Here is a 112,585-nt window from a genome sequence, read left to right on the forward strand (position 1 = left end):
GCGGTCGGACGCAATCATCCGACGGTGATCGGGGCGCTGCAGCAGGTGCTGACCGCGGAACTGCCGAACCTGGTGCAGATGGACGTGTCGCTGCTGAGCGGCCTGCTGGCCGAGCGGCTGTTGCCCAAGCTGCGCGGGCTCGACAAGATGTTCTTCTGCAATTCGGGCGCCGAGGCGGTCGAGGCGGCGATGAAATTCAGCCGCGCCGCGACCGGGCGCGACCGGATCCTGTTCTGCGACCATGCCTTTCACGGCCTGACCTACGGCGCGCTTTCGCTCAACGGCGACGATCATTTCCGAGACGGCTTCGGCCCGCTGCTGCCGTACTGCCAATCCGTTCCGTTCAACGACCTGATGGCGCTCGACCGCGCGCTGACGGCCGGGGACGTCGCGGCCTTCATCGTCGAGCCGATCCAGGGCAAGGGTGTCAACATTCCGGACGACGACTATCTCCGCGAGGCGGCGCGGCTCTGCAGGCGACACGGCGCCCTTTTCGTGGTCGATGAGATCCAGACCGGCATCGGCCGCACCGGCAAGTTCCTGGCCATCGACCACTGGGACGTCGAGCCCGACATGGTGCTGCTGGCGAAGGCGCTCTCGGGCGGCTTCGTCCCGGTCGGCGCCGTGGCGATGAAGAAGCCGACCTTCAACAGGATCTTCGACCGCATGGACCGCGCGGTGGTGCACGGCTCGACCTTCGGCAAGACAGACGTTGCCATGGCCGCCGGCCTCGCCACCCTGCAGGTGCTCGAGGACGAGAAGCTGATCGAGAACGCCGCCCGGATCGGCGAGGGCATCCGCGCCGATCTGGCGGCTCTGGTCGAACCCCATGAGTTCGTGAAGGCGGTGCGCGGCAAGGGAATGATGATCGCGATCGAGTTCGGTACGCCGAAGTCGCTCTCGCTGAAAGCCGCCTGGGCGCTGCTGGAGCAGGCCAACAAGGGGCTGTTCTGCCAGCTCATCACCATCCCGCTGCTCAAGCAGCACCGCATCCTCTCGCAGGTCGCGGGCTACGGCATGAACGTGATCAAGCTCATTCCGCCGCTGACGCTCAACGAGGAGGACCGCGCCTGGATCCGCCGCGGCTTCGAGCAGGTGGTGGCGGACAGCCATCGCGTGCCGGGTGCGATCTGGGATCTCGGCCGGACCCTCGCGGCGCACAGCCTGAAGGCGCGCAGCAGCGCCGCCTGACTTGGGTCCGCAGCGTTCTTTCTCGGGAACCGATCTCGGTGTGCTGGTCGGCGCGCCGTTCTTCACCCTGCCCGCCTGGTTCCTGCCCGAGCCCGTCTGGCCGGCGCTCGGCCGGCTCTTGAGCCCAATGGCGATCGGCGACCTCACCAAGGATGCCGCGGCCACGGCAGCCTGCATCCGCAGAACGCTCGGGGTGCGGCTGGCCGAGCAGCCGGCCAAGGCGATCCTGCGCGACATGGGAGCCGAAGGCATTCTCACTTTCTTCCAGCTGCTGAAATGCCATCGCCCCGACGGCTGGGAGCCGGCGGTGCGCATTGCCGGCCTCGAGCATGTCCATGCCGCGCTCGAAGCCGGACGCGGCGCGGTGCTCTGGGTAAGCCACGCCTTCCACGGCCATCTCGGCGCGAAGATTGGCTTTCGCCGAGCCGGGCTCGACGTCGTCCACCTGAGCACGCCGGCGCACGGCTTCTCGGCGACGAAGTTCGGCGTGCGATACCTGAACCGGCTGCAGACCCGGATCGAGGACCGCTATATCGCCGAGCGGGTGCTGCTGCCGCTGCAAGGCCAAAATGCCGCGTTGCAGACGCTGGCAAAGCGACTGAAGGCCAACCAGGTGGTGAGCATCACCGGGCAGAGAGGCACGGGCCGCACCGTCGATGCAAAATTTCTCGATGGCACCCTGCCGCTGGCGCCGGGGGCGCCCAGTCTGGCGCGGATGACGGGGGCCAAGCTGCTGCCGGTCTTCGCCTTCCGCGCCGCGGACGGCGTGGTCGAAGTGACGGTCGAGCCGGAGATTGCCCTCGATGGTGCGCGCGACGATGCGATCTCAGCCGCGGTGCAGGGCTTCGCCCGGCGCAGCGAGCCCTATGTGCTGCGTCATCCCGGCCAGTGGCTAAGCTGGGTCCAGCTCTGAGGCCATCGGCTCCGGTCGCCCCCCGATCAGCCGGTGCAGGCTGCGGCCCTCGATGAGCTGCCAGAGCAGCAGCGCCGGAACCCCGGTCATCAATTCCCGGGCACGGGTCGCGAGCGACAGCGCCAGCGCGATCTCGGGCTCGAGCCCGATCAACTGCCCGAGCAGGACATAGGCGCCTTCCTGCAGGCCCCAGCCGCCGGGGACGACGAAGGCGGCGGCGCGAAGCGTGCAGATGACGCCGATGAACATCACTGCGTCGGAGGGGGTGATCGGGTTGTGCATCAGCCAGGCGGCCACCCAGATCTCCACCGCCATCAAGCCGCGCGTCGCGCAACGGATCGCACAGGCAGCGGCGACGCGGAACGGCCGCGCATAGATCGCGCGGATCGTGCGGTCAAGATGCTGCGCGTTGTCGGCGAGCCCCTGCCAGCGCGGAGAGCGCAGGCTGCGCGCCCCCCACTGCGCCAGCTTGCCGAACAGGTTGGCGTATTGTGCATAGAGCATGCTGCCGATCGCCAGCGCGAGGAAGGCGGCGCCGGTGATGATCGGCCAGAACAAGGTCTCGTCCGGTCCGGTGACGACGAGCGCGCTGAAGCCGAGCAGCGCCCAGAATGTCAGCACGACGATCTGCACCGTCATATCGACCACTGCCAGCGAGGCGGCGTCGGCCGCGCGGGTGCCGTCGCGGATCAGCAGGCGCGCCTTCACCACCTCGGCGGCGAGGCCGCCGAGCGGCATCAGCGTCTCCACCGCGATGCCGATCCAGATCGCGCGCAGGATCTTCACGAAGGCCGGCCGCCGTCCTTCCGGAAAGTTCAGACTCCAGGATCCGGCCGCGCCGAAGTAATGCGGCGCATAGATCAGCGGCAGCAGCAGGACGCCGGCGCCAAGCGTACCCATGGCGACGGATACGGTTCCGAAGCCTTGCCAGGCGATCAGGGCGATCGCGCCGGCCAGTCCCAGCACGAACGCAATACAGGCAGCTGTCCGCACGTCTTCCCCTCAGCCCCTCCCCCCGGAGGCGCTAGTCTAGGTCTTCCCGCCTATGGTACCACGCGCACCGCGCCCTTGGCAGCACTCGTCGTCAGTGCCGCGTAAGCGCGAAGTGCCGTCGTCACCCGGCGGTGCCGCTTCTCGGCCGGCTGCCAGGCAGCAGCGCCCTTGGCGTCCATCGCGGCACGCCGCTTCGCAAGCTCGGCATCGCTCACCACGAGATTGACGGTGCGATTCGGAATATCGATCTCGATCCGGTCGCCTTCCTGGACCAGGCCGATGGCCCCGCCCTCCGCCGCTTCCGGCGAGACGTGGCCGATCGAGAGGCCCGAGGTGCCGCCGGAGAAGCGCCCGTCGGTGATCAGCGCGCATTGCTTGCCGAGGCCCTTCGACTTCAGATAGCTGGTCGGATAGAGCATCTCCTGCATGCCCGGCCCGCCCTTCGGCCCCTCGTAGCGGATGACGACGACGTCGCCCGGCTTCACCTGGTTCAGCAGGATCCCTTCGACCGCGGCATCCTGGCTTTCGAAGATCTTCACCGGGCCGGAGAATTTCAGGATCGATTCATCGACGCCGGCGGTCTTCACGATGCAGCCCTCGAGCGCGATGTTGCCGTAGAGCACGGCGAGGCCGCCGTCCTTGCTGAAGGCATGCTCGATATCGCGGATGACACCCTTGGAGCGGTCGAGGTCGAGGCTGTCGAAACGCTGGTCCTGGCTGAAGGCCACCTGCGTGGGCACGCCGCCGGGCGCGGCCTTGAAGAAGTGGTGGATCTTCGGATCGTTGGCGCGGGTCACGTCCCAGCGGTCGATCGCATCGCCCATGGTGGCCGAGTGCACGGTCGGGAGACCGCGGTGGATCAAGCCGCCACGCTCGAGCTCGCCCAGGATCGACATGATTCCGCCGGCGCGGTGCACGTCCTCGATATGGACATGGGAAACCGCCGGCGCCACCTTGCAGACGTTCGGCACACGCCGAGAGAGTCGATCTATGTCCTTCATGGTGAAGTTGACCTCGCCCTCATAGGCCGCGGCCAGCAGATGCAGCACGGTGTTGGTGGAGCCGCCCATGGCGATGTCGAGGGTCATCGCGTTCTCGAACGCCTTGAACGAGGCGATCGAGCGCGGCAGCACGCTCTGGTCATCGCCTTCGTAGAAGCGCTTGGTGAGCCGCACCACGGTGCGTGCCGCTTCGAGGAACAGCTCCTTGCGATCGGCATGGGTCGCGAGCGTCGTGCCGTTGCCGGGCAGGGCCAGGCCGAGTGCTTCGGTCAGGCAGTTCATCGAATTGGCGGTGAACATGCCGGAGCAGGAGCCGCAGGTCGGGCAGGCGCTGCGCTCGATCTTGTCCACCTCTTCGTCCGAGACCTTGTCGTCGGCGGCCGCGACCATCGCATCGACCAGGTCGAGCGCGTGCAGCTTGCCGTCCTTCATCACCAGCTTGCCCGCTTCCATCGGTCCGCCGGAGACGAACACGGTCGGGATGTTGAGGCGCAAGGCGGCCATCAGCATGCCGGGGGTGATCTTGTCGCAGTTGGAGATGCAGACCAAAGCATCAGCACAATGCGCGTTCACCATATATTCGACCGCGTCGGCGATGATCTCGCGCGAGGGCAGGCTGTAGAGCATGCCGTCATGGCCCATGGCGATGCCGTCATCGACGGCGATGGTGTTGAACTCCTTGGCGACACCCCCGTTGGCCTCGATCTCGCGGGCCACCATCTGGCCCAGGTCCTTCAAGTGCACGTGCCCTGGGACGAACTGGGTGAAGGAGTTGGCGATGGCGACGATCGGCTTGCCGAAATCGCCGTCCTTCATGCCGGTTGCGCGCCAGAGGCCGCGGGCGCCCGCCATGTTGCGGCCATGGGTCGAGGTGCGGGAGCGGTACTGGGTCATCTGCGGCAGTCTCCGTTTGGGGCGCCACCCCTGATGCGGCGCCAATCAGTCCAGAAGCCGGCTTCGCCGGAGGGGTTGGAGTTAACACAGTAAACCCTTGCCAACCAATCGGAATCAGGTATGGAAGCGGCGCGTTCAGAGCATGCATACGGGCCGGTTTACTGCACGGGGCGTTCCTGGTAGTTTCCGCGCCGATTTTCCCAAACAGATCAATCGAATGAGCGGATTTCTCCGATGAAGATCAACGGCAACTCCATTAAGCCCGGCAACATCATCGAGCACCAGGGCAAGCTCTGGCGCGCGGTCAAGACCATGCATACCCAGCCGGGCAAGGGCGGCGCCTATCTCCAGGTGGAGCTCAAGGACATCCGCACCGGTACCAAGCTCAACGAACGCTTCCGCTCCTCGGAGACGGTCGAGCGCGTGCGCCTGGACGAGCATGAATACTCCTTCCTGTTCTCCGACGGTGACGACTACACCTTCATGGAGCAGGAGACCTACGAGCAGATCACGCTCAACGCCGAGCTGATCGGCGACCCCGCGGTGTTCCTGCAGGAAGGCATGGTGGTGACCGTCTCGAGCTATGAAGGCTCGCCGATCTCGGTCTCGCTGCCGGAAACCGTCACCATGGAGTTGGTCGAGGCCGATGCCGTGGTGAAGGGCCAGACCGCTTCATCCTCCTACAAGCCGGGCAAGCTGGAGAATGGCGTCCGCGTCATGATCCCGCCGCATATCGCCGCCGGCACCCGCATCGTGGTCAACACCGCCGATGCGACCTACGTCGAACGCGCCAAAGACTGAGATAGATTCAAAATGGCGACCCGTTCCGCCGTCATCAACGTGATGGCCAAGGCCGCCGACAAGGCGGCGCGCGCATTGAAGCGCGACTTCGGCGAAGTCTCGCAACTCCAGGTCTCGACCAAGGGGCCGGGCGACTTCGTCTCCACCGCCGACCACAAGTCCGAGCGGACGATCCGGGAGGAGCTCCAGAAGGCCCGGCCGAACTTCGGCCTGCTGATGGAGGAAAGCGGCGCGATCCCGGGCAGCGATCCCGACCATACCTGGATCGTGGACCCGCTCGACGGCACCACCAATTTCCTGCACGGCGTGCCGCATTTCGCGATCTCGATCGCGCTCCAAGCCAAGGGTGAGATCGTCGCCGGCCTGGTCTTCGACCCGATCCGGGACGAGACATTCTGGGCCGAGAAGGGCGCCGGCGCCTTTTGCAACGACCGCCGCATGCGCGTCTCAGGGCGCAAGCAGCTGCCGGAATCACTGCTCTTCACCGGCATTCCCTTCATCGGCCATGGCGACCGCGCGAAGTTCGGCCGCCAGCTCGACGCCGCCATGCGGGAGACCGCGGGCGTGCGCCGCCTGGGCTCGGCGGCGCTCGACCTCGCCTATGTCGCCGCCGGCCGCTGCGAAGGCTATTGGGAAGAAGAGATCTCGATCTGGGACATCGCCGCCGGGATTCTGCTGGTCAGGGAGGCGGGCGGTTACGTCAGCGACCTGAAGGGCGGCCAGACCATGCTGCAGTCCGGTTCGGTGCTGGCGACCAACAACACCCTGCACGCCCCGCTCCAGGCCCTGCTCGGCAACGCCTGATTTGGATAACGTCATTGCCGGGCGTGCCCCGGCAATCTCGTGCCAATCTGGAGCGAGATGCCCGGATCAAGTCCCGGCATGACGAGGGGACTGGGCGACTCGGGGCGGTGGATGGGCGGGAAAACCCAAACCCGCCAAAGGGCTGAGCCTGCCGCAACATCGTTGTGGTTTTTCAAGGGCATGCGTTGTAGTTTTGTGCGCCTTGGTTAGGCCAAGGTCACGGGATGTCTCCTGGCAGGCAATGATGACGATTCGGGCTGGTCGCCGCGCTTTTTACCTAGGTTTCGTCGCGTTCTGCGGCATCGGCGGCAGTGCCCTGCCCGCCGCTGCGCAAACCTACCTCGCCGATAACGGCAGCAACGTCACGGTCGATTATAGCGTGATCGGTCTCGGCTCCGGACCTGGCCCGGTGACGCGTGGAGCGCTGCCGGGCTCCGCCCTTCCCGCGGGAAGCTGCAGCTGCGCCAACGCGCCCCTGGGCGTGATTGCCGCAGCGCCGCGCCCGACCTTCACCAATCCCTTCGGCGCCCAGGTCACCCAGGCACCGGCCGTGCCGCCGGGCTTCATGGCCTATTCGCAGGTCGCCGGATCTTCGAGCAGCGGCGCCGTGGTGCTGCGCGCGCCGAACGCGCCGACGCAGATGGCGGCCAGCGAGCCGGCGCCGGTGGAACAGGCACCGGCCGAGCCGTTGCCGTCCAGCACGGCGACCCAGAGCGACTCCTCCGGCGAAGCGGCACCGGCCGAGCCCACGCTGCCGGTGACCACGCCGACCCAGAGCGCGCCGAGCACGGCCACCGACCAGGCCATGGCGCCAAGCGGCGAGTCCAGCCCGCCGGCCCAGCCCGAGACCATGCCGACCGAAGTGCCCTCGCCCGTCGAGCAGCCGGCAGCCCAGCCCCCGGCGGCACCGGCCGAGACCACAACGGCTCCGGCTGAGACCCAGACGGCCGAAACGCCGCCGGAGACGCCGCCCGCCTCCAGCGCCGCCACCGGCACCGAGGCGCAGCCCCAGGGCGAGCAGCAGGCCGCCGTCGCCGCACCGGAAACTACGCCCGCCGCACCGGCCGAAGGCACGCCGCCGCCGGCCGCAGAAGGCACCGGGGCGCTGCCCGCCGGCGCCGCGCGCATTCTCTACACGGGCGAGTCCGATGATGTTCCGGCCGAAGCGACCGCCAGCCTCGACGCCATCGCCCAGGACATGCTGGCCAATCAGGACAAGCGCATCCAGGTCCTGTCCTATGCTGCCGGCACCGAGGACACCGAGAGCAAGGCGCGTCGGAAATCGCTGGCTCGCGGCCTCGCGATCCGCAGCTACCTGATGAAGGCCGGCGTGCCCTCGACCCGCATCGACGTCCGCGCGCTCGGCAACAAGGCCGAAGGCGGCCCGGCCGACCGCGTCGACATCATTCCGGCTTCCTGAACCCGGCGTGCGACCTCCCACCAATCCGGCCCCGAGGCATAGAGCGATCGCATGAGCCGACCGACCAGCCAGCTGTTGTGGATGATCGTCGGCCTGCTCGCCTCGGGCTTCGTCGCCGGCTGGCTCTGGGACCAGATCGTCCTCGCCTTCTTCCACAATCCGTTCCTCAACTCCTTCATCCTCGGCGTGCTGGCGGTCGGCGCGCTCTACCTGTTCTGGCAGGTGATCCAGCTCAATTCCGACATCTCCTGGGTCGAGAACTTCCGCACCGGCGGCCATAAGCTCAGCACCGCCCAGCCGCGGCTGCTGGCGCCGATGGCGGCGATGCTGCGCGACAAGACCGGCGGGAAGCTCAGCCTCTCCGCCTCGGCGATGCGCTCGCTGCTCGACGGCATCCAGTCGCGGCTCGATGAAAGCCGCGAGATCTCGCGCTATCTGACCGGCCTGCTGATCTTCCTCGGCCTGCTTGGCACCTTCTGGGGCCTCCTCAACACGATCGATTCCGTCGCGGCGGCCATCAAGGGGATGAAGGTCGGCACCAACGGCGATCCGGCCAGCATGTTCGAAAGCCTGAAGCAGAGCCTGGAAGGCCCGCTCTCGGGCATGGGCATCGCCTTCTCCGCCTCGCTGTTCGGCCTCTCCGGCTCGCTGCTGCTGGGCTACCTCGACCTGCGCGCCGGACAGGCGCAGGCGCGCTTCTTCAACGAACTGGAGGACTGGCTCTCGGGTCAGACCCGGATCACCTCGGGCAGCACGCTGATCGAAGGCGACCAGCCGGTGCCGGCCTATATTCAGGCCCTGCTGGAACAGACCGCGGAAAGCCTGGGCGAATTGCAGCGAACCATCGGCCGGGCGGAAGACAACCGCCATCAGCAGGGCGCCAACTTCAAGCTGCTGGCGGACCAGATCGGCCAGTTGAACGACCAGCTCCGCACCGAGCAGCAGGTCATGCAGCGCCTCGCCGACAGCCAGAGCGAGATGCGGATGTTCATGCAGCGGCTGGGCGAGCTCGCCTCCAGCGGAGGCTTCGGTCTCGACGCCAACAGCCGCAACCATTTGCGCAATATCGACGGCCTCCTGAACCGCCTGGCCGACGACCTCGCCCAAGGCCGCACCATCGCCGTCCAGGACCTGCGTTCGGAGATCAAGGTCCTGACCCGCACGATCGCCGTGGCGGCCGGCCTCGAGCGCACCCCCGGAAGCTAAGCCAGCATGGCGCTCGCCAGCCGCCGCCGTCGCAGCATGGAAGCCTGGCCGGGCTACGTCGACGTCCTGTCGACCCTGCTCATGGTCATCGTCTTCGTGCTGATGATCTTCGTGGTCGCACAGCTCTATCTCAGCCAGGCGCTGACCGGCAAGGACCAGACGCTCGCCAAGCTCTCGCAGCAGCTGAACGAGCTCTCCGAGATGCTTTCCATGGAGCGTGGCAATTCCCAGCAGCTGAAGGTCCAGCTCTCGCAGCTCTCATCTGCGCTCACCAAGTCCACGCAGGAACGCGACGCCCTGCAGAACCGCCTCACCGTGATCATCGGCGAGCGCGACAACCTGAAGGCGCAGCTCGGCGACGCCCAGTCGAAGATCGAGGACGCGCAAGCCAAGATCGCCGCGAGCCAGGAGAAGCAGAAGCAGCTGGAAGACGCCTACAAGACCATCGAGGCCGACCAGACCAAGATCACAGCCCTGCTCTCGGACATCGCCGCGCTCGAGAGCCTGCGCGACGACCTGCAGAAGAAGCTGCTGACCGCCGACGAGAACGCCAAGCAGATCACCAGCCAGTCGGAAGCCCAGGTGGCGTTGCTCAACCAGCAGATCCTGGCGATGCGCGAGCAGCTGGCACAGCTCGCTTTGGCGCTGGAGGCCTCCGAGCAGAAGAGCAAGGAGCAGCAGGTCCAGATCGCCGACCTGGGCTCGAAATTGAACTCCGCCCTCGCTTCCAAGGTCGAGGAGCTGGCGCGCTATCGCTCCGAGTTCTTCGGCCGCCTGCGCGAGGCTTTGGGCGACCGCCAGGACATCCGCATCGTCGGCGACCGCTTCGTGTTCCAGTCGGAAGTGCTGTTCGCTTCCGGCTCGGCCGAGATCGGCCAGGCCGGGCGCGACCAGCTCGACACGCTGGCGACCACCCTCATCCTGATCACCAAGGAGATCCCGGCGGACATCAACTGGGTGCTCCGGGTCGACGGCCATACCGACAAGCGGCCGATCACCAGCGGCCTCTATCCGTCGAACTGGGAGCTCTCGACCGCGCGCGCCATCGCAGTCGTGAAGTATCTCGCCAGCAAGGGCATCCCCGAGGACAAGCTGGCGGCGGCGGGCTTCGCGGAGTTCAGCCCGCTCGATCCCGCCGACAACGAAGACGCCTACACCAAGAACCGCCGCATCGAGTTCAAGCTCGACCAGCGCTGAGCCGCAGCTCCGCGATCAGATACCAGAGCACCGCGCCGAGCACGACGACCCCGCCGATCAGCGCGGCGCTGCCCGGCCGCTCGTCGAACAGCAGCCAGACCCAGAGCGGCGCCAGCACCACGTCGAGCATGCCGACCAATCCCGCCTCGCCGGACGGGATATAGCGTCCGCCGATCAGGAACAGCACATAGGCGCCGGCCGTGGTCGCGATGCCGAACAGCAGCAGGATGCCGAGCTGTTGCGCGTCGGGAACCTGTGCCGCCGCAAAGGGAAAGAAGACAAGCGCGCACAAGGCGGCACCGGCGCCGTTCACCGGCGCCATCTCCAGCATCGGATAGCGCCGCGCCATGACCAGCTGCGTCGCGAAGGTGACGGTCATCAACAGCGCGACGGCACAGCCCAGCACATCATCGCGGCTGGCCGAGGCACCGGCCATAATCGCAACGCCCAGAAAGGCTAAGGCAGCGGCGGCCAGCATGCGGCGACTGGGCCGCTCGCCGTTCCACAGGAAGCCGATGCCGGCGGCGATGAAGGGAACCGTCGCGTAGACGATCATCACGTTGGCGACCGTGGTCAGCCAAACCGCAACGACGAAGGACGTCATCGAGACCAGCGCGATCGGGATCGCGATCAGGCCGGGCCGCCCCAGGCGCCGCAACGTATCGAGGCTGCGTGAACGGTTGAAGGCAGCAATGACGGCGGCGAGGGCCAAGGCCGCAAACAGCGATCGCCAGGTCACCATGGTCCAGAGGTCGAGCGCCGCGAGCGCGCGCACGAACAGCCCGCCGGTACTCCACAGCACACCGGCCAAGGCCACCAGTGTCACGCCATAGGAGCGACTTCCAACCCAATGCATCCAGCTCCCCTGCTGCCTCGTGCTCAGCCTAGCGCGTTACCCGGCCCGGAATTGTCAGGATGCGTCGCGCGTTCGGAGTGGATCGTAGCTGTAGGACAACGCGTGATAAAGCGGCTCGGGACAGACCAGTCGCGAGGCGCCCGCAGCCAGCAGCGCCGTCGCCATCAGCGGCATCGCCATCGCCTTGTCGTTGGTCATCTCCAGCACGATCACGAAGGCGGTGAGCGGCGACTGCACCACGCCGGCGAAATAGGCGACCATCGCCAGCAGCGAAAGCGCCCGGATGTCCACCGCCGGCGTGAAGGCGTGGATGATGGACGCGAATGCGGCACCAACCGAAAGCGAGGGCGAGAACAGCCCGCCCGGTACACCGCTGACCGACGACAACAGCGTCGAGACCAGCTTCGCCGGCGCGTACCAGAACGGCTGGAGCGTACCGGTCTCGAGCGCGGCGCGGGTCGGCGCATAGCCGGTCCCGGTCGCAAACCCATCGGTCAGCAGGCCGAGGATCGCAACGGCGAATCCGCAGCCGGCGGCGAACAGGATGCGATGCCGTCGCAGCAGGCCGATCCAGCCGGCCTGCGATGTCGCGATGTGAATCACGCCACGGCTGAACAAGCCGCCGAGCCCGCCGCAAACCACGCCGCAGAGCGCAACCGCGCTCCAATCGCCGAGGGTCGCGAGATGCGTCGAGACCTGGCCGAAATAGCTGTAGTCGCCGATCAGGGCGAGGCTGGTCAGCCCGGCAATCACCACCGAGGCGATCACCAGCACGTTCATGCGCCGATCGAAGGCCTTCGCCATCTCCTCGATCGCGAAGACGATGCCCGCGAGCGGCGTGTTGAACGCCGCGGCGACGCCGGCCGCGGCGCCGGCGAGGATGAGCCCAGGTTGCCGCCCGATTCCGCCGATTCGTCCGATCGCGAACATGATCGCGGCGCCCACCTGGACGGTCGGGCCCTCGCGCCCGGTCGATGCGCCGACCGCGAGCCCGAGGATGGTGAAGACGATCTTGCCCGTGGTCACCCGCGCTCTCATCAACAAGCCGCGATGCGCCTCATCCTGGCTGCGCCGGGCGGCGATGGCCTGCGGAATGCCGCTGCCCTGCGCACCGTCGAACCAGGTCTTGGTCAGCCAGGACAGAAGCGCGAACCCGACCGGGGTGACCAGCAGCGGCGCCAGCGGCCACTGGCCGGCCATCTGCCGGAACAGCGACTGGGCGAGGTCTGCGCTCTTGGCGAAGCCGACGGCGGCACCGCCGACCGCGATCGCGCCGAGCAGGAACACCGCCCGCCGGCGCCACACGATCGGCGAGAGCAGCGCCGCGCGCGTCCGCCGCCAGCCGAGCTTGGGAAGCGGACGCCTGCTCTCAACCACGGAAGTGCCGCTCGTATTGCTCGACCCGCGAAGAAAGATCCGACCACGGGCGGCGCGAGCGCAGGAACACGTGTTTGAAGGTAACCCGCTCTGGCCGGATCCAGCTGGGGTCATCGAAAGCGCCGGCCGGGAGCGTGCGCAATCCGGGCGCCGCTTCCAGGGAGAAGCCGAGATTCGTACCGCAGGTGCGGCAGAACTCCACGTCCAGCCAGCGGCCGGATTCGTCGGAGTGATGCCGGTATTTCGCGGGCTCGCCGGTGAACGTCACCTGGACGCCTTCATAAACCACCTCGGTCCCGAAGGCGGTGCCGGTGCGGCGCTGGCACCAGGTGCAATGGCAGAGGGTGACGCGCAGCGGTGCTCCGCTCGCCGTGAACCGCACGGCGCCGCAGACGCAGCCGCCGCTGCGCGTCTCCTCCATCAGTTACTCGGCCGGGCCCGCTGTCTCGCGGACCTTGCCGAGCTTGGCTCGGTTGGCGGCCGAGACCACGGCTTTGAGGCTTGCCGTGACGATGTTCGGATTCATGCCGACGCCGAACACCGTGCGGCCGTCGCTGAGCCGGGTCTCCAGATAGGCGACCGCGGCGGCGTCGTTGCCGAGGCCGACCGAATGCTCGCGGTAGTCGACCACCTTCAACTCGATGCCGGAATGCTTCTTCATCGCATCCATGAAGGCATCGATCGGGCCGTTGCCGCGGCCGTTGATCTCGACTTCGGCGCCGTTCTCGCGGAGCTTTGCCGTCAGGTTCCGGATCTCGGTCGCATGGGTGTCGGTCAGGGTCTGCTGGTCAAGGAAGGCGTAAGGCTCTTCCAGACCGAGATACTCGTCGTTGAAGGCGCGCCAGATCACCTCGCTGGAAATTTCCTTGCCGGTCTTGTCGGCGATTTCCTGGACGATCTGGCTGAACTCGATCTGCAGTTTGCGCGGCAGGGTGATGCCGTGATCCTTCTCCAGGATATAGGCGACGCCGCCCTTGCCGGACTGGCTGTTGATGCGGATCACCGCCTCGTAGTCGCGGCCGACGTCCTGCGGGTCGATCGGCAGATAAGGTACCGCCCATTCGCCGCTGTTCGACTGCTTCATCGCGGCAAAGCCCTTCTTGATCGCGTCCTGATGCGATCCGGAGAAGGCGGTGAAGACCAGGTCGCCGGCATAGGGGTGACGCGGGTGCACTGGCAGCTGGTTGCAGTATTCGGCGGTCCGCATGATGTCGTTGATGTCGGAGAAGTCGATTTCCGGATCGACGCCCTGGGTGAACATGTTCAGCCCCAAGGTCACGAGATCGACATTGCCGGTGCGCTCGCCGTTGCCGAACAGCGTGCCTTCGATGCGGTCGGCGCCGGCCATCACGCCCAGCTCGGCGGCGGCGACGCCGGTGCCGCGGTCATTGTGCGGGTGGAGCGAGATGATGGCGCTCTCGCGGTTCTTCATGTTGCGGCAGAAATACTCGATCGAATCCGCGTAGATGTTCGGCGTCGACATCTCGACCGTCGCCGGCAGGTTGAGGATGCACTTCTTCCGCGGCGTGGGCTCCCAGACATCCATCACCGCCTCGCAGACCTCGATCGCATAATCGATCTCGGTGCCGGTGTAGCTCTCGGGGCTGTACTGGTAGACGAACTCGGTCGACCCGGTCTGCTTCTCGGCCAGCTCGCGCACCAGTTTGGCGCCGTTGACCGCGATCGCCTTGATGCCCGCCATGTCCTGGTTGAAGACGACGCGGCGCTGCAAGGTCGAGGTCGAGTTGTAGACATGGACGATGGCGCGCCGCGCGCCGACCAGCGCTTCGTAGGTGCGCTTGATCAAGTGATCGCGCGCTTGGGTCAGCACCTGGACGGTGACGTCGTCGGGGATGTGCTTGCCCTCAATCAGTTCGCGGCAGAAATCGAAATCAGTCTGCGAGGCCGAGGGAAAGCCGATCTCGATCTCCTTGTAGCCCATGCGCACGAGGGTCGTGAACATGCGCATCTTGCGTTCCGGGCCCATTGGCTCGATCAGCGCCTGGTTGCCGTCACGAAGATCGACGCTGCACCAGATCGGCGCCTTGGTGATGGTCCGGCTCGGCCATCGGCGGTCGGGCAAGTTGAACGGCTGGAACGGCTTGTACTTGGTACTGGGGTCAACGCGCATGGCGGACATCCTCAAATCCTGGCTCAAATATCTTCAACAACGATCGCGGCGTGACGTAAAAACCGGCCGCCGGCCGTCACCCTGGCCCCGGCGGCCGCCGCGAAGTCGCAGAGACGCCCTGAGCGAAAGGTTCAGAATGTCAGACTTCACTGCGGTGGGGAACATGGCTCAACCCGTTCAAGAAACTGGATAAAATCGACTTCTGGGAGGCGGGCTTCGAACGAAGCCCTGCGGCCGACGCGATCAGCGCGTCGGGGCGATAAGTCGAAGGAGCTCCAGGGCGAAACGGGTCGCGGTCATGAAATAAAATTAGCCGCACAGGACGGACCGGGTCAAGCCACCATTCTTGCCGGGTCAACGGCGCCGACCGGGCGGCTCTCAAGGAGCCGCCCGTGGAGGCGACGGTACGCTTAGCCTTCGCTTCGGAAGGCGCCTAAGCGACGGTCTCTGGTGTATCTGGGGCTAGCGGCCAGCGTGTCGCTGGTGGCCGAAAAGCTCGTCTTTTATCCGGAGCTTTTGCTTCTTGAGATCGTGGATGATCTCGTCGTCGGGGTGGGGCCTGCACTCTTCGGCGGCAATCTTGGCTTCGAGGTCTGCATGCTTGATCTTGAGGGACTCAAGATGAGGCTCTGCGTTCATTCCCAACTCTCCCGGTTAGACGTTGCGGTCGGACGCTGCGGTTTGCGTCGGTGGGACGTTAGAGGCACAATGCTAACTCCAATCCGCGACCGGAGTAAATGACAGAGCGAAGACGGCGGGCGATTCGCCGCGGCGGGCCGTCTCCGTTAAGCTTTCAGCAAGCAAAGCCCGCACCATTCCAGGAAACACGTCATCTCCATGATTTCCCGTCGATCTTCGGCTCCTCAGAGCCCTGCTCCTGCCGCGCATCATCCGCCCCGCCTGGTCATCGGGATTTCCGGCGCCTCCGGTGTTGTTTACGGCCTGCGGCTGCTCGAGCTGCTGAAGCCGACGGTGATCGAGACTCACCTGATCATGTCCCGTACAGCGGAACAAACCCTGGCCTATGAGACCGATCGGAAGCTGAAAGACGTCAAGGCGCTGGCCGACCAGGTGCATGGCGCCGACGACCTCGCCGCGCCGATTTCCAGCGGCTCCTTCCAGACCATGGGCATGATCGTGGCGCCCTGTTCGGTGAAGACCCTGGCGGAGATCGCAACCGGCGTCACCACGACCCTGATTTCCCGCGCCGCCGACGTCACCCTGAAGGAGCGCCGTCGCCTGGTTCTCATGGTGCGGGAAACTCCGCTCCATGCCGGGCATTTAAAGAACATGCTCCATGCCACCGAGATCGGCGCGATCATCGCCCCGCCCGTCCCCGCCATGTATGCGCGGCCGCAAAGCCTCGAGGAAATGGTGGATCACAGCCTCGGCCGGGTGCTGGACCTCTTCGGCATCGACAGCGGCCGCGTCAATCGCTGGGGCCAGGAGGCGCGGCGGCGCGGCAAATCGAAGCCGCAATGACCGCAGCCCCGCCGCGCCTGCCGCTCACCGAGACGGCCCTGTTCCTCGATGTCGACGGGACGCTGATCGAGATCGCGCCGACGCCGGAATCCGTGGTGGTGCCGCCCGACCTCGTGCCGCTGCTGAAGAAGCTGCATCATGCGCTCGACGGCGCACTGGCGATCCTGTCCGGCAGAACCATCGCCGTATTGGATGGGTTGCTGGGCGAGACCGGGCTGCCGATGGCCGGCGTGCATGGCGGCGAGTTGCGCGCCGTTGCCGGCGGGGCGGTCACCGAAATCAACCCGCCCCTGCCCGCGGCCCTGCAGGAGCGGGTCTGGGCGATCATCGACGACCTGAAGCGGCAATGGCCGGGCGTCCGTGGCGAAGACAAAGGCCCCGCCTTCTCTTTTCACTTTCGTCAGGCTCCGGAAGCGGAGCCGGCGCTGCGTGCGGCCATCGCGACGCTGCAGCTCGGCGCCGAATGGGAAATCCTCCCCGGGCATATGATCTACGAGATCCGCTCGCGCGGGCAGAGCAAAGGCGTCGCGCTGCGCAGCCTGATGCAGATGCCGGGCTTCGCCGGACGAAAGCCGGTCTTCGCCGGTGACGATCGCACCGATCTCGACGGCATCCGCGCGGCGGTCGAGCTCGGCGGCGCCGGCATCGCCGTCGCCGGCCTGGCGGCGGAGCAGGCGCGCTGGGCTTTACCCGATCCCGCGGCGGTGCGGGGCTGGCTGAAGAGCCTGGTGGATTAGGCCGCGGCTGCTTAGGCCGCGGCCCTTTCGCTGGTGTTGAGCGTGTCGAGGAAGCTGTCCGACCAGGTGGCAAGGTCGTTGCGCTGGAGCGCGCCCATCAGCTTGCGCCAGCGCTCCTGCCGTTCGGTCAGCGGCATGCGCAGAGCCTGGTCCAGCGCCTCGGCCATTTCCACCTGGTCGAAGGGATTGACGATCAGCGCACCCTTGAGCTCGCGCGCGGCACCGGCGAAACGCGAGAGCACCAGCACGCCGGGATCGTTCGGTTTCTGCGCGGCGACATATTCCTTGGCCACCAGGTTCATCCCGTCGCGCAACGGCGTGACCAGCCCGACCCGCGCCACGCGGTAGAAGCCGGCGAGCTGCCGGCGCGGGAAGACGCGATTGAGATAGCGAACCGGCACCCAGTCGATCTCGGCGTGGCGGCCATTGACCCGGCCGGCACAACCCTCGATCTCGCGGCGCAGCTTCTTGTAGCGGGCAACGTCGATGCGCGAGGGCGCCGCGATCTGCACGAAAGTAATGCGGCTGCGATAATCCGGCCGGGTCGAGAGCAACTCGCCCACCGCATCGATGCGGTTGAGGATGCCCTTGCTGTAATCCAGCCGATCGACGCCGATGATAAGCTGCCGGCTGGAGATGCTGTCCGCCAGGCGCCGCACTTCCTCGTCATTCTCGGCCTCCGCGGCGAGCGACTTCATCTCCTCGACATCGATGCCGATGGGGAAAGCACCGGCCCTGAGCCTCCGCCCGAACATCTCGATCGCGCCGTCCGACCGCAGCGAGCCGCCAGCCTCATACTGCGCGTAGTCGCGAAAGGCGCGCAGGTCGCTCTCGGTCTGGAAGCCGACCAGGTCGCATTCCGCCAGCGAGCCCATCAGTTGCTTGTGCGCCGGCAGGGCGCAAAAAATCTCCGGCCCGGGAAGCGGGATGTGCAGGAAAAAGCCGATGCGGTTGCGCAGGCCGCGCAGCCGCAGCTCGCCCGGTAGCGCCATGAGCTGATAGTCATGGATCCAGATCACGTCGCCCGGCCGCAACATCGATGCCAGATGATCGGCAAAGCGCGCGTTGATCCGCATATAGGCATCCTGGTGCTGGCGCGAATGCTCGACCAGACCGAGGCGATAATGCAGCAGCGGCCAGAGCGTGCTGTTGCAATAGCCGTTATAGTAGGCGTCGAACTCCTCGGCAGTGAAATCGATGGTCGCGTAGGTGATGCCGCCCGACTTTACGACCTTGGGCTGGGGCGCGGGAGACTCGCTGGTCTCGCCGCTCCAGCCGAACCATACGCCGCCGGAGCGCTTCAACGCGGAGAGCACGCCGACCGCGAGACCGCCGGCCCGCGCCGAGCGGTCGCGGGGCATGGCAACGCGGTTCGACACGACGATCAAGCGGGTCATGACGCTTCCTCCCAACTCAGACTCAGATTCATGGCGGAGTTGATCAGACCCACCATGGAATAGGCCTGGGGAAAATTGCCCCACAACTCACCCGTTTTCGGGTCCACGTCCTCCGAGAACAGACCAAACCGGTTTCTGTAACTCATGATCTTGTCGAACAGCGCGCGGGCCTCGACCGACCGACCGATCGCGGCCAGCGCATCGATGTACCAGAACGTGCAGATCAGGAAGGCCGTCTCCGGCTCGCCAAAGTCGTCCCCGACCACATACCGGTAAATGAAATCCCCGCGCTTCAGTTCCTGCCCGATGCGTTCGACCGTGGCGACGTAGCGAGGGTCCGAGGCCTGCACGAAGCCGATCTGGGCCATCAACAGCAAGCTGGCATCGAGGTCATTGCCGTCGAAGGTGGAAACGAAACTGTTGCGGGATTCGGACCAGGTGTGACGCTCGATGGTGAGCTTCAAATGCTCCGCTTTGTCGCTCCAGAACTCGGTGCGGTCGGTTCGGCCCATGATCCGCGCGATCCGTTTCAGCCGGTCGCAGGCCGCCCAGCACATCATGGCGGAGAAGGTGTGCACCGAGGCCGAGCCGCGCAGTTCCCAGGGCCCGGCGTCGGGCTGGTCGAAGGCTTCGACCGCGCGCTGGCCAAGGAACTCGAGCTGCTCGTAGAGCTCCTCATTGGCGGGCTTGCGGAGCAGGCGGTGGTCGAAGAACAAGTGGATCGCCGCCAGCACCATGCTGCCATAGACGTCGTTCTGCACTTGGCTGTAGGCGGCATTGCCGACGCGGACCGGCCCCATGCCGCGGTAGCCGGCCAGTCCCTCTGCAATCGTCTCGGTGAGGTCCGCCTCGCGCGAGATGCCATAGACCGGCTGGATCACGCCGTCGCGCGCGACGTCGATCACGTCGGTGATGAAGCCGATATACTGCTCCATGGTGCGCGTGACGCCCAGCCGGTTGAGGGCGCGGATGACGAACACCGCGTCGCGCAGCCAGCAATAGCGATAGTCCCAATTGCGGATCGTGTTCGGCGCTTCGGGAATCGACGTGGTGAGTGCCGCGACAATGGCGCCGGTTTCCTCGAACATGCAGAGCTTCAAGGTGATCGCCGCGCGGATCACCGCCTCCTGCCACTCGAATGGAATCGAGAGGCCGCGGACCCAGAGCCGCCAATGCGCCGTCGTGGTCTCGAAATAGCGGCGGCAGATGTCCTCGAGATCGGCATCGACCGGCTCGTCCGGCCCCCACAGGATCCAATGCTGCTGGTCGAGCCGGAAGTAGCGCTCCTCCATGATGTAGCTGACCGGAATCGTGGTGGTCATGCGCTGCCGCTGCCGGTCGCTGAAATAGACGATGTGGTGGCTGCCGCGCAGCGATTTCAGCGGCGTCCCGCCGTAGTCGCTCATCGGCCGCGAGACCACACGCACCATCGGCCGGCCGGAAACCGGGGTGATGCGTCGAACGATGACCGGCGGCCGATGGATCCGGTTGTGCCGGTCGTAGCGCGGCGCGAAGTCGACGATCTCGACCGCTCCGCCGTTGTCCTCGCTCAGCACGGAATGCAGCACGGCGGTGTTGTCGAGATAAGCCTGCTCGGACGACTTGAAGCCTTGCAGCTCGATCGAGAGCGTGCCATCCGCGGGCGACGCTCCGGCGGCATCGCCGCCGCGCAGCAGCGAACAGAAGACCGGATCGGAATCGAGGCGCGGCAGACCGGCGAAGACGATGCGCGCCTGGGCGTCGATCAGCGCCGCGACACTACTGTTTCCGATGACGGCGAGATCGAGGCTGCTCATCGTCGGGGTGTTCCATTCGGTAATTGCGTGAAACCCGGGCGGATCGCCCGGTTCGAAATACAACACCCTCCTGGCAAATTGGTTCCGCGACCGGCGGCCGCATCAACCCCCTGGAATCAAAGCGGTTCCAGCAGCGCGCTCAAATCTTCTGCGTCCTGCTCGTCGGGCGTGCCGACGACCATGTCGAGATAGGCCTCGAGCGCGGCGCTGGCGAGCTGCAGCGGGGTTGAGCCATCCTCGACCGCAACCACGCCGGTGGCGGCAAACGCAATCTTCTCCTGAGCCACGCGCTCGCATTCCAGCTCGACGGAGAGCATGCCGTGCTTGATCGCCTGGCGGTCGGACTTGGCAAGCTCAGGAAACTGGTCGGCGACCGCGCGCCTTGCGTTGCGGAGAGGTTCCAGCACGTCGCGGCGCCAAGCCTCCACCGCGGCCATGGCGGTATGCAGTCCGTCCCGCTCCACCTTCCGCCCCAGGGTGGCGAGCCAACAGCAGAACAGCAGGATATTCACGTCCGCGCCGCGCCGGTTCTGCAGCGAGAGGCAGGCGGCGGCGACGCGCTCACGGCTGTAATAGGCGAGGCTGAACTCCCAGAAGGCCCCGGGATCGAGACGTGTCACGCGACCGTATCGCCGAAGCTGATCCCGAGCCCGCGCGCCGCCGTCACCAGCTCGCCCTGCGGATCGACGGTCTGCGCCGCGCGGATCGCGTCCTCGATCGGGACGTCGATGACGCGGCGGTTGTTCCAGGCCACCATGCGGTCATACCGCTTCTCGGCGATGAGATCGACGGCGTGGACGCCGAAGGCCGAGGCGATCACCCGGTCGCCCGGCTCCGGCGTGCCGCCGCGCTGCACATGGCCCAGCACGGTGACGCGGGTCTCGGCGCCGGTCAGGCGCCCGATCTCGTTGCCGATATACTGGCCGATGCCGCCATAGGTCTGGGTGGCAGCCGCGCCGCCGCCATGGATGGCCGTCACCGACTCTCCGTTCTCGGTCTTCACCGCCTCGGCGACGACGACGAGCGCAAAGTTGCGACCGCGCTTCTTCAGCTGCTCCAGCTTCTCGCAGATGACCGAGAGCTTATAGGGAATCTCCGGGATGAGGATCACGTCGGCGCCGCCGGCGATGCCGGCCCAGAGCGAGATATGGCCGGCGTCGCGGCCCATCAGCTCCAGCACCATGACGCGGCTGTGCGAAGCCGCCGTCGGCTGCAGATGGTCGAGCGCCGAGGTCGCGGCCTGGACCGCGGTCTCGAAGCCGATCGAGGTCTCGGTCGCGCCGATGTCGTTGTCGATGGTCTTCGGGATCGAGACCAGGGGGATATTGCCCTGCTTCGCCAGCTTGCGGATGATCGCCATCGAGCCGTCGCCGCCGATCATGATCAGGGCGTCGAGGTTCAGCATGCGATAGCCCTCGATCACCTCGTTCGAGCGATCGACGAAGCTGCCGTCCTCCATCGGGAACTTGAAGGGATTGCCCTTGTTGGTGGTCCCCAGGATCGTGCCGCCCAGCCGCAGCAGGTCGCTGTTCAGGGCCCGGTCGTCGAGTTCCTCGGCCTGGACCGGCCGCTCCATCAGGCCGGCCGTGCCGTTGCGGATGCCCACGACGGTCCAGCCATAGCCATGATGCGCCCGCGCATAGACCGCGCGAAGCGCGGCGTTCAGCCCGGCGCAGTCGCCGCCGCTGGTCAACAATCCGATCCGCTTCATCGTCTCCCCTGAAACTTGCGTGAATCCATCATGGGTGAATCCCTGGCCTTGCAATTTTACGGAAGCACCCGACTATTACCATAGATCACGCAGCAGCCAAGCCATAGCCACATGAACGATACGGATTTTTTTGCGATCGACACATTCCGGAGCCCGGTCGCGGTCGAGGGTGAAGACCGACAGGCTTTCCTCCAGGGGTTGATCAGCAACGACACGCGCCGGGTGACCGAGACCCAGGCGATCTTCAGCGCCTTTCTGACGCCGCAGGGCAAGTTCCTGCACGACTTCAGTGTGGCGGAGGTGCAAGGCCGTTACCTCCTCGATCCGGAGGTCGAGCGGCGGGCCGATTTGATCAAACGGCTCTCCATGTATCGGCTCCGCTCGAAGGTGAAGGTGGTCGATGCGGCGGCCGACTGGGCCGTAGTGGTCTTCGCCGGGCCCGGCGCGCTGGCCAGGCTCGGCCTCGCACCGACCGCAGGCTTGGCCAAGCCCTTGGCCGGCGGCGTGGTCTTTGTCGATCCGCGGCTGCCGGCATTAGGCGCCCGCGCCTTCCTGCCGCGCGCCGAGGCCGAGGCGACGGCGCGGACCGTCGGCTTCAGCGCGGCGCCAATCGAGGTATACGAACGCCTCCGCGTCGCGCTGGGCGTGCCTTCCGGCAGCCGTGACCTGGTCCCGGACAAGGGCATCCTGCTGGAGAACGGTTTCGAGGAGCTGCACGCGATCGATTGGGACAAGGGCTGCTACATGGGCCAGGAATTGACCGCCCGGACCCGCTATCGCGGCCTGGTCAGGAAGCGACTGCTCCCGGTGGCGATCAGCGGCGCCGCGCCGGCCCCCGGCACAGCCCTGATGCTGGGCGAGGTGGAAGCCGGGGAACTCCGCAGCCTCGGGCCGGACGGCCAGAGCGGCCTTGCCATGGTGCGACTGGAACACCTCGATCGCGCGCGGTCCGAAGGCCTCACCGCGGGCGGGGCCACCATCCGCCCCAGCGTGCCGGACTGGATGCGCTTGCCTGAGCAGGTTGGCTAGCTAGACTGCGCCCCTGAACTCATCAGGGGGAATCATGGGAAAGCCGCGTTTGCGTGACCTCGGCATCAGCCTCGGGCAGATGCCGCCGGGACCGCTCAATGCCATCACCGATGTCGCCGGCGTCACCGTCGGCACCGCCACGCTGATCCGCGATACGCCGCATGTGGTCAGAACCGGCGTGACCGCGATCTGGCCGGCGGCCGACATCTACAGCAACGTCTGTTTCGCAGGCTTCCACAGCTTCAACGGCAACGGCGAGATGACCGGCACCATCTGGCTGGCCGAGCAGGGGTTGCTGACTTCGCCGATCTGCATCACCAACACCCATGCGGTCGGCGTGGTGCGCGATGCGATCTGCGCCGACGCGGACAAGCGCGGCATCGACGAGTCCTGGCTGCTCCCGGTGACCGCCGAGACCCATGACGGCTGGCTCTCCGATGCTTACTCCTTTCCGGTGACCCAGGAGCTGGCGCTGCAGGCCCTGGACAACGCCAAGGGCGGCCTGCCGCAGGAAGGCAACGTCGGCGGCGGCACCGGCATGATCGCGCATGAGTTCAAGGGCGGCACCGGCACGGCCTCGCGCAAGCTGCCGGAGGACCGCGGCGGCTGGACGGTCGGCGCCCTGGTGCAGGCGAACTACGGCAACCGCGCGATGCTCCGCTGCGGCAATGCGCCGGTCGGCCTGGAGATCGGCACCGACGAGATCCAGGGCGCCTATTGGGACCCCGACCCGGGGTCCGGCTCGATCATCGTCATTCTCGCGACCGACGCGCCGCTGCTGCCGATCCAATGCCAGCGGCTGGCGCGGCGCGCCACCACCGGTCTCGCCTGGGTCGGCGGCTTCGGCTCCAACAGCAGCGGCGACATCTTCCTCGCCTTCTCCACCGCCAACCGTGTGCCACTGCGATCGAAGATGACGGACGTGCGCATGCTCGGCATCGATGAATGCACACCGCTGTTCCAGGCCGCCGCGGAGGCGACCGAGGAAGCGATCTGGAACGCGCTGGTCGCCGCCGAGACCATGACCGGCTTCAAGGGCCGCACCGCACATGCAGTGCCGCATGACCGCCTGAAGGAAATCTTCGGCAGATACCGGGGGCCGAAATGAGGAAGACGCTGCTCGCTCTCGGCGGATTGGCATTATGCGCCGCTTCCGCTCACGCCGATCCGGTGATCAACGACCAAAAGGCCGCCAAGCAGCTGCTCGGCAAGCATCCGCTGACCCTGCAATGGATCGGCACCGGCGGCCATCTGAAGGATGCCGGGACCGCGGAGGTCAAGGCGGAGAACGGCGAATGGCGGCTGACCGGGCGCAACGACGCCAAGGAAGGCTTCGTCTCGCTCGACGGCATCGTGACCCGGGTCGACAAGACGACCTTCATCTTCAAGGGCAAGATCGTCACCAAGGTCGAGTTCATCTACGAAGGCAAGGAATGCGCCCGCGACGTCGAAGTCACCTTCGAGCGGAAAGGCGCGCGGAAATACTGGCGCATGTATCCGATCGACAACCCATGCGAGGCGGTCGCCGACTACATCGACATCTTCCTGCGCTGAGTCACTTCCAGGTCGGGTGCGGCGCCGCGGCGGCAAGCGCCGCTACGGAATCCTGCAGCGCCTGGGTAAAGGCCGGGCGGCTGCCGGTCCAGGCAACCGGTTCGCCGACGAAGACATCGACCACGACCGGCACCAGGGTGAACTCGCCCTTGGGCAAGGCGCGGCTCAGGCCCTGCATGTAGACCGGCACGACCGGCACTTCGGGATATTGCTCCTTCAGCCGCGCGACGCCGCCCTTGAACTTCGCCAGCGCCTCGGTCTCGCCGCGCGTGCCTTCCGGGTAGACCAGCAGGATCTCGCCGGCCTCCAGCGCCTTGGCGCAATTCTCGAGCGGATCCTCGCCGCGCTTGCCGACCCGGCTGCGATCCAGCGGGATCATGTTGATGATGTTGAGCGTGAACCAGGCGATCGCCCGATTGCGCAGGAAGTAATCGGCCGCCGCCACCGGCCGCAGGCGATGCAGCCGGCTCAACGGGAACAAGGTCATCAGCACGAAGGTGTCGAGATGGCTGTTGTGGTTGGCGACCACGATCGCCGGGCCCTGAAGCGGCAGGTTCTTCAGGTTGCGCACGTTGAGGCCCAGCACGACCAGGACCAGCGGCCGGCCAATCAGGATCCAGAACAGCAGGCGCAATGCGCGGATCATCAGTAATGCAGATAGTAGACGTAGTGGAAGAACAGCGGCGCGGTGAAGGTGAGGCTGTCGACCCGGTCGAGGATGCCGCCATGGCCGGGCAGGATGCTGCCGCTGTCCTTGATGCCGAGATCGCGCTTCACGGCCGAGACCGAGATGTCGCCGATGAAGCCGGCACAGCCGATCAGCAAACCAGCAATCGCCGCCTCGACCGGCGTCAGCGGCGTCAGATAGGGGCCGGCGAGAAAGGCGACCAGGGTGGTGGTGAGGATGCCGCCGGCCAGTCCCTCGAGGGTCTTCTTCGGGCTGACCTTCGGCACCACCTTGTGCCTGCCGAGGGTCTTGCCCCAAACATACTGCGCGACGTCGTTCAATTGGGTCAGCAGCAGCAGATAGAGCAGCAACCCGTCATTGCCGCCGGCCGGATTCACGCCCGCCGGCAGGGCCAACAGATAGGCCATGTGGCTCAGGCTGAAGACCGTGGTCATCAGCCCCCAATGCAAGGTCCCGGCGGCGCGGATGAAGCCCTCGGTCTCGCCGATCAGCACCATGCGCGCGGGCAGCAGCAGGAAGGCGTAGACCGGGATGAAGATGATGAACATCCCGTACCAGCCGTCCGCCGCCCAATAGTACTGCGCCGGGATGGTGAGATAGGCCCAGAACAGGACGCGGTGATCGGCGCGCCGGGTCGGGATCAGCGTGATGTATTCCTTGAAGGCGAGGAAGCTGACGAAGCCCAGCAGGCAGATGGCAAAGATCGGCGGCAGGGCGATCGCCAGCGCGAACAGGATGACGATGACCCACCAGGTGCGGATCCGGAGCTTCAATTCGGTGTAGTCGCGGTCGGGACGGCGCTGGGCGAGACTGAAGGCGACCCCGCTGGCCAGGATCAGCAGCCCGAAGACGCCCAGCAGCGCCAGCGCCGCGTTGTCGGTGATCTCGAATGGGATCAAGCTGCCCTCTCGCGTAAGGCAGCGCGCACCCGGTTGACGATGGTATAGGCGATCGCCGCCGCCATGAGCAGGATCGCCCAGGTCACATGGTTTGGCCTTCCAGCAAGCTCGAGGCCGATGAGCACAGCGATGACCCCGAAGGCAAAGGCACGGTCGCTCTTGCCCATCGGCCCGTCATAGCGACGCTGCGCCCCGACCTGGATCGCGACCACGCCGGCCATCTCGCTCAACCCCGCCAGCAGCACGGTGATGACCACGGCGAGACCGTTGACTCCGGGGATCAGGGCGAAGGGCAGATAGAGCGCCGCGTCGGAGATCACGTCGCAAAGCTCGTTCAGGAAGGCGCCGAGCGCGCTCTTCTGCCCGTGCTCGCGCGCAAGCATGCCGTCGATGGCGTTGAGTGCCATCCGTACGAACAGCACCACCGGCAGCAGGAACCAGACCGCGGGCCTTGCCGCATCGTAAGCCAGCACGACGCCCGCACCGACCGACAACAGCGCCGCCGCGACCGTCACCTGGTTGGCGGTGACGCCGCCGGCAGCAAGCGCCCGCACCAGCGGCCGCAGCAACGCCTGGAAGCGCGGCTTGATCTGATAGATGCTCGGCATAATTCTAGCGTGGCCCCCGGCGTTCGACTCCGCCACCTGCGATAGGGTTCCATGGGGGTCGATACCCGTCAAGTTAGCGGCAGGAAGCCCCATGAACGTCAGCGAGCTCATCGATCGGCTGCAACTCACGCCGCATCCCGAAGGTGGCTGGTTTCGCGAGACCTACCGCGCGTCGGAAACCGTCGCCGCCGCCGCCCTGCCCCGGCGATTCGGCGGCGCGCGCAGCATATCGACGGCGATCCATTTCCTGCTGGAGGCCGGCCAATGCTCGCGCCTTCATCGCATCAAGGCGGACGAAGTCTGGCACTTCTATGCCGGCGATCCGCTGGACGTGGTCGAGATCGACGCCGCCGGAAGCCTCAAGACCACGCGGCTCGGCGGCGATCTCCTCTACCAGCACGTCGTCCCGGCCGGGTCCTGGTTCGGCGCCAGCCCGGCCGAGGGCGGCCGCTTCTGCCTGGTCGGCTGCACCGTGGCACCCGGCTTCGACTTTGCGGATTTCGAGCTGGCCGACCGGGACGCGCTGCTGGCCGAATATCCGAGGCATCAGGACTGGATTCGCCGTCTGACCTGAGCGCCGGCCAGAGTTTTTAGCGTCCCCGGGCCGGGTCGCAATCGTTTACCTCCGCGACAAAGCCATGATAACCTTGACCGTTCGGTCCAGGGCGCGGGGCGTTCCTAACAAGCGCCAGGACTGCGTGAATCAGGGAGCCAAGACGATGAAACCGTTTGTACGATCGGCCCTCCTCGCCGTGGGGATGAGCGTCAGCGCCTTCACCTTTGCCATGGGCATGGCGCAGGCGGAGACGCCGAAAGACACGCTGGTGATGGCCTATGTGATCGACGACATGATCTCGCTCGATCCGGCCGAGATCTACGAGTTCACCAGCTCGGAATACATGGCCAACACCTATGATCGCCTGGTGGTGATCAATGCGGAGAAGCCGTCCGAGCTGAAGTTCCAGGCGGCCGAGAGCTATACCGTCAGCGATGACGGCAAGACCTTCCAGTTCAAGATCCGGCCCGGCATCAAATTCCATTCCGGCAATGAAATGACCGCCGAGGATGCCGCCTTCTCGCTGCAGCGTTTCGTGAAGATCAACGGCAACCCCGCCTTCATCATGAACCAGTTCGGCCTGACCAAGGACAACGCCGACAAGATGATCCGGGTGAAGGACCCGATGACCCTGGAGATCGAGCTCGATGCCGCCTATGCGCCGAGCTTCTTCCTGAACTGCCTCTCCTATACCAGCGTCGTCATCGACAAGAAGCTGGCCATGGAGCATGCGCAGGGCGACGACCTGGGCAACGGCTGGCTGAAGACCAACGAAGCCGGCTCCGGCCCCTTCTCGCTGAAGAGCTACAAGCCGAAGGAGTCGATGGTCCTCGAGACCAATGAGGCCTATTGGGACGGCGTGCCGAAGATCAAGCGCGTCTTGATCAAGAACGTGACCGAGAGCGCCACCCAGCAGCTGCTGGTCCAGAAGGGCGACGTCGATGTGGCGCGTAACCTGACCGGCGACCAGCTGAAGGCGATCGCGGGCGACAAGGCGTTGAAGACCGTGGCCTCGCCGAAAGCGACTCTCTGGTACATGGGCCTCAACGTGAAGAACCAGTACCTCGGCAACAAGGATCTCCGCCAGGCGATGAAGTACCTGGTGGACTATGACGGCCTGCAGAAGACCTTGTTCAGCGGCACCGGCATCAAGCACCAGACCTTCCTGCCCGACGGCCAGCTCGGCGCCGACAATGAGACGCCGTTCACCTTCGACGTCGCGAAGGCGAAGGAACTGCTGAAGGCCGGCGGTCAGCCGAATGGGTTCGACGTGACCATCGACGTCACCAACAAGTCGGAAGCCCGCGAGCTGGCGGCGTCGCTGCAAAGCTCGATGGCCAAGGCCGGCGTCAACCTGATCATCCGCCTGGCCGACAACAAGACCACGCTGACCAAGTATCGCGCCAGCGAGCACGATATCTATCTCGGCCAGTGGGGTTCGGATTACCAGGACCCGCATTCCAACGCCGACGGCTACCTGAATGCGCCGCTCGCCAAGCGCAACCAGTGGGTCTCGGAGGAGCGCGCCAAGGCGGTGAATGCCGCCCGCGATGAGCGCGATTCCGCCAAGCGGGCCCAGATGTACATGGACCTGCAGAAGATGGCGCTGGAAGAGAGCCCCTACGTCATCCTGTTCCAGCAGGTCGAGACCGCGGCCGTCCGTTCCGATGTGAACGGCTTCATCATCGGCCCGACCTTCGACCTCAATCTCTACAAGAACGTCGTGAAGAACTGACGTTTGGAACCGGCATCGGGCGACTCCCTTAGTCGGGAGTCGCCCGCGCTATTTCCGGCCTCAGTCATTCCCTCGGTTCGATGCTTGCGTTGAAATCCGCCAGCAAGGTCCTGCTGTCCATCGCGACGACGATGCTGGGCCTGCTCGTCGTCACCTTCGTCATCAGCCGGCTGCTGCCGGTCGATCCCGTGCTCGCCATCGTCGGCGACCACGCCTCGGAATCGACCATCGCCGCGGCGCGCACCAAGCTCGGCCTGGACCATCCGATCCCGGTCCAGTTCCTGCTCTATATCTGGAGCGTGTTCCAGGGCGACCTCGGGGTCTCGCTCCGCACCAGCCAGCCGATCCTGGAAGACCTCGCCCATGTCTTCCCGGCGACCCTGGAGCTCGCCACCTGGGGCATCGTGATCGGCACGGTGATCGGCATCCCGCTCGGGGTCTGGGCGGCCGTCGCCAAGGACACCGTCATCGATCACCTGATCCGCTTCGTCGGCCTGGTCGGCTATTCGATGCCGATCTTCTGGCTCGGCATCATGGCGCTGCTGATCTTCTACGCGAAGCTCGACTGGCTGCCCGGTCCCGGGCGCCTCGACTTCGGCTATGAGGACATCATCACGCCGGTCACCGGCATCATGACCATCGACACGCTGATCGCCGGCGAGACCGATCTGTTCTGGAATGCGGTGGCTCACCTGATCCTGCCGGCCGCCCTGCTCGGCTATTACTCGCTGGCCTATATCAGCCGCATGACCCGCTCGCTGATGCTGAGCCAGCTGCGGCAGGAATACGTGCTGACCGCGCGGGTGAAGGGCGTGCCGGAACGGCGCATCATCTGGAAGCACGCCATGGGCAACATCCTGGTGCCGCTGATCACCGTGGTGGCGCTCTCCTACGGCAACCTGCTGGAAGGTTCGGTGCTGACCGAGACGGTCTTCGCCTGGCACGGCATCGGCCTCTACATCACCGATTCGATCTTCGGCCAGGACCTGCCGGCGGTGATGGGCGGCACCATCGTGGTCGGCTTCGTCTATATCATCATCAACACCCTGACCGATCTCGCTTACCGTTTTCTCGACCCCCGAGCCAGATGATGAGGGCGCGCTGATGACCACAGGCACCACCGGCTGGGTCTTGAGCGTCACCCCGCAGAACTGGCGGCGCTGGCTGTTGACCGACACGCCGCAGTCGCGGCTGCAGGCCCGCGCCGGCCGCGCCTATCTCGGCTGGGTTGCGTTTGCAAAGAACCCGCTGGCGATGATCGGCCTCATCATCATCCTGGGCCTGATCGGCATGGCGGTGTTCGCGCCCTGGCTGACCCAGTTCAACCCGACCGAGGCCGGCCCGATCACCGACCGGCTGCTGCCGCCGGGCGGCGACCATTGGCTCGGCACCGACCAGCAGCAACGCGACATCTGGAGCCGCATCGTCTACGGTTCGCGCACCACCTTGCTGATCATCTTCATGGTGGCGGTCACCGCGGCGCCGGTCGGCATCGTCATCGGCACCACCGCCGGCTATCTCGGCGGCTGGGTCGATACGGTGCTGATGCGGATCACCGACGCCTTCCTCGCCTTCCCGAAGATCGTGCTGGCACTCGCCTTCGCCGCGGCGCTCGGCGCCGGCATCGAGAACGCGATCCTCGCCATCGCCATCACCTCCTGGCCGCCTTATGCGCGCATCGCCCGGGCGGAGACGCTGACGGTGCGCAACACGGACTATATCGCCGCGGCGCAGATGAGCGGCGCCTCCAGCTTGCGGGTCCTGGTCGGCCATATCATGCCGATGTGCCTGCCCTCGCTGATCGTGCGGGTGACGCTCGACATGGCGGGCGTGATCCTGATCGCCGCGGGCTTGGGCTTCCTCGGCCTCGGCGTCGCCCCGCCGCAGCCGGAATGGGGCTCGATGGTCTCCGACGGCCGCAACCAGATCCTGGACCAGTGGTGGATCTGCACCTATCCCGGCATCGCCATCTTCATCGTCAGCCTCGGCTTCAACCTGATCGGCGACGGGCTCCGCGACGTGCTCGATCCCCGGGAACAGTGACATGAGCAAGCCGATCCTCGACGTCGAGAAGCTCAACATCCGGTTCAACACGCCGACCGGCATCAACCACGTGGTGCGCGACGTCTCCTTCACCTTGGGGCGCGAGAAGCTGGCGATCGTCGGCGAATCCGGCTCCGGCAAGTCGCAGACCGCGCGGGCGATCCTCGGCTTGACGCCCGGCATGGTGAACGCGGAGAAGCTCGAGTTCGACGGAGAGAGCTTGCTTGGCCTGTCCAACGCGCAATGGCGCAAGATCCGCGGCCGCCGCATCACCATGGTGATGCAGGACCCGAAGTATTCCCTCAACCCGGTGATGCGGATCGGCGACCAGCTCATGGAGGCCGCCGCCCGCACCAATGCCAGGAGCGCGCTCAAGGCCCGCGCGCTGGAGATGCTGGAGGCGGTGAAGATCCGCGACCCCGAGCGCGTGTTCCGCGCCTGGCCGCACGAGCTTTCCGGCGGCATGGGCCAGCGCGTCATGATCGCGATGATGCTGGTGACCGAGCCCGAGCTGCTGATTGCCGACGAACCTACTTCCGCGCTCGATGTGACGGTGCGGCTGCAGGTGCTGGCCATCCTCGACGACCTGGTGAAGACCCGGGACATGGGCCTCATCTTCATCAGCCATGACCTCAATCTGGTCAGCACCTTCTGCGACCGCGTGCTGGTCATGTATGCCGGCCAGGTCATGGAAGAGCTCGATGCCAAGCACTTGAACGCGGCGCAGCATCCCTATACCCGCGGGCTGCTCGCCTGCACGCCCAACTTGGAGAAGCCGGTCGAAGTGCTGCCCACGCTCCAGCGGGATCCCAGCTGGATGGCCCCGGTGAGCCGATGAAGGCACCGTCTCCCATGGTCGAGGTCGAGAACCTCGAGGTCGACTTCTACACCGGGAAGCATCACGTGCGCGCGCTGGCCGGCGTCAGCTTCGCCATTGCCGCGGGGGAGAGCTTCGGGCTGGTGGGCGAATCCGGTTCCGGCAAGACCACGGTGCTGCGCGTGCTGGCCGGGCTCAACCCGGCGTGGAATGGCGAGATCACCGTCGCCGGCAAGCCGCTCGCCCGCGACCGCGATAAGGCCGCCAAGCGCGCGATCCAGATGGTGTTCCAGGATCCCTATGGCTCGCTGCACCCGAAGCACACGGTCGATCGCATCCTGGCCGAGCCGTTGCAGGTGCATGGCATCGGCGACATCGAGAACCGGGTGAAGGACACCCTGGAGCAGGTACAGCTCGGCCCCTCCTTCCGCTTCCGCTACCCGCACCAGCTTTCCGGCGGCCAGCGGCAGCGCGTCGCCATCGCCCGCGCGCTGATCCTGCGTCCGAAGCTGCTGTTGCTCGACGAGCCGACCTCGGCACTCGACGTCTCGATCCAGGCCGAGGTGCTGAACCTGCTCGCCAAGCTGCGCCAAGAGCTGGATCTCACCTATATCCTGGTCAGCCACGATCTCGCGGTGGTGGCGCAGCTCTGCGAGCGCCTCGCCATCATGCGCACCGGCGAGATCGTCGAGACCGCGGACAGCGCCAAGCTGGCCAAGGGGGAATTGCAGCATCCCTATTCGCGGCAGCTGCTGACCGCGAGCAAGGGCTTCGACCGCGCCGCCATTGCGGCGTTTGCGGATCTCTGACGCGCACAGTAGCGGAACCGTCAACCCCCGCCCCAACCCGCCCCCATCTTGGGGGCGGGGACGGATAGAACCGTCACTCGCCACAGCATCTTTATAAGAGTCCCTTCCCCCAAGATGGGGGAAGGCTAGGTAGGGGGTTGGCCTCTCCGCGTGAAGACTATCAGTCCGCGCGCGCCAGCAGCCCGAACGGCGCCGTCTCGGGTGCCAGCGAGATCGCGCCGAGCTTCTTCAGCCCCTCGCGACCGTAGCGGTCCTTGATCGCCTGTTTCAGCCAGTTCTCGGCCTGCAGGCGGCGGCGTTCGGCGAGATGGCCTTGGCGATGCAGCCAATGCCAATGCTCGGCGATCTCGGCCAGCAGCGCGCCGAGGCCCTCGCCCGAGGTGGCGGTGACGATCTTCACCGCGACCGTCCAATCGAAGCTGGGCTCCGCCGCCATGCCGAGCGCACCGACCACGTCCGCGCGCGCCCGCGTCGCCGCATGGCCCATGTCGCCCTTGGTCACGACGACGATGTCGGGGATCTCGACGATGCCGGCCTTCATGAACTGCAGGCTGTCGCCCGAGCCCGGCTGGACGCAGAACACCACGGTGTCCGCGGCCATCGAGATGTCGGTCTCCGACTGGCCGACGCCGACGGTCTCCACCAGCACGATGTCGTAGACCGCGCGCATCAGCACCATGGCGCCGAAGGTGATCTCGGCCAAGCCGCCCAGCTGGTCGCGCGCCGCCATCGAGCGGATGAAGACCCGCTGGTCGTCGGGATCGCTGCGCAACCGCACGCGGTCACCCAGCAACGCGCCGCCGGTGCGCCGCGAAGAGGGGTCGACGGCGATGACGCCGACGCTCTTGCCCTGCGCGCGGTAGGCCGAGATCAGCGCGCCGGCCAGGGTCGATTTGCCGACACCCGGCGGGCCGGTCAGGCCGATCACCTGCCCCACGGGTGCGAGGTAGGCCGCGGACAGCAGCGCCGTGAGACCGGCATCGTCGGGCGACGATTCCAGCTTGGCCAGAACAGCGGCAAGGGCCGGCTTGCCGCCGAGACGCAATTCCTGCAGGGACTCGGTCATTTCATGTGGGATATCAAAACGTGCAAACGAGACTCGAAATGTGACCCGGGATGGTATACGACCCGGCGGGATTTGCAGATTGAGTGGTGTAGACGTGAAAAAAGCAATCGTGTTGTTGCTCGCCCTGTTCCTGGCCGGCTGCGCCGGCGCGGAACTTTCCACCGAGGAACTGTCGGCGATCAAGCGGGTCGCCATCGTCTCGGCGGTCGGCGACGAACTCAGCGTGGTGGAAATCCCGCTGTTCCCGATCATCGTCGAGGACGATTTCGGCCCGTTCGAGGAATACGGCCTGGACCGTTTCATCACCAACACGATCGCGCAGAAGCTGACGCCGCGCTACCAGGTCGTTCCCTTCGACAGACCGGTCCGAATCACCCGGGGCGACAAGACCGACTGGTGGTGGCACGACGACAACTACACCCATATCGACCTGCCGGCCGGCGGCGATCTCGGCAACGGCAAGGTCGTGGACACCTACATCGTGATCACGCCCGGCACCGGCACGGTCTACGGCACCTCGCACCAGGTGCACGGCGCCTACCTGGCGCGCCATCCGAACGCCTTCGGCGCGGAGCACGGCGTTGGCGTGACCTATCACCTGATCGTCATCGACGCGAAGACCAAGGAAAAGATCAAGGACATCCACACCATCGCCGGCGCCGAGGTGGAAGCAGGCGTCTGGCGCGAGAAATACGCCGAGCTTAGCGACGCGCAGAAGCGGCAGGTGGAAGCCGGCATCGAGCATGCGATGGCAGTATCATTGGACAACGTCCTCCGGGCAGTCGCGCTGATCCCTGAGGAGTGATCACCCTTCGCCCTTGCGCCCGGACTGGTCGCCGGTTAGCGCGGCCTGCGCCGCGGCCAGCCGCGCGATCGGCACGCGGTAGGGCGAGCAGGAGACGTAGTCCAGCCCAACCTCGGCGCAGAAATGGATCGAGGCCGGGTCGCCGCCGTGCTCGCCGCAGATGCCGAGCTTGAGGTTCGCCCGGGTCTTGCGGCCGCGCTCGCTGGCGATCTTCACCAGCTCGCCGACACCTTCCGGGTCGAGGCTGATGAAGGGATCCTGCTTGATGATGCCCTGGCGCTCATAGGCCTGCAGGAAGCGGCCGGCATCGTCGCGGCTGAGGCCATAGGTGGTCTGGGTCAGGTCGTTGGTGCCGAAGCTGAAGAAGGCGGCATCCTTGGCGATCTGGTCCGCGAGCAGGCAGGCCCGCGGCAGCTCGATCATGGTGCCGACGGAATAGGGCAGCTCGACGCCGGTCTCCTTGATCACCTCGCGCGCCACGCGGTCGATCACCGCGCGCATCAACGAGAGCTCCTTCGGGATGCCGACCAGCGGGATCATGATCTCGGCTTCCGCGGTCTCGCCCTGCTTCTTCTTCACCGCGGCCGCGGCCTCGAAGATCGCGCGGGCCTGCATCTCGTAGATCTCGGGATAGGTGATGCCGAGGCGGCAGCCGCGATGGCCGAGCATCGGGTTCGATTCCTTGAGCTGGGCCGCGCGATGCGTGACCCATTCGACCGAGAGCCCCGAGGCCGCCGCGACCTCCGCCAGCTCCGCCTTGCTGTGCGGCAGGAACTCGTGCAGCGGCGGATCCAGCAAGCGGATCGTCACCGGCAGGCCGCGCATGATCTGGAACAGCTCGATGAAGTCCTGGCGCTGCATCGGCAACAGCTTCGCCAGCGCCTTTTTCCGCCCCTCGACATCCTCGGCCATGATGGTCTCGCGCATGGCGACGATGCGGTCGCTGTCGAAGAACATATGCTCGGTGCGACAGAGGCCGATACCCTCGGCGCCGAACTGCCGCGCGGTGCGGGCATCGAGCGGCGTCTCGGCATTGGTGCGGACCTTCAGCTTGCGGAAGCTGTCGGCCCAGGCCATCAGGTTGGCGAAGTCGCCGGAGAGTTCCGGCTCGATGGTCGGCACCTCGCCGAACATCACCTCACCGGTGCCGCCGTCGATGGTGATGATGTCGCCGGCGCCGATGGTCTTCCCGCGGACCACCATGGTTTTCTTCACGTCATCGACCCGGAGATCGCCGGCACCGGAGACGCAGGGACGGCCCATGCCGCGCGCCACCACCGCCGCATGGCTGGTCATGCCGCCGCGGGTGGTCAGGATGCCGGCCGCGGCATGCATGCCGTGGATGTCCTCGGGGCTGGTCTCGACGCGCACCAGGATCACGCGCTCGCCTTTGGCGGCGCGGTCCTCCGCCTCGTCGGCAGTGAAGGCGACCTTGCCGGAAGCGGCACCCGGCGATGCCGGGAGGCCGCGGGCGATCACGTCCTTCTTCGCCTGGGGATCGAGGCGCGGATGCAGCAGCTGGTCGAGCGAGGCGGGATCGACGCGGGCGACCGCGGTCTTCTTGTCGATCAGGCCCTCGTTGCAGAGATCGACCGCGATCTTCAGCGCGGCCTGCGCCGTGCGCTTGCCGTTCCGGGTCTGCAGCATGTAGAGCTTGCCCTGCTGCACCGTGAACTCGATGTCCTGCATGTCGCGATAGTGCTTCTCGAGCTGCGCGCGGACCTGGTCGAGCTGCTTGAAGACTTCGGGCATCACCTCTTCCATCGCCGGCAGCGTGGACTTGTTGGCCTTCTTGCCGTCGAGGGTCAGGTGCTGCGGCGTGCGGATGCCGGCCACGACATCTTCGCCCTGGGCGTTGACCAGATACTCGCCGTAGAACTCCTTGGCGCCGGTCGAGGGATTGCGGGTGAAGGCGACACCGGTGGCGCAGTCGTCACCCATGTTGCCGAACACCATGGCCTGGACGTTGACGGCGGTGCCCCACTCCTCCGGGATGTTGTTGAGCTTGCGATAGGTCTTGGCGCGCGGGATGTCCCAGGAGCCGAACACGGCGCCGATGGCACCCCAGAGCTGCTCATGCGGGTCCTGCGGGAAGGGCTTGCCCAGCTCCTCCTCGATCCGCGCCTTGTATTCGGCGATGACTTTCAGCCAGTCCTCGGCGGTCAAGTCGGTGTCGAGCTCGACGCCGCGGTCCTGCTTGTGCAGCTCCAGCGCCTCCTCGAAATTGTGATGCTCCACGCCGAGCACGACGTTGCCGTACATCTGGATGAAGCGGCGATAGGAGTCATAGGCGAAGCGCCGGTCGCCGGACTTCTTGGCCAGGCCTTCCGTGGTCTCGTCGTTGAGGCCGAGATTCAGGACGGTGTCCATCATGCCCGGCATGGAAACGCGGGCACCGGAGCGCACCGAGACCAGCAGCGGGTTCTCGGGATGGCCGAACTTAAGCCCGACCGCATTCTCGATATGCGCGACGCCGGCGGTGACTTCGGCCTTCAGCTCGGCCGGATACTCGCGCGCGTTGGCATAGAAATAGGTGCAGACTTCGGTGGTGATGGTGAAGCCCGGCGGCACGGGAAGGCCGAGCGACGCCATCTCGGCGAGGTTGGCGCCCTTGCCGCCGAGGAGATTCTTCATCTCCGCTCGGCCCTCGGTCGTCCCGGCGCCGAAGCGGTAGACCCACTTCGCGCTGCTGGTTTCCGGTTGCTTGCGAACTGCATTGGAGGCCACGGGGAAGTCTCCTCTTCAGCGGGGCGGCTCAGCCCTCGATCTTGGAAAAGTCCGCCACCGCGGACAGGGTCGCGTTGATCGCCGAGAGCATGCGCAAGCGGTTCGCGCGCAGCTTCGGGTCCTTGTCGTTCACGGTCACCTTGTCGAAGAAAGCATCGACCGGAGCCCGCAGTTGCGCCATGGCCGACATGGCGCCGGTGAAATCCTCGCGCGCGATCGCCGCTTTGGCGGATTCGGAGACCTTGGAGAGCGCCGTATGCAGCGCCCGCTCCGGCTCCTCGACCAGGGCCGCCGGATCGATGCCGCCGTCATGGCGCGCGCTGTCTTTCTTCTCCTCGATGCGCACGATGTTGGCCGCGCGCTTATGCGCCGCCAGCAGGTTGACGCCGTCCGGGCTCTCGACGAAGCCCTTCAGCGCATCGACCCGTGCGATCAGGCGCGTCAAATCGTCCTCGTCGCCGAGCGCGAAGACCGCCGAAACCAGATCGTGGCGGACACCCTGTTCCTTCAGCGCGACCTTCAGGCGATCGGCGAAGAAATCCATCAGCAGGCCGATCACCGGCTGCGGCGCGTTGCCGAGCGCGTAGCTCTTGTAAGACTGCTCCAGCACCGCGCGCAGGCCGAGCCTGAGCTTGTTCTCCAGGATCAGCCGGATGATGCCGAGCGCCGCACGGCGCAAGGCGAAGGGATCCTTGGAACCGGTCGGGCGCTCGTCGATGGTGAAGAAGCCGACCAGGGAATCGATCTTCTCGGCCAAAGAGACGGCAATCGAGACCGGCGCCTTCGGGCAGAGATCATTCGGGCCCAAGGGCTTGTAATGATCGGCGATTGCGTCGGCCACGGCGTCGGAAAGTCCCTCGTTCCGCGCATAATAACGCCCCATGATGCCCTGGAGTTCCGGGAACTCGCCCACCATCCCCGAGACCAGATCGGCCTTGGCGAGGTGTGCGGCTTGATCCGCAAGCCCGGCATCGCCGTTCGGAATTTTCTCCGAAAGCACGGCGGCAAGCGCGCGCATGCGCTTCACCTTGTCGCCGACGGAGCCGAGCTTGGCGTGATAGGTGATGCCGTCGAGCGCCGGCACGCGCTCGATCAGCCGGACCTTCTTGTCCTGCTCCCAGAAGAACTGGGCGTCGGAGAGGCGCGCGCGCAATACGCGCTCGTTGCCGGCGGTGATCGCCTTGCCGCCGTCATCGGCCTCGGTGTTGGCGACGACGATGAAGCGCGGCGCGAGCTTGCCGTCCGATGCCAGGACCGCGAAGTATTTCTGATTGACCCGCATGGTCGTGGTCATGACCTCGGGCGGCAAAGTCATGAAGGCGTCGTCGATGCGACCCATGAGCGCCACCGGCCATTCGATCAGACCGGTCACTTCATCGAGCAGCGCGTCGTCCTGCCGGACGGTGAGGCCTTCCTTCGCGGCCAAAGCCTGCGCCTGCTTCCAGATCTCGGCACGCCGCTCGGCAGGATCGAGGATGACCTTCGCGGCGCGCAGCTTCGACTGGTAATCGGCGAAGCTGGAGACCGTGATGACGCTCGGTGCCAGGAACCGATGGCCGCGGGTCTCGGCGCCGCTCTTCTGGTCGAAGTTGCCGAGCTTGAACTCGGCGACGATCGGCTTGCCGTCGAAGACGAAGATGATGCTGTGCAGCGGCCGCACCCAGCGGAAGCCGAAGCCGGCCCAGCGCATGGATTTCGGCCAGGGCAGTTCCTGCAGCACCTCGCCGATCGCGCGTTCGAGCACGGCGCTGGTCGCCCCGCCCTTCTTCTCGATCACCGCGAAGTAGAACTCGCCCTTGCCGGTGTCGCGCTTCTCGCATTGGTCCAGCGAAGCGAGGCCGGCGGACTTGAGGAAGCCGTCGATCGCCTGTTGCGGCGAGCCGACGCGCGGGCCCTTCTTCTCTTCCTTCACGTCGGGCTGTGCGGTCGGGAGACCGTCCAGGACGAGAGCAAGGCGGCGCGGTGTCGCGTAGGCGTCGGCACGAGTCCAAGAAAGGCCGGCGGCTTTCAGCTTCTCGGTGACCAGGCGCTTCAAGTCGTCGGCGGCGCGCGCCTGCATGCGCGCGGGGATCTCTTCCGAGAAGAGTTCGAGGAGGAGCTCGGCCATTACGCTTCGCCTTGCGTCGCGACGAAGGCTTCGCAGCAGCGCTTGGCCAGCGCGCGGACGCGGCCGATATAGGCCTGGCGCTCGGTGACCGAGATCACGCCCCGGGCGTCGAGCAGGTTGAAGAGATGGCTGGCCTTCAGGGCCTGGTCATAGGCCGGCAGCGGCAGCGCCTTGTTGCGGTCGAGCAAGGCCGCGCATTCCTGCTCGGCGTCCTTGAAATGCTGGAACAGCAGATCGGTGTTCGCGCATTCGAAGTTGTAGGCGGAATATTGCTGCTCGGCCTGGAGATAGACGTCGCCGTAGGACATGCCGTGGCCGTTGAAGTCGAGGTCGTAGACGTTCTCGACGCCCTGGACATACATGATCAGGCGCTCGAGCCCGTAGGTGAGCTCGGTCGAAACGGGATCGCATTCGATGCCGCCGACCTGCTGGAAATAGGTGAACTGCGAGACTTCCATCCCGTCGCACCAGACCTCCCAGCCGAGGCCCCAGGCGCCGAGGGTCGGGCTCTCCCAGTCGTCTTCCACGAAGCGGATGTCGTGGCGCGCAGGGTCGATGCCAATTTCCTTCAAGCTGCCGAGGTAGAGCTCCTGGCTGTCGGCGGGGGACGGCTTCAGGATCACCTGGAACTGGTAGTAGTGCTGCAGCCGGTTGGGGTTCTCGCCGTAGCGGCCGTCCTTCGGCCGGCGCGAAGGCTGCACGTAAGCCGCGCGCCAGGGCTTCGGGCCGAGGGCGCGCAAGGTGGTCGCCCAGTGGAAGGTGCCGGCGCCGACTTCCATGTCGTAGGGCTGCAGGATCACGCAGCCTTGGCGGGCCCAATAATTCTGCAGCTTCAGAATCAGGGTCTGGAACGAGGTCTCGGGGTTGGGTTGGGCGGGCATTTCCCCTGGTCGCCTGCTTTTATGGTGCGGCGCAAAATATCGGGCAGAGGGGGATTAATCAAGCTGAGCGGGAGCTAGGCCCCGGCACAGTCATGGCCGCCCTTGGCCGGCACGTAAGCGCCGCATTTCGGGCACTTAACCATGTCCTCGATGGCGCCTTCGGCCTTCTGCTTGGGAGTCCCGCGCGGCTGAGCCTGGGGCTTGCCGCCGATGATGTTGTGCCGCTTCAGGAGCCGCCAGGCCAGAAACGCGACGACCAGCAGCAGGAGGATTTTGGGCAGGGTCAAAGTCATGGCCGCCATTTAGCGGTGTGGGTGACATGGGGTCAAGCCGACGAGACCCGCATCGGCAGCGCCTTTCCGTCGCGCAGGATGCTGTCGGCCGCGGCGGTGAAGGCGCCGTTCTCTTCGTGCAGGATGAGATCGGGGAGAATCGCCAGCGGCTCGCCGGAGCCCAGTTGTGCGCGGAGGATGATGCGTTTGGCCGCGCGGCCCTGCTTCGGGTGGATGGGCAGGATCGCGATGCCGCCGAAGCTGCGGGTGACGCAGCCGAGCACATCGTCCAGGCGATCGGCGCGGTGGATCAAGGTGAGCACGCCGCCGGGCTTCAGCGCAGCGCGGGCGGCGGCGATCCAGTCGGCGAGCTTCGCTTCGCTCTCCGCCGTGGCGGCGGCTTTCAGCGGGTGGGCGGAGACCGTCGCCGTGCCGGCCTTGAGATAGGGCGGGTTCATCACGACCGCGTCGAACTTCCGCGGCAGCGCTGCGCGCAGGTCCGCTTCGATGATGTGCAGGCGCTCGGCCATGCCGTTGCGCGCGGCATTGGCGCGGGCGCAAGCGGCGAAGGCCGGCTCGCGGTCGAGGCCGGTCACGCGGAGATCCGGCCGACGCCAGGCGAGGCAGAGACCGACCGAGCCGACGCCGCAGCCGAGATCCAGCACCGCCGCACCCTCCGCCGCGTCCACCGCGGCCGCCAGCAGGACCGCATCGACCGCGACGCGATAGCCGTCGGCCGGCTGGGCGACCTCAACCCGGCCGTCCAGGAGGCTATCGATCGGCGCATCCAAGGCCGCGCTTTCCATCCCAACCCCGCGTCTTTCCGCCGCAGCAGGCCGCGAATGGCGGCCGGCCGGCGGCTTGACCCTCATCATTATGCTTCTATGCTGCGGCCTGAAACCACGCATGATTTGGTGTCGCTTTGGCAGTAGTCGTGAACCTCGATCAGGAACGCGCCGGCAGGGAGCCGGATGCCCTGGAGCGCTTGGCCGCCCTGGTCGATGCCGACATGGCGCGGGTCAACCAGATCATCCTGAAGCAGATGCAGTCGCCGGTGGCGCTGATCCCGGAGCTCGCCGGCCATATCATCGCCGCCGGCGGCAAGCGGCTGCGGCCGATCCTCACCCTCGCCGCCGCCAGGATGTGCGGCTATCGCGGCGAGCATCACCAGACGCTGGCGGCCTGCGTCGAGTTCATTCATACCGCGACGCTCCTGCATGACGACGTGGTGGACGACAGCGCGCTGCGGCGCGGCGAAGCCTCGGCCAACGTGCTCTGGGGCAACAAGCCCTCGGTGCTGGTCGGCGACTTCCTGTTCAGCCGCGCCTTCCAGTTGATGGTGATCCCGGGCTCGCTGCGGGTGCTCGAGATCCTCTCCAGCGCCTCCGCGGTGATCGCCGAGGGCGAGGTGCTGCAGCTCATCACCAGCAACGACACCGCGACCACCGAGCTCGCCTATCTCGACGTGATCAAGGGCAAGACCGCCGCCCTCTTCTCCGCGGCCTGCGAGGTCGGCGCCGTCATCGCCGAGCGGCCGAAGACCGAGCAGGAGGCGCTTTCCAGCTACGGCCTCAACCTCGGCATCGCCTTCCAGCTGATCGACGACGCACTCGACTACTCGGCCAAGCAGGAAGCCTTGGGCAAGACGGTCGGCGACGACTTCCGCGAGGGCAAGATCACCCTCCCCGTCATCCTCGCCTTCCTGCGCGGCGGAGCGGAAGAGCGCACCTTCTGGCAGCGGGTGATGGAAGCCCAGGAACAGCAGCCGGAAGACCTCCAGGAAGCGATCGCGCTGATGACCCGCCACGGCGCGCTCAAGGACACGGTCGCGCGGGCGGCGCATTACGGCGCCATGGCCAAGGACGCGCTCGGCATCTTCAAGGAGAGCCCGGAAAAGCGCGCCCTGACCGAGGTGGTCGATTTCTGCATCCAGCGCGGGCACTGAGTCTCGACGCCCCGAACCGATTCCGGCCGTCAAAGCACCGAGGCCTTTGAAAGATCAGGATAACCCTCCGAACCGGGGGCGGCTGAGCCTGGATTTCGTACATGCCCTGTACATGCAGGCCGCACGCCGATGTCTTGCCGCAGTGCACCGGCCAACGACGCAATGTACTGTTTTTGTTCTCGACAGTCAAGCCGCCACAACGGGCCCCCGAGCTCAATCCAGGCAAGCCGCCACGCGCCTCTCGCGCGCAGCCTGATCGCGTTAAGAGGCCGCTCGCGCGAACTCTGATTCCGTTAAGACGCCGCTTGCGCGGTGGGGGGGCGGACGGTATATAGCGGGTCCCTGCGCGGGGGCGACCCCGTACGAGCCAGCGTCGGAGTGTAGCTCAGCCTGGTAGAGCACTGTGTTCGGGACGCAGGGGCCGGAGGTTCGAATCCTCTCACTCCGACCATTTTTTCAAACATGCAGATTTGCTGGGTTTCAGCTGCGATCATCAGATGCGCAGGCTCCCGGCATCACGCAGGCCTCTTCGTAAAGCTGGTTCTTCCTCGGCCCAGCGGCTGGCGAAGCCGTCGAGCAGCAGGGTGGAGAGGCGCCGCATGGCGACAAGTCCGCGCTTCCGTTCTGCAGGTCAGCCGATCCAGAGCAACAGGCCGCAGTCCGCAGCGGCGGCTTTCAGGACGTAGTCCCGAAGTTCCGGGTAATAAGAACCCGCATATTCACGCATCCTGCGATCGTTCTCCTCCTGCGCCTCCGGACTTTTCTCCTCGCTGACGAGGTAGATCTTGGCCTTCAACATCTCCGATGTGTTCCAATGGGACAGGAGCTGCTCCACGGTCAGGCTTTGCAGAAAATCGGCGAACTTCTTCGTCTCCGCGATGCTGCGTAGATAGGGAGGGCCATAGCCGGCATCCACTTCCAGATCCGCATCTTCATCGGAGAGGAGCAGCTCGCTCGACCAGTCCTTCCGATCCGGAACGTCCTGACCTCCGGCCTTGTTCATCATGAAGCGCAGCAGATCCCAGCATTTGTCGAGGGAGAGCTGCTCGCGCAGGGGCTCATCTGCAAGCGTCGCCGATCCCGCCTCTGGCGGTCCGAAGATTACATCCTCAGCCATAGCGGGATCGTCGCAAAGCGCCGCGATTTGCCGGGCTGACAAAGCCTGCAGTTCACACACCATACCCATAGCGCAGACACTCCCCTTGCCGTTGGGCGGGCATCATAAGGAAACGGCCGCCACACGTCCAGCTTGTCAAGTTGTAGCCAATACAACCATTTATATTTAATTTTTCTACCAGAAGGGTCATCGCCACACGGCGAAGATTGACGCTTCGCACTGGCCCCCTTCGAGCCGAGAGAGCACATCGATAAGCGCTCGCGTCTCCGCCTCGGTCGCGCCGTTGCGAAAGGCCGCGAGTCTCAGGACTTTCGCTTCAATTTCTTCAGCGCTCAACGTGTTACCCGGATCGCCCTTCGGCTCATCGACCCGCGCGTCGAGCCGGCGCCCGAGCGTGCTGGTGGCGGTGAGCTTTCCGACCCAACGTTTGGGATAGAGCGAGTCAACTTCCGCGTCGCGCACCATGCGCACCTTGTTCCGGAACGCGGCAACCTTCGGATCGGTCAGCGCGTGGCGTTCGAACGCGTCCAAGTCGGCGACGCCATGTACCGCGATCAGGCCCAGCACCGTGCCCATGGAGAACTTGGCCTGGTGCACGGTCTTCGGGTCGGTGACGGGGCCGAGCACATCGATCGCGGCCTGATGCACGTGGCACGTCACCTCGGCGATGTCTTCGGCGCGGAGGTTCTCGCGCTGCATCAGGAGTTGCAGCGCGTCGGCCGCCGGATGGGTGTGGCGGCAGGCGGCGTGCCATTTGAAGCTGGTCTCCTCCGTGGCCCAGCGGGTGCCCAGGCCGTCGGTCAGCCGCGATGGATCGGCGTCGCGCGACATGCCGGCGGCGAGGCCTTGCTTGCCGGTGAGAATATGCGTCGCACCTTTGAAGCCGTCTCTGGCGAGATATGCGGCGAGCAGGCCGTCGCTCGCGGCCTTGGCGGTGTGGAGCTGTTTGGAATCCGCCGCATCGAGGAGGAATTCCCACAAGCCCGCGGCTTGTGTGCCCGCCGAGCCGAGCGCGTGGTTGAGCGCGGTCGCGTCGAGGCCGAGCAGCTTGCCGACCGCCATCGCGGCGGCGAGCGTGCCTGCGGTGCCGGTGGTGTGGAAGACTTCGTAATGCGAGCGGCCGAGGAATTCGCCGATGCGGATCCCGGTCTCGTAGCCGGCGATCGCGGCAGTCAGGATCTCGCGGCCGGATTTGCCTTCGGCTTCGGCGACGGCGAGGACCGGCGGGAAGATCACCGTCGCCGGGTGGAAGACCGAGCCGTTGTGCACGTCGTCCTGCTCGACCACATGGCTCGCCGCGGCGTTGACCATCGCCGCGAAATAGGGGCTGGTCCTGCGGCGGCTGGTGACGATGGTGCTGGGGCCGTCGCTCGGTCCCATGGCCGCGGCGAAGCGTTCGAGCGCCTCGACCGGCGGCGCGCCCTTCCCCGCCAAAGCCGAGCCCAGCCAGTCGATCAGCAATCCCTTGGTGAACTGGATCACACGCGGCGGAATCGCCTCGAAGCGGAGATCGGCGACGAAGCGGCACAATTGCACCTCGCCAATTTGGGGTGCTTGCCGCTCATGCCCTTGCCGAGCGTTAGGGGGGCGTGGTTCCATGCCGCCACTATATCGAGTCATCCTGGAGAGCGACAATGGACGGCGCCGAAGGCGCGCAAGGCTGGCCGGCGGAGATCCATCGCGTGCTGAAGGCGGCCGAGGTCCGGCAGATGGCGTATGTGCCGGATGCCGGGCATACCGCGCTGATCGACCTGTTCCAGGCCGACCCGGACGTGATCTCGACGGTGCTCACCAGCGAGGAGGAAGGCGTCGCCATTGCGGCCGGCGCCTGGCTCGGCGGGCAGCGTTCGGTCTTGCTGATGCAGTCGAGTGGGGTCGGGAATTGCATCAACATGCTGTCGCTGCCGGCGATCGGGCGCTTTCCGCTGCTGATGCTGGTGACCATGCGCGGCGAATGGGCCGAGTTCAACCCCTGGCAGGTGCCGATGAGCCGCGCGACCCAGCCCGCGTTGGAAGCGATCGGGGTGAAGGTGCTGCGCGCTGACGAAGCCGACGACCTGGTCGAGACCGTGCAGGCGGCGGCGGACTTCGCCTTCAACGCCGATCAGCAAGTCGCCGTGCTGATCGGCCAGCGGCTGCTGGGGCGGAAGAAATGGTGAGCGCTGCGCTGGAACGCCGCGCGGCCGTGGCCGCCTTGCTGAAGGACCGCGGCGACCTGCTGGTGGTGACCGGGCTCGGCTCGCCGACCTATGACGTGCATGCGGCCGGCGACCATGACGGCAATTACTATCTCTGGGGCGCCATGGGCGCCGCCGCCCTGGTCGGGCTCGGCCTGGCGCTGGCGCAACCGCAGCGCCGCGTGCTGGTGGTGACCGGCGACGGCGAGCAGCTGATGGGACTGGGCGGCTTCGCCACCATCGCCGCCGCGCGGCCGCGCAATCTCGCGATCGCGGTCATCGACAACCAGCATTACGGCGAGACCGGGATGCAGGCGAGCCATACCGCCAGCGGCATCGATCTCGCCGCCATCGCAAGCGCTTCCGGGTTTGCCTCGGCGGTGACGCTGCGGAGCCTGGAGGAGATCGCGGCGATCGTGCCGAGCCTGCACCAGGCGGCGGCCGGCCCGCGGCTCTTCGTCATCAAGGTCGCGGCGGAGAATCCGCCGCGCTCCATGCCGTCGCGCGACGCCGTTTTCATCAAGAACCGGTTCCGCGCGCATCTCGGCTTCGCCGCCGGGTAGAACGTGAAGTTGGCTCGAACCTTAGTGTGGCTCCCCCTCCCACCCTCCCCCGCAGACGGGGGAGGAGTCTTTTAATTGAAGGAATGAATATGGAGACGATCGGCTTTGTCGGGCTCGGGCGGATGGGCAAGCCCATGGCTTCCAACTTGAGCCGCAAGGGCTTCCGGCTGGTGGTCAACGACATCAACCGCGCCGCCGTCGCGGACATGGAGAAGCTGCAATGCCGCGGCGCGGAGACCGCGGCCGAGGTGGCGCAGCAGGCGCCGGTGGTCGTCACCATGCTGCCGAACTCCGCGGTGGTGAGCGAGATCGTCGGCGGCAAGGACGGTCTGCTGGCCCATGTGAAGCCCGGCGGGCTCATCATGGACATGAGCACGGTCAGCCCGGAGACCACCGATGCTTTGGCCAACGCGGCGGCGGCCAAGGGCGTCGGCTTCGTCGATGCGCCGGTCGGGCGCCTCGCCGAGCATGCCGATCGCGGCGAATCGCTGTTCATGGTCGGCGGGTCGGAGGCGGATTTCGCGCGGGTGAAGCCGCTGCTGGAAGCGATGGGCACCACGATCCATCATTGCGGGCCGGTCGGCAGCGGCACGCGGATGAAGCTGGTCAACAATTTCCTGGCGGTGGGTTTGTGCCAGATGAATGCCGAGGCGCTCGCCTTGTCGCAGCGCTTCGGGCTGGAGCTCGAGAAGACACTGGACGTGCTCTACGGCACCACCGCGACCAACGGGCAGCTGAAGATCAACTGGCCGAACAAGGTGCTGAAGGGCGACACCTCGCCCGGCTTCACCATCGATCTTGCGCACAAGGATCTCTCGCTGATCGTCGATGCGGCCAATGCGGCGAAAGTGCCGATGCCGATGGCGGCGGCGGCGCGCGAGGCCTTCAGCACGGCGCGGGCGACGGGCTTCGGCGGGCAGGATTTCTCGGCGATGGTCGATGCCTTGTGCACGCTGGCCGGGATCGAGAAGCCGCGGTTCAGGAAGTGACCGGCCCGGCGCTATCATATAACTGACCGAACATCCGGTCATTCGCGGCGAAGATCGACAGCAGGTCCGGATCGAACTTGGCCGGGCCGACGCGACCGTCGCCGACCAACATCTTCGCAACGACTTCCTCGTGAGAGAGCGCAGTCTTGTAAGGTCGGGTTTCGCGCAGGGCATGATAGACATCGCAGAGTCCGACCACGCGCGCCGGGTGCGGGATGGCCTCGCCTGCCAGGCCCTCCGGGTAGCCGGAACCATCCCAACATTCGTGATGATAGAGGGCGACGCTGGCGGCCAGCGTGATGGTTTCGTCGGCAGCTTTGCTGAGAATCGCATGCCCGAGCCGCGTATGATGCCGCATGACGTTCCATTCGTCGGGATCAAGCGGCCCTGCCTTGTTCAGAAGGGCGTCGGGGATGGTGACTTTGCCGACGTCGTGGAGCGCGGCGGCGCGCAACATGCGTTCACTGTAATTCCAGCCGAAGCCTGCGGCTTCGCAAAACGCAAAGCATAGCCTTCCGACCATGGATTCATGAGCATGCAGGACGGCAGAGCGGATCAGCTCAATCTCCGATAGACAGACCCTAATATCGGTCGAAATGCCCGCCACCGCGACTCCCCGGGAACGCTATGGGGGGCATATTGAGGCAATGATTCCTAAAAATTGGATAAGATCGGTCGCGGCTGCTAAACCAGCAGTAGCAGCGACCTTCCCGGCAGTTCCAGCGGGCCGTCGGGCAGGCCTTCCGATTTCGCGTCCGGGTTGGCGGTGTCGATGATCGGTTTCCAGGGATTGCCGTCGCGCTCCGGGAGCGTGAAGGGCACCGGACCGTCATGGGCGTTGTAGAGAATGAGCACGTCCGTCCATTGGGGTGAATCCTGCGGCGCGTCGGGATAGCGGAGGCGAAGGCCGATGGTCTTCGCGGTGGGGAGCGCCCATTGCTCCTCGGTCTGGTCGCCGCCGCCGGGATTGAGCCAGGCGATCACCAGCCCATCGCGGAAGCTCTGGCGGCGGAGGATCGGCTGCTCGCGGCGGTACCAGGTGAGCTTCCTGAGGAAGTCGGTGAGCGCCCGGCCCTCGTCGCCGATCTTCTCCCAGTCGATCCAGTTGGTCGCGTTGTCCTGGCAATAGGCGTTGTTGTTGCCGTCCTGGCTGCGGCCGAACTCGTCGCCGGCGAGAATCATCGGCGTGCCGTGGGAAAGCAGCAGGGTCGCGAGGAAGTTCCGCTTCTGGCGTTCGCGCACCGCGATGATCTCGGCGTCGTCGGTCGGGCCTTCGGCGCCGTAGTTGTAGGAGCGGTTGTCGGAATGGCCGTCGCGGTTGTCCTCGCCGTTGGCCTCGTTGTGCTTGTCGTTGTAGGAGACGAGGTCGTTCAGGGTGAAGCCGTCATGGGCGGTGACGAAATTGACCGTGGCCCAGGGCCGGCGGCCGCGGATGTCGTAGATGTCGCCGGAGCCGGTCACCCGCGCCGCGAAGTCGCGCATGATGCCCTCGCTGCCCTTCCAGTAGTCGCGCACCGTGTCGCGGTACTTGTCGTTCCACTCGGCCCAGCCGGGCGGGAAGCCGCCGACCTGATAGCCGCCGGGGCCGATGTCCCAGGGCTCGCCGATCAATTTGACGCGGGAGAGGACCGGGTCCTGGCCGATCGCGTCGAAGAAGCCGCCGCGCTGGTCGAAGCCGTTGGGCTCGCGCCCGAGAATGGTGCCGAGGTCGAAGCGGAAGCCATCGACATGCATCTCGGTCGCCCAGTAGCGGAGTGAATCCAGGATCAGCTGCAGCACGCGGGGATGCGAGGTGTTGAAGGTGTTGCCGGTGCCGGTGTCGTTGACGTAATAGCGCGGCTGGCCGGCCTGGGTGCGGTAATAGGCGAAATTGTCGATGCCCTTGAAGGAGAGCGTCGGCCCGAGCTCGTTGCCCTCGGCGGTGTGGTTGTAGACCACGTCGAGGATCACCTCGATGCCGGCATCGTGGAAGGCGTGCACCATGTTGCGAAAACCGGCCAGGCCCTGCGGCCCCACATAGCGCGCGGCCGGGGCGAAGAAGGCGATCGAGTTGTAGCCCCAGTAGTTGCGCAAGCCCTTCTTCAACAGGTGCTCGTCGTCGGGAAAGGCATGGACCGGCAGGAACTCGATCGCGGTGACGCCGAGGCTCTTCACATAATCGACGATCGCCTGGTGGCCGAGGCCTTCGAACTTGCCCCTGAGCTCCGGCGGGATCGCCGGATGGAGCTGGGTGAAGCCGCGGATATGGGTCTCGTAGAACACGGTCTCGGCCCAGGTAATATGCGGGCGCGGGTCCTCGCGCCATTCCTTGGCCTCGGGATCGATGATCCGGCATTTCGGCATATAGGCCGCGCTGTCGCGGTCGTCGAAGGAGAGGTCCTTCTCTCTTGCCCGAAGGCGATAGCCGTAATGCGCCGAGGACCATTTGACGTCGCCGACCAGCTCGCGGGCATAGGGGTCGATCAGCAGCTTGTTCGGGTTGAAGCGATGGCCTTGCTCCGGCGCGTAAGGGCCATGGACGCGATAGCCGTAGAGCGTGCCCGGCCCCAGGCCCGGGACATAGCCGTGCCAGATCTCGTCGGTATATTCGGGCAAGGTGATGCGCTCGACCTCGCGCTTGCCCTTGGCGTCGAAGATGCAGAGCTCGACCCGCTCGGCATGGGTGGAGAACAGCGCAAAATTGGTGCCCTCCCCGTCCCAATGCGCGCCGCGCAGGCGCGGATCGCCCGGCAGAATTTCGCGGGTGGGGGCCATCCGGTCTGCCATCGATCCGTTCCTCGCTGCTGGGAGACGGGGATAAACGGCCGAGCGGCGGGATGGTTGCCGACCTCCATCACGTCATCCCCGGGCTCGACCCGGGGATCTTTCGCCGCGCGGAGACAGATCCCCGGGTCAAGCCCGGGGATGACGCATGTAAATGAGAGTCGTCACTTCACCGCGCCCATCGTCAACCCGCGCACCAGGTGCCTTTGCACCAGCAAAGCGAAGATGACGATCGGCGCGGCGCCGATGACGCCGGCGGCGGACATCGAGGCCCAGTCGGTGTCGATGCGGCCGATCAGGGTCGCGGTGCCTCGGGGCATGGTCATGGCCTTGGGCGTTGCGGTCAGCGCCAAGGCGAACAGGAACTCGTTGAAGGTGACGATGACGGCGAAGATCGCGGTCGCCGCCAGGCCGGGCGCCGCCAGCGGCAGCGCGATCCGGCGGAAGGCGGCGAAACGGCTGTCGCCGTCGACCATGGCGGCTTCCTCGAGGTCGACCGGGATCTCGCGGAAGAAGCTCTCCATCATCCAGACGCAGAAGGTGATGTTGAAGGCGGTGTAGGTGATGATCAGGCCGAGCCAGGTGTCGAGCAGCTTCAGGCTCAGCATCAGCAGGTAGACCGGGATCAGGATCACCACCGGCGGCACGATGCGCAAGGTCAGGAGCGAGAGTCCGATCTTGCGTTCCAGCCGGTATTTCAGATGGAAGCGCGCAATCGCATAGGCGCCGAGCGAGCCGACGATCAGCGCCAGCACCACCGAGACCACGGTCGCTACCAGGGAATTGGTGAGGTAGTTGCCGAATTCCTTCTCCGAGAAGAGCCGGATGTAGTTGTCCAAGGTCCAGACATGCGGATAGAGCGTCGCGTCCTGGGTGATCTCGGGGTTGGACTTGAAGGAGGCCGCGACCATCCAGTAGATCGGCAGCAGCACGATGCCCAAAATGACGACGAAGACCGCGGCGCGGGCGAGGGAGAGTTTCCAGGTGGTGGTCATTCCGGCCCTGCCCGCTTCAGCATGCGCACCGCGAAGAGCGCGAAGGCGAGGATGATGAGGCCGACGGTGACGAACAAAGCCGCGGCATAGCCGGTCTGCTGGAACTTGAAGGCGGTGTCGTAGCCGAAGATCGAGACCAGCCGTGTGGCCTCGCCGGGGCCGCCGCGGGTCAGGACGAAGACCTGGTCGAAGGTGCCGAAGCAGTCGATGGTACGCAGCACGATGGCGATCGCCAGCACCGGTTTCAGCATCGGCAGGGTGTGATCGACGAAGGTGCGCCAGGCGCCGGCGCCGTCCACCCGCGCAGCCTCGAAGGGTTCCTGCGGCAGGGATTGCAGGCCGGCCAGCAGGATCAGGAACATCAGCGGCGTCCATTCCCAGACGTCGAGCGCGACGAGGCCGATGAAGGCCTTCAGGGGATCGCCGAGAATCTGCACCGGGCCGCCGCCCATCGCTTCGGAGAAGGCGGTCAGCATGCCGGCGTCGCTGGCGTAGATCAGGCGGAACACGATTGCCACCACGACCGGCGTGATCACCATCGGGATGATCAGGATCGTGCGGAGGACACGGATACCGTAGAACTCGCGCAGGCAGAACAGCGCCAGCGCGAGGCCGAGCACGGTCTCGATCGCCACCGCGAAGAAGACGAAGCGGACCGTGACCCAGAGCGCGTTCAGGAACTGGGCATCGGTCCAGAGCTGGACGTAGTTATCCAAGCCGACGAAATCGATCGGCTTGCCGTAGCGATAGAACATCAGGCTGGCGCGCAGGCCGTCCCAGAGCGGATAGACCAGGACGGCGAGCACGATCAGCACCGCCGGGGCGAGCAGCAGGTAAGGCAAGGCGAGATCGAGCCCTGCTCCCTGCAGCCGTTCCCGGCGGCGCATCGTCGCCTGCGGTTTGACCGCGTCAGTCACTTACTTGTAGTAGCCGGCTTGGGTCAGGTAGTCCTTCACCTGCTCCGCGGCGGCGTTCAAGGCGTCGCCGCCGCCGGAGCCGGCCTGCAGTGCCTTGTTGAGCTGGATGCCGAGCAGCTCCTCGACCTTCGCCCAGTCCGGCGTGCGGGGCCGCGGCAGGCAGCCGGCGTCGAGCTGCTGCAGGGCGACCGGGATCAGCCGGTTGCCCGGCTTCTCGGCCGCGAAGCCGCTGCGCTTCACCGGGATCGAGCCCGCGGTCGCCAGCGCCTTCTGGGCGTCGGCCGAGGTGTACCATTTCAGAAACTCGATCGCGTTGGCCTTGTTCGGCGCCGATTTCGGCACGCCGGCGATGAAGATGCCCATCTGCGAGATGGCCTTCACCTGCTTCGGCACCACGCCGAAGTCGAGCTTGCCCGGCACCTTGGTCTGCTTCGGATCGTCGGCTTTCAAGGCATTGCCGGAATACTGGATGATGGCGCCGGCATCGCCGCCGAGGATCGCGGCACCTTCCTGATCGCTGTCGAACTCGACCACGCCGGCCGCAGTGTTCGCCTTCATCGTGGTGACGAAGAAGTCGGCCGAGGCGCGGCCCGCCTCCGAGTTGAAGGTCGGGTTCCATTTGTCGTCGAAGAACTCGCCGCCGAAGGAGAGGAAGACCGGATACCAGGAAGTGACGATCGGGTTGCCGCTGACGCCGCGGAACACAACCGGGAACTTGATCTTGCCGGCGGCGACACCTTCCTTGCCCTTGGCGATGAGCTCGTCCCAGGTCGCGGGCGCCGAGCCGTAGACGTCGTTGCGATAGGTCAAGGTCTGCAGATCGCCGACGAAGGGCACGGTGATCAGCTTCGGCTCGGCGCTCTCGAAGCCCTTCACGCGGGGACCGGCGCGGGGCGGCCAGAAGCCCATGTCGATCATGGAGCCGATCCAGTCCTTGTCGTTGCCGTCGATGCCGCCGGCGCCGAGGTCTTCCAGCACGTCGGCCGCGCCGAACTGCGGCACCCAGGGATCGTCGAGCAGATAGAGGTCATACTGGCCGGCGCTGTTCTGCGCGTCGGCGAACCACTTTTCCAAGGTGACGCCGTATTCGTCTTCCAGGAACTGGATGTCGAAGCCGCCCTGCTCCTTGGCCAGCGGGATGATCTTCTCCTTGAACGGCGTCAGGCCGCCGTCGGCGAAGGCGCCGATGATCACCTTGCCGCCCGCGGCGCGGGCCGGGGTCGTCTTCACGATCGAGGTCATCAGGCCTGCCCCGACCGCGAGGCTGGCGCCGCTCTGCAGGACCTTGCGGCGAGTCATGCCGCGATTCTTCTTCATGCCGGTCATTGTTGCCCTCCCTTGTTTCGTGCGCGATGCACCTTGGTTGAACCCGTGGAATCGAAGAAGCAGCAGTCCGCCGCATCGAAGGCGACGCCGAGCGGCGCGCCGATGGCGGCGGTGAAGCCCTTGGGCGCGCGCAAGGTCAGGCGCTGCTCGCCGAAGCGGACATCGACCAGGGTCTCGTTGCCCATCGGCTCGACGACGTAGACCTCGCCGCGCAGCGGACTGGCCGCGTCGAGGCGGATATCCTCCGGACGGATACCGAGCTCGGTGATGCCGGCGGCGCGGCATTCCTGCTGGCGCGCGGGATCGATCGGCAGGCAAGCGCCGGCGACGTGGATGCCCTGCTCGCTGACTTCGGCTCGGAGCAGGTTCATCGGCGGGTTGCCGACGAAGAGCGCCACAAAGCGGTTGGCCGGACGCTCGTAGACATCGGTCGGCGGCGCCAGCTGCTGCAGCTCGCCCTGGCGCATCACGGCGACCAGGTCGGCCATGGTGAGCGCCTCGGCCTGGTCGTGGGTCACGTAGATCGTGGTGGCGCCGAGGCGGTGGCAGAGCCGCTTGATCTCGCCGCGCATGGAGAGGCGGAGTCGCGCATCGAGGTTGGAGAGCGGCTCGTCCATCAGGAAGGCGGCGGGATCGCGCACGATCGCGCGGGCCAAGGCCACGCGCTGGCGCTGGCCGCCGGAGAGCTGGCGCGGGTGGCGCTCCAGCAGCGCGTCGATCTCCAGGGCCTGCGCGACTTCGGCGATCTTCTTGGCGCGCGTGCCGGCGTCCACCTTGCGGATCCAGAGCGGGTAGCCGATGTTGTCGGCGATGGTCATATGCGGGTAGAGCGCGTAGGACTGGAACACCATGGCGACGTCGCGGTCGCGCGGCTGCAGCCTGGTCACGTCGCGCTCGCCGATCATCACCTTGCCGGCGGTCGGCGTTTCGAGGCCGGCAAGGATGCGCAAGGCCGTGGTCTTGCCGCAGCCCGACGGGCCCAGCAAGGCCAGGAAGCTGCGGTCGGGAATGTCGAGGTTGAGGGCGTGGAGCGCCGTGAAGGCCTCGAAGCGTTTCTCGATGCCCGCGTAGCGCACGCCGCTCATTTGCGTGGCCTTGCGGTGGTGGAGCGGACGACCAGCTGCACGTCCAGGAATTCGCGATGGCTGACCGGGCGGTTGCCGCGCGCCGCCTGGATCACCAGATCGACCGCGCGCCGGCTCATCTCGACCGCGTCGGAGCGGACCGTGGTCAGCTGGATGCGGCTGTGCCCGGCGAGCGGGATATCGTCGAAGCCGACCACCGAGACGTCGTCGGGCACCTTCAAGCCGCGGCGCTCCAGCCGGTCCATGGTGGCGATGGCCTGCAGGTCGTTATGCGCGACCACGGCGGTGGCGCCGTCGTCGATCGCGATCGGCACCAGCCGGCGCTTCTTCAGCGCGGCCTTGAAGCCGAGGAAGCGGCGCTCGCCCGCATGTTCGCGCAGGTGATCGGAAACGAAGGCGAGGCGGCGATGGCCGAGGTCGTAGAGATGCGCGACGATCGATTCCATGGCCGCGGCGTCGTCATGGTCGATCACACCGAGGCGCGGGTCGTCGAACTCGCCCAGGGAGGCGAGGACAACGGGCACATCGCGGTCGAGCAATATCTTCGGCAGGGTCGAGGACAGGGCCATGCCGCCGATGATGACGCCATCCACCCGCCGCTCGATCCAGGCCCGCGCCGCCTGTTCCTCGGTCTCGGGCAGGCATTCGGTGTTGGCGGTCAAGACCGCGTAGCCGAGCGCATTGGCGGCGCGCTCCACGCCGACCGCGAGCTGGGCGTAGAACGGGTTGGTGAGATCGGGAACGACGATGCCGATGGCCGAGCTGGTGCGGGCCTTGAGCGAGCGGGCGATGGCGTTCGGATGATAGCCGGTCTCGGCGATGGCGCGCTGGACGCGGAGCCGCGTCTCCTCCGCCACCATCGCCGTGCCGCGGATGACGTTCGAAACCGTGGATTTCGAGACGCCGGCCCGCTCGGCCACATCCATCAGGGTGGTCATGCCGCCTCGGCCAGCTGCGCGAGCGCGCGGGTGAGGCCGGCGGCGGAGCGCGATGTCCCCTCCTCGCCGCCGTAGCGCGGATCCTCGTGCTCGATCGAGATCACGCCGTCATAGCCGGCCTTGCGCAGCGCCTTCAGGAAGCGCACCCAGGTCGCATCGTCCTGGCCTTCGCCGCAGGAGACGAAATGCCAGGGCGCCTTGGCGGGGTCCGGCGGCGCGAAATGCAGCACGCCGTGCTTGCGGATGCGGTCGGGGTAGAGCTTGGTGTCCTTGCCATGGGCATGGCCGATGCGGTCGCCCCATTCCTCCACGACGTTGACCGGGTCGATGCCCTGCCACCAGAAATGCGAGGGGTCGAGGTTGAGGCCGACATTGCGGTCGACATACTTGGTGAGCTCGCCGAAGCCGGCGGCATTGAAGATGGTGACGCCGGGATGCATCTCCAGGCAGACCATGACCTTGGGCGCGGTGCGCGCGAGCCAGGTCGAGGTCCGGCGCCACCAGGGGCCGACCTCGTTCTCCATCTGCCAGTCGAAGATGCGCTCGTCGTCGGCGGAGGTCGCCCAGCAGGGGAAGATGCTCAAGGCGCCGCCGCCCTTGCCCGCCGGGCAGCCGCTCATGGTGATGACGCGATCGACCTTGAAATGGACCGCGAGATCGACCGCCGCCTCGAAGCGGGCCTGGGCATCGGCGCGCTTGGCGGAATCGGGGTGCAGCAGGTTGCCGGCGGCATTGATGGCGGAGAAGCGGATGCCGAACTCGCGCATCTCGCCGGCGATGGTGTCGCGCTCCTTGGCGGTGCCGACGGTATTGATGTCGAGATGCGGCCGCGGCCAGGGCCCCCAGGCGCCGACGCCGATCTCGATGTCGTTGAGGCCGCGCTCGGCGCACCATTGGAACATCGCGCGGCGGTCGAGATGCGGCAGCGAATCCGAATAGACGCCGATTCTCATGGTTCAGCCTTTCTGTATGCGGAAATCAGGAACTCGACGTCGCGCCGCGCCTGCTCGAGCGGCGTTTTCACCGGGCCTTCGCCGCAGGCCGCGGCGTGGAAGGCGCGCAGCTGCTCGCGGAACGCTTCCTCATAGGAGACCCGGAACTCCTGGGTCTCCAGCGCCTTGTCGCCGCCGTCCTTGCGCAAGGTCAGCTTGGTCGGAAAATGGCGCAGATAGGGCGACGGGAAGGTCAATTCAACGATGCGGTCGCTGCAGTAGATGGTGATGCGCTCGGTGTAGTCCGGCACGCCGGGGAGATTGAGATGAGTCATCGAAATGCGCCCGCCCCCGGGCAGGTCGGCGGCGAGCTGCACGCCGCGGCCGCCGTCGAAGAAGACGCCGTCGCTCGCCTGCGGCGGCAGGTCGTGGCCCATATGCAGCAGCAGGCCGTGCACCACGCCGACGTCATGCACCAGCGAGGAGAGGAAGCCGCCCGAGAGCGCACGGGCGCCGGCTTCGCTCGGCGTCCGGGTAGCGGATTCGGCGAGCTGGGCGGTATTCGCGGCCTTGAACTGGTCCTTGAGCGCAGCCGGGATGTCGGTCGGCAGGGTCATCGGCAGATGGGCGACGAAGGGATCCTGGTCCGGGTCGTTGCATTCGACCGAGATCAGCTTCACGTCGTCGATCATCTTCGGAAGCAACTCGAGCGCCTTCTTATAGGCGGGATCGTGGCGCTTCATATAGGCGACCTGCAGCACCTTCCCCGCCTTGTCGCGCGCCGCCTTGATGCGGTCGCAGCCGCTCAAGGTCAGCGACAGCGGCTTCTCGCAGAGGACGTGCAGCCCGGCGTCGAGCGCGGTCACGGCGAGATCGGGGTGGAAAGGATCGGGCGCCGCGATCACCAGGGCGTCGAGCTTGGCGGCCTTGATGAGACTGGGGAGATCGGCGTGCAGTTCCTGGATTCCGTAGCGCGCGCCCAAGGCGCTGCGCACGGCGGCGGAAGCGTCGGCCAGGCCGACAAAGTCAAAGCGCTCGCGCTCCTCCCAGAGGTAGAAGGCGTGCTCCGCCTGCCCCACCAGCCCCGCGCCGACCAGTCCCACCCGCAGCCGCTTCATCGCTTCCCCGTTCTTTCGCGGTCCAATTGGACCGACGAAATTTTCCAGCTTTCCGTCCTCTTGATTGGAACGTTCCAATTTTCCGCATCGAAGCACCGGAGATGCGGTGGTGTCAAGCGGGTTTGGATTTTGGGCGGAGTCGGCGGAAAGAGATCCGCGGGCCAAGCCCCGCGGATGACGACCTTTCTTTGTCGTCATCGCCGGGCATGACCCGGCGATCTTGTGCTGCCTGCCCGATGCAAAACGAAACGGGGCGCGGCTGCATCTGCAGCGCGCGCCCCGCTCCGCCGGGAGGAGTGGTTGGCTAGTTGTAGCCGCCGGCGGCGACGATGCGTTCGCCGGTGACCCAGCCCGATTGATCGGAGGCGAGGAAGACCGCGATCTTGCCGATGTCGTCGGGCTGGCCGATGCGGCCGAGCGGTGTCGCCGCCACCAGCTGCTTCTCGACCTCGCCGCCGATCATGCCGAGTGCCTGCGCGCCCTCGGTATTGACGCCGCCCGGCGCAATCGTGTTGACCCGGATCTTGCGGGGACCGAGTTCCGCGGCGAGCGCGCGGGTCAAGGCGTCGAGCGCGCCCTTGGTGCCGGAATAGACCGAAGTCTGCGGAAAGGCCTTGGTGCTGACCACCGAGCTCACGTTGATGACGCTGCCGCCCTTGCCGTTGAAATGCGCAACCGCTTCCTTGGTCGCGAGCAGCGGGCCGAGCACGTTGGTGTCGTACTGGCGGCGGTATTCCGTCTCGGTGAAGTCCTCGAGCGATTGGAAGGCGTAGACGCCGGCGTTGTTCACCAGCACGTCCACCGCGCCGAAGGCCTTGGTGGTCTCGGCGAAGAGCCGCTTCACGTCGGCCTCCTTGGAGACGTCGCCCTGCACCGCCACCGCCTTGCCGCCCTTCTGCTTGATCGAGGCAACCACGCGCTCGGCGTCGTCCTTCGCCGCCGCATAGTTGACCACAACCGACGCGCCGGCCGAGGCCAGCTCCTTCGCAATGCTGGCACCGATACCCTTGGAGGCGCCGGTCACCACCGCCACCTTCCCCGCCAAGTCACTCATGTCGCTCTCCTTGAGGCTGCTGTTTAAGTTCGATACTTAGATAAGTGTCGAAGTGACGAGTTCAAGGGGGCCAGATTTTCTTTCGGCGGACGATCCGATTCTTGTTGGGGTTGATCGGCTTGAGGGGGCCTGTGGGCTATATCTTCGCCAGCCGGTCGAGATAGGCCTTCAGCACATCGCGCTGGAGGATCAGGTTGGCGAATTTGCCTTCGCGCACGATCTCGATCAGGCCGGCGGTCTCCAGCTCCTTCATGTGGTGCGAAAGCGTCGCGGCGCTGATGTCGTGGCATTCGCCGATCGCGCTGCAGGCCAAGCGGCCGTCGGCGTCGCCGATCTGCTTCAGGATCTGATAGCGGCGGGGCTCGGCGAGGGCGCGGGCGATGCGGGAGAATTGCCGGTCGCTCAATTTGGAATCAGGCTTGGCCATAAGTGCAATGTAGCGATTGCGCCACAGCACTTAAAGCGCCGGTGGCAGAATGCCCTCATTCCAAAGATCTAGAGATCGTGGGTCGCGAGACCGAGTGCAGCTACACGCCCGGGCCGCCGGGTCGTCCTAAAGCCAAGTCGATGACGGCCCGGATCGGGCCGGTCACCGGGCGCGCGCTACAGCGCGCGCGGCGCCTGCAGGAAGCCTGGCCAGCCGCGATGGTGCTGCGCGTAGACCGGCGCGGTCTCGACCACACCGATCGTGCTCAGCGCCGTGGCGCGGCGCAGATAGAAGCCGACAAGCATCCCCAGAGGCAGTTGGGCGGCCAGCCACAACGTGATCGAAGCCGCCACCCATTCCGAGATTCCAAACGAACCGAACATTGGCACTTCCATCCCAGCGGTCTTTGTTTTCGACCTACTCTTTGTCGCTCAAGTCCCGCGCTGGACGCCCCTTGACATCGGCCATCGCGGTTTCGTCGACTCGGCGACTTATACTTATTGTCGCCGATCTCACTTAATAAAGCGTTATTTTTCTAAAATTTTCTCTTTTTCGCTCGAACGTCTGTAATGCGCCTGCGAGAAGGCGCCCGCGACACAGTGTTGCTTTTCAGCCTGATGATTTATTGAGCAGAAGAAGCGCTGGGAACGGGGCCCTAGGCCGCCAACTGGCGGAGCTTCTTCAGCAGGTATTCGAGGTTCTCGGCATCCATGTCCTCATATTGTGTGAGGACCCGCTCGATGACCTTGGAGGCAAAGCGCTCCCGGTCCTTTTCGCCGCCGTCGTATTCCGTCGAGCGCACCATGTCGAGTGCAGTGCGAAAGGCCGGATAGAGCGCGGTCGGCAGCTGAGTGCGCGCATAGAGCGACTGCAGGCCGAGCTTGCCCTCGTCGTGGATCAGCGCGCGGGCGTTGATGATCGTGGTGTTGGAGAGCACCGCCAGGCTGGCCTCGAAGAAGCCGAGATCGCCCATGCAGAGCGCGCGCAGGATGAGGCTCGCGGTCAGGCGCTGGTGGTCCTTCAGCTGCTTCACCAGATCGAGCACATCGGCGCCTTTGGAGCCGGGCGGCAGCAGGGCGACGGTGGCGCGTTCTCGCGCCTGCAGCACGAGGTCCGCCGCCTGGTCGGGCGAGAGTTCGCGCTTGGTGAGGAGATAATCGCGCAGCGATTCCGAAACCGCAGCGACCAGACGCTCGGCGATGGTCACCGGCAGGTCGGGGCGATGGGCGAGCGTGTTGCGCACCGTCACGTCGGTGCCGTGCTTCTCGATCGCCTTGTTGATGATGGACTCGTTGAGCTTGGCGCCCGGGTTGGACACCAGCGTGGCCACCACATGCGGGGTGCGGCCATGATCGACCAGGGCCTCGGCGACGGCGGTAGAGACCTGGAGGCGCTTGGCGATCGCCATCTGCTTGTCGGCGCCGGATACGCGCACGATCTCGATCAGATCGGTGTCGCTGAGCACGGTGGAGAATTGCAGCATCGGCAGCGCAACGGATTCCACGTCCTTGGCCAGGCTCAAGGCCACGTCCTTCGGCAGGTCCGGGTTTTCCTTGAGATTGCGCGCGAGGGCCTCGCGCACCATCACCTCGACGTCCTTCATCATGACGCGGAAGATCGCCTCGGCGAGCTCACGCTCCTTGGCGCTGAGCTTGGTCACGTCGAAGGCCACGGCGAGCTTTTCGGCGGTTTCGGCGCGGACGTCGCTGGATGGGCTCGCCATCAGCCGTTGCACATCCGCTTCGGTCAGCATGCCAGCCATCATGGGCCTCATCGGTGGTTCTCGCCTGTTTGCCCAGGCGGATGCCTAGGGAAATCTACCCGTTAATGCCGATAGGGTCGACGTGAAATCGCCCCGCTGTTCCTATTTAACGGGCTGGTACTTAAGGAAAAATTGACGAGGGTTCCGTCCCGCGAATGCCGCGCGAATGTGCGGCAAATGCCGCCGCACGTCGTCATGCGCGGGCTTGACCCGCGCATCTCGTTCCGCCTGGCACCAGATGGCCGGGTCAAGCCCGGCCATGACGGATGAATCAGGCCGTCGCCACCGCCAGCGCGGCGGCCAATTTGTCCACGATTTCGGCGGCTTGGGCCTCGGTCAGGTTGTAGGGCGGGGCCAGCACGATATGGTCGCCCTGTTTGCCGTCGATGCAGCCACCCCCGGGATAGCAGATCAGGCCCCGCTCCATGGCCGCCTCCCGGAGGCGCAGCCAGGTCTTGCGGGCGGGGTCGAAGGGGGCCTTGGTTTCCCGGTCGGCGACCAGCTCCAGCCCGAGGAACAGGCCCCGGCCGCGGATGTCGCCGACATGGGGGTGCTGGCCGAAGGCCTCCTCGAGGCGCTCCCTGAGCAGACCGCCCATGTTGCGGACGTTCTGCAGCAGCCCCTCCTCCGCGATCACATCCTGGACCGCGAGCGCCGCGGCGCAGGACAGGGTATGGCCGGAATAGGTGGTGCCGTGCTTCAGCACGCCAGACCCCGCGGCAATGGCATCGCGGATCTTGCGATGGGCGAGCAGGCCGCCGATCGGCGCATAGCCGCCGCCCAACCCCTTCGCCATGGTAAGGATGTCCGGCGTCGCGCCGTCCTCAGCGCAGGCATACATATGGCCGGTGCGGCCCATGCCGCACATCACCTCGTCGAAGATCAGCAGCACGCCGTGGCGGTCGCAGATCTCGCGCAGCCGCTTCAAGTAGCCGGGCACCGGCGGCGCGACCCCGAGACTGGCGCCGGTCACCGGCTCGGCGATGAAAGCGGCGACGTTCTCCGGGCCGAGCTTCCGGATCGCGGTATCGAGCTCGTCGGCAATGCGGATGCCGTATTGCTCAGCGCTCTCGTCGGCGCGACGGTCGCGGTATTCGTAGCAGTTCGAGATATGCTCGACCTTGGCCAGCAACGCCTCATAGGGCGCGCGCCGGGTGACGTCCTCGCCGAGCGCCAGCGTCGAGAGCGTGTTGCCGTGATAGCTGCGGCGCCGCGCGATGAAGAGCTTGCGCGAAGGCTCGCCGCGCTCGAGATGGTATTGGCGGGCGAGCTTGATCGCGCTCTCGACCGCCTCGGCGCCGCCGGCGACGAAGAAGGCGCTTTCGAGCCCGTCCGGCGCCTGCTCGACCAGCCGGTCGGCGAGCTGCTCCATCGCCGGCGAGGTAAAGAACAGGGTGTAGCCGTAGGCGAGCTCGGAAGCCTGCCTGGCAATCGCCTCGATCACCTTCGGGTGCGAATGGCCGAGACAGGAGACCGCGGGCCCACCCGAGGCGTCGAGATAGCGCCGGCCCGTGCTGTCGATGATGTACGCGCCCTCGCCCTTCACCGCGACGGGGAGGGTCTTCTTCAGGTCGCGGTGCAATACGTGTGACATGACGTTACTCAACTGGTGGCGAGGATTCCGGTGACGATCTTGCTCAAAGCCTGACCGAGCGCCGCTTCGAAGGCGACGACGATGGCGCCGAGATCCTTTCCTGCCGCCGGGACCGTCGTCTCGGCGGAGACGGTGCGGGTGATGCGGCGGTCGGGCATCTGCACCAGCTTGGCGATCAGGCGGATATGCGCATTCGCCGTACCGCCGGTGTAGTCGGCCTGGAAGTCGCGGAGATCGGATTGCAGGATGTAGTCGGCGCGCAGGCCCGCGGCATCGCGGCCGACCGCGACGATTGCGTTGGTGGATTCAAAGGCCTCGATCATCTTGGCCTGCACCATCTTCGGCGCGGTGTCGGACCAGTTGCCGTCGGCGAAATACTCGATGACGTTCGGTGTGCGGGTGAGCGCAATCCGGGTGGTGTCGATGTCGCGTTCGGCGGCGGGCTCGGCCACGACCAGCTGCCAGGCGACCTTGGCCGGCGGCTCGGCCAGACTGAGCTTCGGCTTCACGGTGTAGAGCGTCAGCGGCTTGTTGACGTCGGGCACGATCCCGCAGCCGGCAAGACCGGCGGCCGAGAGGACGAGGAATCGGCGCCGGCCCAATGGATTCAAGGGGGTCACTCCTTTGAAGGAGATCACTGGGGATTCACTCCCTTGTTGCGGTCGCTCAGGAAGAAGCGCGCCGGGTCGCGCTCGATCTCCTCGGAGATGCGGGCCATCGAGCCGGCGAGTTCGCGGAGCTGGGCGATCAGGTCGGTCGCCTCGTAGAGCGCACTGCCGGTGAACTGCTTCAGCGGCCCGCGGTTGTCGGCCACCAGGCCGTTCAGCTGATCGGCGGTCTGCTTGAAGGCCTTGGACATCTGGTCGAAGCTCTGGATGGCCTGCTTGGCATCGCCGGTCACGGCGCCGGCGCTCTTGTTGAGCTGGTCGGCGAGCTGGCGCAGCGAGACGCCCGCTTCGGCGAAATTAGCGACCGCGGTGTTGCCGGTATCGAGCAGGGTGTTGATCTGGTCCTGGTGGCTGTTGAGGTTGACCGAGAGATCGCGCAGATTGCCGAGGGTCTGGGTCAGCGCCACGCGGTTCTCGTCGCTCAGCATCTTGTTGAGGTTTTCGGCGATCGTCGTCAGCTTGGCGAGCAGGTTCGGCGCCTGCGACACCAGGCGTTCCAGCGGCGAGACGCCGCCTTTCACTTCCTTCCCCGGCGCCAGGAGGTCGGCATTGCTGCTGCCGCGGCTGATCTGCAGGCCGACGCCGCCGGCGATGCTCTGGATCTCGATGGTGGCCTGGGAGTCGGTGCGGATCGGCGTGTGGTCGCGCACCACGAAATCGACCCGGGCCAGCTCGGAATTCTCCGAGTCGATCCGCACGTCGGTGACGCGGCCGACCGGAATGCCGCCGAACAGCACAGTGGTGTCGACTCGCATCTGCGAGACCGAGCCGCTGAAGCGCGTGTAATAGGGTACGAAGGTCACCTGGCCGCTGAACTTCGCGACCCAGACCGCGAACAGGCCGCCACAGATGACGAGCACCATGACGAAGGCGCCCACGGCAAGGTGTCTGGCTCTGGTCTCCATCGCTCTTTCGCTCAGCTGGCCGGTTGCGGTTGCGGCGCGGCGCCGATTCCGGCGGCGCGTGCCCGTGGTCCGTGGAAGTAGGACTTGATCCACGGGTGATTGTCGCGCTGCAATTCCGCCAAAGTGCCGACCTTGATCTTCTTGTCCACCAGCACCGCGATACGGTCGCAGATCGCCGCCAAGCTGTCCAGATCATGGGTGATCATCACCACCGTCAGGCCCAGGCTGCGCTGCAGGCTCTGGATGAGTTCGTCGAACTCGGCGGCGCCGATCGGGTCGAGGCCGGCGGTCGGTTCGTCGAGAAACAGGATCTCGGGGTCGAGCGCCAAGGCGCGCGCCAGGCCCGCCCGCTTCTTCATGCCGCCGGATAACTCGGACGGGTACTTGGCGCCGGCCTCGGGCGCGAGGCCGACCAGGCGGATCTTCAACTCGGCGATCTCGCGGCGGAGTTCGGGCGGCAGGTGGGTGTGCTCTTTGAGCGGCGCCTCGATGTTCTCGGTCACGGTCAGCGAGCTGAACAGCGCGCCGTTCTGGAACAGCACGCCCCAGCGTTCCTCGATCTCGCGCCGCTCGCGCTCGTTCATTTCCAGCATTGACTTGCCGAGGACCTCGATCGAGCCCTCTGCCGGACGGTTCAGGCCGATGATGGTCCGCAGCAGCACCGACTTGCCGCTGCCCGAGCCGCCGACGATGCCGAGCACCTCGCCGCGCTGCACGTCGAGATCGACCCCATTATGGACCACCTGCTTGCCGAAGCGGTTGACGATGCCTCGGAGCGATATGATCGGCGGGGCGATCAGGGGTTCGTTCCAGTCCGCCATGGCTCAAAATCCAATGTAGGAGAAGAGGACGGAAAAGAAGGCGTCGAAGATGATGACCAGGAAGATGCCTTCGACCACCGAGCGGGTGGTCAGGCGGCCGACGCTTTCCGCCGAACCAGAGACACGCAGGCCTTCGAAACAACCGACCAGCGCGATCATCATGGCAAACACCGGAGCCTTGATGATGCCGACGAGATAGGTATTGAGGATGACGGCGTTGTTCAGCCGCGCCCAATAGCCGGCGAAGGTGGTGTCGAGCAGGCCGATGCTGATCAGCCCGCCGCCGAGCAGGCCCATGATGTCGGCGAAGAAAGTCAGCAGCGGCAGCGAGATCATCAGCGCCAGCACCCGCGGCACCACCAGGACCTCCATGGGATCCAGGCCGGTGACGCGCAGCGCATCCACTTCCTCGTTCACCTGCATGGCGCCGATCTCGGCGGTGAAGGCGGAGCCCGACCGGCCCGCGACGACGATCGCGGTCAGCAGCACGCCCATCTCGCGCAGCACCATGATGCCGACCATGTTGATGGTGTAGATCTGGGCGCCGAAGCGGCTCAGCTGGTCCGCGCCCTGGAAGGCGAGCACGACGCCGACCAGGAAGGAGATCAGGCCGATGATGGGAAGCGCGTTCAAGCCGGTGCGCTCGATATGCGAGACCACCGAGACCCAGCGCAGGCGCCGCGGGTTGACGATGATCCGCCCCAGGGTCTCGACCAGCGCGCCGAAGAAGGCCAGCAGGTCGAGCGATTCCTTCAGCACGGCTTCGGTCGCGGCGCCGAGGTCGACCAGCCAGTCGAGAAAGAAGACGCGCTGCTTCGGCCGCTCGGAGGTCTCGGGTCCCGCATCGAGCACGCGCTGAAACAGCGGCAGCAGCGCCTCCGGCGGCTGGATCCACTGGACCTGGGCGCCGCCCGCGCCCGCGCGCTCCGCGGTGCGCATGATCAGCCAGGCGCCGGCGGTGTCCATCGCATCGATCGCGGAGAGGTCGAGGGTGACGGCACCGGAAGCGGGCCGGAGCGCGGTCGTGGCTTGATCGAGCGCATTGGCATGGCTGAGCGTCCAGGCCCCGCCGAACTGCCAAGCCTGGCCATTGCTCCCGGGTCCTGCCTTCACCCATCCCGCATCGGTCATGTCAAATTCCGATGGCGTTCAGACGCTCGGTTCCGGCTTCGGCATGCAGCGATACAGCTCCGCCGTCTCGCCCTGCTTGGGATAGAAACTCTCTTCCGGATTGTCGCAGGTCTCGGTCGCCGCCTGCATGCCGGTGATCACCAGGGTGCAGCTCACCGTCACCTGCATCGACTCATAGCGCTGGCTGTAGCTGGCACGGTCCTGGCCGACGCTGACGTTGATCGCGGGCGGCGAGTAGAAGCCCCGGCGCGGATGGAAGAAGATGTCGTCGGCGGCGACGTTGATCACGTAATCGTCCACGCCGCACCACTGGCCGATGATCGGACGCTGCGCGCCGGCTTGCGCGACATGCGCGTCGAGCGCAAACGCGAGGCTCAAAGCCGCCAGGATCCGGAATTTTCGGCGCCGCATCGGGATGCCCGTACTGTCGCAAATCAGGGCCAAGACTATGGCACGGCGAAGACGGCCGCGACCAGCCCCAGGTCTAAACCTGGAGCCGGCGCGGCCGTTCCGAAAACCTTAGATGTAAATCGCCCGGAGCGGGTCGAAGCCGTTGAAATTGACCGCGGAATAGGTGGTCGTGTAGGCGCCGGTCGAATAGAGCCGGAGCCGGGCGCCGCTCGCAAGATCGGACGGCAGGGTGTAGCCGGCCTTGTCGTAGAGGATGTCCGCGGAATCGCAGGTCGGGCCGGCCAGCACGACCGGGGCTTCCGGGGCGTTGCTCTCGGCGACCGGACGGATGCGATAGCGGATCGCCTCGCCCTCCACTTCCGCCAGACCGCCGAAGCGGCCGACGTCGAGATAGACCCAGCGGCGGTCATCTTCATAGGACTTCTGCGAGACGAGAACGACTTCGGTCTCGAGCACGCCGGCATCGCCGACCATGTAGCGACCGGGCTCGATGATGATCTCCGGCTGCTTCGCGCCGAAGCTCGCCTTGAGCGCGCGCCGGATCGCGGCGCCATAGGCGGCGACGGTCGGCACGCCCGGACCGTAGGTCGCCGGGAAGCCGCCGCCGAGATCGATCAGGCTCAAGGTGACGCCCTGCGCGGCGGCACGGTCGAACACCCACTTCGCGTTCGCGATCGCCGCGCCCCATTGCGTCGGGTCGAGCTGCTGCGAGCCGACATGGAAGGAGACGCCGACCGGCTCCAGCCCCTGCGCCGCCGCCGAGACCAGCAGGTCGGCGGCCATTTCCGGGGCGCAGCCGAACTTCCGGTTCAAGGGCCAGAGCGCGCCCTCGCCTTCCACCAGGATGCGGCAGAAGACGCGGGCGCCCGGCGCGTGCTGGGCGATCTTGACGAGCTCGGCCGCGGAATCGAAGGCGAAGAGATCGACGCCCGCGGCATGCGCGAAGGCGATGTCGGCCGGCTTCTTGATGGTGTTGCCGAAGCTGATCTGCGCCGGCTTGGCGCCGGCGGCCAGCACCTGGCGGATCTCGCCGGCGGACGCGGTGTCGAAGGAAGAGCCGAGCGCGACCAGGCGGCCGAGGATCTCCGGCGCCGGGTTCGCCTTCACGGCGTAGAAGATTTCCGCGGCCGGGAGCGCCGCGCGCAGATCACCGTACTTGCCGGCGACGATCGAGAGATCGACCACCAGGCAGGGCGTCGCGGGCTTGTTGGCCTCGAGATAAGAGATGATCCGGGAATGATCCGGCGCCAGGGCTTCTGCAGCGGCGGCGACCGCCAGCTTCAGGTTCGAATTGGCCACCGCCGGGGCGTTGGTGGTCCGGCTGCGGGCGACCTTGGCGAGGTTGTTCTTCATCTCTCGTTATTTTTCCACTTCGTGACGTTGGAGGTTCGGTTTCGGGCTCTAAAAGAGAAACGCCGCCCGGGAGCGGTGTTTCCACCGTCCGAAGCGGCGATCATCATCTGATCTGGGGGTTAAAATAGTGTGGAAGGCCAAAGAGTTGCTGCCGATTTTGCCGCCCCGGCCAGGAGATTTACCAAGGTTAAGGGCGGAAACCGGAAGATTCTTCTGGTGGGGGTTTTTGGGGCGCTCCAGCTTTTCGGTGATTCTTACCCCCGCCCTGGCCCGCCCCGCTTCGGGGGCGGGGACTCTTCTCCCTCCCCGATTCGGGGGAGGGTCGGGGTGGGGGTGCGAGTCACGGCGGCGCGTGGCGTGCGCTCACTCCTTCGGCGGCGCCGGCTCCACCAGTTCCTTCACCGGGTAGCCGGCGAACTTCTTGGTCTCGGCCATGATGACGTTGGTGGTGACCGAGGCGATGTTCGGCTCCTGCTCGATCAGGTCGTGGTGCAGCGAGACATAGTCGCCCACCGAGCGGCAGATGAAGTGGACGATGTAGTCGAAATTGCCGGAGATCTGGTAGCAGGCGATCGCTTGCGGGGTTTCCTGGATCAGGGTCTCGAAGGCGCCCTGCTGCGCGCGGCCATGCTTGTGCAGGGTGACGAAGCTCAGGATCTCGACATAGTCGGTGAGCCGGGCCATGTCGATGTCGGCGCGGTAGCCGCGGATCACCTTCTGCTTCTCGAGATCGCGCTGCCGGGCATGGCAGGGGCTGGCCGAGAGCCCGACCTTGGCCGCGAGCTCGGTGTTGCTCATCCGCCCATCGGTCTGCAGCACAGACAGGATCTTGAGGTCCATCTTGTCGATCTTCTGGGCCTTCGCCATGCCGTTCCCGTACCCTCCCGCGAGCTTTGACAACACCGACAAATGGCTTATACAGCCTGCGCCCGGCGCATTTCCACCGGGCCTATTCTCCTGACCGGGATTTCGCGATGAAGCCAGAATTCGACCTGAAGGCGCATGTCCGGCACGTCCCGGATTTCCCGAAACCGGGCATCCTGTTCTACGACATCTCCACGCTGCTGATTAATCCCGAGGCCTGGCGCGAGACGGTGGATCGCCTGAAGACCGCGATCGAGCCCCTGAAGCCGCATAAGCTGGTCGGGATCGAGAGCCGCGGCTTCCTGGTTGCAGCCCCCCTCTCCTATCTGCTCGGCATCGGCTTCGTGATGGTGCGGAAGCGCGGCAAGCTGCCGGGCGAGGTCATCCGCCACCACTACGACCTCGAATACGGCCAGGACGTGGTCGAGGTGCAGGCCGACGCGATCGAGCCGGGCGAGCGCGTCGTGGTGCTGGACGACCTGCTGGCGACCGGCGGCACCATGGCGGCGGCGATCCAGCTGCTGCGCCAGGTCGGCGGCGATGTCGTCGGTGCCGCGTCGATCATCGAGCTCACCTTCCTCGCGGGAAGGGCGCGGCTCGACATCCCGTTCAGCACGATCTTGTCATACGACAGCTAGAGCCGCGAATTTCAGCAGCGCGCGGTCACTGCCGCGCGCGGCGATGAAGGAGAGCCCGACCGGCGCGCCGTGCACACGGCCAGCGGGAACCTGCACCTGCGGGACGCCGGTCAGGTTCGAGAGCGCGGTCAAGCTCAGGGTACGGTCGCGGAAGCGGAGTGATTCCGCGGCGGATTGGGTCTTCAGGGGCGCGATGTCGGCGGCGGTCGGGATCACCATCACCGCGCCGTCGGCCAGGTATTCATCCAGCAGCGAACGGATCTCCTCGCGCAGCTTCACCTCGCCCTGATCGGGCTTGGCGGCGGTTTCCTTGGCGAGGGCGAAGCGTTCGGCGATCTCCGGGCCGAAGACGGGTTTGCGGCTTTCGATCCAGGCGCCGTGCTGTCCCCAGATCTCGCGCATCTGAATGGTGCGGAAGGTAGTCCGCCAGACGTCGAGCCCGCCGGTCGGCCCGGCCAGGTCGATCTCCTGCCGCGGCGGCAAGACCAGGCGGTCGAGCGCCGCCCACAGGACCGCGCGCACCTCCGGATCCGCGAGCGCCCAGGCATCGGTCGGGATGAGGACGGCGCGGCCGAGCTGATCCTGGACACGGTCTTCGGGCAGCAGCACGTCGCCGACCTTGGCCAGCAGCGCCGCGTCGCGGGCGAACCAGCCGACGGTGTCGAAGCTCGGCGCCAGCGGCATCACCCCGCTGAGATCGGTGGCGCCATGAGTCGGGCGGATGCCGCAGATGCCGTTGAGACAGGCCGGTATGCGCACCGAGCCGCCGGTATCGCTGCCCAGCGCGAAATCCGCCGCGCCGTTCGCCACCGCCGAGACCGAGCCCGAGGAGGAGCCGCCGGGAATGCGATCCGGCGCGCCGCCGTTGCGCGGCGTGCCGTAATGGAAGTTCTGGCCGTTCAGGCTGTAGGCGAGCTCGTCGGTGATGGTCTTGCCGACCATGGTGGCGCCCGCCTCGACCAGGCGCGTGATGACCGGCGCGGTACGGGTCGCGGGCGCGTGACTGCTGAGCCAGTCCGGATTGCCGCAGCAACATGTGTGGCCCGCGACGTCGAAGATATCCTTGGCCGCGAAACCGAGACCGGCAAGCGGCCCGCCGGGTTTGCCCGGGATCCGGATGTCGACATGTTCGCAGAAGGCGTTGAGGGATTTACGGTCGGGTGCTGACGTCATTTCTTCTTATGGCAATCGCGGCAGATGCTGCAGCATAGCAGGCAAAAGCGTTTCGAGTATCGCGCTTCTGCCCTTTTTCGTCTCCGGCGCCGGCCCGAGCTCGCCGCCGAGTGCGAGATGGGCGAAGCCATGCACGATCGACCAGGTGGCCAGCAGAAAGCCCTGTCCCTCCGCGCTCAGCGGAGCATGGGACGCCGTGCCGGTGGCGGCCCGCACCGCGTCTTCCAAGACCCGGTAAGCGCGCCGCGCCTCGGCGACGAATTCCGCGTTGTCCTTGTCGTGCTTGTCGTGCCGGAACATGAGCAGGAACCGCCCCGGGAAATGCAGAGCGAAGGCGACATAGGCGGCGCCCTGCTCGCGCAGGCGAAGCAGCGGATCCGCGCCGCCGCGCCGATCCGCTGCCTCCAATGCATCGGCGAAATCGCGAAAGCCGAGCTGCGCCACCGCCGTCAGCAGGCCGCGCATGTCGTTGAAATGATGCGCCGGCGCCGCCGGGGAGACGCCGGCGCGCCGCGCCGCCTCGCGCAAGGTGAAGCCGTCCACCCCGCGCTCGACCACCAGCTGCTCCGCGGCGGCAATGAGCGCCGCCCGCAGATCGCCGTGATGGTAGCCGCGCCGCGCCGGCCGCTTGCCGCGCGCAATCTTGACAGTGTTCAAATCAACCCCTATCCTGCTTGACAGTGTTCAGATCGTAGCCCGGAGGATGGCCATGGGCCAGCACGTTTCCCGCATCGGCATGGCCGCGATGGCACTGCTTGCCGCCGGCGTCGCGCTGTTCTCGTTGCGCTTCGCCGCCGCGCCGTTCGGCGGCTGGCCCGGAATCGATCCCGACATCCGGGGCTTGATCGAGCAGTTCCCGCTGCGGACGCTGATCCACATGCTGGTGGCGCCGGTGGCGCTGCTGCTCGGCCCGTTCCAGTTCATGCCGCGCCTCCGCAGCCGATATCCGCAGCTGCATCGCGGGTCGGGCCGGGTCTACGTCGCCGCCTGCGTCATCGCCGGGGCGGGCGGGCTCGCGACCGCGTTCGAGGCGACCGGCGGCCCGGTCGCCGGCTTCGGCTTCGGGCTGCTCGCGGTGCTGTGGATCGGCGTGACGCTCGCGGCGTGGCGCGCGGCCGTCCAGCGGCGCTTTCCACTGCATCGCCTGCTGATGCGGTTCAGCTATGCGATGACTTTCGCCGCCGTGACCCTGCGCCTGCAAATCCCGATCGGCTTTGCGCTCGGCTATGAGAGCTATGCGGCGATGTCGCCCTGGCTCGCCTACACCGCCTGGCTACCGAACGTGATTGCGGTCGCGATCTACGCGGCGGCGACCCAACAGCGCCGGACGGCGACTGCGCCGGCCTGATCAGGTGCTGCTGGTGCCGTCGTCGTCGGTCTTCGGCTTTTCCGGCGCCGGCTCCTGCTTCTGAGGAATGCGGCGGATGATGATGTCGCCGTTCGGCAGCACTTCGGGCGCCGCGTATTGCGGCACCGACTTCACGAACATCTGCAACGCCTCGAGCAGCTTGCCGATGCCCTCGACGGCCTGTTTCTGTGCATCCTGCAAAGTGGAATCCTGCGCCTGGGCGGCGGAATGGGAGCCTGACAAGGCGAAGGCGGCGGCAACCGCAGCCGCGCGGACAGAGGAGACCCGGAACATGCGCTTCACTCCTGAGGAACGCCGAGATCGCGGCGGACTTGGCCGTTATTATGGCGCAAATTTCCCCCGCGGGCGGTGACGAAACGGTGAGTCCGGTCTTGCCCGGCTGCCTTAATCCTTAATGGCAAGTCCATGCCGAAGCAAAGCGCCGGATTGCTGCTCTATCGCCGGGGAGACCAGGGGCTGGAGGTTCTGCTCGCCCATCCCGGCGGGCCGTTCTGGGCCAAGAAGGATCTGGGCGCCTGGTCGATCCCCAAGGGCGAGTTCGCGGAGGACGAGGCGCCGCTCGCCGCCGCGCGCCGCGAGTTCGCCGAAGAGATCGGCGCCCGCGTCGAAGCCGAAGCGCTCGCGCTCACCCCGTTGAAGCAGCCGAGCCGCAAGGTGATCCACGCCTTCGCCGTCGAGCAGGACCTCGACGTCGAGCGGGTCACCAGCAACCTGTTTGAGATGGAATGGCCGCCCAAATCGGGGAAAAAGCAGGCCTTTCCGGAGGTCGATCGGGCCGCCTGGTTTCCCCTGGCGCTGGCGCGGAAGCAGATCCAGCCGGGCCAGGTGCCGATCCTCGACGAACTCGCCCGCCGACTCGATCGCGGATAACCCTTTGATCCGACATTTCAAGTTCGACCAAAGTCGGAATTGGTTTCGGCGTAGCGCAGCTTTTAGGACTTGATCCCAGTCAACGGATACCGGTTAGAATGACAGCGCTTTCAGCAAGGTGCCGGGGCAAGCGGAACAGAAGCCGGCCCAACTGATTGCTTGCTCGAAGGTCCGTCGAAGAGACCGCCAGCCAGGATTACGAATTTCGGGAGGAGCTTCGTCGGCCATCCGCTTGCGCGCGGGAACGCGTGCTCCCTCTCGAGCCGTCCCAAGAACAAACCACACGGAGGAAACGTCATGACGAAGTTCAGACTCACGCGGCGGCAGCTGATGCACGGCACGGCGGGCCTTGCCGCCGGCGCAGTCGGTGCCAGGCTGCTCGGCGGAAACCCGGCCTCGGCGCAGGACATGAAGATCACGCCGGAAGAAGGCGCCACGCTTCGCGTGACGCGCTGGTCGCCCTTCGTCGAGGGCGACGAGAAGCAGTGGCTGGCCAACACCGAAAAATTCTCCAAGGAAACCGGCATCCAGGTCCGCATCGACAAGGAGAGCTGGGAGGACATCCGCCCGAAGGCCGCGGTCGCCGCCAATGTCGGCTCCGGCCCGGACATCATGTGGGTCTGGTTCGACGACCCGCACCAGTATCCCGACAAGCTGCTGGACGTGACCGAACTCGCCGACTATCTCGGCGGCAAATACGGCGGCTGGTATGACGGGCCGAAGTCCTATGCGACCCGCGACGGCAAGTTCGTCGGCCTGCCGCTGGCCACCATCGGCAACGCGGTCGTGTATCGCAAGAGCATGATGAAGGCTGCCGGCTTCGACGAATTCCCGAAGGACACCGCCGGCTTCCTGAAACTGGTGCAGGGCTTGAAGAAAAACGGGCTCGGCGCAGGCTTCACCCACGGCCATGGCGTCGGAGACGGCAACAACTACGCCCATTGGCTGCTGTGGAGCCATGGCGGCAAGATGGTCGACGAGCAGGGCAACGTCACGATCAACAGCCCGGAGACGCTGGAAGCCGTCAAGTACGCGAGCGAGCTCTACAAGAACTTCGTGCCGGGCACGGAAAGCTGGCTCGACGTCAACAACAACCGCGCCTTCCTGGCGAACCAGGTCTCGCTGATCGCCAACGGCGTCTCGGTCTACTACGCGGCGAAGAAGGACCCGGCCCTGGCCGAGATCGCGGCCGACATCGGTTCGACCAATTTCCCGATCGGCCCGAGCGGCCAGGCCGCCGAGCTCTACCAGGTCACCTCGGCGGTCATCTTCAAGTATACGAAGTATCCGAAGGCGGCGATGCGCTATCTGCAATACATGTTCGAGCAGCCGCAGATGGATCCCTGGATCGAGGCCTCCAGCGCCTATTGCTGCCAGACCCTGAAGGCCTATGCGGCCAACAAGATCTGGACCGCCGATCCGGTCTTCGCGCCCTATGCCAAGGCATCGGAGACGCTGCGCACCAATGGCTATGCCGGTCCGCTCGGGCCAGCCTCGGCCGGTGTGATGGCGGATTACGTGCTGGTCGACATGTTCGCAGAAGCGGTCACCGGCCAGCGTTCGCCGGAAGACGCCATCGCCCGCGCCGAGCAGCGCGCGAAGCGGTATTACAAGAGCTGATATGGCTTCGACCTTGACCACAAATTCCGCCGGCCCCGCAAGGGCCGGCGGCTTCTCCCGTCTGCTGGAGAACCGCAACGTCCTCGGCGGCATCTTCCTGCTGCCGGCGGCGGCGATCCTGCTGCTGTTCCTCACCTATCCGCTGGGGCTCGGCGTCTGGCTCGGCTTCACCGACACCCAGATCGGCCGTGAAGGCATCTTCATCGGGCTGGAGAATTATGAATATCTCTGGTCGGATTCCGTCTTCTGGCTCTCGGTCTTCAACACGGTGCTCTACACCGTGGCCGCCTCGATCCTGAAATTCGCGCTCGGCCTCTGGCTGGCGCTGATCCTGAACGAGCGGCTGCCGTTCAAGGCCTTCTTCCGCGCGATCGTGCTGCTGCCCTGGGTGGTCCCGACCGTGCTCTCCGCGATCGCCTTCTGGTGGATCTACGACGCGCAGTTTTCGATCCTCTCCTGGTCGCTGATGAAGCTCGGGATCATCCAGACGCCGATCAACTTCCTCGGCGATCCCACCTTGGCGCGCGCGTCGGTGATCGCCGCCAATGTCTGGCGCGGCATTCCCTTCGTCGCGATCACGCTGCTCGCCGGGCTGCAGACCATCCCGCCCTCGCTCTACGAGGCGGCGATGCTGGACGGCGCCAACTCCTGGCAGCGGCTGCGCCATGTCACCCTGCCGATGCTCACCCCGATCATCGCGGTGGTGATGACCTTCTCGGTGCTGTTCACCTTCACCGACTTCCAGCTGATCTACGTGCTGACCCGCGGCGGGCCGGTCAACGCCACGCATCTGATGGCGACGCTCTCCTTCCAGCGCGCGATTCCGGGCGGGCATCTCGGCGAGGGCGCGGCGATCGCGATCGCCATGGTGCCGTTCCTGCTCTCGGCGATCCTGTTCAGCTATTTCGGCCTGCAGCGGCGCAAATGGCAGCAGGGAGGGCGCGACTGATGGCCGTGACCGAGACCACGGGCAAGAAGAAGCGTGCCGACGAGGGCGGCGCCACCTATCTTGAAAAGACGCCGCGGCGTCTGGTGACGATCTACCTGCCGCTGGCGATCTTCATCTTCGTGCTGCTGTTTCCGTTCTACTGGATGACCATCACGGCGCTGAAGCCGAACGAACAGCTCACCGACTACGAGAATTACAGCCCGTTCTGGGTGGTGAAGCCGACGCTGGAGCATATCCGCTACCTGCTGTTCGAGACCTCCTACCTCCCCTGGCTCTGGAACACGATCGTCATCTCGGCGGCGGCGACCTTCCTCTCGATCTTCGCCGCGGTGTTCGGCGCCTATGCGATCGAGCGGCTGCGCTTCAAGGGCTCGCGGCAGGTTGGCCTGGGGATCTTCCTGGCCTATCTGGTGCCGCCCTCGATCCTGTTCATCCCGCTCGCCTTCATGGTGTTCAAGCTCGGGCTCTATGACAGCAAATGGGCGCTGATCCTCACCTACCCGACCTTCCTCATTCCCTTCTGCACCTGGCTGCTGATGGGCTATTTCCGCTCGATCCCCTACGAACTCGAGGAATGCGCGCTGATCGACGGCGCGACCCGGCTGCAGATCCTGTGGAAGATCATCCTGCCGCTCTCGGTCCCGGGGCTGATCTCCGCCGGCATCTTCGCCTTCACCCTGTCCTGGAACGAGTTCATCTACGCGCTCACCTTCATCCAGTCGTCGGAGAACAAGACCGTGCCGGTCGGCGTGCTGACCGAGCTGGTGCGGAGCGACGTCTATGAATGGGGCGCGCTGATGGCGGGCGCGCTGTTCGGCTCCCTGCCGGTGGTCATTCTCTATTCCTTCTTCGTCGATTACTATGTCTCTTCGATGACGGGGGCGGTGAAGGAATAAGCGGCCATGCAGTGGCTGTTTGAGGATGGTGGCATCGACTGGGCCGAGCTGTCGGAACTCTATCGGATCGCGCCGCTCGGCAACAAATCCTCCGATCGACTCAAACAGACCTACGCCAACAGCCTGCGTAAATGCTTCGTTCTGGACGATGGGCGGATCATCGGTGCCGGCCGGGTCGTCGGCGATGGGCTCGACACGGCCTATCTCTGCGACGTCGTGGTACATCCCGAACGCCAGGGCGAGGGCCTCGGCAAGGCGCTGGTGCTGAAGCTCACGGAACTCTCCGCCGGGCATCGCAAGATCATCCTCTATGCCAATCCCGGCAAGGAGGATTTCTATCGCAAGCTCGGCTTCCGGCGGATGCTGACGGCGATGGCGATCTTCGAGGACCAGGAGGGAGCGATCCAGCGCGGGCTGCTGGAAGATGTCTGAGGCGCCCGTGAAGGGACGCGCCATCGTCGTCCTCGACTACGATCCGGCCTGGCCGACGACTTTCGAATCGATCCGCAGCCGGCTCGAGGCCTTGCTCGGCGACCTCGTGCTGGAAATCTGCCACGTCGGCAGCACCGCAGTGCCCGGTCTTTGCGCCAAACCGAAGATCGATGTCGATGTCGTGCTCAGGGAGAGTGCGGCGATTGCGATTGGCGCCGGCCGTCTGCTGTCGGCCGGCTACGCCGGCCACGGCGACAAGCACAAGGATGGCATGTGGGTGTTCACCACCGGCCGCGGATCGTATGGCGAACGGGTCTATCTCTGCGCGCCCGGCACGGCGACGCATGAAAACCGGCTGCTGTTCCGCGACTATCTGCGAGCGCGTCCCGAAGCCGCGGAGGAGTATGGCCGGCTGAAACGTCGGCTGGCCTCGGAAACGGTCCGCGACTGGGACCACTACACCGGCGGCAAGAGCGGCTTTGTCGCCGACATCGTCGCGCGCGCCAAGGCGGCCGGCTAGCTAGGCGGTCTGCAGCCGGGCGATCCGCTCGGCGGTCGGCGGGTGCGAGTGCTTGAAGGTCGAGTAGACCGGGTCGGTGGTGCTCGGCGCCGCATTGTCCTTGTGCAGCTTGAGCAGCGCCGAGGCGAGATCGGCGCCGTTGGTCTGGCCGGCGGCATAGGCATCGGCCTCGAACTCGTGCACCCGCGAGCGCCAGTTGGAGAAGCCGCGCAGCCAGCCGGTGAAGGCCGGCAGCACCAGCATGGCGAGGATCAGGCCGCTGAGCGGCATCGCCGCCGAGGCGCCGAAGGCCGAAGTGAACCAGGGCTGGGCGATCAGCCAGCCGATCACCGCGAAGCCGACCAGGCTGGTCAACAGCATGGTCAGCATGCGCTTGGCGATATGCTTCAGCTTGAAATGGCCGAGCTCATGCGCGAGCACGGCTTCGAGCTCAGCCGCCGAGAGGCTGGCGATGATGGTATCGAACAGCACGATCCGCTTGGAGGGGCCGAAGCCGGTGAAGAAGGCGTTGCCGTGGCCGGAACGCTTGCTGGCGTCCATCTTGAACAGGCCCTTGGAGCGGAAGCCGCAGCGGGCGAGCAAGGTCTCGATCTTGCCGCGCAGCGAGGCATCGTCGATCGGCTCCAGCTTGTTGAACAGCGGCATGACGAAGGTCGGGATGATCAGCAGCATGACGAGGTTGAAGCCGATATAGAGCCCCCAGCCCGCCAGCCACCAATATGCGCCGACATGGCGCAAAATGAAGTCGATCGCCAGGATGAAAGGCGCGCCGAGCACGACGCCGACCGCGGCACCCTTCACCAAGTCGGCGATGAAGAGACCCGGCGTGGTGCGGTTGAAGCCGAATTTCTGCTCGATCCTGAAGGTGCGCCAGATCGAGAACGGCAGCTCCACCACCGCATAGGTCAGCAGCAGTATCCCCGCCAGCAGCAGGCCGGCGAGGTAGCCGGTGCCGGCCAGGCCGGTGACCGTGCGCTCGAAAAAGGCGAACAACCCGCCGATCAGCAGCAGGGCGGTGAGCGCCGAGCCCGCGACGGAATCGATCCGCGCCAGCTGCAGCTTTTCGACCGCGTAATCGACCGCCTTCTGGTGCTCGTCCAGCGTGATCCGCCCGGCGAAGGCTGCCGGCACGCCCGCCCGATGGCCGCGGATCCAGCGGATCTGCCGGCTGTCCAGCCAGAGGTCGAAGACGAGCGCCGCCAGGATGGCGAGGCCGACGATCAGGATCACGAGAGAAGTCTGCAAGTTGGGTCCTCCGCTGCTCCCCCTTATTTAGGGCGAAGCGGGACCGAAGTGTAGGCCTACTCGACCTTGATGGTGACGGGGTTTGAGCTCAGGCCGCGATACGGGACCTTGGCTTCGAAGGTGTGGATCCCGGGCTGGAGCGGCCAGCGGGCGGCGGTCTCGCCCCGCGCCACCAGGAAGGGCTTGCCGTCCACATACCAGACGACCTCGGAGACGCCGGCGGGAAAAGCCGCCTTCAAGGGCAGGCTGGCGAGGTCCGCCGGCAGTTCCGGGTTGCGGATCACCCGCATGTTGTTGCGCGGGCTAACCACGCTCACCACCTCGGCGGCCCGGTCCGGCGGCGTCAGCTCCGCGAGGGCTTGGGGATCGACCACAGCGACGGGTTGCGCCGCCGTCCCGGTCCATTCCGGAATCTTCTCGCGATCCAGCCGATAGCCCGGTGGCGTCGGAAAAGCCAAGGCCGCGGCATCGGGCACGTCGCCGTGGAGCTTCAGCAGGATGGCGCGCGCCACCTCGGCCGCACTCCCCGCCCCGGTCACGTCGCGCATCGGGCCGGCATCGGAACGCCCGATCCAGACGCCGACCAGGTATTTGCGCGAATAGGCCATGGTCCAGGCGTCGCGATAGCCCTGCGAGGTGCCGGTCTTGACCGCCACCGGGAAGGGATACTCGGTCGAGCCCATGCGCGGGAAGCTCGGCAGCCGCGCCGAGGGATCGGCCAGGAACTGCGTCACCAGCCGCGCGGCATCGACCGACATCACGCGGGTGCCGGCGTCGCGCCTGGTGCCGCGCAGCCAGATGAGGTCGCGCATCACGCCGTCATCGGCCAGCGCGAGATAGGCGCGGGTCAGCTTGTCGAGCGTCGTCGGCAAGGCCCCGACCGAGAGCGAGAGACCGTAATAGGCCGCCGGCCGCTCCGCCTGGTTGACGCCGAGCAGGCGGAGATAGAGGAAGGTCTCGTCGAGGCCGATCGCCTTGGTGAGATTGGCGGCCGGCACGTTGCGCGAATTGGCCAGCGCGCGGCGCGGCGTCATCACGCCGAGAAAGGCGCGGTCGGCATTGGCGATGATGCCGGCGCTGAAAGCGGTGTCGAGCAGCTTGGTCTCGGGCGCTATGGCCCCGCGATCCAGTGCCAGCGCATAGATGAAGGGCTTCAGCGCGCTGCCCGGCGAGCGCTGGGTCTGCACGAAATCGATCGCGCCGGTGCCGTTGCGGAAATAGCCGGCGGAACCGACCCAGGACAGCACCTCGCCGGTCTCGACCTTGACCACGACCGCGGCGATCTGCTCGGCTCCGGACGGCTTCCAGCGCTCGAGATACTGCCGGGTGGTCGCCTCCACGTCGCGCTGGATGTCGCGGGCGATGGTGGTGGTGAGACGCGGGTCGGTCGGCTTCACATCCGCGGGCGCGATCATGCGCTGCAGGTTCAGGATGGCGTGCAGCGCATTCTCCGGCCGGGTATGGCGGTCGAGCAGCGGCAGGTCGTCGAGCTGCGCGGTGGCCAAGGCATGCTCGGTCTCGGTGATCACCCGGTTGGCGGCGAGCGCGTCGAGGATGCGATGGCCGCGGGCGATCGCGTCGGCCCGGCCGTCCAGCAGCAGTGGATTCATCCGGCTCGGCGCCTGCGGAATCGCGGCGAGGAAAGCGATCTCGGCCCAGGAAAGATCGGCGACCGGCTTGTCGAAATAGAAGCGCGCGGCATGGGCGATGCCGTGGCTGCCGTTGCCATAGGGCGCCAGCTTCAAATACTGCCGCAGCACCGCCTCGCGGCCGTAGCGGAGCGTCATGAAGAGAGCCGCCGAGGCTTCGCGCGCCTTGTTGAGATAGTTGCGCGCCGCCGGGTCCTGCATGCGCGCGACCTGCATCGCGAGTGTGGAGGCGCCGGAGACGCGGTCGCCGGTGGTGACGTTCTGCCAGAGGGCACGGGCGACCGCGACCGGATCGACGCCGGGATGCCACCAGAAGCGCCGGTCTTCCAGCGCCACGGACGCAGCGACCACGCGCGGCGGCAGCGCGGCGATCTCCCAATAGCCGTAGCCGGCATCGTTCGGCGCCGCGATCTGCGCCATGAAGCCGCCGTTGCGGTCGAGCAGGATGGGCGTCGGCTTCGGCGCCACCAGCGCGGCGCTGAACCAGCCCCAGGCGAAGAGACCGAGGGTCGCCGCGCCGCCCGCAACAGCGATGCGCCGTTTATTGCGCATCGGCCTATTGGCCATCCGCGGGGACGATCACGATCTTCGCGCCGGCGGAGTTTCCGTTGACGCTGCCGTCATACATCATCTCGGCGGTGGCCGCCGGCTGGATGAAGCTGCCGGGGATCAGCGCCCGGGTGCGGAAGGCGAAGCGATAGGTGCCCTTCGGCAAGGTGTCGTAGAAATAGGCCACGCGGTCGTCGAGGAAGGCGACGTAGGACGGCGCCAGCGTGGTCTCGCCGGTCGGCTTCGCCTCGGGCGGCGCGGTCGCCAGCGCCGGGTTCATCGGCTCCATGCCGGCGGCGAGCGGGATCACGACGGCGACATGGTTGCGGTCCATCGCGTTCACCAGCTCGACGCGGTCCTCGTCGATCTCGCCGACCTTGAAAGTGATGGTCTTGCCGGCGGCGTCGAGCGCGGTCTTGACCGCCGGGACATCGCCGGGCTGAACCTGGTGCACTTCGCGGCTGACCACGAACCCTTCCGCGTGCGGCGCTTGCTGGCTGCCATCGGCCAGCGGCACGTATTTCGCCTCGACCATGACGCCGAGCGGCTGTGGGCCCGGCGCGGTGAAGCTGAGCTTGGCGACGCCCGGATCGGGCAGCCGCAGCATCACGTTCGCGCCGCCGACCTCGACCTTGCTCGCCGCATCGCCGACCGCGACATCGACCGACTGGACCGGCGCCGTGGTGGGCTGGCTGTCGATGAACTTGGCCAGTGCCAGCAGCGCCTCGGCATTGGCGTTGGTGGTGCCCCAGCCATCGCCGCGGCCGAGCGTCACCAGGGCGTTCACCAGCAGCTGCTTCTTCGGCTCGTCGCCGCCGGTCGCCACCGCTTGCAGGACTTGCGCGACCGTGCGGGTCTCCGATGGGATGATCAGGCGATCGCCGGCGACGGCATTGCTCTGCAGCCCGCCATAGATCTCCTTGCCCTGGTAGAGCCGCAGCACGATGCCGGCCCAGGTCTTGGCCGTCAGTTCCGACAGGGTCTTGGGATCGGTCGAGGGCGAACGGCCCAGCGCCTCGGTCACCTGGGCGAGCGCTTCCAGGTTCATCCATTCGGTCTTGCGCGCCAGCTCGGCGGCATAGGCATCGTCCGCCTTGCCGGCCTGCGCCAGCGCGGTCAGCGCCCAGACCCGCTCGGAATATTCCAGGCCTGAGATCAGGTTGCCGTTGTCGGAGCGCAAGGACTGCCGCAGCAAGGTCAGCTGCTTCTCCAGCAGTGCGTCGTTGATGGCGAAACCGGCGTCGCGCGCCTCGACCAGGAACTGCACCGACCAGGCGGTCAGGAAGACATAGGGCTTCGAGCCCGGCCAGAACGAGACCATGCCGGCTTCCGAAGTCGCTTTCTCGACAGAGGCGAGGGTGTCTTTCACATCCTGGTCGAGCCGGTCGAGCTTGCCGCCGAGCATCAGAGTGTCGCGGAACTTGTGCAAGGCGAGCTCGGCGCGGGCGAGGCTGATGCGCTGTTCGGTGCAGCCGTAGGGATACTCCTGCAGATAGTCCAAGCCGGCGGCCATGCGCAGCAGGCCGGGCTGGCTCGAGAGCAGCACGCTGCGACTGAGCGTACCGCTGCGGATCTCCTCCGAAATCGCGGGCACCGTGAAGGGCGTGCCGGCGACGATATCCGCGAGGACGCGCAGATCGACCGGGCGGCGGTCGGGCTGGATCGGCAGGTCGATCGAGACCGCGTCGCGCGACTGGTCGCGGCTGCGCTCGACGCCCATCGTGACATTGACGGAGGTGCGCGCGAGCTGGCCGTCGCTGGTGTAGCCGGGTGTCGGCACGGTGACCGGGAAGTCGAGATGCACCGGCTTCTCGGTCCAGTCGAAGCCGCGCTTGGCCTCGCCTTCGATGTCGAGACCGTCGGCGCGAAGCTCGACCCGGCCAGGACCGCCCTCGCCTTCGATCAGGCGGCCGAGGCCGGCGAGGCTGAACTGGTCGCCGGGCCGGACGAAGCGCGGGAAGTTCGGCTGCACCATGACCGGGAGACGCACGCGGATGCTGCCGGTGGCATAGCCGAAACGGCTGGTGCCGTTCACCGCCTTGGCGCGGACCTTGAAGATGGAAAGCGAGTCCGCGAGCTTGATCTTCACCTCCGCTTTGCCATCGGCGCGGACCATGATCGCCGGATTGAAATACGGCACCGGGGTGAAGTTCTTGCGCACCGTCACGTTGTCGAACAGCGACTTGCGCTGCGCCTCGGCCTCGTCGCCGCCCGGCTCCTCCTCCAGCGGCAGCGAGCCGATGATGAGATTCCGGGTATCGCGCAGCTTCATGTAGCTGCCGCGATCGACGATGAATTCCGGCAGCGGGTCGAGGCGCTGCTCCTCGGCCAGGGCGAGGATCGCCTGGTCCACCAGCCAGAGCGTGACCTCGCCGGCGAGCGGCGCGCCGGTGTCGTCGGAGAGGGAGATCTTCATGGTGATCTCCTGGCCGGGCAAAGCCTTCTCCGGGTATTCGAGCTTCACATTGACGATGTTCTTGACCGGCTTGACCACCACCCAGTTGGTCGCGGCGAGCGTCTGCGGCCGGCCGAGATCGAGCTCATCCGGCTTCGGCAGCTCGCCCGGCAGGCGGCCGCGCATCAGCAGGAAGTGCACCGGCAGCCGCGGCATGTCGGTGGCGTCAATCTTATACTCGTAGCGGCCGACACCGTTGCGCACAGGCACCCATTCGTAGCGCATGCGGGCATCCGGCTGCTCGACGATCGCCAGGGCCTCGGCGTTCTGGAACGGGCTCTCCAGGATGAAGACCGCGGTATCGCCGCCCTTGTATTCCGGCTTCTCGGTCGTGACCTTGAAGACCTGGGCCGGCGGGCGCGACCAGGTGACAGGCTCGCCGCCGTCGGCGAAGAAGTCGACCGCAACGCTCTGCACCCGGCCCAGCGCATCGCGGCCTTCGACCTTGAGGATATAGACTCCCGCGCCGCTGAGCTTCAGGTCGAGCTTGCTGGGCTCGAAGCCGCTGACCAGCGGCTGTTCCGAGACCGTCTCGTCCACGGTCTCGGTCACGTATTTCGCCGCACCTTCGGAGAAGTCGCTGGCCTGGAGCTGTGAGATCCAGCGCCGCTTCATCAGCTTCACGTTGACGGTCTTGCCGGAGACCAGGCGGTCATCCAGCCCCTGCAGCAGCACCTCGATCGGCACCGTGCCGGCCACCTTGAGATAGCGCGGCACCTTCACGCCGATGGCGAAGGGCGGCAGTGCGGCGATCTCCTGGGTGCTGGTGACGGTCTGGTCGTCGTCGCCGGTGACCGTCGCCTCGATCACATAGCTGCGCGGCTGCGCGGTCGGCTCCAGCGCCGGGTTGAGCTCGAGGCTCGCGGCACCCTCGCCGTCGGTGGTGCCGTCCCGCTCCAGCACCGGCGTCGAGGCGAACTCGCCGATGCCGGAGAAGCGGGAATCGGTCGAATAGTAGAAGCCCTCGCGCTTGGCGACGGTCCAGTCATAGGGAAACTGGGTGACGCGCCAATGCACCGGCCGGTCCGCGACCACGCCGCCGGCATAATAGGTCGCCGCGAGCTTCACGGTGAAGGGCGCGTCGGACGGTGTCTTGGTCGCGCCGTTCAAATGCACCTCGAAGGTCGGCAGGCGATAGGCCTCTTTCTTGAAGCCGACCATGCCGAGCAGCTTCGGGCCGTCCTTGGCCTCGATCTCCAGCCGCACGGTGTAGATGCCGGTTGCGACCGTCTTCTCCTGGAAGAAGTCGTAGAAGCTGCCGGAATCGTTGATGGTGACCGGCCGGCGCCATTCGGCGTTGTCCGGCGCGGTGATGACCAGCGTCGCCTTCGGCTTCTCGAAAGCGAGCGCGCCGTCGGCATAATGGCGCAGATAGCCCTTGATATGCACCGGCTCTTCCGGCCGGTAGATCGGCCGCTCGGTGAAGATGTGGACCAGGTCGGCTTCCGGCGTGGAGCGGTTGTCGAGAAAGGTCTGGGTCCATTGCAGCCAGGTGGTGTCGCTGGCCATCCAGTTCTGATCGGCATAGGCGTCCGGCCCGCGGGTCGGGTCGAGCACCAGGGTGTCGCCGTCCTTGGTCACGACGAAGCGGCGGATGTTCACGGAATTGGTGCTCTGGCCCGGCGCCTGCCAGACGAGCTGGCCGAGGCCGTCGGTCTTGCCGCTGAAGGCGGTGACCCAGCTTTCGCCGCGCTGGCCTTCGATCCGGACCTTGGCGCCCTCGACCGGCTTGCCGGTCGCGAGCGAGGTGACGACGAAGCGCACGCGGTCGCGCTCATCGACCGCCGACAGGCTGAGGTCGGTCAGCTGCACCCGGACCCAGGCGCGTTCGCTGGACTGGTCGATGCGCCGGATGCCGACCAGGTAGCTGCCGGGCTGATCGGCGCCGCCGACCCGCGCGAAATAAGGCTTCAAGTCGATGCCGAACTTGGCCGCGGCGCCGCCCTTGCGGAGTGGCAGGTCAATGAGGTCGGAGATGCTCGGCGACCCCAGCGCCTTGATCTGCGCCGAGAGCTCGCTGGCGGAAATGAAGCGCTCGGCTTGGGTGTAGGGCTGCGGCTCCTCACCCGGCGCCGGCGGGATGGCGGATTCATCCACCGTCACCGGCTCGTTCGGGAAGGGCCAGAAGGTGCGGTTCAGGGGATCGATCTTGTGGATGCGGATGTCGACCTGCTCGAAGCCGCGGCCTTTCAGCGGCAGCATCTGCGGGCCGTAGCGCTCGACGATGCCGTTGCTGCTCAGCCAGTCGAGGAAGCTCTTGCGCTCGGCGAAGGAGAGATAGGCTTCGCTCGCCGCCGGCATCTGCAGCGGCCGGCCCTGCTTGTCGCTGAGCGCGGCCGGCTCGAGGCGCAGCTGGTAGAGCGTGCCGGCGGTGAACTTGCCGGAGACCGAAAGCAGGTTGTTGACCACGGCGTAGGAAACGCCCTCGACCTGCGGCGAGATGCGGATAAAGTTGCGCGCGTCGATCGGGCCGACCGGCGCAAGGTCGGCGGAAAAGGCGACGGTGATGCTGCGATCGCCGGCCGGGCATTTGATCGCGTCCTCGCGGTTGTAGCGGGCGCCCGACGGCGGAATCGGGAAGCTCTGCTTGGGGCAGCCGAGCTGGGTCACCCGGAACGGCTCCGCGGTCGAGAAGGCGATATCCTGGAAGCCGCCGTCGAGGCCGCTCTCCAGCGACAGCTTCAGATGCACCAGCGCGCGGGTGCCGCCCGGGATCGGGTCATGCAGGTTGACAATGTATTGCGCCGGCGCGTTGCGGTCGGCGCGCTCGACGGTCTTCACCTCGAAATCGGCATTGGTCAGGGTGCGCGATGCCTCGGCATCGACGCCGGGCAGCGGCCTGAGCTCGATGGTGATCAGCCGGGACAAGGCCTCGACGTCGAGCGGCTCGGGCAAAGTCAGCGCGATCGACTTCACCGGCTCGAGGCCGGTGGCGCCGTCGGAAGGCGTGCTCGCGGTCGGCGCCGACATCAGGGTCGCGAGATCGACGCTGCGCGTGCCGATCTTCAGCGTGAAGCGGGTCAGCGGCGGCCAGGGCTCGGCCGGCTTGAACTGCAAGGTGCGGGCGTTGATCCAGGTCGCGGCACCCGGCTGCAGCGGCGCCAGCGAGAAATACTTCTCCGGATGATCCTCCGGCCCACCGGCGGCCGGACCGGTATCCTGATCGAAGAAGACGGTGACAGGATCCCAGCGCCGCAGGAACTTCTCCGGCACCACGATGGCACCCTCGGGACGCACGACATCCTGCGGACCGGCCGGGATCTTCTCGTCGGCTTGCGCGATCGGGGACAGGAAGGCCGGCAGGGCGGCGAGCAGAACGGCCAGGGCCATTCCTCGCACGGGGTTCAACCACGCACGCGCCACGACGACTACTCCTGTTCCTTGGGTTTGAGACCGGCAAGCTCGAGATAGACGCGCTTCACTTCATCGGGCGGGCTCCCGTCCGGCGCCGTGACGCCGACCAGGGCCGGCTGCACTTCGATCGCATTGCCCTCGGCCGGCGCATCGACCGCCAGCAGATAGGTGCCGGCTTTCAAGTGCAGCATCTGCACCACGCCGTTGCCGATGACCTTACCCTCGGCGTCGAGCACGCGGCAGCGCGCGACATCGACCGCGCCGCGCACACCGACGCCGATGTCGCGTTCGTCCTTGACCGTGAAGGAATAGAGCCGGGACTCACCCGGTGCGAGGCGCACCTTCGGCCCCAAGCCCTCGCCGATCGGCGCGATGTCCATGAGCGACGCCTCGGCCAGACCGGAGAGCGGCCCCTCACCCGCCGCGCGCAGCACCACCGGCGTGGTGCCTTCCGGCAGCAGCAGGTTCAAGTCCGCGCCGTCGGGAAAGACGCGCAGGCGCTGCGCCGGTTCGAGCTCCGCAATCACCGGCGTGGTGGTCTTCAGGCGCAGGAACTTCGGCTCGGCCATCGTGAAGACGAGCTGCTGGGCCGCGCCGGCCAGCGGCACGGTCGAGGTGTTCTTGACCTGGATCCCCTGGGCGGCGGTGCCGAGCGAGGTCAGCGGATCGCCGCCTTCGATCCAGGCGACCACCAGGCCGGGCCCGTGGGCGATATCGACAATGGCATCCGAGAACTCGACGACATTGGTCGGCAGCACCTCGAGCTCCTTCCCGCGCAAGACCCGGCCCTCGTTCAGCAACGCGGCCTCGCGCACCGCGCCATCCACCATCAGCCGCAGTTTGGCGCCCGACTTCTTCTCGCCCTCCGAGAGGTGGACTTCCAGGCGCACCACGCCTTCCGCCGGAAAATACTGCTTGAAGATGCGGCCGCCGCCCGGCTCCGTCATCGCATCGTCGGGCCCGATCGGGGTGATAGAGATGCCGACCTGCGCATCCCCATCTAGGACGGAGAGGATCGTGATCTCCGCGGTGCTGCTGTCCAGAGTCACCGCGCGCGCCGCGTCGCCGGACCAGAGCGCGCGAGGCTTCGTTCCTCTGTCGAGGACCACCGCGGTCTGCGGCGGCAGCGCGAACGAGAGTCGCTTCAGCCCCGCCGGCAAGGCGTACATCACCGGCTGGCGCCGCTTCACGCTTCGATCCGCGATCCCCCAGGCGAGCTGCTCGCGCACCGGCTTCTTGAAATCGAAGCGCCGGATGCTGACCGGCAGCTCGGCGGTCCGATCGCCCGCATTACCGACATACAGGCCGGATTGCGCGCGGTCCTGTTGAAGCGCAATGGCGACCGCGGAATCGCGCGCGAAATCACCCACCAGATCCAAACTCGCGATCATGGGCTGGCCGAGGCGGGACTCGGCGAGCCAGAGATGGGGTACTTCGGCTGTTACCGTGGGATCTTGAATATCGGGGATGTCGCCACCCGCGGGCGGCACGACGATGGTCTGGGCCGTCTCGCTCAAGCGCAGTGGTCGGGCAATGATCGATGTCGCATCGTCGAGGCGCGCAGCAAACCAAAGCCTCCTGCCGCTGAAAATGATGCCATTGGGATCGGCTTTGACAGCGTCTCCCGGATCACGCGAGGACGCGATATCTACGCCGGGGCCGGCGAGGCGATAGGTGCCGGGCTCGAGTTCCTCGACCCGGACGACGCCAAGCGCCGGCTCGATCCCTTCAACCTGCCGCAGCGCGACGCCCTTGCCGGTCAGATGTTGGACGGTCTCCTCAGGCGGCGTCGCGATGCGAGCCTGCAGGCGGATCGGATCGGTGCTGCGATCGGCCGACCAGGCGCGTAGGCGATAGCCGCCCTTGGGCGAGCCCAGCGGCAGGGCGATCCAAGGCGAACGCGCGACGCTTTCGGAGAGCGTATGCCAGACGCCGTCTTCCAGCTGCTCCAGCGCAAGGCCAACCGCCGGCCCTCCCGCATCGGCGGCAACGACCAGCATGTCGTAGGGCTTGATCTTCAAGGACGCATCGCCGGTCAAAGGAACCAGGTGCACCTTCGGCCCGGAGAGCTCCATGTCCTGGCCGATGACGAGCGCCGGCGCGGTCTCGGCCTCGGGCTGATAGATCGAGATCCTGGTCTGGCCGGGGCCGGCTTCGGGTTCAGGTTCGACCTCTCCTTCGCCTTCCTCCGCATACTCGCCTTCTTCCGAGGACGCGCCGTCTTCGGAAGACGCATCCTCCTCGGAATACTCGGCATCGCCCGAGGTCATCTGGTCGTTCTCGCCGTCCTCGATCGTGTCGGTGATGGAGGGCTGTGCCCCCTCCGCAGCGATATCGACGCGGTCGGCCGGCCCGTCACCGGCTTTGGGGCCGAGGGCGATCACCGCAATCTGGGTGGAATGGACGCCGGCCCGCATCAAGTAGCTGCGGACCGCCAGGGCCCGGGCGAGCGACTTGCGTCGCGCCAAGCCCTCACCCTCCTCGGTGGCGGCTGCATAGCCCTCGACCCGGATGCTCTTTTCCTCGTTCGCCAGCATCTCCTGCGCGAGCGTGTCGAGCCGGTACATGCCGTCCGGCGGAACCTCGTCGGACTCGTCGGGGTAAAGCAGGCGTATCGCTGCCACCCAAGTGAACGGGTCGACAGCGGGCGATGTCTCCTTCTGCTCCGCCGTCGCCGAGCCCACCGCTTCCAGATGCAGGCGGTAATAGCCGGGCTGCAGGCGGCCGGCGATGGCGAAGTTCCAGTCGTTCGGGCGGTCGTCGTTGGTGGCGACCAGCTTGTTGTCGGCATCGTAGAGCCAGGCCCGGACGTCCACGCTGCCGAAGGAACCGATCTCCACCACCGAATCGCTGCCGATCGAAATCGGATAGTCCGCCGGCAGATTGGTGATCCGGTCCTGGCCGGCGACCAGCTCGGTCACATGGACCTCGACCCGGTAGTCGAAGCGGTTGTTCGGCTCGTAGGAAGTCGTGCGCAAGGTGTAGGTGTCGGCCGGCAGCTCGCCCTTCCAGTTGTCGCCGCCGATCACCTCGTTATGCACCGTCCCGTCCGAGCCGACGACATCGGCGCGCATGCCCTGGTTGAGCGTGATCTCGACATGCGCGGCCGCCGGCAGCTTGAAGCGCCACTGGTCGGGCACGCGTTCGGCGCCCTCCTCTTCCGGCTCGCGCCATTGGAAGTCCTGAGGACGGTTCAGCACGAGATCGTGCGGCCCGTGGCCTTCGATGGTTTGCGGCTCTTCGATCCGCAGCAGCAAGGTTACGATCTTCGCTTCGACCGGCTGCGGCAGGATCACCACGCGGTACTCGCCGGGCTTGAAGTCCATGGTGAGGTCGGCCGGCGCGTTGGGGGTGATGATCGGCCAGCCGTCCTGATCCTCGAGCCGCATGGTGAAGGTACGCCCAAGGCCGAGCGACTGCAGCTTGTACTGTCCCGCTTCCTCGATCTTGAAGGTATAGACCAGGCCGTCACCGGCCAGGATGGTGTCGCGGGCGGGCACGTCCAGTGACAGCGCGCCGCCGTCCTTCATCACGGTCGGCGCCGCCGTGACGCCCATGCGGCCGTGCGTTTCGCCCTGCGCCGCGACCGAGACCTGGTAGCTGCCCTGGCCGAGATATTGCTGCAGCAGGAAGTTGCGCCCGGTGCCGTTGCTGGCCTGGCGGTCGAGTGAGAGCACCGTGCGGGTGCGCATGTTGCCTTCCGTCTGCAGCAGGCCGCTCGATTCCACGCGGTACAGGCCCGCTTCGGCGATATCGAGCGCGAAGGTGCGCTGCTCGCCCTTGGCGATGTCGAAATAGGTCGTCTGGCGCGGCTCCAGCAGCGGGAATTCCGGGACCGCCGCCAGGATCTCCGGCGCCAGCTTCGGCAACGGCGTGTCCGGCGCGAGGGATTCCGGCGTGAACTGCAGCGAGGCCATCATCGCCTTGTCGTTCGGATTCTCGATGGTCAGTTCGTGCTTGGCGCCGTCACCGCGCCATTCCGTCACTTCGTCGTCGCCGTCGATGCTGAACGTGAGCGGCTTCGCGTCTTCCGCGACCGCGCGCAACACGCCACCGGAAGGCACAGTCACCGGAATCTCGACTTCCTTCCCGGCTTTCAGCGTCAGCGGCAGTCCATGCGCGAGATCGATCGGCAGCTTGCGCAGCACCACGCCGGTTTGAACGCCGGCCTGGTTGTTGAGATAGAGCGAGTAGTTGGTGCCGCTTTCGAGCCGCTGCTCCGGGAACAGCACGGCGGTCTCCTTCGGGTGCTTGCCGCCGCTGCCGGCGACGCCCTGGGCGGAGATGCGCAGCTCGGCGATGCCCTTGGCATCATTCTTCGGCATGCCGACCAGGACGTAATAGCCGCGATCGAGCTTCCAGGGCGTGCCGGCCGGCTGGAATTCCGGAACTTTGTAGTCCTCCGGCAGTTGCCGGATCATCGGCTCGAAGCGATAGTCGCCCTTCGCGGTGCCGCTTTCGGTGATGATGTAGGTCTCGGGGCTGGTCACCTGGACATAGAGCGTGAACGGCTCGATGAAATTGAAGCGCCCCAGGTTGAAGGGCTGCAGCCGGTTCAGCTTCGGCACGTTGTCGGCGATGATCCTCTCCGGGACATCCGACTTGTATGAGGTGAGGAGAGCCGTCGCATCGACATTGTCCTCGCCGTAGCCGGAATGCAGCGTGGCGATCCAGTAGTCGCCGTCGCCGTTGAAGGAGTAGCGGTCGACCGCCTTGAACTGCTGCAGCACATAAGGCTTGCCGGCCTCGCGCCGGATCGTCACCAGCTTGAAGCCCTGGCTCTCGCTCGACCCGAAGACCTCGGCGATTGGCGGCACGCTCTTCTTGGTGATCTCCACGCCGGCTTCCGCCGCGAAGGGAGCCTGCTCGTCGTAGGCCTGCACGGAGATCGTCGCCGGCTCCGCCTCTGGCAACTCCATGCGGAAATAGCTGGCGCCGGCCGGCACCAGGAAGCGGTCGATGCCGAAGGGACTCGCGGTGAAGGCCTGCCGCCCCGCTTCGTCCAGGGTCGGAATGCCCATGCGGAGATGCAGCGGCTGCGCCGGCGAGGTCTTGGCCCAGGGCAATTCCGGCCCGCCATAGGCGGCGAGCAGATAAAGCCCAGGCTCCAGGGTGGTCACGATGCGACGGACGGCGAGCGGCTTGCCGGATACCGGCTCGATCTGGTCCGTGCTCGGCGTCGCATCGACCAGCCAGTTACCGTCGCGCCAGAGCCGCATATCGGTGAGGCTGCGCCCGGCCGCTTCGATCGCGACGAGGCGGCGCTGCTTGATCTCCAGCCAGTAGGAGCGCTGCTGGAAATCGGCGAGATCGGTGTCGATCCGCTTGACCTCGGGGAGACGCGGCAGATCCGACCCGTTGAGCTCAGCATAGGGATGCAGGGTGAGGGCGGCCTCACCGGAGCCTTCCTCGCTGGCGTGCAGCAGAATCTTGTAGAGGCCGCGGTCGAGGAAGGCGTCGATCCGCCCGTCGCTGGCGCCGGCGACGCCTCGGATCTCGCCCGGCCCCGCCTTGCGGTCGACCAGCTGCAGGGCGACGCCCTGGGCGCTCTTCACCGTGATCGCGTAACGGCCGAATTGCGCGACGGACAGGATCGACTGCTGCTCGCCGGTCGCCGGCAGGGTCTTGCGGTCCAGGCCAAGCTGCGTCGGCAGCGCGTTTGCCACCGGGACCACGGTCGGACTGGCCGCGTCTTCCAGTTTCGCCAGGGCCGACGTGCGCTCCTTATATTGGCCGATCAGGCAAGCCGCCGCCTTGTCTGCCTCGGCCGGCGGCGTCTTGCCGGTCGCGGGAATCTTGCAGGTCGCGAGGCGCGTCTTCAGCCATTGCCGCTGCCCGGCCAAGAGATCGGCTTTCGCCTTTTCGTCGAGCAGATCCTGCAGGCGACGATAGAGCGCCGCGAGACCGGCATCGGCCTCGGCGAGTTCGTCATTGCCGCAGATCAGGATCTCAACCGGCGCCGCCGCGGCGGCGCAATCGAAACTCGGCGTGGCGGCCAGAGCCGGTCCGCGCCATGGCGTCGCCAGCGCGATGAGCGCCACCAACGCACAAACCCCACCCCGCCACGCCATCTGAGCTGACGCCTTCCCGCGCTCGGACGGTCCCACGCGAACCGGCCGAAATGATCGTTTACACGCTAAAGGTGTCAGAATCATGGCGCATCGGCAAGCATGCCAAAGTCGCAAAACCTGCGTGTCGCGGGCTTGGTCGCGGCAGCGCGCCGGAAGGTTCGATTGCGGCCGCCAGAGCTATCGCGGCGGTTGCTGGCCGTGCCTCCTCCGCTTCTGCTAAGAAGGGTGCAAGGGGTGGTCACGTGCTCATAGAAACGAAACTGCGCCCGCCGGTTTTGCGCACCGGCCTGGTCGATCGGGAACGCCTGTTGAAGGCGCTCGACGGCGCGCTCTCGACCCGGCTGCTGGTGGTTTCCGCCCCGGCCGGCTTCGGCAAGAGCACCGTGCTCGGCCAATGGCTCGGCACCCTGCGCGAGCGGGGCACACCCTTCGGCTGGCTAGCGCTCGACCAGGGCGACGACGAGATCGGCCGCTTCCTCACCTATCTGGTGGCGGCCTTGCGCCGCGCCGATCCGGATCTCGCGCGCGGGGTGCCGGCCTTGCTGGAATCCAGCCCGATCCTGCCGGTGGATTCCGTGCTGACCACCATCGTCAACGATCTTACGCCGCGCACCCAGCCGCTGTTCCTGATCCTGGACGACTGCCATTTCCTCTCCGCGCCGGAGATCGGCCGCTTCCTGGAATCGCTGCTCGCCTATGCGCCAGCCTGTTTGCACCTGGTGGTGGCGACGCGCGGGCCGGTGCCGTTCCAGCTCGCCAACATCCGGGTCAAGGGCCAGCTGATCAAACTCGACGACACACATCTCCGCTTCTCGCTGGAGGAGACCGAGAGTTTCCTGAACCAGACCCAGGTCCTCGACCTGCCGATGGCGGATGTCGTGACCCTGCAGCACCGCACCGAGGGCTGGGCGGCGGGATTGCAGCTCGCCTCGCTGTCGCTGGAGCAGCGCCAGGAGCGGGCCGAGTTCATCCGGCATTTCTCCGGCAGCCACCGCGACGTCGCCGAGTTCCTGGCGCATGACGTGCTGGCGCGGCAGTCGCCGGCGATGCTCGACTTTTTGCTGGAGACCTCGATCCTCTCCCGGGTCTCGGCGCCGCTCGCCGATGCCGTGCTCGAACGCAGCGACGGCGCGGCGATGCTGCATGCGATCGAGGCGGCGAACCTGTTCCTGATCCCGCTCGACCGCGAGCGGACCTGGTTCCGCTATCACCATCTCTTCGCCGAGTTCCTGCAATCGATGCTGCGCCAGCGCGCACCGGAACGGCTGGTGGAATTGCATCGCCGCGCCGCGGCCTGGCTCTCGGAGCAGGGCCAGACCTCGGAAGCCGTCGCGCATGCGCTGGCGGCCGGCGACGCGGATCGCGCGGCGGCACTGGTCGAAGACTGCGCGATGCCGCTGATCATGCAGAGTCATCTCACCCTGGTCCGGCAGTGGCTGAACCTGCTGCCCGCCGATCTCATCGCGCGCCGGCCGAAGCTGCAACTGGCCCAGGTCTGGATCCAGTTCCACATGAGCCGGCCGCAGGAAGGCGCGCGCACGCTCAAGGCGGCGAAACAGTCGATCGCGGCGCTCGCGGCCGCGGGCAGCATCAGCGCCAAGGAGCGCGATGCGCTCAGGGCCGAGCTTTGCACGCTGACCGTCGGCGTGATCAGTGCCGCCGATCGCTCGCGCACCGCGGCGCGGCTGGCCGGGAGCTGGATGAAGTCCTTGCCGGAGGACAAACCCTTCTTCAAGGGCACGCTCAGCAACATCCATGCCTTCTGCTGTTACTCCCTGGGCGACATGGAAGGGGCGCGCACCGCCAGCACCAAGGCGCGCGATGCCCATGCCCAGGCGCAATCGGTGTTCGGCCTGGTCTATTGCGATCTGATCTTCGGGTTGATCGAGAAATCGACCGGCGAGCTCGGCGCGGCGCATCGGCATTTCGAGCATGCGGTGACCTTGGCGCGGGAATCGCTCGGCCCCGGCTCCTATGCCGAGGCCATGGTGGCAATCTTCCAGGTCGAGCTGCTCTATGAATGGAATGAACTCGCGGCCGCGGAGCGCCTGCTGCACACCCACCGCCAGATCATCGAGGAATGCGGCTTGGTCGTACATGAGATGGCCTGCAAGCTGCACATCGCGCGGCTCGCTGCCGCGCGCGGCCGGCATGACGAGGCGATCGCCGTGCTGGAACGCGCCGAGCGCCAGGGCCTGGAGAAACGCTATCAGCGCCTGACCGCGAGCGCGCTCAACGACCGGGTGCGGCTGCTGCTGGCGCGCGGCGATGCCCGCTCGGCGCGCCGGGCCTTGCGGGCGCGCGGCATCGGCGAGGATGCCGAGATCGGCAGCATCGCCACCGAGCTCGAAGCCATTGCGCTGGCCCGTGTGCTGATCGCCGAGGAGCGACCCGATGCCGCCATGCGGCTGCTCGACCGCGTCGCCGCGCGGGTGCGCCGCGACGGCCGGATGCGGCGGCTCGCCCAAGTGCGGGCCTTGGCGGCAATCGCTGCCTTCCGGGCCGGCGATGCCCTCTCCGCGCTGGCGGCCGCGGTCGATACCGTGTCGCTGACGGCGCCGCAAAACGCGATCCGCGGGTTGATCGACGAGGGCAGCGGCATGCATGACGTGCTCGCTTTCGCGCGCAGCCGCATGCCGACCTGGTCGGGCGACACCCAGACCGGCCGCACCATCGACAACGTGATGCAGGTGTTCGCCAAGAGCGAACGCGCCGCCGCCGCCGCGATCTCCCGCCGCAACCCGCGCTTCAGCCAGCGCGAGGCCGAGGTCGCGCGGCTGCTGACGGCGGGCCACAGCAACCGCGACCTCGCCAAGACCCTCGGCATGGCGCCCGATACCGTGAAGTGGCATCTGAAGAACATCTTCGGCAAATTGGGCGTCGCCAACCGCACCCAGGCGGTGCTGCGGCTGCAGGAGATCGGCTTCCGCGCCCACGCCACGCCGCCGCAATAGTCGGTGAGACCCGTCGCCCCCTCACCCCGACCCTCTCCCGCAGGGGGAGAGAAGGGGATTATCTCCGCGCTCCGCGCGTCAGTCATTGATACCGTCATGTGCCGCAATCAATAGAGTCCCCTCTCCCCTTGCGGGAGAGGGCTAGGGTGAGGGGTCGCTCGGTCCCACCGAGACAAACGCTTCACCTGATCGGGTGGGCCAATCTTTCACCCGGCTACCCGTCGGGGGCGGGACAGCTGCCGGCCCCTTCGTCATGCTCTTGAAAAAGGCGGGGATGGCATGGCGACGGGATTCGTCTGGCACGAACTCTATATGTGGCACAACACCTGGAACTGGGCGCAGGTCTTCGCGCCCGGACTCACGATCCAGCCGGGTGAACATGCCGAGAATCCGGAGACCAAGCGCCGCTTCCGCAACCTGGTCGAGGTCAGCGGGCTGATCGATCACCTCACGCCGATCAAGCCGCGCTATGCCACGGAAGACGAACTCGCGCGCTTCCACGACCGCGACTACATCTCGAAGATCAAGAAGCTCTCGGCCGAGAATGGCGGCGATGCCAGCAGCCTGACCCCGTTCGGCCGCGGCAGCTTCGAGATCGGCCAGCTTTCCGCCGGCGGCGCCATGGCCGCTTTCGACGCCGTGCTCGAAGGCAAGGTGAAGAATGCCTATGCCCTGATTCGCCCGCCGGGACATCACGCGATCCGCGAATACGGCATGGGCTTCTGCCTGTTCGCCAATGCCGTCATCGCCATCCTGCACGCCAAGGCGACGCACAAGCTCGGCCGCGTCGCCACGGTCGATTGGGACGTGCATCACGGCAACGGCACCCAGGCCGCCTTCTACGACCGCGGCGACGTGCTCACCATCTCGCTGCACCAGGACAATCTCTTCCCGGCGAATTCCGGCGGCTTGGCCGAGACCGGCGAGGGCGAGGGCAAAGGCTTCAACCTCAACATCCCGCTGCCGCCCGGGTCCGGCGATGGCGCCTATCTCGCGGCCTTCGAGCAGGTCGTGATTCCGGCGCTGCAGCGCTACCAGCCCGAGCTGATCGTGGTACCGTCGGGTTTCGACGGATCGGGAGTCGATCCCCTGGGCCGGATGATGATCACCTCGGAAGGCTATCGCGCGATGACGCGGATGCTGATGAAGGCGGCGGACACGCTCTGCGGCGGGCGCATGGTGATGACGCATGAGGGCGGCTATTCGCAGACCTACGTTCCCTATTGCGGCCTCGCCGTGCTGGAAGAGATGACCGGCATCAAGACCCATGTCGACGACCCCTGGGCGCCGCTGATGGCGAACTGGGGCGGCATGGGCCTGCAGCCGCATCAACAGGCGGTGATCTCGGAAGCCGCCAAGCTGGTTCAATCGATCGCCTGAATAAGAGACCTAACAGGGAGCCATGAACATGACCAAGAAGCCCAATCTGGCCAAGCCCAACGTCATCCCCAGCCGCCGCGTCTTCATCAAGGGCGCGGCGGCATTCGGCGCCGGCGGTGCCGTGCTCGCCGGCCTCAACGACGGCGCCCGCGCCGACGGCGACCCGATCCCGGTCGGCCAGGCCGCGCCGCTGACCGATTTCGCCGCGGCGGACGGCGTCGAGTTCAAGAACGGCCTGACCCTGGCCTGCGAGGAGATCAACGCGCTGGGCGGCATCCTCGGCCGGCCGCTGGAGCCCTATTTCGAAGACACCAAGCAGATGGGCGATGCGACCAACGTCCAGGCGGTGCAGCGCCTGATCGACCGTCACTCGGTGCACGCGATCCTCAACGGCTACAACATCGGCTCGGGCGCGGCGATCCAGGACGTGATCGCCGACAGCGGCATCATCTACATCCACTACGACACCACGATCGGCCACAACAACCTGATCAAATCGGACCCCGAGCGCTACTTCGGCTCGTTCCAGGGCGATCCGGCGGAATACTGGTACGGCCCGGGCTTCCTGAAATTCGTCAAGGACCTGGAGGCGAACGGCCAGTACAAACGCACCAACAACAAGATGGCGGTGATCCTCTCGGCCGGCGTCTATGCCGCCAACATCGCCAACGCGATCAAGGAGCAGGCGCAGAACTACGGCTGGGAGATCAGCCTGTTCGAGACCGTGAATGTGCCGATCTCGGAATGGGGCCCGACCCTGGCGAAGATCCGCCAGGATCCGCCCTCGGTCATCGCGGTCACGCATTTCCTGCCCGCCGATCTCGCGCAGTTCATGGTGCAGTTCGTGCCGAACCCGACCCAGAGCCTGATCTATATGCAATACGGCCCCTCGATCCCCGCCTTCCGCGAGATCGCCAAGGAAGCCTCCAACGGCGTGCTCTACGCGACCGTGGTCGGCGCGCTGCAGGACGAGATCGGCAGCGCCTTCGAGAAGCGCTACAAGGCGAAGTTCGGCGAGAATGCCGGGCACAATTCCGGCGCGCAGTCCTATGACGGCGCCATGGTCTGGGCGACCGCGGCGGCCTTGGCCGGCGGCAGCGGCGAGCCGGGCAATGACGCGCAGAACCGCAAGGTTGCCGCGCGCATGCGCTCGATGATCCACCGCGGCGTCACCGGCACCACGCGTTTCATCGAGAAGGAGCAGGCGGCCTATACCTATCCGACCCAGGTGAACGATTCCTCGCTTGGCATGCCGCACCAGTTCCTGCAGATTCAGGATCACACAAAGGGCGGCGGCCTGATCGCGCCGGCGCCCTACAACACCGCGGCGTTCAAGCTCCCGCCGTGGATCAAATCCTAGGCGATCAAGGCGTAAAGGCTCTCATCGGATCATGACCGCCGCCGCCCTGCTCTCTTGCGTCAACTTGAGCAAGTATTTCGGGGCACTGGCGGCGGTCCATGATCTCTCTTTCGATCTCCGGCCCGGCGAGATTCTCGGCATCGGCGGGCCGAACGGCGCCGGCAAGACCACGCTCTTCGAACTGATCTCCGGCCTCAATCCCGCGAGCGAAGGCCGGATCTTGTTCGAGGGGCGCGACATCACCCGGCTCGCCCCGGAGGCGATCTGCCACGCCGGCATCGCCCGCACCTTCCAGCTCAATGCCAGCTTCGACAAGCTGAGTGTCCGCGACAACGTCCGGGTCGCCGCCTATTTCGGCCGCGACAACCGGATCGTTCCGGGGCTGCGCATGGGCCGCGAGACCGAGAGCCATGTCGATGCCGCGCTCGATTCCGTCGGCTGGCGCGGCGACCAGCAGATGCTGGCCGGACAGTTGCCGGTGCTGGACCGGAAGCTCTTGATGCTGGCCGGCGCCTTGGCGACGCGGCCCAAGCTGCTGCTGATGGACGAGCCGGTCGGCGGACTCAACCCGCAGGAGATCGAGCATATGATGGCGACGGTGCGGCGCATCGCGGCATCGGGCGTCACCATCATCCTGATCGAGCATGTGATGCGCTTCCTGGTGCAACTCTCCGAGCGGGTGATGATCATGCATCACGGCGAGAAGATCTACGAAGGCCCGCCGCAAGGCCTGGTCCAGGACCGCACCGTGATCGACGTCTATCTCGGCGAAGGCGCCAGCCAGCGCTTGAGCGCGCTGATGGAGAGCGGCGCATGACCGCCCTGCTCTCGCTCTCCGGCATCAGTTGCGGCTACCGCGCCAACCAGGTTCTGCGCGGGATCTCGCTCGAGGTCGCCGAAGGCAGCCTCACCGCGATCATCGGTCCCAACGGCCATGGCAAGACCACCCTGCTGCGCACGATCTCCGGCCTGGTGCCGCTGCGCGAAGGCAGCATGCAGTTCGCCGGGCAGAATATCTCGCGCAAACGGCCGGACGAGATCGTGGCCGCGGGCATCGTCCACGTGCCGCAAGGCGACTTGCTGTTTCCCGAGATGACCGTGCTCGACAACCTGCAGATGGGTGCCTACCTGCCCGAGGCCGCGAAGCAGATGAGGCGGCGGCTCGACGAAGTCTTCGCCCTCCTTCCGAAGCTGAAGGAGCGCCGCGGCCAGGTCGCCAGCACCCTCTCCGGCGGCGAGCGGCGCATGGTCGGCATCGGCCGCGGGCTGATGGCCGGCGGCAGGCTGTTGATGCTCGACGAGCCGTCGCTGGGCCTGGCGCCGATCGTCATCGATCAGATCTACGACGTGGTCTGGCGACTGACCGAGACCGGCCGCACCATCCTGCTGGTCGAGGAGAACGCCGCGCGCGTCGCCGACAAGGCGGCGCAGGTCGCCCTGCTCGACAACGGCACGTTTGCCTGGACCGGCGCCGGCGCAGAGCTGATGGCGCGGCCGAAAATCCTCGAAACCTATCTGGGGGCCTGAGATATGGATGTGCTGGTCCAGGTCCTCGCCTCCGGCCTCACCCTCGGCGCCATGTATGCGGTCGCAGCGATCGGCCTGGCGCTGGTCTATGGCTCGCTGAACATGCTGAACATGTCGCATGGCGCGCTGATGGCGCTCGGCGGCTATATCTGCTTCTACGCGATGACCGCCCTCGGCCTGCCCGCCCTGGCGGGCGTCGCCGCGGCGATGCTGGTCTGCGGCGTGGTCGGGCTCTTCATCTATCTCGCGGCGGCGCAGCCGATGCTGCGCTCGGCCAATTTCGAGACCCAGATCTTCATCGCCACCATCGGCATCGGCGCAATTCTCGAGAACGTGATCCTCCGCGCCTTCGGCCCGCAGCCGCAGCCGCAGTCCTTGAATCTGACCGGCGCGCAGGTGATCGGCGCGGTGCATATCCCGAACCAGAACATCCTGATCCTGGCCGTGGCAATCGGCCTCATGGTAGCGCTCTCGTTGCTGCTGCAGCGAACCCGCCTCGGCCGCGCGATCCGCGCCACCGCGCAGAACCGCGAGGCGGCGCAGCTGATGGGTGTCCGGGTCGGCGTGATCTATGCCCAGGTCCTGGCGCTCTCCGGCGCGCTGGCCGCGATCTCCGGCATCATGGTGAGCTCGCTTTCCGGCTTGCTGCCGAACATGGGCGGCGACCCGATGCTGAAGGCTTTCATCATCTGCGTGGTGGCCGGGCTCGGCAATGTCTACGGCACGGTGGCCACGGCGATCGTGCTCGGCCTGCTCGAAGCCCTCATCCAGTATGTGCTCGGCGTCCGCTACAGCTTCGCCTTGCTGTTGCTGCTGGTGATCGTGGTGCTGATCTGGCGGCCCTATGGATTGTTCGGCCGCCGCCAGGTGGTGCGGCTGTGAAGAACTTGACCGGCATCCGCCGCGATCTGCTGATCGGCGGCATCCTCACCGCGCTGGCGATCGCGCTGCCGTTCCTGACCGGCACGCGCTATGTCGTGACCCAGACCACCCTGTTCTTCATCTGGGCCATCGTCGTCACCCAGTGGAACCTGGTGCTGGGCATCGGTGGCATCTTCTCGCTGGCGCAGATGGCGCTGTTCGCGGTCGGTGCCTATGCGACCGCGATGCTCGGCTACTATTTCCAGATGCCGATGGTCGTGGCGATGCTGCTGGCGGCGCTGGCGACCGTGGTCGTCAGCGTGCTGATCGGCCTTGCCTGCCTGCGGCTGCGCGGCCCTTACGTGGCGTTGCTGACGCTGGCCGTGGCGCAGGTATTGTTCCTGCTGATCACCAACGACACCGACTGCTTCACCAATCCGGAATCCGGCTGCATGCCGCTGTTCGGCGGCGTGCGCGGCTTCACCCGCTTCGGCGATCTCGGCTTCCGCGCGATCCTGAAGTCGAAATTCTACATCGGCCATTACTATGTCGGCCTCGGTCTGCTGGTGCTGGCGACGGCTTTCGCCATCGCCATCATCCGGGGTCCCGCCGGCCTCGCCTTCCAGGCCTTGCGCGACAATCCCGGCTACGCGGTCTCGCGCGGCATCAGCAAGTTCAAGTACCAGCTCTGGCTGTTCGGCCTCTCGGCCTTCTTCACCGGCCTCGCCGGGGCGTTCTACGCGGTCAACTTCGCGGCCGTGGGTCCGATCGTATTCTCGATCTCGATGCTGCTGTTCCTGCTCTCGATGATCGTGGTCGGCGGGATCGGCACGGTCTGGGGGCCGCTGCTCGGTGCGGCGCTGCTGATGCTCTCCGACGAGGCGATGCGCGAGTTCGGCGACTGGCGCGACATTGGCTTGGGCCTGATCCTGGCCGGCTTCGTCGTGCTGCTGCCGCGCGGCCTTGCCGGCCTGCGCTTCCGGCTCAGGGCTCCGTCTTCAGCGCGCGCAGAGTCCGGGCAATCTCGATAACCTTGGCATTCGCCGGATCGGAGAGCTCGGCGGCGCTGGGATCCCAGCCGGGCACGCCCTTCATGTCCGGCAGCTGATGCGCGATGCCCTTGTGGCAGTCGATGCAGGTCTTCTCGCCGGATGCCAGATAGGTGCTGTGGGCGGTCGCGGCACGGGAATTCTGCCGCGTGAAATCCATATATTCGAAGTTGTGGCAGTTGCGGCATTCCAGCGAATCGTTGGCCTTCAGCCGCGCCCATTCGTGCTCGGCCAGCTCGCGGCGCTTATCCAGGAACTTCTCGCGGGTGTTGATGCTGCCGAAGATCTTGCCCCAGACCTCCTTCGAGGCCTGCATCTTGCGGGCGATCTTGTCGGTCCATTTGTGCGGCACATGGCAATCGGGACAGGTCGCGCGCACGCCGGAGCGATTGGTGAAATGGATCGTGGCCTGGAGCTCCTGGTAGACGTTGTCCCGCATCTCGTGGCAGGAGGTGCAGAATTTCTCGGTGTTGGTGACTTCGAGCGCGGTGTTGAAGCCGCCCCAGAACACGACGCCGGCGATGAAGCCGCCGATCACGAGGAAGCCGAGGCTGAAGTTGACGCTCGGCTTGCGCAGCACGAACCAGATGTCGAGAGCGAGCTGCCAGCCCCAGCGCCACAGCCGACCGATCATGGCTGATCCTCCGCCGGCGCCGGCGCGGTCTCGCCGCTGCCCTGCTTCTGCCGCAGCATGCGCAGGATCTCCTCGATCGGCGCGAAGTCGTTCTTCACCAGGTCCGGCGCCTCAGCCTGCGTCACATGGCACTGGGTGCAGAAGTAGCGCCGCGGCGTGACCGTCGCCAGGATCTGGCCGTCGCGGTCCATGAAATGCGTCACGCTGATCATCGGCGCCTGGGACTGCGCGGTGAACTCCCGGGTATGGCAGGTCAGGCACTTGTTGGCGTTCAGGGTGATCGGGTAGTCGCGGATGTTGTGCGGGATGACCGGTGGCTGCTCCGGATAGTTTCGGGCCCGCCGCATGTCGTCGTTGATCTCCTTGTAGATCGGGGGCGGCGCGATCTCCTCGGTCGGCGGGGTGTCGCCGCGGAGATCGGCGACCGGCGCGTCCGCGTCCTGGGCCCAGGCCAGCGATGCGCCGAGGCCGAAGGCCGCCGCCGCGATCAGGATGAAGCCGCGCGCCCTCATGACGTCACCTTCTCGATCCGGACCGCGCATTTCTTGAAGTCGGTCTGCTTGGAGATCGGATCGGTGGCATCCAGCGTCACCTTGTTGATCAGGCGCCCCTCGTCGAACCAGGGCACGAAGACCAGGCCTCTCGGCGGCTTGTTGCGGCCGCGGGTCTCGACCCGGACCCTGATCTCGCCGCGCCGGGAAATCACCCGCACCTCATCGCCGCGGCGGATCTGCTTCGCCCGGGCATCCTCGGGATGCATGTAGCAGAGCGCGTTCGGCACCGCGCGGTTGAGCTCCGGCACGCGCCGCGTCATCGAGCCGGAATGCCAGTGCTCCAGCACGCGTCCGGTCGAGAGCCACATGTCGTATTCGGCGTCCGGCGCCTCGGCCGGCGGCTCATAGGGCAGCGCGAAGATGATCGCGCGCTTGTCCTTGTTGCCGTAGAATTGCACGCCGCTGCCCGCCTCGACGTAGGGGTCGAGCCCCTCTCTGTAACGCCAGCGCGTCTCCTTGCCGTCGACCACCGGCCAGCGCAGCCCGCGCACCTGGTGATAGGTGTCGAACGGCGCCAGATCATGGCCATGGCCCCGGCCGAAGCCGGCATATTCCTCGAACAGGCCCTTCTGCACATAGAAGCCGAAGGCCTCGGATTCGTGGTTGCCGTAGCCTTTCTCGATGTCCGAGACCGGGAACTTGTCCACCGTGCCGTTGGCGAAGAGCACCTCGAACAGGGTCTTGCCCTTGAACTCGGGGTGCGCCGCCAGCGTTTCCGGCGTCCAGACCTCGTCGGTGGTGAAGCGCTTGGAGAATTCCATCAGCTGCCAGACGTCCGATTTCGCCTCGCCGGGCGCCGTCACGAGTTGGTGCCAGAAATGGGTCCGGCGCTCGGAATTGCCGTAGGCGCCTTCCTTCTCCACCCACATCGCGGTCGGCAGGATGAGATCGGCCGCGAGCGCGGTCACCGTCGGATAGGCATCGGACACCGTGATGAAGTTCGCCGGGTTGCGGTAGCCGGGATAGCCCTCCTCGTTCATGTTGGGGCCGGCCTGCATGTTGTTGTTGACCTGCACCCAGTAGGCGTTGAGCTTGCCGTCCTTCAGCATGCGGTTCTGCAGCACGGCGTGATAGCCGGGCTTCTCCGGGATCGTGCCCTCCGGGACCTTCCAGACTTCCTCGACATGCTTCCGGTGCGCCGGGTTGGCGACCACCATGTCCGCCGGCAGGCGATGCGAGAAGGTGCCGACCTCGCGCGCGGTGCCGCAGGCCGAAGGCTGGCCGGTCAGCGAGAAGGGCGAGTTGCCCGGCTCGGCGATCTTTCCGGTCAGCAGATGGATGTTGTAGGCCATGTTGCTGCACCAGACGCCGCGCGTGTGCTGGTTGAAGCCCATGGTCCAGAGCGACATCACCTTGACCTTCGGGTCGGCATAGAGCTCGGCCAGCTCCAGCAGCCGCTCCTTCGGCACGCCGGAAAGCTCGGCCACCTTCTCGACCGGATAGTCGGCGACGAAGGCGGCGAACTCGTCGAAGGTCATCGGCGTCGAATCGTTGGCGGTGGCGGCGTTCTTTGCCTTGGCCTCGGTCGGATGCTCCGGCCGCAAGCCATAGCCGATATCGACCGTGCCGCGCTTGAAGGTGGCGTGCGCATCGACGAAGGTCTTGTTCACCCGGTTGGTCGAGATGATGTGGTGGGCGATGAAGTTGAGGATCGCGAGGTCGGTCTGCGGCGTGAACACGATCGGGATGTCGGCGAGGTCGAAGCTCCGGTGCTCGAAGGTCGACATCACGCAAACCTTGACATGCGGGTTGGAGAGCCGGCGGTCGGCGATGCGGGTCCAGAGGATCGGGTGCATCTCCGCCATGTTGGAGCCCCAGAGCACGAAGGCGTCCGCCGCTTCGATATCGTCATAGCAGCCCATCGGCTCGTCCATGCCGAAGGTGCGCATGAAGCCGGCGACCGCCGAGGCCATGCAGTGGCGGGCGTTGGGGTCGAGATTGTTGGTGCGGAAGCCGCCCTTCATCAGCTTCAGCGCGGCATAGCCTTCCCAGATCGTCCACTGGCCGGAGCCGAACATGCCGACGGCGGTCGGCCCCTTCTCCTTCAGCACCCGCTTCCACTGCGCCGCCATCTCGTCGAAGGCGCGCTCCCAGGTGACCGGCTGGAACTCGCCGTCCTTGGCATAGGCGCCGTCCTTCATGCGCAGCAGCGGCTGCGTCAGCCGGTCGGCGCCGTACATGATCTTGGAGAGGAAGTAGCCCTTGACGCAGTTCAGGCCGCGGTTGACCTCGGCGTGGATGTCGCCGTGGGTCGCGACCACGCGGTTGTCCCGCACCGCGACCATCACGCTGCAGCCGGTGCCGCAGAAGCGGCAGGGCGCCTTCGACCAGTCGAGCCGCGCCTCGTCGCCCGGAATGATGCCGTTCGCGGCCTGTGCGCCGGGGATGCCGGCGACGGTCGCGGCGATCGCGGCCGCCTTGGCCTTGATCATCTGGCGTCGGGTCAGTTCAACCATGGTGACTCTCCTCGGAAATCGCGTCGATCTCGTGATAGATCAGCGACGCGGCAATCGTGCCCTGCATCTCGTTGATCGCGGCGATGCGCGCCATCGTCTCGGCTTCGGATTCGGTCTCCAGCACGACGACCAGCTTGCCTTCTTCCGTGCCGGCATGGACCTCGGCCCCGACCAGCGCGGCGATCTCGGCGCGCAAGTCCGCGCAGCGGTCCGGCCGCACATGGACCACCAGGCTGGAGATATGGACGCTGTCAGGCATCGGCGGCCTCGATCCGATGGATCTGGATCGCGGACGCCGGACAGGGTGCGACGCAGCCGCCGCAGCCGGTACATCGCTCGAGATCGACACTCGGTTCGGGAATGCGGCCGGCCGCATAGACGAAGCGGATGGCGCCGTCGCCGCAGGCGTCCTTGCAGGTCTGGCACATGACGCCGTCATGGGTGAGACAGTCGGCACCGATGCTGATGCGCAGAGTCCAGGGCGGCGTCGTGGCGCGCGCCGCGGGGGCGACGAAGACCGGCTCCGGGCAGATCTCGGCGCAGGCGCCGCAGAAGCTGCATAGCCCCTCGCCGCGCCGGAAGTCGACGACGGCGCGATTGCCACGGTCCAGCGCAACGATTCCTTCGGGGCAGGCTGGCATGCATTCACCGCAGCCGGTGCAGAGATCCGCAAAAACGTCGCGCAAAGCCCAGGGCGGCCGGAATGCCGGGTCGATATGCGTTTCCGCTTCCGCGCCGAACAGGAAGGCGCGCCGCGAACGGTCGACCGTTGCCCCGCCCATGCCCACCCCCCCTCAGGAACCCGGGGGGCCAGCGATGATTTGGTACATCCAGACGGCGAAGCCGTAGCCGCCGACGATGGCGACGGCGAGAATTGGCGCCAGAAACACCGTGAGAAACAGAAACGTCAGGACCTCGCTGCGCCGCCGAGAGCGGCCGCTGCCCATCATCTCGGTACCTGACATATCCACACCCCCGGATTGCCCTTAATGGCCTAAGGATATTATAGGACGCTTCGCCTAGCCGTAAAGGCCTCGTGTTGCGATACGATGTCCGGCGCCGGCACCAAGCAGGGCACCTTTTTCCGACCTGACTGTTGTTAGGGAGAGAGAAACGTGTCGGGACCGAAGAGTGCGCGCGCATCAACCCTGTCCAACCCCAGACCCAGCCGAGACGGCGGAAGCGCCACCCGACTTTTGGATCCCGGAGCCCTTGCGGCCCGGGCGCGATTGCTGGCGCGTGGAACGGGCGGAGCGCGCCGCCGTCCTGATCGACGCGGAAGCCTACTTCTATGCGCTGCGTGCGGTGCTGCTGAAGGCCGAGCACAGCATCCATATCGTCGGTTGGGACATCGACCGCCGCATGCCGTTTCCCGGCTGCGCAGAGGACGTCGCACGCCTCGAGTCTCTCTCCTATACCGACGGGCGGGAGATCGCCGCCGACGGATATCCGCTGCGGCTCGGCGACTTCCTGGCCGAGCTGGTGAAGCGCAAGCCGAACCTCTGGATCCGGATCCTGCTCTGGGATTTCTCGCTGCTCTACGCGGCCGGACGCGAGCTCCGCCCGGCGATGGCGCTGGCGCTGCGCTGGAAGACGCCGCGCCGGCTCGACCTCTGCCTCGACGACGAAATCCCGATGGGGTCCTCGCATCATCAAAAGCTGATCGTAGTGGACGATGCGGTGGCGTTCTGCGGCGGCATGGACCTTTCCTGCGGCCGCTGGGACGCCTGTGGTCACGCAGCGCATGACACGCGGCGCCGTCTGCTTGACGGGGCGCCTTATTCCCCGGTGCATGACGTGCAGGTCATGGTCAGCGGTCCGGCGGCGCAATGCATCGGCGAATACGTGCGGTCGCGCTGGAGCCGCGCGGCCTACGAGAAGATCGGCCGCCTCGCGCCGCGTCATCCGGAGCAGGTCTGGCCGCAGATGGTGGAGCCGGACTTCCGCGACATCGCCGTTGCGCTGGCCCGGACCGAGCCCGGCTTTGCCGGCGCGCCGGCGGTGACCGAGGTCGAACGACTCTTCATCCGCATGATCCGCGACGCCAAGCGCAGCATCTATATCGAGAATCAGTATCTGACCCTGGAAACGGTCGCGGAAGCGCTGATCCGCGCGCTGAAGGCCAACCGCGATCTGGAAGCGGTGCTCGTCTCCAGCAACAGCTATCCGAGCTGGGTGGAGGATGCGGCCATGATCCCCGGCCGCCACCGCTTCATGCAGCGGATCAGCGAGAGCGGAGTCGGCGACCGCGTCCGGTTCCTCGCGCCGAGCAACGGCGCGACGGAACGCGAGGCGGAAATCAAGGTCCATGCCAAGGTCATGGTGATCGACGACGCCTATCTGCGGATCGGGTCGGCCAACATCTGCCGGCGCTCGATGGGCGTCGATACCGAGTTCGACCTGACGATCCTCGGCGAGGACGAACGCAGCCGGTCCGCCATCGCCGCCATTCGCAACACGCTCATCGCCGAGCATTGCGGCACGGAGCCGGCGCGGGTCGCGGCGGCGATGGCCGAGACCGGATCGATCCGTCAGGTCATCGACCGGCTGAACGGCGGAGCCGCGCGGCGGCTCGAACCGATCGCGCAGGGCGAGCATCCGGACAGCGTGCCGGAAGCGCTGGCCGCCATCGCCGATCCGGAGAAGCCGATCGATCCGACACTGTCGCTGTCCGGCCTGTCGACGCTGGCAGGCAACGAGAGCAACGGGCGCATGCGAAAGGGTCCCTGGATCTGGCTGGCGCTGGCGGCCCTGGTGCTGATGGGCCTGGCGGCGCTCTGGACTCTGACACCGCTCAGCGCCATCGCCCAGGTCGAGAACTGGGAGCGGATGCTCAGCGCGATCCGCGGGCCGTGGGAAGTGCTGGCCGTGCTCGTGGTCTTCGTGCTCTCGGGCCTGGTGGCGTTTCCCGTCGTCGTCCTGATCGCCGGAACCACCGCGGTGTTCGGCGTCTGGCCCGGCATGCTCTATGCCGCGCTCGGTGCCATGGCGAGCGCGCTGGTCACCTACTCGATCGGCTGGTGGTTGGGCCAGCGACGCCTGCGACGCTACTTCGGCCCGCGCGTCAACCGCATCAAGCAGAGCTTCGAGGGCCGCGGCATCGTTACGGTGACGGCGATCCGGCTGATCCCCGCGGCGCCCTATACATTGGTGAACCTGGCGGCGGGCGCGCTCAAGATTCCGCCGATCGAGTATGCGGTCGGCACGGCACTGGGCCTGGCACCCGGCATCCTGGTGATGTCGCTGCTCGGCAGCACCATCGTCGGCATCATCGCGCATCCGACGGTGGGCGGCATCGCCTTCATTGCCGGTCTGCTGGTCGGCACCATCCTGCTCTCGCTCGGCCTGCAGCTGGTGGTGCGCCGGTTGCAGCGCCTGTTCGGATGAACGCGCCGGTCCTGAGGGCGCCAGGTGGGGCGCTTCCCGACTCCGCTCGCATCCTCACCTGGAACATCCACAAGGGGATCGGCGCCGACCGCCGCTATGATCTGGGGCGGATCATCGATCTCGCGCGCCGGCACGCGCCCGATATCGTCGCCTTGCAGGAGGTGGATTCGCGCGGCCGCGATCCGACCAACCTGCCGCTCGCGGCGCTGAAGCAGGCGCTCGGCAGCCACGCGGCGGAGGCGCGCACCATCGTCGCCGAGGACGGCCATTACGGCCATGTGCTGATCAGCCGCTGGCCGCTGGAAACCGTGATCCTGCACGACGTCAGCATCGGCCGCCGCGAGCCGCGCTGCGCCATCGACGCGGTGATCCGGACGCCGCGCGGGCCGTTCCGGGCGATCGCCACCCATCTCGGCCTCGGCTTGGGCGAAAGGAAGCGGCAGATCGGCAAGCTGGTTGGCCTCGCCCGCGCCGCGGATCCGACCGAAGGCCTGGTCATGCTCGGCGACTTCAACGACTGGCACGGCGAGGTGCGGCGTGCGCTCGACCACCTGCTGCCGGCCTGGAGCTTCCTGCGCACCTTCCCGGCCCGGCGCCCGATCTTCAAGCTCGACCGCATCTTCTGCCGCCCGGCCGGCGCCCTCACCCAATGCTGGACCGATGCCGAGGCGGCCCGCGCCTCCGACCATCTGCCGGTGATCGCCGATCTCGCCCTGGAAGCACTGACGGCCCGGGATCCGGCCCTGTCACTAGGAGTGACATAGCCCGGGATTGCGCCTTCCTGGAAAACATGCGACCCGTTGATGGTCTGCCGTACAGTTCGGGTACCGCCATGGCTTTCACGCTTTCGCTCAATACCAATCCGCTGGTCAACCGCTTCGCCGAGCCCGAGGACCTGATCGAGACCGTCGCGCGGCAGATCCGGATCCGCGACCTGCAGCTCACCCATGAGTTCATCAACCCGTCCTGGCCGGTGCCAGTGATCCGCGACCTGACCCGGCGCATGAACGCCGCGCTGCGCCGCACCGGGGTGCGCGTGACCTCGGGCATGACCGGGCCCTATGGCCGGCTCAACCATTTCGGCCATCCCGATGCGGGCGTGCGGCGCTACTACATCGACTGGTTCAAGACCCAGGCCGACATCACCGCCGATCTCGGCGGCACCGCGATCGGCACCCAGTTCGCGATCCTCACGCACCGCGACTACAACGACCCGAAGCGCCGCGAGGAGATGATCAAGATCGCGATCGACTGCTGGTCGGAAGTCGCGGAACACGCCAAGGCCGCCGGCCTCACCTATCTGTTCTGGGAATCGATGTCGATCGGCCGCGAGTTCGGCGAGACCCTCGAGGCCTTCCGCAAGCTGCAGGACCGCCTGACCGCGGCGAAGATGGCGATCCCGATGTGGGTGATGGCCGACATCGACCATGGCGACGTCACCAGCCCGAACCCCGACGACTACGACCCCTACGCCTGGGCCCGCGCGGTGCCGCGCTTCTCGCCGATCATCCACATCAAGCAGTCGATGATGGACAAGAGCGGCCATCGTCCCTTCATCGCCGAATACAACGCCAAGGGCCGCATCCAGCCGGAGCCCTTGCTCAAGGCCTTTCATGAGGGCGGCGGCAAGGACAACGAGATCTGCCTCGAGCTCTCCTTCAAGGAGCGCGAGCCGACCGACCGGCTGGTGGTGGCGCAGATCGCCGAATCCGTCGCCTTCTGGGCGCCGCATATCGACAGCGGCGTCCAGGATCTCCGCGTCGAGCCGGCCCAAGGGACGACCAGGGGCGCCGCCGAATGAGCGATCCTGTCGCCTGGATCGGCACCAGCTGGAAGATGAACAAGACCCTGGCGCAGGCGAAAGCCTTCGCCGAGGCGCTGGCGAAGGCGGATGCGGCACGCGATCCGCGGATTCAGCGTTTCGTCATCCCGCCTTTCACCGCCGTGCGGCAGGTGAAGGAGATCCTGGCCGCGACCTCGGTCAAGGTCGGGGCGCAGAACATGCACTGGGCCGACCAGGGCGCCTGGACCGGCGAGATCTCGCCGCTGATGCTGAAGGACTGCAACCTCGACCTGGTCGAGCTCGGCCATTCCGAACGACGCGAGCATTTCGGCGAGACCGACGAGACCGTCGGTCTCAAGGTCGAAGCCGCGGTGCGGCATGGCCTGATCCCGCTGATCTGCATCGGCGAGACCCTGGCCGACCGCGAGAGCGGCCGCGCCGACGAAGTGCTCGAGCGCGAGGTCAAGGGCGCGCTCGGGCGGCTGGCCGCGGCGCAGCGCCAGGCCACCATCCTGCTCGCCTATGAGCCGGTCTGGGCGATCGGCGAGAACGGCATTCCCGCGACGGCCGACTATGCCGATGCGCGCCAGCGCGAGATCATCGCCGTCGCGAAATCCGTGCTCGGCCGCCGCGTGCCCTGCCTTTACGGCGGCTCGGTCAATCCCGGCAACTGCGCCGAGCTGATCGCCTGCCCGCATATCGACGGCCTGTTCATCGGCCGCTCGGCCTGGGAGCCGGAAGGCTATCTCGACATCCTCGCGCGCTGCGCCAAGGCCCTCTGAGCGCGGGCGCTGCGCCGGGCGGGAATGCTTATTCTGTCCGGGTCCAGTCCGGGTTGGCGGCGGGTCGAGGCCGTGACGGCAATGGATGTTCCGGTCCGGGTCGACCCGGACGGCGAAGTTCCATTGCCGGTGGGAATGCTGCTCCCGTCTGCGTCCGGTCTGCGTGGGCGGCGCGCCAAGACCCTGACAGAAAACGATACCTTGGTCCGGGTCGACGCAGACGCCGAAGTTCTGCGCGCGGCGGGAATGCTTATTCTTTCCGGGTCCAGTCCGGGTTGGCGGCGCGGCGCGGCGCTGACGGCAACCTATAATCTGGTCGGGGTCGACCCGGACGCCGCAGTTCCGTTGCCGGTGGGAATGCGTCTCCTGTCTGCGTCCCGTCTGCGTGGGCGCCGCGCCAAGATGCTGACCGAAAACGAAAGCATGGTCGGGGTCAACGCAGGCGCCGAAGTTCTCCGCGCGGCGGGCATGCCTCTGCCGTCCGGGTCTCGTCCGGGTTGGCGGCGCGATTTCCTGGGACGCAGCTTGCTCCGTCGCGGCGGTGAGGAGCGGCGCGGGTTCAGGCTCGGCATCGGGCAAGGTGAGGAGGTTTTCGCCCTCATCCGCCGCATGGAGCGATTCCATGTCCGCGGCGACTTCAAAAAGGCGCAGGACGGACTCGTGCGAGCCGGGTGCGGCGGGAATTGTCTCGGTCGGCGTGAGGGGCGTGGACATGTGGGGACGTTCGCCGGGGACGGAGGCACGACGCATCGTCGCCCGCTGGGGTTGAGCAGAAATGGCTGAGCGAGCGGTGTCGGTGCGCCTGCCACGCTCCGCAGCACAGCGAAAGCTCATACAATAATGTAGCTTATTTCCCCGCCCGATGCTAGAATTAGTTTCCGATTGCAGATAGGCGGAAGCCGGGCTGTTTCATCCGGCGACCGAGACGTCTGAGCGGAGATCGGAGCTTGTCCGCCTCTGACACAAAGCGGACATGGAGACGCTGGTCTGCAGCCCTTCGCAACGTGAGCCGGCTCGAGGAGCGCATGACGCTAAAGGAACTCAGAGCGCAACTCGCGTCGGAAGTCGGCGTGAAGTTGAAGGACTTTGGTTTTCGAAAGAGGGACCGATCCTACTTCCGAAAGATGGAAGGAGGGCGGCAGGCTTTCTACCTTGCCTACATCAATCACGAGACGGATTTTGACGTGACTGCCACACTCGCCATCAGATTTGATGCGGTGGAAAACCTGGTGCATGCAGACGCGCCCAATAAAGACACATCCACGATGGGCGTCGAGATCGGGAATCTCACGCAAGGGGCGCAGAAGCGGTGGACGATCGAAGTAATCGAAGATGTACCCATCGTGGCAGAGTCGATATTCGAAGACTTTAAGCGATTTGGCCTTCCGTACTACGAGAAGTTCTCCGATCCTCGCGCTGCCTTCGCGGCATTATCCCCGACAAATCGATCTGCATGGATGCATTTCCCGCTCCACAATTACCGTGCAATGAGCACCATTGCTCTTGCCGTGATATTGAAGATGAACGGCAAGATTGAAGACCTCATCGATGAACAAGAGCGCTATTTGGTTTCATTGAATGACCCTATGATTGAAGTATTCCGGCGGTTTGCCGATCGTTATCGGTAGGGCTTGGTCCGCTATTGACCCAAAGCAGACATCAATCAAAGAAGGCAGATGAAACCTAAGAACGGGAGCATTGTCGAAGATC

At 66.3% G+C, this 112,585-nt stretch carries 101 protein-coding genes and 1 tRNA gene (2 of these 102 only partly in view); 46 read left to right on the forward strand and 56 right to left on the reverse strand.

What is annotated here, in order from left to right; genetic code table 11:
* Window positions 1–1,191: the 3' portion of an aspartate aminotransferase family protein gene (locus ACYQ4T_RS09855; RefSeq protein ID WP_459853176.1), read on the forward strand. Its footprint begins 201 nt before the window's first position; the window shows 1,191 of its 1,392 coding nt (coding positions 202–1,392); the start codon falls outside the window, past its left edge; the stop codon is at window positions 1,189–1,191.
* A 1-nt stretch (window position 1,192) separates the two neighbouring features.
* Complete coding sequence (locus ACYQ4T_RS09860) at window positions 1,193–2,104, forward strand: lysophospholipid acyltransferase family protein (protein ID WP_459853178.1); 912 nt, start codon at window positions 1,193–1,195, stop codon at window positions 2,102–2,104.
* Here ACYQ4T_RS09860 and ACYQ4T_RS09865 read toward each other — a convergent pair.
* Together ACYQ4T_RS09865 and ilvD are read right to left on the reverse strand one after the other, a co-directional pair.
* Window positions 2,084–3,097, reverse strand: coding sequence for a lysylphosphatidylglycerol synthase domain-containing protein (locus ACYQ4T_RS09865; RefSeq protein ID WP_459853181.1), 1,014 nt, complete (start codon window positions 3,095–3,097; stop codon window positions 2,084–2,086). The genes ACYQ4T_RS09860 and ACYQ4T_RS09865 overlap by 21 nt on opposite strands.
* A gap of 50 nt (window positions 3,098–3,147) precedes the next feature.
* On the reverse strand, window positions 3,148–4,992 hold the full coding sequence (gene ilvD / locus ACYQ4T_RS09870; protein ID WP_459853184.1) for a dihydroxy-acid dehydratase: 1,845 nt from the start codon (window positions 4,990–4,992) through the stop codon (window positions 3,148–3,150).
* Window positions 4,993–5,226: 234 nt separating this feature from the next.
* On the opposite strand from ilvD, the gene efp reads away from it, so the two are divergent.
* The 5 genes from efp (at window position 5,227) to ACYQ4T_RS09895 (ending at window position 10,420) form a co-directional block, all read left to right on the forward strand.
* Window positions 5,227–5,793, forward strand: coding sequence for an elongation factor P (gene efp / locus ACYQ4T_RS09875; RefSeq protein ID WP_459853186.1), 567 nt, complete (start codon window positions 5,227–5,229; stop codon window positions 5,791–5,793).
* Between the two features lie 12 nt (window positions 5,794–5,805).
* Complete coding sequence (locus ACYQ4T_RS09880; protein WP_459853189.1) at window positions 5,806–6,597, forward strand: inositol monophosphatase family protein; 792 nt, start codon at window positions 5,806–5,808, stop codon at window positions 6,595–6,597.
* Between the two features lie 241 nt (window positions 6,598–6,838).
* On the forward strand, window positions 6,839–8,017 hold the full coding sequence (locus ACYQ4T_RS09885; RefSeq protein WP_459853192.1) for an OmpA family protein: 1,179 nt from the start codon (window positions 6,839–6,841) through the stop codon (window positions 8,015–8,017).
* A 51-nt stretch (window positions 8,018–8,068) separates the two neighbouring features.
* On the forward strand, window positions 8,069–9,223 hold the full coding sequence (locus ACYQ4T_RS09890; RefSeq protein WP_459853194.1) for a flagellar motor protein MotA: 1,155 nt from the start codon (window positions 8,069–8,071) through the stop codon (window positions 9,221–9,223).
* Between the two features lie 6 nt (window positions 9,224–9,229).
* Window positions 9,230–10,420, forward strand: coding sequence for a peptidoglycan -binding protein (locus ACYQ4T_RS09895; protein WP_459853196.1), 1,191 nt, complete (start codon window positions 9,230–9,232; stop codon window positions 10,418–10,420).
* Here ACYQ4T_RS09895 and ACYQ4T_RS09900 read toward each other — a convergent pair.
* The 5 genes from ACYQ4T_RS09900 to ACYQ4T_RS09920 form a co-directional block, all read right to left on the reverse strand.
* Entirely contained in the window at window positions 10,401–11,276 is an 876-nt protein-coding gene (locus ACYQ4T_RS09900; protein WP_459853199.1) for a DMT family transporter, read from the reverse strand. The two genes, ACYQ4T_RS09895 and ACYQ4T_RS09900, sit on opposite strands and share 20 nt — an antisense overlap.
* Window positions 11,277–11,330: 54 nt before the next feature.
* Complete coding sequence (locus ACYQ4T_RS09905) at window positions 11,331–12,653, reverse strand: chloride channel protein (protein ID WP_459853201.1); 1,323 nt, start codon at window positions 12,651–12,653, stop codon at window positions 11,331–11,333.
* Window positions 12,646–13,074 carry a GFA family protein gene (locus tag ACYQ4T_RS09910; RefSeq protein WP_459853203.1) on the reverse strand — a complete coding sequence of 143 codons (429 nt, stop codon included), beginning with the start codon at window positions 13,072–13,074 and terminating at the stop codon, window positions 12,646–12,648. The genes ACYQ4T_RS09905 and ACYQ4T_RS09910 overlap by 8 nt, the downstream gene beginning before the upstream one ends.
* 3 nt (window positions 13,075–13,077) lie before the next feature.
* Complete coding sequence (leuA, locus tag ACYQ4T_RS09915; protein ID WP_459855175.1) at window positions 13,078–14,784, reverse strand: 2-isopropylmalate synthase; 1,707 nt, start codon at window positions 14,782–14,784, stop codon at window positions 13,078–13,080.
* Between the two features lie 462 nt (window positions 14,785–15,246).
* Window positions 15,247–15,423 (reverse strand): YdcH family protein, encoded by a 177-nt coding sequence (locus ACYQ4T_RS09920; protein WP_459853205.1) that lies wholly within the window; start codon window positions 15,421–15,423, stop codon window positions 15,247–15,249.
* Window positions 15,424–15,621: 198 nt separating this feature from the next.
* Here ACYQ4T_RS09920 and ACYQ4T_RS09925 point away from each other — a divergent pair, with 198 nt between their 5' ends.
* Window positions 15,622–16,266, forward strand: coding sequence for a UbiX family flavin prenyltransferase (locus tag ACYQ4T_RS09925; RefSeq protein WP_459853208.1), 645 nt, complete (start codon window positions 15,622–15,624; stop codon window positions 16,264–16,266).
* Window positions 16,263–17,003, forward strand: a complete 741-nt coding sequence (otsB, locus tag ACYQ4T_RS09930) for a trehalose-phosphatase (RefSeq protein ID WP_459853210.1) — start codon at window positions 16,263–16,265, stop codon at window positions 17,001–17,003. The genes ACYQ4T_RS09925 and otsB overlap by 4 nt, the downstream gene beginning before the upstream one ends.
* Window positions 17,004–17,014: 11 nt before the next feature.
* Here otsB and otsA read toward each other — a convergent pair whose 3' ends face one another.
* From otsA to ACYQ4T_RS09950, 4 genes are all read right to left on the reverse strand, one after another.
* Window positions 17,015–18,400, reverse strand: a complete 1,386-nt coding sequence (gene otsA / locus ACYQ4T_RS09935; protein WP_459853212.1) for an alpha,alpha-trehalose-phosphate synthase (UDP-forming) — start codon at window positions 18,398–18,400, stop codon at window positions 17,015–17,017.
* Window positions 18,397–20,196 carry a glycoside hydrolase family 15 protein gene (locus tag ACYQ4T_RS09940; protein ID WP_459853215.1) on the reverse strand — a complete coding sequence of 600 codons (1,800 nt, stop codon included), beginning with the start codon at window positions 20,194–20,196 and terminating at the stop codon, window positions 18,397–18,399. The genes otsA and ACYQ4T_RS09940 overlap by 4 nt, the downstream gene beginning before the upstream one ends.
* 116 nt (window positions 20,197–20,312) lie before the next feature.
* The gene (locus ACYQ4T_RS09945; protein ID WP_459853218.1) at window positions 20,313–20,816 is read right to left on the reverse strand and encodes a TIGR02444 family protein; all 504 of its coding nucleotides are present in this window, start codon (window positions 20,814–20,816) and stop codon (window positions 20,313–20,315) included.
* Complete coding sequence (locus ACYQ4T_RS09950; protein WP_459853220.1) at window positions 20,813–21,907, reverse strand: ATP-dependent 6-phosphofructokinase; 1,095 nt, start codon at window positions 21,905–21,907, stop codon at window positions 20,813–20,815. Before ACYQ4T_RS09950 ends, ACYQ4T_RS09945 begins: the two co-directional genes overlap by 4 nt.
* 111 nt (window positions 21,908–22,018) lie before the next feature.
* Here ACYQ4T_RS09950 and ygfZ point away from each other — a divergent pair, with 111 nt between their 5' ends.
* Genes ygfZ through ACYQ4T_RS09965 form a run of 3 tightly spaced genes read left to right on the forward strand, consistent with a single transcriptional unit; the run spans window position 22,019 to window position 24,490 of the window.
* Complete coding sequence (ygfZ, locus tag ACYQ4T_RS09955) at window positions 22,019–22,936, forward strand: CAF17-like 4Fe-4S cluster assembly/insertion protein YgfZ (RefSeq protein ID WP_459853222.1); 918 nt, start codon at window positions 22,019–22,021, stop codon at window positions 22,934–22,936.
* A gap of 34 nt (window positions 22,937–22,970) precedes the next feature.
* Complete coding sequence (locus ACYQ4T_RS09960; RefSeq protein ID WP_459853225.1) at window positions 22,971–24,044, forward strand: DmpA family aminopeptidase; 1,074 nt, start codon at window positions 22,971–22,973, stop codon at window positions 24,042–24,044.
* On the forward strand, window positions 24,041–24,490 hold the full coding sequence (locus ACYQ4T_RS09965; protein WP_459853227.1) for a hypothetical protein: 450 nt from the start codon (window positions 24,041–24,043) through the stop codon (window positions 24,488–24,490). Before ACYQ4T_RS09960 ends, ACYQ4T_RS09965 begins: the two co-directional genes overlap by 4 nt.
* A gap of 1 nt (window position 24,491) precedes the next feature.
* Here the strand turns inward: ACYQ4T_RS09965 and ACYQ4T_RS09970 are convergent, their stop codons facing one another.
* From ACYQ4T_RS09970 to ACYQ4T_RS09980, 3 genes are read right to left on the reverse strand one after another with little or no spacing between them, the layout of a single operon-like run.
* Window positions 24,492–25,136 carry a lysophospholipid acyltransferase family protein gene (locus ACYQ4T_RS09970; RefSeq protein WP_459853229.1) on the reverse strand — a complete coding sequence of 215 codons (645 nt, stop codon included), beginning with the start codon at window positions 25,134–25,136 and terminating at the stop codon, window positions 24,492–24,494.
* Window positions 25,136–26,077, reverse strand: coding sequence for a phosphatidate cytidylyltransferase (locus tag ACYQ4T_RS09975; RefSeq protein ID WP_459853231.1), 942 nt, complete (start codon window positions 26,075–26,077; stop codon window positions 25,136–25,138). Before ACYQ4T_RS09975 ends, ACYQ4T_RS09970 begins: the two co-directional genes overlap by 1 nt.
* Complete coding sequence (locus tag ACYQ4T_RS09980) at window positions 26,074–26,685, reverse strand: CDP-alcohol phosphatidyltransferase family protein (protein WP_459853234.1); 612 nt, start codon at window positions 26,683–26,685, stop codon at window positions 26,074–26,076. Before ACYQ4T_RS09980 ends, ACYQ4T_RS09975 begins: the two co-directional genes overlap by 4 nt.
* A 91-nt stretch (window positions 26,686–26,776) precedes the next feature.
* On the opposite strand from ACYQ4T_RS09980, the gene ACYQ4T_RS09985 reads away from it, so the two are divergent.
* From ACYQ4T_RS09985 to ACYQ4T_RS10010, 6 genes are all read left to right on the forward strand, one after another.
* Window positions 26,777–27,259, forward strand: a complete 483-nt coding sequence (locus tag ACYQ4T_RS09985; RefSeq protein WP_459853237.1) for a cupin domain-containing protein — start codon at window positions 26,777–26,779, stop codon at window positions 27,257–27,259.
* Between the two features lie 145 nt (window positions 27,260–27,404).
* Entirely contained in the window at window positions 27,405–28,976 is a 1,572-nt protein-coding gene (locus tag ACYQ4T_RS09990; protein ID WP_459853240.1) for an ABC transporter substrate-binding protein, read from the forward strand.
* A gap of 80 nt (window positions 28,977–29,056) precedes the next feature.
* On the forward strand, window positions 29,057–30,067 hold the full coding sequence (locus ACYQ4T_RS09995; RefSeq protein ID WP_459853242.1) for an ABC transporter permease: 1,011 nt from the start codon (window positions 29,057–29,059) through the stop codon (window positions 30,065–30,067).
* 13 nt (window positions 30,068–30,080) lie between these two features.
* Window positions 30,081–31,019 (forward strand): ABC transporter permease, encoded by a 939-nt coding sequence (locus ACYQ4T_RS10000; protein WP_459853245.1) that lies wholly within the window; start codon window positions 30,081–30,083, stop codon window positions 31,017–31,019.
* Between the two features lies 1 nt (window position 31,020).
* Window positions 31,021–31,857: an ABC transporter ATP-binding protein gene (locus ACYQ4T_RS10005; RefSeq protein WP_459853247.1), complete on the forward strand. Its 837-nt coding sequence runs from the start codon at window positions 31,021–31,023 to the stop codon at window positions 31,855–31,857.
* The gene (locus tag ACYQ4T_RS10010) at window positions 31,854–32,645 is read left to right on the forward strand and encodes an ABC transporter ATP-binding protein (protein ID WP_459853249.1); all 792 of its coding nucleotides are present in this window, start codon (window positions 31,854–31,856) and stop codon (window positions 32,643–32,645) included. Before ACYQ4T_RS10005 ends, ACYQ4T_RS10010 begins: the two co-directional genes overlap by 4 nt.
* 160 nt (window positions 32,646–32,805) lie before the next feature.
* Here ACYQ4T_RS10010 and ACYQ4T_RS10015 read toward each other — a convergent pair whose 3' ends face one another.
* Window positions 32,806–33,711: an ArgK/MeaB family GTPase gene (locus ACYQ4T_RS10015; RefSeq protein WP_459853251.1), complete on the reverse strand. Its 906-nt coding sequence runs from the start codon at window positions 33,709–33,711 to the stop codon at window positions 32,806–32,808.
* A 94-nt stretch (window positions 33,712–33,805) separates the two neighbouring features.
* On the opposite strand from ACYQ4T_RS10015, the gene ACYQ4T_RS10020 reads away from it, so the two are divergent.
* Window positions 33,806–34,516 (forward strand): hypothetical protein, encoded by a 711-nt coding sequence (locus tag ACYQ4T_RS10020; RefSeq protein ID WP_459853253.1) that lies wholly within the window; start codon window positions 33,806–33,808, stop codon window positions 34,514–34,516.
* On the opposite strand, the gene ppdK is transcribed toward ACYQ4T_RS10020, so the two are convergent.
* The 5 genes from ppdK to ACYQ4T_RS10045 form a co-directional block, all read right to left on the reverse strand.
* The gene (gene ppdK / locus ACYQ4T_RS10025) at window positions 34,517–37,243 is read right to left on the reverse strand and encodes a pyruvate, phosphate dikinase (protein ID WP_459853256.1); all 2,727 of its coding nucleotides are present in this window, start codon (window positions 37,241–37,243) and stop codon (window positions 34,517–34,519) included.
* A gap of 28 nt (window positions 37,244–37,271) precedes the next feature.
* Window positions 37,272–39,350, reverse strand: a complete 2,079-nt coding sequence (glyS, locus tag ACYQ4T_RS10030; RefSeq protein ID WP_459853259.1) for a glycine--tRNA ligase subunit beta — start codon at window positions 39,348–39,350, stop codon at window positions 37,272–37,274.
* Window positions 39,350–40,231 carry a glycine--tRNA ligase subunit alpha gene (locus ACYQ4T_RS10035; RefSeq protein ID WP_459853261.1) on the reverse strand — a complete coding sequence of 294 codons (882 nt, stop codon included), beginning with the start codon at window positions 40,229–40,231 and terminating at the stop codon, window positions 39,350–39,352. The genes glyS and ACYQ4T_RS10035 overlap by 1 nt, the downstream gene beginning before the upstream one ends.
* 74 nt (window positions 40,232–40,305) lie before the next feature.
* Window positions 40,306–40,524 (reverse strand): hypothetical protein, encoded by a 219-nt coding sequence (locus ACYQ4T_RS10040; protein WP_459853263.1) that lies wholly within the window; start codon window positions 40,522–40,524, stop codon window positions 40,306–40,308.
* A gap of 32 nt (window positions 40,525–40,556) precedes the next feature.
* Complete coding sequence (locus tag ACYQ4T_RS10045; RefSeq protein WP_459853266.1) at window positions 40,557–41,309, reverse strand: tRNA1(Val) (adenine(37)-N6)-methyltransferase; 753 nt, start codon at window positions 41,307–41,309, stop codon at window positions 40,557–40,559.
* 116 nt (window positions 41,310–41,425) lie between these two features.
* Between ACYQ4T_RS10045 and ACYQ4T_RS10050 the strand changes: the two genes are divergently transcribed.
* A complete protein-coding gene (locus ACYQ4T_RS10050) occupies window positions 41,426–42,448 on the forward strand; it encodes a polyprenyl synthetase family protein (RefSeq protein ID WP_459853269.1) in 1,023 nt (340 codons plus the stop codon).
* Between the two features lie 374 nt (window positions 42,449–42,822).
* Window positions 42,823–42,899, forward strand: a tRNA-Pro gene (locus tag ACYQ4T_RS10055).
* 180 nt (window positions 42,900–43,079) lie between these two features.
* Here the strand turns inward: ACYQ4T_RS10055 and ACYQ4T_RS10060 are convergent.
* Both ACYQ4T_RS10060 and ACYQ4T_RS10065 read right to left on the reverse strand, forming a co-directional pair.
* Window positions 43,080–43,634: a DUF1877 family protein gene (locus ACYQ4T_RS10060; RefSeq protein WP_459853272.1), complete on the reverse strand. Its 555-nt coding sequence runs from the start codon at window positions 43,632–43,634 to the stop codon at window positions 43,080–43,082.
* A gap of 117 nt (window positions 43,635–43,751) precedes the next feature.
* Window positions 43,752–45,095: an MmgE/PrpD family protein gene (locus ACYQ4T_RS10065; RefSeq protein ID WP_459853275.1), complete on the reverse strand. Its 1,344-nt coding sequence runs from the start codon at window positions 45,093–45,095 to the stop codon at window positions 43,752–43,754.
* A gap of 104 nt (window positions 45,096–45,199) precedes the next feature.
* Between ACYQ4T_RS10065 and ACYQ4T_RS10070 the strand changes: the two genes are divergently transcribed.
* Genes ACYQ4T_RS10070 through ACYQ4T_RS10080 form a run of 3 tightly spaced genes read left to right on the forward strand, consistent with a single transcriptional unit; the run spans window position 45,200 to window position 47,294 of the window.
* Entirely contained in the window at window positions 45,200–45,724 is a 525-nt protein-coding gene (locus tag ACYQ4T_RS10070; protein WP_459853277.1) for a thiamine pyrophosphate-binding protein, read from the forward strand.
* Entirely contained in the window at window positions 45,718–46,305 is a 588-nt protein-coding gene (locus tag ACYQ4T_RS10075; RefSeq protein ID WP_459853280.1) for a thiamine pyrophosphate-dependent enzyme, read from the forward strand. Before ACYQ4T_RS10070 ends, ACYQ4T_RS10075 begins: the two co-directional genes overlap by 7 nt.
* A gap of 26 nt (window positions 46,306–46,331) precedes the next feature.
* Entirely contained in the window at window positions 46,332–47,294 is a 963-nt protein-coding gene (locus ACYQ4T_RS10080; protein ID WP_459853283.1) for an NAD(P)-dependent oxidoreductase, read from the forward strand.
* Here the strand turns inward: ACYQ4T_RS10080 and ACYQ4T_RS10085 are convergent.
* The 21 genes from ACYQ4T_RS10085 to ACYQ4T_RS10185 form a co-directional block, all read right to left on the reverse strand.
* On the reverse strand, window positions 47,284–47,901 hold the full coding sequence (locus tag ACYQ4T_RS10085; protein WP_459853285.1) for an HD-GYP domain-containing protein: 618 nt from the start codon (window positions 47,899–47,901) through the stop codon (window positions 47,284–47,286). The two genes, ACYQ4T_RS10080 and ACYQ4T_RS10085, sit on opposite strands and share 11 nt — an antisense overlap.
* A 77-nt stretch (window positions 47,902–47,978) precedes the next feature.
* Window positions 47,979–50,060: a glycogen debranching protein GlgX gene (gene glgX, locus ACYQ4T_RS10090; protein ID WP_459853287.1), complete on the reverse strand. Its 2,082-nt coding sequence runs from the start codon at window positions 50,058–50,060 to the stop codon at window positions 47,979–47,981.
* Between the two features lie 161 nt (window positions 50,061–50,221).
* On the reverse strand, window positions 50,222–51,052 hold the full coding sequence (locus ACYQ4T_RS10095; protein ID WP_459853289.1) for a carbohydrate ABC transporter permease: 831 nt from the start codon (window positions 51,050–51,052) through the stop codon (window positions 50,222–50,224).
* Window positions 51,049–51,969 carry a carbohydrate ABC transporter permease gene (locus tag ACYQ4T_RS10100; protein WP_459853292.1) on the reverse strand — a complete coding sequence of 307 codons (921 nt, stop codon included), beginning with the start codon at window positions 51,967–51,969 and terminating at the stop codon, window positions 51,049–51,051. The genes ACYQ4T_RS10095 and ACYQ4T_RS10100 overlap by 4 nt, the downstream gene beginning before the upstream one ends.
* Complete coding sequence (locus ACYQ4T_RS10105) at window positions 51,970–53,295, reverse strand: extracellular solute-binding protein (RefSeq protein WP_459853295.1); 1,326 nt, start codon at window positions 53,293–53,295, stop codon at window positions 51,970–51,972.
* Window positions 53,292–54,380 (reverse strand): ABC transporter ATP-binding protein, encoded by a 1,089-nt coding sequence (locus ACYQ4T_RS10110; protein ID WP_459853297.1) that lies wholly within the window; start codon window positions 54,378–54,380, stop codon window positions 53,292–53,294. Before ACYQ4T_RS10110 ends, ACYQ4T_RS10105 begins: the two co-directional genes overlap by 4 nt.
* Window positions 54,377–55,318: a LacI family DNA-binding transcriptional regulator gene (locus tag ACYQ4T_RS10115; RefSeq protein WP_459853301.1), complete on the reverse strand. Its 942-nt coding sequence runs from the start codon at window positions 55,316–55,318 to the stop codon at window positions 54,377–54,379. Before ACYQ4T_RS10115 ends, ACYQ4T_RS10110 begins: the two co-directional genes overlap by 4 nt.
* Complete coding sequence (locus ACYQ4T_RS10120; protein ID WP_459853304.1) at window positions 55,315–56,271, reverse strand: sugar phosphate isomerase/epimerase family protein; 957 nt, start codon at window positions 56,269–56,271, stop codon at window positions 55,315–55,317. Before ACYQ4T_RS10120 ends, ACYQ4T_RS10115 begins: the two co-directional genes overlap by 4 nt.
* Window positions 56,268–57,368, reverse strand: a complete 1,101-nt coding sequence (locus tag ACYQ4T_RS10125) for a Gfo/Idh/MocA family protein (protein WP_459853307.1) — start codon at window positions 57,366–57,368, stop codon at window positions 56,268–56,270. The genes ACYQ4T_RS10120 and ACYQ4T_RS10125 overlap by 4 nt, the downstream gene beginning before the upstream one ends.
* Window positions 57,369–57,672: 304 nt before the next feature.
* Complete coding sequence (locus ACYQ4T_RS10130) at window positions 57,673–58,422, reverse strand: SDR family NAD(P)-dependent oxidoreductase (protein WP_459853309.1); 750 nt, start codon at window positions 58,420–58,422, stop codon at window positions 57,673–57,675.
* Between the two features lie 136 nt (window positions 58,423–58,558).
* Window positions 58,559–58,828, reverse strand: a complete 270-nt coding sequence (locus ACYQ4T_RS10135) for an ArsR/SmtB family transcription factor (RefSeq protein WP_395017364.1) — start codon at window positions 58,826–58,828, stop codon at window positions 58,559–58,561.
* 197 nt (window positions 58,829–59,025) lie between these two features.
* Window positions 59,026–59,232 (reverse strand): hypothetical protein, encoded by a 207-nt coding sequence (locus ACYQ4T_RS10140; protein ID WP_459853312.1) that lies wholly within the window; start codon window positions 59,230–59,232, stop codon window positions 59,026–59,028.
* Between the two features lie 272 nt (window positions 59,233–59,504).
* Window positions 59,505–60,602: a SpbR family protein gene (gene spbR, locus ACYQ4T_RS10145; protein WP_459853314.1), complete on the reverse strand. Its 1,098-nt coding sequence runs from the start codon at window positions 60,600–60,602 to the stop codon at window positions 59,505–59,507.
* A gap of 280 nt (window positions 60,603–60,882) precedes the next feature.
* Window positions 60,883–62,205, reverse strand: coding sequence for an aspartate aminotransferase family protein (locus tag ACYQ4T_RS10150; RefSeq protein WP_459853316.1), 1,323 nt, complete (start codon window positions 62,203–62,205; stop codon window positions 60,883–60,885).
* Window positions 62,206–62,213: 8 nt separating this feature from the next.
* Window positions 62,214–62,816 carry an ABC-type transport auxiliary lipoprotein family protein gene (locus tag ACYQ4T_RS10155; RefSeq protein WP_459853319.1) on the reverse strand — a complete coding sequence of 201 codons (603 nt, stop codon included), beginning with the start codon at window positions 62,814–62,816 and terminating at the stop codon, window positions 62,214–62,216.
* Between the two features lie 23 nt (window positions 62,817–62,839).
* Window positions 62,840–63,778, reverse strand: a complete 939-nt coding sequence (locus tag ACYQ4T_RS10160; RefSeq protein ID WP_459853321.1) for an MlaD family protein — start codon at window positions 63,776–63,778, stop codon at window positions 62,840–62,842.
* 11 nt (window positions 63,779–63,789) lie between these two features.
* Entirely contained in the window at window positions 63,790–64,599 is an 810-nt protein-coding gene (locus ACYQ4T_RS10165) for an ABC transporter ATP-binding protein (protein WP_459853323.1), read from the reverse strand.
* A gap of 3 nt (window positions 64,600–64,602) precedes the next feature.
* Complete coding sequence (locus tag ACYQ4T_RS10170; protein WP_459853325.1) at window positions 64,603–65,730, reverse strand: MlaE family lipid ABC transporter permease subunit; 1,128 nt, start codon at window positions 65,728–65,730, stop codon at window positions 64,603–64,605.
* A gap of 18 nt (window positions 65,731–65,748) precedes the next feature.
* Complete coding sequence (locus ACYQ4T_RS10175; RefSeq protein WP_459853328.1) at window positions 65,749–66,141, reverse strand: hypothetical protein; 393 nt, start codon at window positions 66,139–66,141, stop codon at window positions 65,749–65,751.
* A 108-nt stretch (window positions 66,142–66,249) separates the two neighbouring features.
* A complete protein-coding gene (locus ACYQ4T_RS10180) occupies window positions 66,250–67,494 on the reverse strand; it encodes a type III PLP-dependent enzyme (protein ID WP_459853330.1) in 1,245 nt (414 codons plus the stop codon).
* A gap of 363 nt (window positions 67,495–67,857) precedes the next feature.
* Window positions 67,858–68,361 (reverse strand): Lrp/AsnC family transcriptional regulator, encoded by a 504-nt coding sequence (locus ACYQ4T_RS10185; protein WP_459853333.1) that lies wholly within the window; start codon window positions 68,359–68,361, stop codon window positions 67,858–67,860.
* Window positions 68,362–68,468: 107 nt separating this feature from the next.
* On the opposite strand from ACYQ4T_RS10185, the gene ACYQ4T_RS10190 reads away from it, so the two are divergent.
* On the forward strand, window positions 68,469–68,996 hold the full coding sequence (locus ACYQ4T_RS10190) for an adenine phosphoribosyltransferase (protein WP_459853336.1): 528 nt from the start codon (window positions 68,469–68,471) through the stop codon (window positions 68,994–68,996).
* Here the strand turns inward: ACYQ4T_RS10190 and ACYQ4T_RS10195 are convergent.
* Window positions 68,982–70,169 (reverse strand): amidase, encoded by a 1,188-nt coding sequence (locus tag ACYQ4T_RS10195; RefSeq protein ID WP_459853339.1) that lies wholly within the window; start codon window positions 70,167–70,169, stop codon window positions 68,982–68,984. The genes ACYQ4T_RS10190 and ACYQ4T_RS10195 overlap by 15 nt on opposite strands.
* Window positions 70,170–70,175: 6 nt before the next feature.
* Entirely contained in the window at window positions 70,176–70,826 is a 651-nt protein-coding gene (locus tag ACYQ4T_RS10200; RefSeq protein WP_459853341.1) for a TetR/AcrR family transcriptional regulator, read from the reverse strand.
* 52 nt (window positions 70,827–70,878) lie between these two features.
* Between ACYQ4T_RS10200 and ACYQ4T_RS10205 the strand changes: the two genes are divergently transcribed.
* Window positions 70,879–71,517 carry a DUF2306 domain-containing protein gene (locus ACYQ4T_RS10205; RefSeq protein ID WP_459853343.1) on the forward strand — a complete coding sequence of 213 codons (639 nt, stop codon included), beginning with the start codon at window positions 70,879–70,881 and terminating at the stop codon, window positions 71,515–71,517.
* Here the strand turns inward: ACYQ4T_RS10205 and ACYQ4T_RS10210 are convergent, their stop codons facing one another.
* Window positions 71,518–71,811, reverse strand: coding sequence for a hypothetical protein (locus ACYQ4T_RS10210; RefSeq protein WP_459853346.1), 294 nt, complete (start codon window positions 71,809–71,811; stop codon window positions 71,518–71,520).
* A gap of 132 nt (window positions 71,812–71,943) precedes the next feature.
* On the opposite strand from ACYQ4T_RS10210, the gene ACYQ4T_RS10215 reads away from it, so the two are divergent.
* The 6 genes from ACYQ4T_RS10215 (at window position 71,944) to ACYQ4T_RS10240 (ending at window position 76,825) form a co-directional block, all read left to right on the forward strand.
* Window positions 71,944–72,408, forward strand: coding sequence for an NUDIX domain-containing protein (locus ACYQ4T_RS10215; RefSeq protein ID WP_459853348.1), 465 nt, complete (start codon window positions 71,944–71,946; stop codon window positions 72,406–72,408).
* Window positions 72,409–72,705: 297 nt separating this feature from the next.
* Complete coding sequence (locus ACYQ4T_RS10220; RefSeq protein WP_459853351.1) at window positions 72,706–74,028, forward strand: ABC transporter substrate-binding protein; 1,323 nt, start codon at window positions 72,706–72,708, stop codon at window positions 74,026–74,028.
* Window position 74,029: 1 nt separating this feature from the next.
* Window positions 74,030–74,977 carry a carbohydrate ABC transporter permease gene (locus tag ACYQ4T_RS10225; protein ID WP_459853353.1) on the forward strand — a complete coding sequence of 316 codons (948 nt, stop codon included), beginning with the start codon at window positions 74,030–74,032 and terminating at the stop codon, window positions 74,975–74,977.
* Complete coding sequence (locus tag ACYQ4T_RS10230) at window positions 74,977–75,873, forward strand: carbohydrate ABC transporter permease (RefSeq protein WP_459853356.1); 897 nt, start codon at window positions 74,977–74,979, stop codon at window positions 75,871–75,873. The genes ACYQ4T_RS10225 and ACYQ4T_RS10230 overlap by 1 nt, the downstream gene beginning before the upstream one ends.
* A 6-nt stretch (window positions 75,874–75,879) precedes the next feature.
* Window positions 75,880–76,305 (forward strand): GNAT family N-acetyltransferase, encoded by a 426-nt coding sequence (locus tag ACYQ4T_RS10235; RefSeq protein WP_459853358.1) that lies wholly within the window; start codon window positions 75,880–75,882, stop codon window positions 76,303–76,305.
* Window positions 76,298–76,825 (forward strand): GrpB family protein, encoded by a 528-nt coding sequence (locus tag ACYQ4T_RS10240; RefSeq protein WP_459853360.1) that lies wholly within the window; start codon window positions 76,298–76,300, stop codon window positions 76,823–76,825. Before ACYQ4T_RS10235 ends, ACYQ4T_RS10240 begins: the two co-directional genes overlap by 8 nt.
* On the opposite strand, the gene ACYQ4T_RS10245 is transcribed toward ACYQ4T_RS10240, so the two are convergent.
* From ACYQ4T_RS10245 to ACYQ4T_RS10260, 4 genes are read right to left on the reverse strand one after another with little or no spacing between them, the layout of a single operon-like run.
* A complete protein-coding gene (locus tag ACYQ4T_RS10245; RefSeq protein WP_459853363.1) occupies window positions 76,826–78,070 on the reverse strand; it encodes a M48 family metallopeptidase in 1,245 nt (414 codons plus the stop codon).
* Between the two features lie 56 nt (window positions 78,071–78,126).
* Window positions 78,127–80,271: a transglycosylase domain-containing protein gene (locus ACYQ4T_RS10250; RefSeq protein ID WP_459853365.1), complete on the reverse strand. Its 2,145-nt coding sequence runs from the start codon at window positions 80,269–80,271 to the stop codon at window positions 78,127–78,129.
* Window positions 80,272–80,275: 4 nt separating this feature from the next.
* Window positions 80,276–86,053: an alpha-2-macroglobulin gene (locus ACYQ4T_RS10255; protein WP_459853367.1), complete on the reverse strand. Its 5,778-nt coding sequence runs from the start codon at window positions 86,051–86,053 to the stop codon at window positions 80,276–80,278.
* Between the two features lie 38 nt (window positions 86,054–86,091).
* Window positions 86,092–92,118 carry a lysozyme inhibitor LprI family protein gene (locus tag ACYQ4T_RS10260; protein ID WP_459855177.1) on the reverse strand — a complete coding sequence of 2,009 codons (6,027 nt, stop codon included), beginning with the start codon at window positions 92,116–92,118 and terminating at the stop codon, window positions 86,092–86,094.
* A gap of 272 nt (window positions 92,119–92,390) precedes the next feature.
* On the opposite strand from ACYQ4T_RS10260, the gene ACYQ4T_RS10265 reads away from it, so the two are divergent.
* From ACYQ4T_RS10265 to ACYQ4T_RS10295, 7 genes are all read left to right on the forward strand, one after another.
* Window positions 92,391–95,102, forward strand: a complete 2,712-nt coding sequence (locus ACYQ4T_RS10265) for a LuxR C-terminal-related transcriptional regulator (protein WP_459853369.1) — start codon at window positions 92,391–92,393, stop codon at window positions 95,100–95,102.
* 279 nt (window positions 95,103–95,381) lie between these two features.
* Complete coding sequence (locus ACYQ4T_RS10270) at window positions 95,382–96,482, forward strand: class II histone deacetylase (RefSeq protein WP_459853371.1); 1,101 nt, start codon at window positions 95,382–95,384, stop codon at window positions 96,480–96,482.
* A 28-nt stretch (window positions 96,483–96,510) separates the two neighbouring features.
* Window positions 96,511–97,842, forward strand: a complete 1,332-nt coding sequence (locus ACYQ4T_RS10275) for an ABC transporter substrate-binding protein (protein WP_459853373.1) — start codon at window positions 96,511–96,513, stop codon at window positions 97,840–97,842.
* A gap of 31 nt (window positions 97,843–97,873) precedes the next feature.
* Entirely contained in the window at window positions 97,874–98,659 is a 786-nt protein-coding gene (locus tag ACYQ4T_RS10280; RefSeq protein WP_459853376.1) for an ABC transporter ATP-binding protein, read from the forward strand.
* Window positions 98,656–99,369 carry an ABC transporter ATP-binding protein gene (locus ACYQ4T_RS10285; RefSeq protein ID WP_459853379.1) on the forward strand — a complete coding sequence of 238 codons (714 nt, stop codon included), beginning with the start codon at window positions 98,656–98,658 and terminating at the stop codon, window positions 99,367–99,369. The genes ACYQ4T_RS10280 and ACYQ4T_RS10285 overlap by 4 nt, the downstream gene beginning before the upstream one ends.
* A gap of 3 nt (window positions 99,370–99,372) precedes the next feature.
* A complete protein-coding gene (locus ACYQ4T_RS10290) occupies window positions 99,373–100,251 on the forward strand; it encodes a branched-chain amino acid ABC transporter permease (protein ID WP_459853382.1) in 879 nt (292 codons plus the stop codon).
* Entirely contained in the window at window positions 100,248–101,261 is a 1,014-nt protein-coding gene (locus tag ACYQ4T_RS10295) for a branched-chain amino acid ABC transporter permease (RefSeq protein ID WP_459853384.1), read from the forward strand. Before ACYQ4T_RS10290 ends, ACYQ4T_RS10295 begins: the two co-directional genes overlap by 4 nt.
* Here ACYQ4T_RS10295 and ACYQ4T_RS10300 read toward each other — a convergent pair.
* The 6 genes from ACYQ4T_RS10300 to napE are packed head-to-tail and all read right to left on the reverse strand — an operon-like array spanning window position 101,215 to window position 105,888.
* Window positions 101,215–101,913 carry a cytochrome c3 family protein gene (locus tag ACYQ4T_RS10300; RefSeq protein ID WP_459853387.1) on the reverse strand — a complete coding sequence of 233 codons (699 nt, stop codon included), beginning with the start codon at window positions 101,911–101,913 and terminating at the stop codon, window positions 101,215–101,217. The genes ACYQ4T_RS10295 and ACYQ4T_RS10300 overlap by 47 nt on opposite strands.
* On the reverse strand, window positions 101,910–102,425 hold the full coding sequence (locus ACYQ4T_RS10305; protein ID WP_459853389.1) for a nitrate reductase cytochrome c-type subunit: 516 nt from the start codon (window positions 102,423–102,425) through the stop codon (window positions 101,910–101,912). The genes ACYQ4T_RS10300 and ACYQ4T_RS10305 overlap by 4 nt, the downstream gene beginning before the upstream one ends.
* Window positions 102,422–104,923: a periplasmic nitrate reductase subunit alpha gene (gene napA / locus ACYQ4T_RS10310; protein ID WP_459853392.1), complete on the reverse strand. Its 2,502-nt coding sequence runs from the start codon at window positions 104,921–104,923 to the stop codon at window positions 102,422–102,424. Before napA ends, ACYQ4T_RS10305 begins: the two co-directional genes overlap by 4 nt.
* Window positions 104,916–105,182, reverse strand: coding sequence for a chaperone NapD (locus ACYQ4T_RS10315; RefSeq protein ID WP_459853394.1), 267 nt, complete (start codon window positions 105,180–105,182; stop codon window positions 104,916–104,918). Before ACYQ4T_RS10315 ends, napA begins: the two co-directional genes overlap by 8 nt.
* Window positions 105,175–105,705, reverse strand: a complete 531-nt coding sequence (napF, locus tag ACYQ4T_RS10320; protein WP_459853396.1) for a ferredoxin-type protein NapF — start codon at window positions 105,703–105,705, stop codon at window positions 105,175–105,177. Before napF ends, ACYQ4T_RS10315 begins: the two co-directional genes overlap by 8 nt.
* Window positions 105,706–105,717: 12 nt before the next feature.
* On the reverse strand, window positions 105,718–105,888 hold the full coding sequence (gene napE / locus ACYQ4T_RS10325) for a periplasmic nitrate reductase, NapE protein (RefSeq protein ID WP_459853398.1): 171 nt from the start codon (window positions 105,886–105,888) through the stop codon (window positions 105,718–105,720).
* A gap of 274 nt (window positions 105,889–106,162) precedes the next feature.
* Here napE and ACYQ4T_RS10330 point away from each other — a divergent pair, with 274 nt between their 5' ends.
* From ACYQ4T_RS10330 to ACYQ4T_RS10360, 7 genes are all read left to right on the forward strand, one after another.
* A complete protein-coding gene (locus ACYQ4T_RS10330; protein WP_459853401.1) occupies window positions 106,163–108,310 on the forward strand; it encodes a VTT domain-containing protein in 2,148 nt (715 codons plus the stop codon).
* Complete coding sequence (locus ACYQ4T_RS10335; RefSeq protein ID WP_459853403.1) at window positions 108,307–109,074, forward strand: endonuclease/exonuclease/phosphatase family protein; 768 nt, start codon at window positions 108,307–108,309, stop codon at window positions 109,072–109,074. Before ACYQ4T_RS10330 ends, ACYQ4T_RS10335 begins: the two co-directional genes overlap by 4 nt.
* A 68-nt stretch (window positions 109,075–109,142) precedes the next feature.
* Window positions 109,143–110,111 carry a TIM barrel protein gene (locus tag ACYQ4T_RS10340; protein ID WP_459853406.1) on the forward strand — a complete coding sequence of 323 codons (969 nt, stop codon included), beginning with the start codon at window positions 109,143–109,145 and terminating at the stop codon, window positions 110,109–110,111.
* A complete protein-coding gene (locus ACYQ4T_RS10345; RefSeq protein ID WP_459853408.1) occupies window positions 110,108–110,875 on the forward strand; it encodes a triose-phosphate isomerase in 768 nt (255 codons plus the stop codon). The genes ACYQ4T_RS10340 and ACYQ4T_RS10345 overlap by 4 nt, the downstream gene beginning before the upstream one ends.
* Before the next feature lie 81 nt (window positions 110,876–110,956).
* Window positions 110,957–111,658 (forward strand): hypothetical protein, encoded by a 702-nt coding sequence (locus ACYQ4T_RS10350; protein ID WP_459853410.1) that lies wholly within the window; start codon window positions 110,957–110,959, stop codon window positions 111,656–111,658.
* 164 nt (window positions 111,659–111,822) lie between these two features.
* Window positions 111,823–112,503, forward strand: a complete 681-nt coding sequence (locus ACYQ4T_RS10355) for a hypothetical protein (protein WP_459853412.1) — start codon at window positions 111,823–111,825, stop codon at window positions 112,501–112,503.
* 48 nt (window positions 112,504–112,551) lie between these two features.
* Window positions 112,552–112,585 carry the beginning of a hypothetical protein gene (locus ACYQ4T_RS10360; RefSeq protein WP_459853414.1) on the forward strand. Its footprint extends 377 nt past the window's final position, so only the first 34 of its 411 coding nucleotides appear in the window; its start codon is at window positions 112,552–112,554; the stop codon falls past the right edge of the window.

This window comes from Dongia sp. agr-C8 (genome assembly GCF_054658695.1).

What these genes read in the sequence shown, in the direction of transcription:
- ACYQ4T_RS10300 (WP_459853387.1), bottom strand. Translation starts at nt 101,913, where the DNA reads ATGATCGGTCGGCTGTGGCGCTGGGGCTGGCAGCTCGCTCTCGACATC.
- ACYQ4T_RS10120 (WP_459853304.1), bottom strand. Translation starts at nt 56,271, where the DNA reads ATGAGAATCGGCGTCTATTCGGATTCGCTGCCGCATCTCGACCGCCGC.
- ACYQ4T_RS10190 (WP_459853336.1), top strand. Translation starts at nt 68,469, where the DNA reads ATGAAGCCAGAATTCGACCTGAAGGCGCATGTCCGGCACGTCCCGGAT.
- ACYQ4T_RS10000 (WP_459853245.1), top strand. Translation starts at nt 30,081, where the DNA reads ATGACCACAGGCACCACCGGCTGGGTCTTGAGCGTCACCCCGCAGAAC.
- ACYQ4T_RS10105 (WP_459853295.1), bottom strand. Translation starts at nt 53,295, where the DNA reads ATGACCGGCATGAAGAAGAATCGCGGCATGACTCGCCGCAAGGTCCTG.
- ACYQ4T_RS09950 (WP_459853220.1), bottom strand. Translation starts at nt 21,907, where the DNA reads ATGAAGCGGATCGGATTGTTGACCAGCGGCGGCGACTGCGCCGGGCTG.
- ACYQ4T_RS09880 (WP_459853189.1), top strand. Translation starts at nt 5,806, where the DNA reads ATGGCGACCCGTTCCGCCGTCATCAACGTGATGGCCAAGGCCGCCGAC.
- ACYQ4T_RS09925 (WP_459853208.1), top strand. Translation starts at nt 15,622, where the DNA reads ATGATTTCCCGTCGATCTTCGGCTCCTCAGAGCCCTGCTCCTGCCGCG.
- ACYQ4T_RS10010 (WP_459853249.1), top strand. Translation starts at nt 31,854, where the DNA reads ATGAAGGCACCGTCTCCCATGGTCGAGGTCGAGAACCTCGAGGTCGAC.
- ACYQ4T_RS10125 (WP_459853307.1), bottom strand. Translation starts at nt 57,368, where the DNA reads ATGAAGCGGCTGCGGGTGGGACTGGTCGGCGCGGGGCTGGTGGGGCAG.
- ACYQ4T_RS10110 (WP_459853297.1), bottom strand. Translation starts at nt 54,380, where the DNA reads ATGAGCGGCGTGCGCTACGCGGGCATCGAGAAACGCTTCGAGGCCTTC.
- ACYQ4T_RS09885 (WP_459853192.1), top strand. Translation starts at nt 6,839, where the DNA reads ATGATGACGATTCGGGCTGGTCGCCGCGCTTTTTACCTAGGTTTCGTC.
- ACYQ4T_RS09990 (WP_459853240.1), top strand. Translation starts at nt 27,405, where the DNA reads ATGAAACCGTTTGTACGATCGGCCCTCCTCGCCGTGGGGATGAGCGTC.
- napF (WP_459853396.1), bottom strand. Translation starts at nt 105,705, where the DNA reads ATGGGCGGGGCAACGGTCGACCGTTCGCGGCGCGCCTTCCTGTTCGGC.
- ACYQ4T_RS10180 (WP_459853330.1), bottom strand. Translation starts at nt 67,494, where the DNA reads ATGAAGAACAACCTCGCCAAGGTCGCCCGCAGCCGGACCACCAACGCC.
- ACYQ4T_RS10005 (WP_459853247.1), top strand. Translation starts at nt 31,021, where the DNA reads ATGAGCAAGCCGATCCTCGACGTCGAGAAGCTCAACATCCGGTTCAAC.
- ACYQ4T_RS10250 (WP_459853365.1), bottom strand. Translation starts at nt 80,271, where the DNA reads ATGCGCAATAAACGGCGCATCGCTGTTGCGGGCGGCGCGGCGACCCTC.
- ACYQ4T_RS10040 (WP_459853263.1), bottom strand. Translation starts at nt 40,524, where the DNA reads ATGACTTTGACCCTGCCCAAAATCCTCCTGCTGCTGGTCGTCGCGTTT.
- ACYQ4T_RS10285 (WP_459853379.1), top strand. Translation starts at nt 98,656, where the DNA reads ATGACCGCCCTGCTCTCGCTCTCCGGCATCAGTTGCGGCTACCGCGCC.
- ACYQ4T_RS10305 (WP_459853389.1), bottom strand. Translation starts at nt 102,425, where the DNA reads ATGAGGGCGCGCGGCTTCATCCTGATCGCGGCGGCGGCCTTCGGCCTC.
- ACYQ4T_RS10230 (WP_459853356.1), top strand. Translation starts at nt 74,977, where the DNA reads ATGGCCGTGACCGAGACCACGGGCAAGAAGAAGCGTGCCGACGAGGGC.
- ACYQ4T_RS10240 (WP_459853360.1), top strand. Translation starts at nt 76,298, where the DNA reads ATGTCTGAGGCGCCCGTGAAGGGACGCGCCATCGTCGTCCTCGACTAC.
- ACYQ4T_RS10165 (WP_459853323.1), bottom strand. Translation starts at nt 64,599, where the DNA reads ATGGCGGACTGGAACGAACCCCTGATCGCCCCGCCGATCATATCGCTC.
- ACYQ4T_RS10215 (WP_459853348.1), top strand. Translation starts at nt 71,944, where the DNA reads ATGCCGAAGCAAAGCGCCGGATTGCTGCTCTATCGCCGGGGAGACCAG.
- ACYQ4T_RS09910 (WP_459853203.1), bottom strand. Translation starts at nt 13,074, where the DNA reads ATGGAGGAGACGCGCAGCGGCGGCTGCGTCTGCGGCGCCGTGCGGTTC.
- ACYQ4T_RS10140 (WP_459853312.1), bottom strand. Translation starts at nt 59,232, where the DNA reads ATGTTCGGTTCGTTTGGAATCTCGGAATGGGTGGCGGCTTCGATCACG.
- ACYQ4T_RS10130 (WP_459853309.1), bottom strand. Translation starts at nt 58,422, where the DNA reads ATGAGTGACTTGGCGGGGAAGGTGGCGGTGGTGACCGGCGCCTCCAAG.
- otsB (WP_459853210.1), top strand. Translation starts at nt 16,263, where the DNA reads ATGACCGCAGCCCCGCCGCGCCTGCCGCTCACCGAGACGGCCCTGTTC.
- ACYQ4T_RS10280 (WP_459853376.1), top strand. Translation starts at nt 97,874, where the DNA reads ATGACCGCCGCCGCCCTGCTCTCTTGCGTCAACTTGAGCAAGTATTTC.
- ygfZ (WP_459853222.1), top strand. Translation starts at nt 22,019, where the DNA reads ATGAACGATACGGATTTTTTTGCGATCGACACATTCCGGAGCCCGGTC.
- ACYQ4T_RS10115 (WP_459853301.1), bottom strand. Translation starts at nt 55,318, where the DNA reads ATGACCACCCTGATGGATGTGGCCGAGCGGGCCGGCGTCTCGAAATCC.
- ACYQ4T_RS09980 (WP_459853234.1), bottom strand. Translation starts at nt 26,685, where the DNA reads ATGCCGAGCATCTATCAGATCAAGCCGCGCTTCCAGGCGTTGCTGCGG.
- ACYQ4T_RS10350 (WP_459853410.1), top strand. Translation starts at nt 110,957, where the DNA reads ATGGATGTTCCGGTCCGGGTCGACCCGGACGGCGAAGTTCCATTGCCG.
- ACYQ4T_RS10290 (WP_459853382.1), top strand. Translation starts at nt 99,373, where the DNA reads ATGGATGTGCTGGTCCAGGTCCTCGCCTCCGGCCTCACCCTCGGCGCC.
- glgX (WP_459853287.1), bottom strand. Translation starts at nt 50,060, where the DNA reads ATGGCAGACCGGATGGCCCCCACCCGCGAAATTCTGCCGGGCGATCCG.
- ACYQ4T_RS10340 (WP_459853406.1), top strand. Translation starts at nt 109,143, where the DNA reads ATGGCTTTCACGCTTTCGCTCAATACCAATCCGCTGGTCAACCGCTTC.
- ACYQ4T_RS10195 (WP_459853339.1), bottom strand. Translation starts at nt 70,169, where the DNA reads ATGACGTCAGCACCCGACCGTAAATCCCTCAACGCCTTCTGCGAACAT.
- ACYQ4T_RS10255 (WP_459853367.1), bottom strand. Translation starts at nt 86,053, where the DNA reads ATGGCCCTGGCCGTTCTGCTCGCCGCCCTGCCGGCCTTCCTGTCCCCG.
- napA (WP_459853392.1), bottom strand. Translation starts at nt 104,923, where the DNA reads ATGGTTGAACTGACCCGACGCCAGATGATCAAGGCCAAGGCGGCCGCG.
- efp (WP_459853186.1), top strand. Translation starts at nt 5,227, where the DNA reads ATGAAGATCAACGGCAACTCCATTAAGCCCGGCAACATCATCGAGCAC.
- ACYQ4T_RS09895 (WP_459853196.1), top strand. Translation starts at nt 9,230, where the DNA reads ATGGCGCTCGCCAGCCGCCGCCGTCGCAGCATGGAAGCCTGGCCGGGC.
- ACYQ4T_RS09985 (WP_459853237.1), top strand. Translation starts at nt 26,777, where the DNA reads ATGAACGTCAGCGAGCTCATCGATCGGCTGCAACTCACGCCGCATCCC.
- ACYQ4T_RS10045 (WP_459853266.1), bottom strand. Translation starts at nt 41,309, where the DNA reads ATGGAAAGCGCGGCCTTGGATGCGCCGATCGATAGCCTCCTGGACGGC.
- ACYQ4T_RS10175 (WP_459853328.1), bottom strand. Translation starts at nt 66,141, where the DNA reads ATGCGGCGCCGAAAATTCCGGATCCTGGCGGCTTTGAGCCTCGCGTTT.
- ACYQ4T_RS10270 (WP_459853371.1), top strand. Translation starts at nt 95,382, where the DNA reads ATGGCGACGGGATTCGTCTGGCACGAACTCTATATGTGGCACAACACC.
- ACYQ4T_RS10150 (WP_459853316.1), bottom strand. Translation starts at nt 62,205, where the DNA reads ATGTCACACGTATTGCACCGCGACCTGAAGAAGACCCTCCCCGTCGCG.
- ACYQ4T_RS09965 (WP_459853227.1), top strand. Translation starts at nt 24,041, where the DNA reads ATGAGGAAGACGCTGCTCGCTCTCGGCGGATTGGCATTATGCGCCGCT.
- ACYQ4T_RS10095 (WP_459853289.1), bottom strand. Translation starts at nt 51,052, where the DNA reads ATGACCACCACCTGGAAACTCTCCCTCGCCCGCGCCGCGGTCTTCGTC.
- spbR (WP_459853314.1), bottom strand. Translation starts at nt 60,602, where the DNA reads ATGCTGACCGAAGCGGATGTGCAACGGCTGATGGCGAGCCCATCCAGC.
- otsA (WP_459853212.1), bottom strand. Translation starts at nt 18,400, where the DNA reads ATGACCCGCTTGATCGTCGTGTCGAACCGCGTTGCCATGCCCCGCGAC.
- ACYQ4T_RS10345 (WP_459853408.1), top strand. Translation starts at nt 110,108, where the DNA reads ATGAGCGATCCTGTCGCCTGGATCGGCACCAGCTGGAAGATGAACAAG.
- ACYQ4T_RS10075 (WP_459853280.1), top strand. Translation starts at nt 45,718, where the DNA reads ATGGTGAGCGCTGCGCTGGAACGCCGCGCGGCCGTGGCCGCCTTGCTG.
- ACYQ4T_RS09890 (WP_459853194.1), top strand. Translation starts at nt 8,069, where the DNA reads ATGAGCCGACCGACCAGCCAGCTGTTGTGGATGATCGTCGGCCTGCTC.
- napE (WP_459853398.1), bottom strand. Translation starts at nt 105,888, where the DNA reads ATGTCAGGTACCGAGATGATGGGCAGCGGCCGCTCTCGGCGGCGCAGC.
- ACYQ4T_RS10315 (WP_459853394.1), bottom strand. Translation starts at nt 105,182, where the DNA reads ATGCCTGACAGCGTCCATATCTCCAGCCTGGTGGTCCATGTGCGGCCG.
- ACYQ4T_RS09900 (WP_459853199.1), bottom strand. Translation starts at nt 11,276, where the DNA reads ATGCATTGGGTTGGAAGTCGCTCCTATGGCGTGACACTGGTGGCCTTG.
- ACYQ4T_RS10225 (WP_459853353.1), top strand. Translation starts at nt 74,030, where the DNA reads ATGGCTTCGACCTTGACCACAAATTCCGCCGGCCCCGCAAGGGCCGGC.
- ACYQ4T_RS10160 (WP_459853321.1), bottom strand. Translation starts at nt 63,778, where the DNA reads ATGGAGACCAGAGCCAGACACCTTGCCGTGGGCGCCTTCGTCATGGTG.
- ACYQ4T_RS09920 (WP_459853205.1), bottom strand. Translation starts at nt 15,423, where the DNA reads ATGAACGCAGAGCCTCATCTTGAGTCCCTCAAGATCAAGCATGCAGAC.
- ACYQ4T_RS09940 (WP_459853215.1), bottom strand. Translation starts at nt 20,196, where the DNA reads ATGAGCAGCCTCGATCTCGCCGTCATCGGAAACAGTAGTGTCGCGGCG.
- leuA (WP_459855175.1), bottom strand. Translation starts at nt 14,784, where the DNA reads ATGCGCGTTGACCCCAGTACCAAGTACAAGCCGTTCCAGCCGTTCAAC.
- ACYQ4T_RS10205 (WP_459853343.1), top strand. Translation starts at nt 70,879, where the DNA reads ATGGGCCAGCACGTTTCCCGCATCGGCATGGCCGCGATGGCACTGCTT.
- ACYQ4T_RS10220 (WP_459853351.1), top strand. Translation starts at nt 72,706, where the DNA reads ATGACGAAGTTCAGACTCACGCGGCGGCAGCTGATGCACGGCACGGCG.
- ACYQ4T_RS10070 (WP_459853277.1), top strand. Translation starts at nt 45,200, where the DNA reads ATGGACGGCGCCGAAGGCGCGCAAGGCTGGCCGGCGGAGATCCATCGC.
- ACYQ4T_RS09995 (WP_459853242.1), top strand. Translation starts at nt 29,057, where the DNA reads ATGCTTGCGTTGAAATCCGCCAGCAAGGTCCTGCTGTCCATCGCGACG.
- ACYQ4T_RS10035 (WP_459853261.1), bottom strand. Translation starts at nt 40,231, where the DNA reads ATGCCCGCCCAACCCAACCCCGAGACCTCGTTCCAGACCCTGATTCTG.
- ACYQ4T_RS09960 (WP_459853225.1), top strand. Translation starts at nt 22,971, where the DNA reads ATGGGAAAGCCGCGTTTGCGTGACCTCGGCATCAGCCTCGGGCAGATG.
- ACYQ4T_RS10235 (WP_459853358.1), top strand. Translation starts at nt 75,880, where the DNA reads ATGCAGTGGCTGTTTGAGGATGGTGGCATCGACTGGGCCGAGCTGTCG.
- ACYQ4T_RS10335 (WP_459853403.1), top strand. Translation starts at nt 108,307, where the DNA reads ATGAACGCGCCGGTCCTGAGGGCGCCAGGTGGGGCGCTTCCCGACTCC.
- ACYQ4T_RS10170 (WP_459853325.1), bottom strand. Translation starts at nt 65,730, where the DNA reads ATGACCGATGCGGGATGGGTGAAGGCAGGACCCGGGAGCAATGGCCAG.
- ACYQ4T_RS10185 (WP_459853333.1), bottom strand. Translation starts at nt 68,361, where the DNA reads ATGGCGAAGGCCCAGAAGATCGACAAGATGGACCTCAAGATCCTGTCT.
- ACYQ4T_RS10275 (WP_459853373.1), top strand. Translation starts at nt 96,511, where the DNA reads ATGACCAAGAAGCCCAATCTGGCCAAGCCCAACGTCATCCCCAGCCGC.
- ilvD (WP_459853184.1), bottom strand. Translation starts at nt 4,992, where the DNA reads ATGACCCAGTACCGCTCCCGCACCTCGACCCATGGCCGCAACATGGCG.
- ACYQ4T_RS10210 (WP_459853346.1), bottom strand. Translation starts at nt 71,811, where the DNA reads ATGTTCCGGGTCTCCTCTGTCCGCGCGGCTGCGGTTGCCGCCGCCTTC.
- glyS (WP_459853259.1), bottom strand. Translation starts at nt 39,350, where the DNA reads ATGGCCGAGCTCCTCCTCGAACTCTTCTCGGAAGAGATCCCCGCGCGC.
- ACYQ4T_RS10015 (WP_459853251.1), bottom strand. Translation starts at nt 33,711, where the DNA reads ATGACCGAGTCCCTGCAGGAATTGCGTCTCGGCGGCAAGCCGGCCCTT.
- ACYQ4T_RS09970 (WP_459853229.1), bottom strand. Translation starts at nt 25,136, where the DNA reads ATGATCCGCGCATTGCGCCTGCTGTTCTGGATCCTGATTGGCCGGCCG.
- ACYQ4T_RS10060 (WP_459853272.1), bottom strand. Translation starts at nt 43,634, where the DNA reads ATGGGTATGGTGTGTGAACTGCAGGCTTTGTCAGCCCGGCAAATCGCG.